This is a genomic window from Vibrio xiamenensis, assembly GCF_900100015.1.
GTDB lineage: Bacteria > Pseudomonadota > Gammaproteobacteria > Enterobacterales > Vibrionaceae > Vibrio > Vibrio xiamenensis.
The window spans coordinates 1-115,343 of sequence record NZ_FNDD01000006.1 but is presented as its reverse complement, the minus strand read 5'-3'; the positions used below and the strand labels follow the sequence as shown (position 1 = coordinate 115,343).

The following is a 115,343-nucleotide window of genomic DNA, read 5'->3' as shown; positions in this document are numbered from 1 at the left end:
ATCACTTACGAAACGTTTCGCGATATGGGCATTGCGTATGCCGTGGGTATGGTGCTGATTTACTTGCTGGTGGTGGCACAATTTAAATCTTATTTAGTGCCGCTTATCATCATGGCGCCGATTCCTTTAACCATTATTGGCGTGATGCCGGGGCATGCTTTGCTTGGCGCCCAGTTTACCGCAACGTCGATGATTGGCATGATCGCGCTGGCGGGGATCATAGTGCGTAACTCGATTTTACTGGTCGATTTTATCAATCAACAAGTACAGGCGGGAGTGGATTTTTCGCAAGCGGTGATCCAGTCGGCCGCGGTGCGCGCCAAACCGATTATGCTGACCGCGCTTGCGGCGATGATTGGCGCTATGTTTATTCTTGATGACCCGATTTTCAACGGTCTGGCGATAAGCTTAATCTTTGGTATTTTCGTTTCGACGATTCTGACTTTGCTGGTTATCCCAATATTGTATTACGTGGTAATGCGAAAGCGTTTTGTCAGCCTTTAATTGGGCTGTGAGCAGTTTATCACCCTGAGATGTAACGATAAAAAAGCCCCACTAAATTTCTGATTACTAATGGAAACTGGTGGGGCTTTTTACGTTTAGTTCAACTGGCTGTAAACCGGGCAATGATCGCTTAATTGATATTTGAGCACATCTTGGCTTTGATAGGTCAACTGCGTCGCCTGAGTTTGGCTGGCTAATTCACCGCTTATAATAATATGGTCAATCAGCGAGCGGAACTGATGCAGTTTGGCCGGGTTATTGTTTGAGCGTACCTTACATTTGGCTTGAGTCTGCTGGGTGAGCAGTTTTGCGTTACTGCCAGAGGTGATGATGTTCCATAGCCAATCGCCGCGGTAGGCGAGGTTGTGGTTAAAATCACCCATGATGAGATATTGATGATGAGCACTTTGCTGGTCTTGAATCCAGCTTTGGAGGTGCTTGCCTTGTTCAGACAATTTCGCGCATTCGCGGCTGTCTTTATAAGCGCCGCTGCATCCGGCTTTTAAATGCACCGCTAGCGCGTGAATCGGCGTATCGCTTTGCGGCGCAATCACTAAGTAACTGGCAAAGCGTAAATGACTGCTGTGACTCGACTCTAAACGAATATCTCCCAAGTCTTTGACTTCAATACCACGTTTTACCGCAAAACCCGTGTATTGATTACCACTGTCAAATTGGTTTTGGCGAAACTGATTTTGCGCTCGATCCGAGAGATAAATCTGGTATTGAGAGCCAAACACTTTCTCAGCCAAAGCCACCGATTCAACTTCTTGAAAGGCAATGATGTCGGCATCAAGCTGCTGCGCGTAGTCTGATAGCTTGGCGATATCTTGATTGGTGCGTTTGGACGCGTCGATGCGCTCGACGGGTTGTTCGGTTAGCCACTCTAAATTCCACGTCGCGATACGATAGTCGAGTTTGGCTGCCTGCAAGTGAAGAGGGGCAAGTAAACAAATTGCAGTGATTAATAACCTAGGTTTAACAAACGTCATTCTCTAAACTTTCCTATTTAAGTGCCAGCCTTTACCGGACAAGACTCGCAAAAAATGCAAGCTCATAAAGTCGTTTTTTCAACTATTTCACCTTTTCTTTTCTATCTGAGATCAATGCCGCTAAGTTCGATTTCTTATTCGCCCATAGCCCATTTTTGTTGATCCAAATCAATACTCTGGTTTGGGGGTTTTCGTTAAATACGCCACAATATGTAGTGTCAGCAGAACAAAAAACAACCCTATATAGTGTATTTGTGGATAACTCTGTGGGTATCGCTAGGGTAAGGAGAAACCGTGAAAACTCGAGTAATAAAACGTGATGGCTCTAAAGCCCCTTTCAGTCGTGACCGTATTCAAGCTGCCGTTGAAGCCGCAGCGGATCACGTCGATAAGGAGACGGCCATCTATGCCTTAAATGTCGCGTTAGCTGTCGAGTTAAAACTAGCAGAACAATCGGAAGTTCACATTAACGAAATTCAGACCTTGGTCGAAAATGAATTAATGCAAGGGCCATACAAATCTTTGGCACGTTCGTACATCGAATATCGCCATGACCGCGATATTGCCCGCGAAAAACAGAGCGCATTGACTCGTGAGATCGAAGGCTTGATTGAAGAGAGCAATGTTGAACTGATCAATGAAAACGCCAATAAAGATGGCAAAGTGATTCCTACCCAACGTGACTTACTTGCCGGTATCGTTGCTAAGCACTATGCAAAAACGCACATTTTGCCACGTGATATTGTTCATGCCCATGAACAAGGTGATATTCACTATCACGATCTCGATTATGCGCCGTTTTTCCCAATGTTTAACTGTATGCTTATCGATCTTAAAGGCATGTTAACGCATGGCTTTAAAATGGGTAATGCAGAAATTGACACGCCCAAGTCAATTTCAACTGCAACGGCAGTGACAGCGCAAATTATTGCTCAGGTGGCAAGCCACATTTATGGAGGTACCACCATCAACCGCATTGATGAAGTGCTTGAGCCTTATGTGATGGCAAGTTACAACAAACACCTTGAAATCGCTAAAGAGTGGGATATTCACAGCCCAGAAGAATTTGCCAAAGCACGTACCGAGAAAGAGTGTTATGACGCGTTCCAATCATTGGAATATGAAGTTAACACGCTGCACACTGCGAATGGCCAAACGCCATTTGTCACGTTTGGTTTTGGCCTTGGTACTTCTTGGTCATCGCGCTTAATTCAACAATCGATTTTGAAAAACCGCATCGCGGGTCTTGGCAAAAATCACAAGACCGCCGTGTTTCCTAAATTGGTGTTTGCCATCAAAGATGGTCTTAATCATCATCAAGGCGATCCAAATTACGATATTAAGCAACTGGCGTTGGAATGTGCGTCAAAACGCATGTATCCAGACATTCTTAACTACGACAAAGTGGTTGAGATCACTGGTTCATTCAAAACGCCAATGGGCTGTCGCAGCTTCTTGGGAACATATGAAGAGAACGGTGAACTGGTTCATGAAGGTCGTAATAACTTAGGGGTTGTTAGCCTGAATTTGCCGCGAATTGCAATTCAAGCCAAAGGTGATGAAGCGCGTTTTTATCAGCTATTGGATGACAAACTGGCGCTCGCTTATCGTGCCCTTGGCACTCGTATCAGCCGGTTGGAAAACGTTAAAGCTCGCGTTGCGCCTATTTTGTATATGGAAGGTGCGTGCGGCGTTCGTCTAAAAGCCGATGACTCAATTGCCGATATCTTTAAGAATGGCCGTGCGTCGATTTCTCTGGGTTACATCGGTATTCATGAGACCATCAATGCGCTGTTTGGCACTCAAACCCACGTTTATGACGACAGCGAATTGCGTCAAAAAGCGGTAGCGATTGTTGAGCATCTGAAAAAAGCGGTTAACCGCTGGACCGAAGAATCAGGTTATGGCTTTAGCCTTTACGCGACGCCAAGCGAAAACTTATGTAACCGCTTCTGTCGTATAGATGCGACAGAGTTTGGTGTGATTGATGGCGTGACGGACAAAGGTTACTACACCAATAGCTTCCACTTGGATGTGGAGAAAAAGGTTAACCCTTACGACAAGATCGATTTTGAAATGCCATACCCAGAAGTATCATCCGGCGGTTTTATCTGCTACGGCGAGTTTCCAAATATGCAGCGCAATATTGAAGCACTGGAAAACGTTTGGGATTACAGCTATAGCCGCGTGCCATATTACGGCACCAACACGCCAATCGATGAGTGTTATGAGTGTGGCTACACTGGCGAATTTGACTGTACCAGCAAAGGTTTTACCTGCCCAAGCTGTGGCAATCACGACTCGACCAAAGTGTCCGTGACACGCCGTGTATGTGGTTACCTAGGCAGCCCAGATGCAAGGCCATTCAACTTTGGTAAGCAAGAAGAAGTCAAACGCCGAGTGAAACACCTTTAAATTTGGCCTTGGTTTGATTTGAAAATAGGGCAAGCTTGGCTTGCCCTTGTTGATGACGATTATGAACTATCACCAATATTATCCAATCGATGTGGTTAATGGCCCGGGTACGCGCTGCACGCTGTTTGTCTCAGGGTGCGTACATCAATGCCGAGGTTGTTATAACCAAGCGACGTGGCGCACCGATTCAGGCACACCGTTTACCCAGCAAGCCGAAGATACGATTATCGCAGACCTTAACGATACGCGTATTAAGCGTCGCGGTTTGTCCTTGTCGGGTGGCGACCCACTGCATCCTGCAAATTTAAGCGCCGTTTTACAATTGGTGAAGCGGGTACGCAGCGAATGTGTAGGCAAAGATATTTGGCTATGGAGCGGTTATACCCTTGGTGAGCTTAATTCGCAGCAGCGCGAAATACTGCAATATGTTGATACCTTTATTGATGGCAAGTTTATTAAAGAGCAAGCTGACCCACGGTTAGAGTGGCGCGGAAGTGCTAATCAAATCATTCATCATTTAAAATGAAACCTTAACGACTCAATCTCATCAAAGCCGATTTTCTGTCAGCCTTTAGTTTGGTTGAATATCAATTTGCTGGTTTTATCAACACTATGGCGCGTGAATCGCGCCATTTTTGTGAGATGGATAAAAAGTCATTTCAATCCTGTGAACTATAGTGTTTACTAAAAATTCCTCATTAGAATTTCAAAGGGTTGTGACTTTCATGTTCTCTCATTTACCGGCTCCCACTTCAGATCCCATTCTTTCTCTTTCTACTGCTTATCGTGCAGATCAACGTGCGAATAAAGTTGACCTTGGTATTGGTGTGTATAAAAACAGCCAAGGTGAAACGCCGGTCATGAAGGCGGTGCAAAAAGCGCAAGACATCGTTGTTGCGACACAAACAACCAAAGCGTATGTCGGCCTTGCTGGGTGCGAAGAGTTTAATCAGTCGATGGTCGATTTATTACTGGCGGGTACATCGGCAACCGAACGCGTAACGGCGATTCAAACACCTGGTGCCAGCGGTGCGCTGCGCATGCTGGCTGATTTGATGCGTTTTGCTCAGCCTGATACCACAGTGTGGATTTCAAACCCAAGCTATGTAAACCACAAGCCGATCATGGAAGCGGCGGGGCTTAAAGTACGTTACTACAGTTATTTCAGCCCGGTCACCAAGCAAGTTGATGTTGAGTTGATGCTAAGTGATTTGGCGGGTGCAGGCCGAAATGATGTCGTGTTGCTACACGGCTGCTGCCACAACCCAACTGGCGCGGATATCGATTTCGCCGCTTGGCAGGCGATCACCGCGTTGGCACAGAAAAATGGCTTTACGCCGTTTGTTGACATTGCTTACCAAGGTTTTGGTGACGGTCTAGAGCAAGATGCGCAAGGGCTGCGCTTTATGGCGGATAACCTTGAAGAGATGCTTATTACCACCTCATGTTCGAAGAACTTTGCCCTTTATCGCGAGCGCACTGGTGCGGCAATGGTTGTAGCAAATAACATCACGGATGCGAATAATGCCAAAGGCAAGTTGCTGACGCTCGCGCGCGCGACTTACACCATGCCACCAGATCATGGTGCGACGCTAGTCAAAACCATTTTACAAAATCAAGAGCTAACTCAACTTTGGAAGCAAGAATTGAGTGAAATGCAGCAACGTTTGTTAAACCTTCGCAAAACTCTCTGTAACGAATTGAGAAATAAACACAATACTTCACAATTCGATTTTATCGCGAATCACAAAGGCATGTTTACTGTGTTAGGCTTTAGCCCAGAACAGATGAGTGCACTTCGCGAGCAATACGGTATTTACGGCGTCGCTGACGGACGGATCAATATTGCAGGGTTGACCGAGAAAGACATTCCTTATGTTGCCCAAGCGATTATGAACGTCAGTTAAGGCGCGAAATTTGAAAAGTGAGTAATGCATGAACCAGAACTGGAAAGTATTGATACCTTTGATTCTCACAAGTGGTTTGGCTGCTTGTTCGACGACGTCGGAATCAACACAAACGCCTCAAACCAGCCAAGTCACTGCACAGTCAAACTCGGCGGCAAAAGCGGAAGAAGTCAAAGTGGCTAAGACACCAGCAAGCGAGAAAACTGCCAGCTCACAAACTACCGCCTCTCAAAGCAAAAGCGCTCAAAGCGATGCCTCGCAGGTGAGTAAACAGACTCAACCAGTGAAGAAAGTCGCGCCAGTTGTCGATCCCAAGGCGAAAAAAACCGCTGATGGTCGTTTGATTTTGGGCGCTCAGGAGTGGGTATATGTTCCGGGCCTTGAGCAAAATTTTGATGCGCGAGTCGATACTGGAGCGACAACGTCATCAATCAGCGCTACCGATATCGTACCGTTTGAACGCGATGGTAATGATTGGGTTAAGTTCAAAGTCGAACACGAAGGTGTTAAGAGCCGCGAAATTGCGTTGCCAGTTTCGCGCTGGGTGAAGATTCGTCAATCGACGTCTAACGGAGGCGACCGCCGTCCTGTGGTTATGGCGTGGATCCAAATCGGTGACTTAAAAGAGAAAACCGAGTTTACTTTAACCGATCGCACCCATTTGACCTTTCCGCTGCTGCTTGGACGTAGCTTCTTTAAAGATGTAGCGCTGGTGGATGTCAGCCAGAAATACATTCAAGATAAACATCAATAAAACAAAAACCGCCAATAGGCGGTTTTTTTGAATCGGTGTTGGCGTTAAACACGCATTGCCGCAATTAACGGTCCCAATACGCTTCTTCTAAGCTATCTTCACGTTCGGGCAGAGAGCGCGACAGGCGAGGTGAGTGCTGGGTTAATACTTCGTAACTCACCCGGTTGGCGTATTTACACACTTGCGCCAATGAAGAGTAAGTCAAAAATGGCATGTTGTGCTTGGCCGAGTTCGGTACATTGACAGCGTGATAAGCATTGGCGGCCATATCGTGCAATAAAGCGGATAATGCACCATCGCCCGCACCGTTGGTGTTTTTAATTTCTAGCGGGCCGCCCAGATATGGGCCAATGTGCGAATACACTTTCACTGGCGTATTGCAATCTTGCTTACGCATCGCGCGGCTAAACTCAAATTTGTTGAATTCGGCAATGTTGCCTGGTAAAAGCGGTAATTCGGTTTCGCGCTTGACAGCATCATCGGTATAACCGGCCATATAAAGACCAACTGGACCTGCTGTACAAAGTACTAAGTCAACCCATTCAAGGGCTTGATCGGCTGCAAGCAGTGGATCGCTCTCACCGGTTAACGATTCGCCTTCCTCTTCGTTCATCGCGACCACAGTGACGTTTTCTTTTAAATAATCCTGCCACCATTTTTGATTGCCTTCGATAACCCATTTCGTGCCGAGAGTCAGTACCACAGGCACGTTTTTGGCTTTGGCGATTTCAATCGCTCTCGCCACGGCTTTTGGCATCGGATCTTCTGGTTTACCACGCATTAAATACGAAGACACGACAAGAGCAGAAGCTTTGTCAAACACTTCCTCGGGAACACTTTCCGGCTGAAGTTGGTTCATATGACCTTCGTTGATGGCAAACGTTCGTTCACCATCGTTTGAGATCAGGGTGTAACAACGACCAATGGAGCCTTCGACCATCTGCAGATGGTTAAGGTTCATCCGTGAAGAGGTACGGCACAAGTAACGATAGGCAAAAGAGCCGACTTCGATATTCTTCGACATCACGCCAAGCAGTACCGATTTGCTGTCGGCTAACACCGAATAGTTGTGAAGGGTATTGCCAATCGTATCACCAGGGTGTTGGTGAGTAATGAGTTGGCGGTCAACAAGCTCTTGGTACAAAGCATCGGCTTTGCTCTCTTCAAGGACTAAAGAGTGGCCTTTACTGAGTTCGTAACGGGCGAGAAAATCATCATCCACTCGCGCTTCAATATCGACGATGGTTTGACCGATGCCCACAATAATAGGACGGTGCAGTTTAGGAGTCTGCTGAATCTGATTGACGAGCGGATCGCGAGCGTGAGTAGGGAAATAATGCTTAGATTTACGTTGACCTGGAAACTTCATTTTCGTTAAGCAGTGAGAAATTTTTCAGGATAGTATCACAATTTTAATTTGTGGTTTGCAGTTTTATTACACGCCACTGCACGATTTAGAGCATGTGCAGTGGCGGCTGCGATTATTTCTTCGGTTGGTAAGAACCGTAGGCCTTTGTTCCCCATAGAGGAACGGTTGATAGGCTGTGCTTGAAGCTACCGGATGTCTCTTTGGTTGAGTACGAGAGGTACATCAAGGTTTGGTTCTCCGCATCATAGATGCGACGAATTTTCATGGTTTTAAAGAAGATACTTTTAGACTTCTTAAATACTACTTCGCCATTTGAAGATTTGTCGATCGCTGCGATCATTTCAGGGGTGATATCACCGGTTTGACGACACGCGATTGAACTGTCACTTGGGTCGGCCAATGAAAAGTCTGCTTCGATTGAAGCAACATGACAGGTTACGCCAGTCACAATGGGATCTTGCAGATGGTTAAGCTTAATGTCTTTTAGCGTAAACATACCTAAACTTACATCACCCACTTCATTGTTATCACAAGCGGTTAAACCCAAAGCCAGCATAGCGGCGAGCGCCATTTTTTTATACATAGTGAAATCCTCAAATAATTCAGCCGGAATCATAGCAGTTTTGGTGTCGCAAAACATTGACCCTAAGGCTAGCCATTCTAAGCGGCGGTTTTATAAAGAATAATTTAAAATAAATGTTGTGGGTACCAAGGGCTATGGTTATGCTACCGCCACTGATTTGCTAAGGAAACCCTCATGTCTGATTCGCAAAACTCCCTTTTGTCGAGCAAAAACCAATGGTTATATCAACAAATCGAGGTCGAGTTTCCGACCAAAGAGAGTATCGAAGGCAGAGCCTTATACCTTAGCCAAGCGCAACAAACGTCGCTTCAGCCGTGGCAGCCTCAATCTGATCAAGCCATGCTGCCTGATTCGATCTTCCTCGTGGATTTTCATCGTTTAACTATCATGTTTGCGCAGCTACAAGCCAAGCGCTGGGAAGGCGCTGAGCAGCAGTCGCTGATCGTTGAATTTCTCACCCAAATTATCTATTCCGAGCCCTGTGAATTGTATTTGGCGTTTGACTCTGGTGAGCCAATTGCCGCCGCGATCGTCACTCGCGATGATACCGCTACACTAATTTCGGATCTCGCACTGAACGATCCCGCTTTGGCTGATAGTTTTGTCGCGGGTCTGATTGAAAAACTGCAACTTTTAGACTGTGATGGTGATATTTTTGTCGAGCAAATGGCAAGTTAACCTTTAATCTAAAAGTTAACATGAAATTGTCTGTAAAGTATTAATTTATATAAGTTAATTTGTTTGGTGTCATTTGTTCGCAAATGAGACTCGTCATTAAATGACAGTGACTTAGTCGATATTTTTGCACTTTGATCTGGCTGTAGTGCACGCTTTCCGCATTTCATCCTAAATAGCTTCAAAATAGACGTATAGTATTTCTAGCAAGCCCACTAAGGACCCTAGAATAACCATGAGTCAGATTCGATGTGTGATTTTTGATTGTGACGGAACTCTGATAGACAGCGAACGGCTCTGTTGCGAAGCTTTGGCGAAAGTATTCAACCGTCATGGCGCTAATATGTCTACCCAAGATGCTTTGCGCCATTTTGAAGGTGGTAAGCTGGCGGATATATTGATGAGCACGTGCGAGCGCTTGGGCTTGAGTGTCTCCCTTGACACGCTGGAACCTGAGTATCGGCAAGAGGTTGATAGGTTGTTTCGCCGCCACCTCAAACCAATGGAAGGTGCGACCGAAATCATTGCGCGTTTAAAAGCTGCAGGAATTGAGTATTGCGTCGCATCAAATGGACCACGTGAGAAAATCGAACGCTCACTGTTTTTAGCCGGGCTACTACCAGATTTTCATGGGCGCATCTTTTCTGCCTTCGATGCCAATAGTTGGAAACCAGACCCAGACCTTATTCAATACTCAGCCATGAACATGGGCTTTTCGCTCGATGAGTGCTTGTACATTGATGACACGGCAAAGGGGCTCGAAGCAGGGCTTCGCGCCGGTGTTAAAACCGTGCAATTACTAAGTCGTAACGCGCAATCTTACTCTCAGCAGGTGAAAACCATCGAGAATTTAAAAGAGCTGCGCGGTTTAATCTAAGCGTCAATGACAAAGCGTTGCATTTGGCGTAGTTGGTAACAGGGTTAGCGGGGCTGTAAACCTGATAGATTGGGTAACTTGGGTGATGTCCTCGAAATAGGCGCCACATTTCGCGCACAGGAATTGGTTGTTGTCAGAAAGTAAGTATTCGTCGTGGCCACACAAAGGGCAACACAGCGGTATTGGTGTGTCTGTCATCAAGTTCTCCGGCTACAGCAAAGTCTAAAAGATTATATTGTTATTGGTATTTCGAACATTCGCCTAGATTTGAAGGCTTAACCCGATAGTAGTTTAATTTTGTTTGGCGTTGGCGGTTAACTGCTGTCTATCCAGTAAAAATTCGAGTTAACTATCACTTTTCAAGCTTTGATGATGCTGACTAAGGAGCCACGATGAACGCCCCTTTTTGTATGGTGTTGACCACCACCAATAATCCACAAACGACCAAACGGTTGATCGATGCCATCTTGATCCAAAAACTCGCCGCTTGTGTGCAATGTTCAAGCATCGACAGCCACTATCTTTGGCAGGGCAAAGTTTGCAACGATAAAGAGACGCTCCTAGTCATCAAAACCACCGATGCCAGTTACGCAGCACTCGAGCGTTTGATCATTGACCTACACGACTATGAAACGCCGCAGGTGATAAAAGTACCGTTTAGCGAAGGCGCTTTCGCGTATCTGCAATGGATAAATCAAACGACCCAAACGGATAGTGAATCTTAGCCAATTGCGTTATATCGCGAACTGTTGAAAATAAAACCGTCACCACGTTTATCGTGGATGTTAGATTGGATGTTACATAAATGTTTGCTTTGCGTGAACGCGATGATTAAAATCGCCCGCCTAATATCGATAACTGAAGTGAAGTCATGAAACTTAACACCGTTGATTATCTTGCCGAAGATGCTGCCCAGCAGTTTGTGCAATCGTTGCACAAAACAGGTTTTGGCGTATTAAAGAATCATCCAATTCCACAATCTTTGGTTGAGTCGATTTACCAAAATTGGCAAGCATTTTTCCTCTCTGAGCGCAAACATGAGTTTCGATTCAACGTGGATACTCAAGACGGTTATTTTCCTCCAAGCGTCTCTGAAACGGCCAAAGGACACAGTGTTAAAGACATCAAAGAGTATTTTCACGTATACCCTTGGGGGCAAATTCCCAGCGAATTGTCTGAGCAGATTTTGGATTACTATCAACGTGCTAATGCCTTTGCACAAACGCTGCTTGGTTGGGTTGAAGCCTATTCACCCGCTGAAGTTCAAGCTAGGTACTCCATCGCACTTTCAGAGATGGTGAATAACAGCCAGAAAACCTTATTGCGTATTTTGCATTATCCACCAATGACGGGCCGCGAAGAGCTTGGTGCGATTCGCGCTGCCGCTCATGAAGATATTAACCTGCTCACGGTTTTACCCGCGGCAAATGAACCGGGTTTGCAAGTGCAGACTAAAGAAGGGGATTGGCTCGACGTGCCGTGTGACTTTGGCAATTTGATCATCAATATCGGTGATATGTTGCAAGAGGCATCCGGCGGCTACTTTCCCTCAACCACCCACCGCGTGATCAATCCAACCGGTGCTCGTCAAACCCATTCGCGAATTTCACTACCGCTGTTTTTGCATCCCAAACCTGAGGTTGTGCTGTCTGAGCGCTACACTGCGCACCAATATTTGATGGAAAGACTGCGTGAGCTTGGTGTGATTTAATCGCGCGATATATGGCCTAATAACCGTGATAAAGAGTGGTGATGTCATCGCTCTTTTGTCGCAGAGATCAATTCCTCCGTTGATTTATTCATCCGTTTCTCGACAAAACCCAATCAATGGATTTGAATTATATTCATGTGTCGTCACGTTAGTATGAATAATGGAAGATCAACAAGCCGTCAGCGCACAATTTCAATCTTACATGGAAAATCCACTTCTTTGGCCAACTTTGGAAGTGCTTCGTAAACAGCCCCGCGGCTGGAAAGTTCACACTCTGGCAGCGCACCTGGGCGAGTTGGGCTTGATTCCCATCCTTGACGCCGCGGCAGATAAAGACTTGTTCAAGCGTAATTTTTTAATCATGAACGCGCTTTATCAACTGCAAGAAACCCTTTATCCCGATAACTGGCTGCAAGTCGAAGCGATGGATATCGTTTTGATGCCAGTCCATCAAGTCCCAGGTCATGCAATCGACGAAAATGATCCACTGCGCGATTACTATACTCATTGGGAAAACTATGAAGCCGATGAAGGGGAAGTGAAGCGTTTGCTCAACGAGTTTTGGACGCGTTACCATGAGTTTGTCGGCGGCGGCAGCAGTAATGTGGTCAGTATCGATCGCCATCGCGCCCTGCGCTTGTTTAATCTACCTCAAGATGCGAGCAAGACCGAAATTCGCAAAACTTGGCGTAAACTCGCGCTTAAATGGCACCCAGATAGAGACAGCGGCGACAGTGACCGTTTTCGCGTGCTGTGTGAGGCTTGGCACGTGCTAAGGCAGCAATATTAGTTTGCCACACCATAAAAAAGCGCCAGTCATGGCGCTTTTTTATTAGCGAGAAGATGTAAATAATTGAAGCTTATTAGCTCATTATTTAGCGGCGCTAAATTGCGCTTTGCGCATGCGGTTAAGTGCTGCCATCACATCAAGTGTACGTGGTTTGGCTAAATCACCTTGTTCTGGCATTTTGGTGTGCCAATCCTCATTCAATTGCGCAGTGATGACATCGACCGGGTTATTGACCCACTGACCAGTTTGCGCCAGCGCAAAGCAAATCCAACCAATCGCATTCACTTCATTGGACGATTCCAATTGCTCAAGCGCGCTTAAATCGGTGAACTCTTTGCCAAGTCTTAAACTCTGTTTGCCTTTGGCGGTAACACGGTATTTACCGTCGACAAGAATTTTTTGTAGTGCATGACCGTTCAAGGCGCGCTGGGTCAGTTCAAGCAGAGGCTTTTCACTTTCGTTGTCACGTTGGGTTGGGTGCTTTGCAATCACTTGCTGAGCTTTTTCGGTCACATCGATGGCTTGGTAGTCATGCATCTGGATAACATGATCGGCGACATCCAAATAGTCGCCCGAGCCACCCATAACGATGATTGATGAAATGCCCATTTGATCGCGAAGTTGACCTATGCGATCCACCAGCGGTGTGATGGGTTCATCGGATTTTGCCACCAGTGCCTGCATACGTTCGTCGCGAATCATAAAGTTGGTGGCCGAGGTATCTTCATCAATCAACAGCGCTTTGGTGCCTGCTTCAATCGATTCTTGCAGCCATGCCGCTTGCGATGTTGAACCCGATGCATCTTGAGTCGAGAAGTCTTCGGTGTCTTTATTGTAAGGCAGGTGATTGATGTAGTTAGACAGATTCAAGTGATGAACGCAGCGACCATCTTCAGCGCGAATCTTCATCGCCAGTGGATTAGTCACAATGCGTTCGCGGCCATCACCAGGAATGTGGTTGTAGATAGAGCGCTCAATCGCGCTTAACAGGGTCGATTTACCGTGAAAACCGCCGCCCACAATCAGGGTAATACCTTTGCCAATACCTAGGCCTTGAATCTCGCCTTGGTTTGGCGTGTTCAGAGTCACGGTCATTGATTCAGGCGCTTTAAAAGTGACGGCATCTTTCATTGGAAAATCGCAATCACCGGCAAGGCGTGGCAGTACTGAACCGTTGGCCACGAACGCCGCAAGCCCTTTTGCTTCTAATTGGCTGCGCATCGCTTCTTGGTCTTCAACGATTTCACAGTGGTGTTTCAGCGCATCTAAATCTAACTCGCGCGCGATCGTGCAGCGGCGTACGTATTTTGGTAGATGGAAAGTCAAAAGGTTGTTGGTCTTTTTACCCAATACGCTGCGACCTTCTGCCGGCAGATTAATGCGAAAACGCAACTCAATACCTTGTTCGCTGAATACCACTGCGGTGTTATCGAGTACGGTCTGCCCGGTAGTAGCGATACTGATGTGATTCTCTTGTTTGGCGAACTCGGCGAATTGACGAGCGATAAAATCGCGCGCGGCAACTTGATAAGACGCTGAGGTCTCTTTAAGCCACGCCAGGTCGGTTAACGGCCAAGGACGAAACGCGCGAAAACGGGAAGAAGAAGCATATGGATCGCTTTGGACATGATCGACAAAAAGAGTGAAATCTTTGAAGTCGTATTGTCCTTTGATCTGTTGATAGGCGCGATAATTTTGTTTTTCGATTTTCTTTAAAATCGCAGTAAGTTGATCCATAAAAAAGTTTCCGCTTTAAACAAGAGGCGTGGATTATAAGAAGCACGTTGTGCTGAGTAAAGCATACATCAAGATTCTGATGCCATTGGAGAACAATCAAAGCGGGTTTGAGTCATCAGCGAGCGTTCAAACGATTCACCCGTCATCGGTTTACCATAGTAGAAACCTTGTCCGTATTCACAGCCTTCTTGAATGATAAAGTCTTCGTGGAATTGGTTTTCGATACCTTCAACCGTCACAAACAGCTTTAATTTTTTGGCGACATAAACAATCGAATGGACGATCTCACGGTCGTTATCGCTTTTATCAAGATGTTGAATAAAGCTTTTATCGATTTTTATCGCGTCAAAAGGAAATTTCTTCAGATAGTTAAAGGTGGCATAACCGGTACCGAAGTCGTCCAGTGACAGTGTCACTCCTAGTGCGTGTAACGAGGTTAAGGTGTTAAGCGCCGCGTCTTCATCGGCAATCAAGCTACTTTCGGTTATCTCGAGTTCTAAGTTTTTAGCAGGGAATCGATGCTCGAGCAAAATCGATTCGACTTGCTGGGCAAACTGAGGATTGCGCAGTTGCACTGCAGACACGTTGACGGAAATTTTAAAATCTGCGACGTAGTTTATCCAAGCCGAGCTTTTTTTGATCGCCGACCTCAATACAAAACTGCCGACCTCAAAAATCAATCCATTGCGCTCAGCGATATGGATTAAGGATTCATTGGAAATATCGCCCAATACAGGGTGGCGCCAACGCAGCAGGGCTTCTGCACCGGTCCAACGTTTGGTTATTGGCGACACTTTGGGCTGGAAGTAGAGCAAAATGTCGTCGTCACGAATAGCTTTAAGTAAATAGTTTTCTAACTGATTAAGCTCTTGGTGAAAATCCGCCACTGCTTGCGAATGATAATTGAATTTATGGCCGAGATCTTTGCACGAACGCATCGCTTCTTGCGCTTGTTTAAGCAGTGTTTGAGCCACGTGGCTCACTGGTGTGGTACTGATGCCGATATACGCGTGTAGATGAATGCGTGCGCCATCGAGTTCAAACTCTGAGTGGCTGACTTTAACCAGTTGGCGGCAGATTTCCTCGCTCACTTCATCAAGATGCTGTTGTTCTACATTAAAGGCGAATACGAGATCGTTACTTGATGGTCGCGCGGTAATAAATTCGAAATGAGAAAGATGGTTAAGCCGCTGACGAAAGTGAATCAGAATTTGTTCCCAAGCGTGATAACCATGCTTTGACTGTACACTACTGCCGTTGGCAAACCCAACATGAAATATGGCAATTTCACTTGATTTAGAGCGATTGTCGACAAGGCTTTGCAGCGTCTGCTCAAGGCCAAGGCGGTTTAGAAAACCGGTACCGGAATCATGGTGGTTTTGGTAGCGCACTTTTTCTTCGGCGGCTTTGCGTTTGCCAATCTCTTTGTTAAGCGAGTAGTTGAGTTCGACAAGGTCTTTGGTGCGGGTTTCAACTCGATTGCAAAGATCTTGGTTAATCAGTGAAAGCTGTTCTTTTTGATACAAAATCGTCATCTGCGATTCGATGGATTCGCGAAAACTTTCCAGCAAATTTGTAAACGTATCATCAAACTGATTTGGCGCGGTGTCGAGCAGACACAGAGTGCCAAATACTTCACCGCTTGGCCAACGTAGAGGTACGCCGAGATAAGCAACTAAACCGTATTCTAAATCAGGGTTTTGATGCCAAACTAAGTCTTGTTCTGCGTTGATAACTTTAAGGCCAGTTTGATAATTAATCACATATTCGCAATAAAAGCCGCGTCCCAACTCTTGAGTATCACCAATATGAAAAGGATGGGGGTGATTGTCGTTACAGCAGAATACTTCAAGGCGGTCGCTGTGCACGCGCATGACCAGTGCCACAGGCACGGTGACTATTTCAGATAGCAAATTGGCGATCGTCTGCCAACCACAGACAATCTCGATGGGAATTTCTATCTGATCTACATTTACTTTCGGCGTCATGAGTCAGTGACTTCTTTATCGATGAGTGATAATCCCTTACGGGTGCGAAGATTTGTGAACTCAATGTACCAAAGAACCGCAACTGATTAAGCTCAGTGCGGTTCTTACTATTAAGACGTCTCAGGGTTGAGAGTGTTATTTGCGAAAATTGTCAATATCGACTGATTGACTGTAGTCAATTTGCTCAAAACCGAAGCCGTTGAGGTTGAGAAACGCTTGTTTGACACCTTGATAGTCACCCAATTGCTTAAAGTTGTCTTTGCCCAATTTGGCCATCAAGGCTTGAACACGCTCTTGAGTATCGATATTTAATTCCCAGTCGTCCATGCGCAGTAATCGTTCGGCATCGACAGGCACGGGAGTCTGTCCGTAAAGCTTATCGCTAAACAAACGCTGCATTTGTTCTATACACGACTCATGCGTGCCTTTCTCTTTCATCACTTTATACAATGAAATCAAGTAGGGCATTAGGCCTGGAATAAACACGCTGGCTTTGGTGACCAGTGCTTTACACACAGTGGCATAAGCGCCACCATCGAAATTGGCGAGTTTTAAATTCAGCGAGTGACTGGTTTGGTGCAAGTCGATTTTTGCGCGTCCCAACGTTCCATCGAGATAAATCGGATGGGTCACTTCTGAGCCCATATAGGAAAAAGCGATGGTTTGGCAACCGGGTGCGATGGATTCAGAGTTAATCAAGGTATCAACCCAGCTTTCCCAATCTTCGCCGCCCATAACTTTAAGTGTGGCTTCGATTTCTTCATCGCTTGCTGCGCTCAGAGTTTGTTGATGCCAGCTATCATCTTCGAGCTGAATCATCGCACCAGAGTAGGATTGACCAATGGGTTTGATGGCTGAGCGCCACATATCGCCGGTTTGTGGATTCGGACGCACCCCGGCGGCGACACTGTAGATAATTAGGTCTACTTCGCCTTCAAAGTAGGTTTCTATGGCTTCAACCACTTCTTCTTTGATTTCGGCGCTAAAAGCATCACCTTGAATATTGGCTGCAACGCGACCTTCACGCTCCGCGTATTTTTGAAAGTAATGGTTATTGTACCAGCCTGCGCTACCAGTGCCTTTTTCGCTTGGACCGCGTTCAAATGAGACTCCGATCGTGTCGGCTTCAGCGCCGCCAAAAGTGAGCGCAATACGTGCGGCTAAACCAAAACCTGAGGAAGCACCAATGATCAAAACCCGTTTCGGTCCTGCTTTGATCGATTTTGCGGACTTCACGTACTCTATTTGTTGAAGGATAGATTGTTCACATCCATAAGGATGAGCGGCGCGAGCTACCACGCCCTGTATCACTGGCTCGATAATCATGTTTTTTTCCTAGTTTCGCCAAACTAAGAAAATCATAACTAAAAATGAGATTGCATTTATTGAGCTACGGCAATTCGAGGTGATTTATTAGCTGATTTGCAACAAAATTGGCAATCCAAGGTTGCGCTTCAGCTTTGGGATGCAAGCCGTCGTCTTTCATCCAACCCGGATGGGTAATGACTTGGTCGAGAAAAAACGGGATCAGGGCGATGCCTTGCTGATCCGCAACTTTTGGATAAACCGCGGCAAAGGCTTCGGTGTATCGTTTGCCGTAATTTGGCAAAATGTGAATCTGCATCAGAATTGGTGTTGCACCGCTCTTTTTGGCTAACTCAATCATTTGATTTAGGTTATTTTCGATAAGGTTGGGTGGAAAGCCACGTAGGCCGTCGTTGGCGCCCAACTCAAATAACACATAGTCGGGGCTGTGCTGGCTTAAAAGTCCAGGTAAACGCTCTAAGCCGTTCCCGCTGGTATCGCCAGAAATACTGGCATTAACTACATCAAGTGGTTGATTTTTATCAGCTAACACATCGGGCAACAAACTCGGCCATGCTTTTTCTATCGCCATTTGATAGCCTGCACTTAAGCTATCTCCAACAATCATCAAGGTTGCTGCCTTTACTGGCGCGGTGATCAGTAGAATAAGAATCAGGGAAAAGAGTCTCAACATGCAAACATCCGTTATTAAAGCCATTTCTGTATTCAAAACAGTCTCTACTAAACAAGAACAATTAACAATCCTCGACGATATTTCTTTTGACGTGGCGGCAGGTGAGAGTGTTGCAATCGTTGGCTCTTCGGGTGCCGGTAAATCCACGCTGATGACGATCTTGGCCGGATTAGACACACCAAGCCAAGGCAGTATCGAACTGCTAGGCCAAGACTTAGCGCAAATGGATGATGAAGCCCGCGCCGCGATCCGCGCTCAATCGGTTGGGTTTGTGTTTCAAAGCTTTTTACTGATCCCAAGTCTTAGTGCGCTGGATAACGTCACTTTGCCATGTCTACTTAAAGGTGAGCCTGAAGATAAAGCACGCGCGATAGAGTTGTTAAAAGCGGTTGGACTTGAGCATCGAATTCATCATTCTCCAGCCCAGCTTTCCGGTGGCGAACAACAACGCGTCGCGATCGCACGTGCGTTTATGATCCAACCTAAGGTGTTATTTGCAGACGAACCGACCGGCAATCTCGACCAGCACACGGCGGAAAAAATCATTGAATTGTTGTTTGAGCTCAATCGACAACATGGTACGACACTCGTGCTTGTCACCCATGATATGGCGCTGGCGAATCGCTGCGCAAGGCGGTTACATATTAATGCTGGGCAGTTGGAGGAAGCGTAATGGCGGTTGATTCAAACGCATCGCTGGATGCGCCCACTCAAACAGCGAGCGGCGTGACAGGTAAACTGTGGCGCTGGAGCTGGAATGAAATTCGTCATGGGCAGTTGTGGCCCGTTTCGATCGCATTAACGTTGATCATTGCCTGTATTTTCGCCTTGACTGCGCTTACTGAGCGAATGGAGCAGGTGGTAGTTAAGCAGGGCAAAACCGCGCTTACCGCAGACTCGGTATTTACCTCCAATAACCCGCTGCCCGGCGCGCTGCTCGCCAGTGTCGAAACTCACAAGCTGACTAATGCTCAGCGCGTCCAATTCCAGACCATGGCGTTTAGCGATAACGGTATGAAACTGATAAGCGTTAAAGCGGTGACAAACAATTACCCGCTGCAAGGTACGCTGCGCTTATCGGATGGAAACAATGATTTTTCCCATGTCGAGCCTGGACAATTGTGGTTGGATGAGCGTTTATTTAGCCAACTTGATGTTAAGATTGGTGACGCTGTCACGGTTGGCGATGCCGATTACACCATTAGCGGAAAAGTGCTTGAAGAGCCAGGGTTGAGTTTCAACCCATTTCGGCAAATGCCCGCGGCGTATATCGATATTAACGATGTCGCTAAAACCGGCGCGGTGCAAACTGGAAGTAGAGTACGTTATGACCTGTTTTTGAACGGTGATGATAACGTGCTTAAGCAAGTGCAAGATGCGGTCGAACTGACGCCAAGCGATCGTTGGCGCAGCGAGAACTCGGCGAGTCGAACTAACGATGTGTTCAGTCGCACTCAGCAGTATCTGTCGTTGACCGTGGCGATTGTGATCATTATGGCGGCCACCACTTTAGTGCTCACGTGCCAACACTACGTTTCAACGCGCGTTCGTACTATCGCGATGCTGAAAAGTCTTGGCGCAAGTCGAGGGTGGTTAACGCGCTGGTTGATGATGCAAATCGCGATTTTGCTGGTTAGTTCCATGGTATTTGGTTTTGGTCTGGGTTGGTTGCTTGAGTATCTGCTGCGCATTCCTTTGGTCGATTTGCTGCCCAATCCACTACCCAGTTTCGGTGTGCGTCCATTCTTGTTTGCACTGGGCACCAGCGTTGTGATTGCGATCCCCGCGCTGGGTATTCCGCTACTTGGCCTTATTAAAGTGAGTGCGGTGAATGTTTTGCAAGCCAGTGACGCTCCGCTAGTCGAGAAACGTTCCCTTTGGTTGTTGCTGTTTCCGCTCGTGCCATTGGTTGCGCTGTATTGGAATAACCATCTAGTGTGGATGGTACTTGGCGGCATGCTGGTGTTGTTTGTGATTCTGGCGCTGGTCAGTCTACTGGTCACAAAAAGCCTTAGCCGTTTACCGTTATCGACTTCGTTTCAACTGGCGCTCAGTCGCATCAATCGCTCAGCATGGAATACCGGTGTACAATTTGGCGCGCTGGCACTATCGCTGATGCTGTTGGCGGTGCTGTGGTTGGTGCGCACCGATTTATTGTCAGATTGGCAACGCACCATACCCAGTGACGCGCCAAATGCGTTTTCACTCAACATCGCCTCTTATGAAAAGGATCAGTACCTTAAAACTCTGGATGATAATCATATCGAGCGCTCAGCCGCGTATCCGATCATTCGTGGCCGGCTCAGTAAAATCAACCATGTTGATGCCAAGCAATACACGGATGGCGCGCAAGGTACCGATGCATTGAGCCGCGAGCTCAATTTCACTTGGGACGACAAAATTCCTGATTATAACCAAGTGGTGTCGGGGAACTGGACACACAGTGGCGGGGTGTCAGTGGAATCTGAAGTGGCTCGTGAGTTAAAGATTAACGTCGGCGACACTCTGGATTTTGTGATTAATAGCCAAACCGTGCAGGCAACCGTGAATACCATTCGCGATGTTGAGTGGCGCGATATGAAGCCCAATTTCTATTTCATCTTTACCCCAGATGTACTCAAACACATTCCCGCCACTTGGTTGGTGAGTTTTCGTTTAGAGAGTAAAGACGACGCTCTGGTGAATCAATTATCACGTCAGCACCCAACCGTAAGCCTGCTTGATATCCGCTCGATGGGGGCGAAGATTCAATCTTTGCTTACGCAAATTGTTTGGTCGATCACTGTGCTTGCGGCGGTTGGGGTGATTGCGGGGCTAATGTTGATTTTCACTCTGCTGCGTTTAAGTTTAAGTCAACGTCAACAAGAGGTGCAGTTGTACCGCACTCTTGGCGCGAGTCGTAAGCGAGTGACGCGAACTATTTGGGCGGAATATGGCTTGATGGCGCTGATTGCCGGGTTGGTAGCCAGTTTGGGAGCAGAATCTGTTGTTGCAGGGATCATGCACTACGGATTTGATCTCACCCCGACGCTGCATTTGGGGCTCTGGGTGTTACTACCTTTGATAACTTTTTGCACACTTTTTGTGGTCGTAAACAGTCTGATCAAAAAGCTGTTAAAGCCTATAAATAAAGCGTTTATATGAATTTATTCAACTTGGCTGGTTCAGTTATCCACAAAATCAGTGGATAAAGTTTGGGATAACTTTGCCTGTAGATAACCTTGATAATCTGCCCAAGCCATACAAGGCTTGGGGTTGGCAAAAATGGTTATTCACAATCGTGCCATCAGGCGTTTTTCACAAGAAATGAGTCAAGCGTTTTTTTTACTTTTTCAGCGAACTTTTTAGTTGCGGTTTTATGCTTTTCTGTCTCTGCGCGCCAACGCAAAATTTGATGTGAATCTAGGTTCGTAATATTGCAAAATGTCGTTTGTGTTGCTAACCAGATACTCAAGAGCAAAATAAACTTTTGATGACGGAATGGATCTTAGGCTCAACGAATAGGGCGTTAAATATCTCGCTTATCACTGATTTTATTGGGTTTGCAATAAATCATTGATCGTGGTGGAGTAGATCTCTAAGTCAATTTTCGGTTAACATTGAACGTAATTACTCAAATATTTGTATAAGTATTTGCTCACTGTTTTAAGCTCATGATCGGCTTAATGCTATCGAGTATGTATTCACACAAAGTCCTGATGAAAAATGTGATTTTTTTAACGCTTTTAAATCGCTACACTGGGATTGGTTTCAATGAGACTTTAAGCGGGTCACGTTAATGCAATTGAAAGAATTCACGCCAAAAACCAAATCCGTCGCCATTATTGGTGGCGGTGTGGCAGGTGCGACCGCCGCTGTGCATCTCGCTGAGCTTGGACTCCAAGTTACCTTATTAGAGCGCGGACAAGGCTTAGTCAATGGACCGCCTATCTGTCATCTCCATGCAGGTGGAAATTTATATCGAGAAATTTCTACCGATCAATGTATCGATTTGCTTAAGCAGTCGATAGAGACGGTGCGCCTGTATCCTCACTCGTTAAATATTCGTCCAACGGTTATCGCGGTTCCCACATCAGACGGTGGTGAACCATCAGAACTGCTGCCACGTCTGGATATCATCAAGCAGTGCTACCAAGAATTTGTTCGTCAAGATGCGCGCAATCAAGTGCTTGGCGACCCTGATGATTACTATCAGCTATTCAGTAAAGAACAGCTACTTGCGTTGGCCAGTCGAGAGCAACCTGCTAAGCCTCAAACGATTGAAGAGTGGCTAATTCCATTTGCGAAACATACCGACCTTGAACAGCTTAAATACCCAGTTGTTGCGGTTCAAGAGTACGGCTGGAGTGTATTTCGCCTAGCGTCGAGCGCGGCGTTAGTCTTGGATAAGCTTCAAAACAGTGTTACTCACACTGGCACCGAAGTGTATGCGGTCGAGCGCGCTGGGCAGCAGTGGGTATTGGGCTGTAGAAATTCGGAGCAAGATTTTGAGCTTCGCTGTGACTATTTGATCAACGCTTGTGGCTATGAAACGGGCATTATTGACGATATGGTCAGTCAGCCGCGTACTCGGTTAGTCGAGTTTAAAGCGGCGTATGTTACGCATTGGGATACGGCGGAGCAGTGGCCTGAAGTGATTTTCCATGGTCCGCGCGGCACCGATAAAGGCATGGCGCAATTAACGCCATATGCAAACGGCGTTTTTCAGTTACACGGCATGACCAAAGACATTACGCTGTTTCAACACGGCTTGGTCGGCTCGAGCCCGCAATCGGCGCAGCCTAAACTGCCGCAACATCTGGAAGATAAGATTAAACATGGTTGGCCTGATGATGAGCGTTTGGATCGTACCAATAAAGCCATCGCGCATATGCAGCAGTTTATACCCAGCTACCAAACCGCGACAGAGCAAGGTAAACCGCTGTTTGGTGCTCAGCAAATTCCGGGCGAAGACGACACACTGCGCGCTGCGGATGTCACTTTTGCCGACCATAACTATGCGCGGATTGAAATTGTCAAAGGTTCTTCAGCGCTTGAAGCGGCACGTAAGATTGTGGAGCAGTGGCAATTGTTTGATTATCAAGAGCGTTCAATTGAAAGTTTGCACCCAAGCAGCATGCAATTGACGCTTGCAGAAGTAGAACAAAAAGCTGAGCAGTTTGCGCTTGAGCGCCAATATCCAATTGAACTGGCGAAAGTCTACGGTCAGTAACACACTTAAATTACAAAGGCCGCATTTCATAACGAGAATGCGGCCTTTTTTAATTCTGTTGTGTTGGCTAATAGCCAGCGGAGTCGGGGAGGTAACGCGCTACACTTCTAATACTCGGCGAATACGGTGAATCATATCTATGGCATGCAAATTATCACCGTGGACACAAATGGTGTCGGCCTCTATCGCCAGTTGAGCGCCATCAAGAGTTTTTACTTTACCAAAATGAACCAATTGATAAACCTGATTGAGGATATCGTCTTCGTCTTTTAAAACCGCACCCGGCATTGAACGTGGCGCAAGTTCGCCATTTTCGAGATACGCTCGATCGGCAAATGCCTCAAACAACAACGGCAGTTCGTAGCGGTCAGCGATATCGAGAAGGGGCTGGTTATCGGGCTGGGCAAGCACCATCAGCGGAATATTAAAACACGATACCGCATCGGTGACCGACTCAAACACTGACATATCGCGCATCATATCGTTGTACAACGCACCGTGAGGTTTGACGTAGCGAAGCTCGGTATTTTGGCTTTCACAAATGGCCTTAAGGGCGCCAACTTGATAGATGATAAGTTGGGTAATTTCTTCGGCGGCGAGGCGCATATGTCGGCGACCAAACCCTTGAAGATCTGGGTAGCTTGGGTGCGCGCCTATCTCTACGTCGTGTTGAAGCGCTAAAGCTACCGTATGACTCATCACCATAGGATCGGAAGCATGAAAGCCGCAAGCGATATTGGCCATGTCAATAACGGGCATGGCTTTACTGTCATTGCCCATTGTCCAAGCGCCAAAGCTTTCACCCATATCGCAATTTAAACTGATTTTTCGCTGCGCCATTGATTAATTCCTTGATGCGGGAAAGTTGGAAGCTAAGTCAAAAAAGTGATCTATTTCATCCTTTACGACCAATAAACTTATCCAACCTTATCATTTATATACATTTATATATTCGAATGGAATAATGATTCATTATATGAATATGGTTCCATTTGATGAAACGACGTCGTTATATTTTAACATCTTTGGTTTTAGTCACTGGCGCAGTGCATGCGACTGATGACCTTCAGCATCTAATGTCGATGACATTAGAAGAATTGTCGATGCTGGAAACTGAGATGAAAACGGCGTCTCGCTTTACGCAAAAACTAACTGATATTCCTTCCTCCGTCTATGTGATTACGCAAGAGCGTATCAAACGCAGTGGCGCCCGCTCAATTTCTGAACTTCTTTCGTTGGTGCCGGGCATCAATGTCAGCAATTTTTCTGATACCGAGCAAACCGTATCCATCCGTGGTTTCCACGATGGACTTTACAACAAAATGTTGGTTCTGCTCGATGGTCGCAGCTTAAATAGCCCAGTCTATGGCGGTGTGTATTGGGCCGATGTCGACTACATTCTTGACGATATTGAGCGAATTGAAGTGCTGCGCGGGCCTGGAGGCACCATGTGGGGGGGCAATGCAGTCAATGGCGTGGTCAATATCATTACCAAATCCGCAGATAAAACACAGTCGAATTTGCTGGCAATGACGGTTGATAAAAATGGCGAAGTGATAGCCAATGTTCGCAGTGGATTAAAGTTGAGTGATGGCGTGTATGGCCGCGCATTTTACAAACAGCGTAATGAAAAAAACACCACCAAAGGTGACTACCAAAATTGGTGGCGCAGAGATGTTGCCGGTATCGTGCTGGAGTCTCAGCAGGAGAGCGATAGTTGGACCCTGCGCTTTGGAGCCAATCAAAGTCATTATCGCTTAGACTTTCCCAAATATAATATTGACCAAACCACTGGGACGATCACCGGCGTTGAGGCCGATTCGGGTATCGTGAATAATCGCAGCGCATACGTGCATTTTACCTATGATCACGCTTTAAGCTTGAATTTAAAAGCCAACTACGGTGTTTGGGTGCAGCATGATCATGACCAACGCTTTGACGCACCTGCCAGTTATACCGATTACAATCTCGAGAGTAATTTTGTATATCGACCCAGTGACGAATTGGTCATCAGTTATGGCGGAGCTTACCGTCTCTATGATATCGACTTCGCGACCTACACCGGCCAATACAGTTTGTATGAATACCCGAGTAACCATCGCATCTATAACTTGTCCCATGCTCAAGATGGAGTGAGTAATGTGTATTTACAAAGTGAGAAATGGCTGACATCGAACTGGAAATTACTGGCAGGTGTCAAGCTTGAGTATTTTGAGCTCGCGAGCGAGCTTGAGTTATCGCCGCAACTTCGCGCCTTATACCGCTTTGATGACAACGTAAACTCACTTTGGGTAGGCATCGCTCGTTCAGTTACCGCCCCTTCTTATCTTGATCGCAACAGCCTATATTTTTTGGCCACCAGAGGCAGTGACACAGAAGATCCTGCTTTGATCGTTGAAATGGGTAATAGCAATATGGACACCGAGCGGGTGATAACCAGTGAAATTGGGCACCGATACGCAAGTGACGCACTTCAGTTTGATAGTACGCTGTTTTTCAGCAGCTATAGCAATGTACGTGGCTCTGCCTATACCGGTGACATCGATGGCTACGCCAATAGCTATCTCTATCAAACCAGCGATCAATATTCGGTGGAATCCTACGGTTTTGAATGGGCGGCGAAATGGCAGTTGACTCAAGATTTAAGTCTTTATACTAATTACAGTTTTTTACACGCTGACGATTATCGACGTCTTGGGGGAATGCAGGCGATCGAGTCTGACCAGACGTATTCTATTGAGAGTCAGCAAAACTTGAGTGTGCAAACGCTTTGGAACATAACGCCACAATGGCAGTTAGATGTGAGTGCCAAAGGCCAGCGCATTCGCTACCCAACCGACTTCAATTACTCGGTACCCGATTACATCAGCTTCAATGCACGTCTTGCTTGGCAGCAGCGTCACGATTGGCCACAAGTCGAACTGATTTTCAAAGATATTGGTCACCATTCAGGTTATTACCAAGATGCTTATCAGCAATTTGCCACTTATCAATCGAGTTATCTGAGGGTTTCTTATGCATTTTAGAGCGTTTGGCCTTGTTTGCTGCCTGACGTTGTCTTCATTTGGAGCTCGTTGTGCGTACACGCCCGACCAAGTGAAAGCCGTATATTTGTTTCGAATTGCCAATTTCATTTATTGGAATAATGAGCAACAAATGCATTCAGTGGATTTTTGTTTGCCTGACAATCCAGAAATTAAACAGATTTTACAATCAATTGTCTCAGGGCAGACGATACGCCATCTTCCTTTACAGATTCGTGAGAATCATTGTGATATCGTGTTTATCTCTCACAAGGAAAATCTTCACTATGTATCGTCTGCGAGTGCGCACACTGTCACCATCGGTGATCTGGAGCGATTTACACGTTATGGCGGAGTGATTGAGCTGTACAAAGAAGGCGGACGTATCAAACCTAGGATCAACATCGATAATATTGGAGATTACACCATTTCATCTAACCTTTTACGCTTAGCGAAAATCGAAGGTGGTCAATGATGAAATCGAGTGGGTCTATCTCTCTTAAAACCAAATTGATGTTACCGATCATCTTTTTTACCACTTTGATTTTTGTGGTGTCACAGCTGTATAGTTTTTTCCTCGCTTACGAAACCCAAAAAGAGAATCTGTTAGGGCGGGTTTCGGTGCTAGCAAACGGCGTGGCATATAACTTACAAGCCGCGATCATTTTTAATGATAGCTTGGCGGCGAACGAAGTGTTGTCGGCATTTTCCGCTGACTCCGAAGTATTGCGCGTCAAGCTCTACACCAAAGAAGGTCAGCTTTTCGCGATGTATGAGCGAGAAGGGGTGAATGCACCGATCCCAACCGTTAGTCAGCAGCAACAAATCGATAGCCAAAGCTATGCGTTTGCCAATAGCCACATTTTTCTCAAGATCCCAGTGAAAGTTGAAAATGATGTGATTGCTCGGTTAAGGGTGACCATCTCGAAATCGTCGCTCAATGAGTTATATGAAAAGGCGCTCAATAACGCCTTGATCTATTTTTCGTTGTTGGTGGTCGCGGCAACCATTTTATATCTGACGATTCAAAAATTCATTATCGTGCCGGTTTTCTCGCTCAATCAAGGGATGCGCGGGTTTATCAGCCGTAATCAACAGTGTCGAATTGCCCCCGCTGCAAATGATGAAATCGGCGACTTGGTCGATGCCTTCAATACCATGATTGAGCGCTTGAAACAGCGCGATAAACAAGTTTCTTACACACTAGATAAACTCGAAGAAGAAAAAGCGTTCGCCAATGAGGTGGTTGAGACGGTTCAGCATGCGCTTATCGTGGTTGATGGTGACGGCAGCGTGGTGCATTTTAATAAAGCGGCATGCGACATTTTCAAGTGCACTCATGCTTACTTAAAAAATGCCAACATTACCGACATCATTCACACCCAAGATGCGCTGTTTAACCAAGCATTTCGCCAAAAGTCGGAGTTTTTTGATCGCAACTTATGGATAAAAGATGCGTTTAATCAGCCGCAATTGCTGCAAATCACGTGCACGGCATTATCAAAGGCTGAGCAGATGCTGTTTGCCATTCAAGATATTACCGAAATGGAAGCTGCGCAGGGACGTCAGCGCTTAGCGGCAGGTGTGTTTGAGAACAGCCACGACGGCTTGATGGTGGTCGACCACCAAGGTTATATCACCATGGTTAACCCTGCCGTGACCAACTTGCTGGGGTATTCTCAAGATTTGCTGATGGACAACAAGCCTGAAGATATTTTGGATTGGCAACAATTCGCGGCGTATATGCCGACTATCAAAGAGACGGTATTTAGCTACGGTCAATGGCAGGGCGAGATTTGGGAAAAACACGTTGACGGCCACATGGTGCCGATGTTTGTCAAAGTCAGTTGTATTCAGAAACTGGATGGTGAACCGGGGTATGACTTGGTGTACATCTTATCGGATCTATCCAACATCAAAGAGATGGAGCGACTTGATTATCTTGCCCACCATGATTCACTGACAGGGCTTGCAAACCGTGCGCATCTCTACCGCGTGCTCGACGACTTACTCGATTCCGACGCTTACCTCAATGGCGCTGCGCTTTTGTATATCGATCTCGACGGATTTAAAGAGGTCAATGATACCTACGGTCATGATGCGGGCGATGAAGTGCTTAAACAGGTGGCGGAGCGGCTCTTGTCGCAAGTGCGCTCGATTGACTTGGTCGCGCGTTTATCGGGTGACGAATTCGTGGTGCTTATTCGCTCCTCAGAACCAGGTGATGCAGAAGCGCTTGGCAACCGTTTGATTGGTCTCATTAATCAAGACGTAGTGTATAAAGGTCAAATTCTTAACGTCGGCGCCAGCGTCGGTGTGCACCCGATCCAAGGTAAAGATGAATCACTTGATAGCATTTTGAAATCCGCCGACACTGCGATGTACAAAGCTAAAAGCTCGGGTAAAGGTCGAGTGGTGATGACCTAAGCACTTGGCTGTTTGTCTCAAAAGTTAGTCTATATTTTTGCATTGTAACTCAGTAGCATAGTTAGAAATTTACAGTAAAGGTTAGGAATCATGAACGTTTTAGTGACTGGCGGAATGGGTTACATCGGTAGCCATACCTGCATCCAAATGATTGAGGCTGGGATGACGCCGGTCATTTTGGACAACTTATATAACAGTAAATCCACGGTGTTAGACCGCATTGAAAAAGTGTCGGGCGTAAGACCTGCGTTCATTGAAGGTGATATTCGTGATAAGTCGCTTCTTGTTGAAGCGATGAAAGCACATAACATCGAAGCGGTAATTCATTTTGCTGGCTTAAAAGCGGTCGGTGAATCGGTCCAAAAGCCGCTTGAATACTATGATAACAATGTCAACGGCACTTTAGTCTTGGTTGACGCGATGCGTGATAGCGGCGTAAAAACGTTAGTTTTTAGCTCGTCGGCGACCGTATATGGCGACCCTGCATCTGTGCCAATCACTGAAGATTTTCCAACCAGTGCGACGAACCCTTACGGTCGCAGTAAATTGATGGTTGAAGAGTGCTTGACCGATTTTCAAAAAGCCAATCCGGATTGGAGCATCACGCTGCTGCGTTACTTTAATCCAGTGGGTTCGCACCCAAGTGGTGAACTGGGCGAAGATCCGCAAGGCATTCCAAATAACCTTATGCCGTTTGTCTCGCAAGTGGCGGTGGGCCGCCGCGAGTTCCTGTCGGTATTTGGTCATGATTATCCAACCAAAGATGGCACCGGGGTGCGTGATTACATTCATGTGATGGACTTATCAGATGGTCATGTCGCAGCGCTTAAGAAAGTTGGAACCAAACAAGGCTTGCACGTTTATAACCTAGGTACAGGTAACGGCTACAGCGTGCTTGAAATGGTCAAAGCGTTTGAAGCCGCTTGTGGTAAAGAAGTGCCATATCAACTGGTTGATCGTCGTCCTGGCGACATTGCGGAATGCTGGGCCGATCCGGCGAAAGCGATGCGTGAGTTGGAATGGCAGGCAACACGTAGCCTTAACGAGATGACAGCGGACACATGGCGCTGGCAATCGAACAACCCACAAGGTTACCCTGAAAGCTAATTTGAAAAATTAAGCTTCATTTATAAAAAGCTGCCAATTTTGGCGGCTTTTTTTAATATTTGGAATATATATTCACGTAACTTGTTATTTTGATGTCTCTTTTGTGAGTAACGACTATATTCATATGTAGACGGAAGCACACCGTACGGTGTTCATATCCTATTCAAAGCCGCTAGAGCTTAGAGATCTATTTGTCAGCTGTACTGAAATTTTCAAGCAACGACTGGAGTGCGGAATTAACGCCAACTGTTTGTAACCCACTGAGCGTTTTTCCGTTGTCAGCAAAGGATAAAATCTATATGAGTATCAATCGGAAGTTTATCGTCGCGTTGTCTACTTTAATCTTTATACTTGCAGTGGTGTTGGCCTCAGCGCAGGTCTATACGCGAATTAGTGAAATCGATAAACAAGTTCAACTGCAAACACAAGATGTCACTAGTGATATCGTCAGGCTGCTAAATGTCACCAACTCCATCATGTTAGAGCGGGTTAAAAGTGGCATGAAATTGCTGCAACAGCGCGGAAATGCGATCGGTGAAGCAAGTCAAGGCGAACGCGTCGACGTTGGTGCATCATCGGCGCCAAACTTGTTGCTCGGGTCAAGTGCGCAGGCCAATAACTACGATTTAGTTGATGGTGTGACGGATCTTGCTGGCGGTACCGCAACCTTATTTAGCCGTGATGGCAGTGATTATGTTCGTGTTTCAACCAACGTGAAACGCGACGGAAAACGGGCAATTGGTACCAAGCTTTCACCGGACGGCAAAGCGATGAAAGCGATTCAACAGGGTAATGCCTATTACGGAGAAGTGGACATTCTCGGCAAGCCTTATCTAGCAGGTTACGCACCTATTCAAGGCAGTAGTGGGACCATAGGCATTTGGTATGTTGGCTATTCTGCCGATTTGGGCGAATTACAGAGTTCGATTGCGACTTCGAAAATTCTAGATTCTGGCTTTGTAGCGCTGTTTGATGGCAAAGGCAATTTGCGTATGCACTCAAACAATGTCAGCCCAGAGCAGGTCGAGAAAGCGATGCAAAGCTCAGATTGGACAATAACCAAAACCAGTTACGATTTATGGGGTTATCAAATCGTTGTCGCTGCGTCGAACGATGAAGTGAATGGCATGATCACAACCTCTGCGGTTGAAAGTGTCTTCACTGTGATTGGCTTTGGACTGTTGGTCATTTTGGTCATTTCACTATTGGTTCAAAGGCTGGTGGGTCGACCTTTGGCCACGTATGTCAAAGCGATCAATGATATCGCAGAAGGTGAAGGTGATTTGACCCAGCGTTTTGAACACAAAAACAATGATGAGCTGGGCATGATGGCACAAGGTTTCAATGCACTGCTTGACAGAATTCATGACACCATCAAACAGGCGAAGCTATCGGCAAGCGATGTGTATAGCGCGGTTGGGGAACTTTCTCAATTGGCGACTAACTCTAGTGAATCAGCGCGGGCACAGAGCCTTAAAACCGAGCAGGTCGCTTCTGCTACCCACGAAATGTCGGTCTCTGCTCACGAAGTGTCACGCAATACCACAGAAGCGGAATCTTTTGGTCATACTGCGAATGAACAAGTGTCTAAGGTCGGCACTACGCTCAAAACCACCATTACCAATATTGAGCAACAAGCCTCGGCCATCGAAACATCAAGTACCGTGGTACAAGAACTTGTCGATGCCAGTACCACCATCAGTAGCGTTCTTAGCGTCATCAGTGATATTGCTGACCAAACTAACTTATTAGCGCTTAACGCGGCAATCGAGGCGGCGCGCGCAGGTGAGCAGGGCCGAGGTTTCGCAGTGGTTGCTGACGAAGTGCGCTCACTTGCGAGTCGAACTCAGGTCTCGACTGAAGAAATTCGCAGTACCGTTGAGCGCTTGCAAAGCAGTGGTAAAGAAGCCAGCAAGCAGATGGAAGAAAACCGCAAAGTGGCACTGAATAATCTCGAGCATGCCAAAGTGGCGGGTGAGGCGTTACAAGAAGTGCTTGCGGCGGTGCGTAATATCACTGATCGCAACACGGATATCGCCAGCGCCGCCACTCAGCAACACCAAGCGTGTGAGGAAGTCAGCGAAAGCATTGAAGGGATCAAAGATGTGGGTTCGCAAAGCGCCAATTACGCAGAGCAAACCTATGAAGCGTGTCGTCGTTTGGCAATCATGGCCGAAGACTTATCCGATAAACTCGCGCATTACAAAGTGTAACCGCACTTTTAAATGGACATACAAAAACGGCTGCCTTGGCAGCCGTTTTTGTATCTGAAAGAAAAATAGGGCTATGAATAGAAATCTGTTGTGCGCGTGATACTCGACATCACTGAGATTTATCTGAGGTCAGTGATAGCAGCCAAACGGATAAAATCGCCACGGCTGTAAAACCACCAAGAATGATGACTGGCATCGCACTGTAACCCAAAATATGCCAGATCACGGATTCTAACGTACTCATTTCGTTAACTCCTTATTGCCAACCTTCGACGCCATGCATGTCCGGTAAGTTGTGCGCAATGCCTTTATGACAATCGACACAGGTTTTTTCGCCAGAGGCCAATGCGGTTGAGTGCTGCTTAGCGCTGCGCTGGCTTTGTTCAGAAAAGTCCATATATTCAAATTGATGGCAGTTACGACACTCGAGAGAGTCGTTTTTCTTAAGCCTTGCCCATTCTCGTTCGGCGAGGTGGGAGCGGCGAGCCTGAAACTTTTCTGGTGTATCAATAGTGCCCATAAAGTGGAACAGCAGCTCTTTCGATGCTTGAACTTTACGCACGATTTTGTCGGTCCACTCATGGGGTACATGACAGTCAGAACAAATCGCGCGAACACCAGAGCGGTTAGAGTAGTGCACCGTTTCTTGAATTTCTGCCACGATCGGGGCATGGCAGCCTGCGCAAAACTCTTCGGTGTTGGTGGCTTCCATCCCTGTATTGAATGCCCCCCAGAACAGTAAACCGCCGGCAAAGCCCATAAACAGCACTATCCCCATTGCCGCTTTACTTGGTTTGGTGAGTCGCGACCAAAACGCTTTGAGTATTTTCATAATTCGTCTCTATGTTACAAGCTAAGCGCGGTTTTAACGCAGTGAGTCGACGCTTTCGAACTCATTTTCCACTAATGGTTTTGCGTTCGCTTGAGGGGCATGGCACTGCAGACAGAAGTAACGACGAGGTGACACATCTGCCAGCACCGCATCTTCGCGGTTCATAAAGTGAGTGACACTGATCTTTGTTGCCCCCATCTGTTTGGCGTTTTTCCAACTATGGCAAGAAAGACACTTGTTGGCATTCAGCGATACTTCATAATTGCGAATGTTGTGTGGAATAAGTGGTGGCTGATACACGTAATTGCTATCAATGACCTGTTCGCGTGGGTATTTTTTCATCGTGTCGCTTGGACGAGTCTCTTCGATAGGCGTATCACCGCGTAGCGATTTTAGACCGCCCACGCCGCCTGGATTATCGAGCTCGGCATTTGCAATCCCGGTGATGACTGCGCCAATCGACAATATTGCAACCAATAACTTCTTCATTTTCATTCTCCGCCTTGCGGCTGGGTTATTTGCCTTGGCAGCACCGAGATAAACGGTGCTGTCAGCGTTGATTAAGCTTCCGTCACCTTAGTGATTTTGACTGGGCACTTTTTAAAATCGGTCTGCTTCGACAACGGATCGGTCGCGTCCAAAATCAACTTGTTGATCAGAATTCGTGCATCGAAAAACGGAACAAACACTAACCCGCGCGGTGGCTTATTACGGCCTCGAGTTTCGACGCGCGCGCGCACTTCGCCGCGTTGATTGGCGATCAACACTTCATCTCCGCGGCGTAAGCCTCGCGCTTTGGCATCTTCGTGATGCATAAAGCACACAGCATCAGAGAAGGCTTTATAAAGCTCTGGTACGCGGCGCGTCATGGTGCCAGTGTGCCAATGCTCAAGTACGCGTCCAGTACACAGCCATAAGTCGTATTCTTCATTAGGTACTTCTGGTGGCGCTTCGTACGGCGCGGAAATGATCCACGCTTTGCCATCGGGTTTGCCGTAAAAATCCCAGCCAGAGCCTTTCTTCGCGTATGGATCGCTGCCTTCTTTGTAGCGCCAAAGTGTCTCTTTGCCATCCACAACAGGCCAGCGCAATCCACGTACTTGGTGGTAAGTGTCGTATGGCGCTAGGTCGTGACCGTGTCCGCGACCAAATTCGGCATACTCTTCAAATAGCCCTTTATGAACGTAAAAGCCAAAGTGGTGGGCGTCGTCATTCAGTTCTCGAGATTGCTCAATTGGGAATTGGTCAACCTGGCCATTTTTGTACAGCACGTCATACACGGTTTTTCCTCGGTACTGAGGCATCTGGGCAATCAGTTCTTCGGGCCATACTTCTTCAACTTTGAAGCGTTTTGAAAACTCCATCAGCTGCCATAAATCAGATTTGGCATCACCAACGGTTTTAACCTGTTGATACCAAGCCTGAGTACGCCTTTCTGCATTGCCGTAAGCGCCTTCTTTTTCAACCCACATTGCGGTTGGCAAAATAAGATCCGCAGCTTGCGCGGTGACGGTCGGGTAAGGGTCAGAGACGGTGATAAAGTTGTCTGGATTACGGTAACCAGGCAAACGTTCATTGTTGATGTTTGGCCCTGCTTGCATGTTGTTATTACATTGCACCCAGTAACAATTGAGCACACCGTCATTTAGCATGCGATCTTGTAATACCGCGTGGAATCCAGGTTTCGGTGGAATCGTGCCTTGTGGCAGTCGCCAAATTTTTTCGGCAATAGCGCGATGTTTCGGATTCGCCACTACCATGTCTGCAGGCAAGCGATGGGCAAAGGTGCCGACTTCACGTGCGGTACCACAGGCAGAAGGTTGGCCCGTCAGTGAAAACGGACTGTTGCCCGGCGTTGAAATTTTGCCGGTCAGCAAGTGCAGGTTATACACCAAGCTTTGCATCCAAACGCCGCGGGTGTGTTGGTTCATACCCATGGTCCAAAGCGACATGACTTTGGTGTTTGGATCCGCGTATTGCTTCGCCAGAGTAATCAGCTTTTCAACCGAAACACCGGACATTTGTGAGGCTTTTTCCGCGGTATAATCGGCAACGGATGCTTTGTACGCCTCAAAGTCGATATCACTCATGTCGCCAGAGTTGGCATTTTTTGCGCTCTGCTGCAGCGGATGTTCATCACGCAAACCGTAACCAATGTCGGTTGCCGCTTGTTTAAAGTGAGTGTGTTTATTAACAAAGTCCCAGTTAACCGCGTCATTTTGAATGATGTAGTTAGCAATAAAGTTGGCGATCGCCAAATCCGATTGCGGATGGAAAATATAGCCGTGGTCTGCGAGCTCAAATGAGCGGTGGTAGTACGTCGAAAGCACATTGACTTTGACATGTTCGTGGCTCAAGCGGCGGTCAGTAATACGCGTCCAGAGCACTGGGTGCATTTCTGCCATGTTTGAGCCCCACAATACGAAGGCATCAGCGTGCTCAAAGTCATCGTAACAGCCCATTGGTTCGTCGACACCAAAGGTGCGCATAAAGCCCACGACGGCAGATGCCATGCAGTGACGTGCATTTGGGTCGATATTATTTGAGCGAAAGCCTGCTTTCATTAATTTCGATGCAGCGTAGCCTTCCATGACGGTCCATTGGCCAGAGCCAAACATACCCACGCTGGTTGGGCCTTTGTTTGCCAGCGATGCTTTCCATTTCTCAGCCATCACATCAAAGGCCGTGTCCCAAGATACTGGGGTAAATTCACCGTCTTTGTGGTATTCGCCATTTTTCATTCTCAATAATGGCTTGGTCAGTCTGTCTTTTCCGTACATGATCTTCGACAGGAAATAACCTTTGATACAGTTTAACCCTTTATTCACTGGCGCTTCAGGATCACCTTGGGTGGCGACAATACGGCCGTTTTGGGTACCGACCAAAACCGAGCAGCCTGTGCCGCAAAAACGGCATGGCGCTTTATCCCAAGTGATGGCGGTTTGATCTGATGTCGTGATCAGGTTAGCTGCGCCAGCGGGAAGGGTAATCCCGGCAACTGCGGCAGCGGATGCGGCTGCGTTTGCTTTCACAAACGCTCGTCTGGTCATTTTCATACGTCACCCTCTACTTGGGAGTTGGTGGTTTTAGGGAGATTTGATTCTTGCAACGATTGCTCAGTTTCGATTTGGTGGTAAACCAACACAGTGCTGAGCACATTTGGCAGTTGGTTAATAGCATCGATAGTGTCGGTGATGAAACCTTGATGTGCGGTTTCCAGTACCACGACAATTTTGCCCTCAGGGCTGTCAGCATAAATTTCCGCGTTGTCGAATTGCTCGATTTGCGCTTTGACCACATTTAAATGCTCGGGCAGTACGTGAACCACTAAGCTGGAAATATGTACTTCGTTTAGCGCCATAAAGGTCTCTCTATCGATGGTGGATGTTTATTGCTTGAACCGGACATACCGATACACAGGCACCGCAGCCAGAGCATGATTGTTCGTCAATGTTAGGCGTCGCAACGTGCCCAATCGCAAGCTTAAAGTGAATCGCCATTTCATCGCAGCTATCGCCGCAGCTGCGACAATCGACATTACGCTGCGCTAAGCAGTTCGACTCGACATTCGCTTTGGCATGCCAAGGCAAATGGTCTTGGTTTAAAAAAAGCGCTTCAGGGCAGGCGGCGGCACAGCGGTAACAGAAGCTGCATTCCGCCTTCGAAAAGTCAAGGCAAGGGAATCCGCCGTCACCTTTGATGATGACTTGGGTTTCGCAAGCGCTCACACAACGCCCACAGCGTGTACATTGCTCAGTAAACTGCTGTGGCTGCTTTAGCCACGGTAATGGGTTATCTGCATGATTTAACGCGTGCTTACCAAACAGGCGTCGTCTTGTGTTATCAACCACATGCCACCTACCGAATCGGTTGTTTTCGTATATATTGATATAGTTGTCGTTATTTCTAATTCGTGCCTGACCGCACTGATGAAATTGTAGTTTTTGCGTAAAGTGGATAAATACCCCCTAAGGGGTAAACAGGGGGGGTCTTGTTTTAGATCAATAAATCGATTCAAGACTTCTCACATATTGTGATATCAATGTGTTAGCGAGATAGTTGGCAACACGTTTTATGTTTTGAGGGATTCAATTTGCAGAGCAAAAAGAAGTCGGTGACCAAAACCATTGCGTCATCCTTACTGCTGATTTTGCTGCTATCTGTCGCAACTACGGGTTTCGCCATTTTTACGTTGTCATCCAGTTTAAGCGATGCAGAGGCGGTCAATGTCGCGGGTTCGATGCGAATGCAAAGTTATCGCTTAGCCTATGATGTCAAAAGCGATTTTCCCGAATTGTCCCATCATATTGAGTTATTTGAATCGTCAATTTTATCGCCCTCAATGCAGTCTTTATCGGCCTGGTATGTGCCAAAAGACATCACCCAAGATTACGATGCCTTAATCAAACGCTGGCAAAGCTTAAAAGGTGTGCTTCAAAGCGAGCAAAAGTCTCAGTATCTAGACCTCGTTGCAGGCTTCGTCCAACAAGTTGATGGCTTTGTTTTTAAGTTGCAGCGATTTTCTGAACAAAAGCTTATCAAGCTCGCTTGGGTCGGAGGCATGGGGCTTGGCGGCATTTTACTGATTAGCGTATTTGTGGTGCGTTTTACGCGTAAAGAAATTGTTCGACCTCTGCACGCGCTGGTGGGCGCCAGTGAACAGATCCAATCACGTTCGTTTGATGTTGAATTGAATGTTGGCAAGCAAAACGAGCTGGGTATTTTGACTCGTACCTTTAATCATATGGCCCATGACTTAGGCAAGCTCTACAAAGGCTTGGAGCAGGCAGTTAATGAGAAAACTCATCGCTTGCAGGTGGCGAATCAGTCGTTGGAAGTCTTGTATCGCTCTTCCCAAGAACTGACTGCATCGGTGATCACCGCTGAAAATTTTCAAGCGATTTTAAAGCAGTTGGTGAGCCTTGAAGGGGTTGAAGCAGCAAGGCTTGAAATTGATAATCCTGGCGAAAAATCACTGCTGTTGTACCAGGGTGACGACGCCGCAAAGGATGATTTTTTGTCACAGTGTCACGTAATTCCATTAACTTTGGATGATCAACCGCTCGGCTCGTTATATTGGCGAGCGGGATTGCCGTGCGCCGATTTAGGCTTAATCGACAACTTTGTCCATATTTTGTCGCGAGCTATCTATTATAATCACGCTCAGCAGCAGGCCAGCCAGCTACTGTTAATGGAAGAGCGCGCCACTATTGCACGTGAGCTACATGACTCGCTTGCACAGTCGTTATCTTATTTAAAAATTCAGATGTCGCTGCTTAAAAGGCAGATTTCAGAGATTGAACCCAGTGTCGGTGTATTAAAAACTCAGCAAGTGATCAGCGAACTCGATACTGGGCTGTCTTCGGCATATACCCAATTACGTGAGCTGTTAACGACGTTTCGATTAACCATAAAAGAAGGCAGTTTTGGCGCAGCACTGAGCGAAATGTTAAAACAGCTCGAAGAGCAATCGGCAGTGGTGATTCGTCTTGAGAATGAACTGTCGTCGATTGAACTTGATGCTCATCAACAAGTGCATTTGTTGCAATTGATTCGTGAGGCAACCATCAACGCAATTAAACACGCTCAAGCGTCAAATATCGATGTGCGTTGTTATGAGCAAGCTGGTGAAGTGACGATTCGAGTGAAAGACGATGGAATTGGTTTTGATGATCCGCAAACCAAACAAGATCATTACGGTATGAGTATTATGCAAGAACGTGCGTCGCGTTTAAACGGGGTTCTCACCGTGCATTCTTCGCCCAATCAAGGGTGTGAAATCGTATTAACTTACCCAAGAGTAAAGGAATAATACAGTGTCAGTGTGTCGAGTTTTATTGGTTGATGACCATCCGCTCATGAGACGGGGTATTCACCAACTGCTCAGCTTTGAGCGCGATTTTGAAGTGATAGCGGATGTCAGTAACGGCAGTGATGCCGTAGCGAAAAACCATGAGTTGGCGCCAGATTTGGTCTTACTGGACTTAAATATGAAAGGCATGTCTGGGCTTGATACATTAAAAGCCCTGCGTACCGACGGTTGTGATGCCAAAGTCGTCATTCTAACCGTATCGGACAGCCCTGCCGATATCGAAGCCATTGTTCAAGCCGGCGCGGATGGCTATTTGCTCAAAGATACCGAGCCAGAAGAGCTGGTGCGTTTGCTACGTGGTTCACTCAATGGTGATAAAGCTTATAGCCGAGAAGTTGCGCGCTATATGTTAACCCGCAGTCATCAGCACGATGTGTTTTCAGACCTCACCGAGCGTGAGTTGCAGATCCTAAAAGAAGTGGCGCGCGGCTATCGTAATAAACAAATCGCCGATCGATTATTTATTTCTGAGTCGACGGTTAAAGTGCATATGAAAAGTCTGCTAAAAAAACTTTGCGTACCATCGCGCACCGCGGCAACGGTGTTGTACCTTGAACGCTACGGTGACAGCAAGTAATAAATACCATGGTTCACCTTGTTCACTTCGTTAGATAATAAAAGGCGCTGAGCGCCTTTTTTCGTATTTAGCGTTTTCATGTTTAGCTTTTTCATATGTATAGGGGCTATCAGCTATCCATCGGTACCAAAATCATGGTGCCAATAATCACCGTCAAAATGCCGCAAATGACCGGGACTGAGGTTCTTTTTACCACTTCAAAAGGTCCGATATTTGCCATGCCGGCGGTGGCGACCACCACGCCGGATACTGGTGAAATGGTGCGCCCTAAATTCGATGCTTGCAGCATCGGGATGATTAAAAATGCCGGGTTAACACCGAGTTTTCCAGCTAATTGCGGTGCCAGTTCAACAAACGCATAAAAGGGCGCGTTGCCAGAACCGGTGGCGATCGCTGCAGCTATTGTGAGCACGGTTAAAATCAGCATCAGTTCAACGCCGCCAGCGCCAGCGCTTTCGGCGAGATGAAGCAAGTTGTCTATCGCGCCAATCGACATCAAGCCTTGCGCAAACACACCGGCGGCAACCAGTAACATCACCACACCTTTAAAGGCATCTGCCATGCCTTCGTAGCAGGACTCCAAATCTTCTAAAGTGCGGCGACCATTGAGTCGCTTACTCAGGTAATCCACCAGCGCACCAACAAAAATCGACAGTACAACGATGGTGTAGATATCGAGCTGCACGGCGGGAATAGTACGGCCGTTAAAAACGAACACGCCGATGATCGGCAAAAATGGCAGAATCACGTAGTAGCTTGGCGCATTTACTTGCATGTGCTCGGCGTCAACCCGTTCCATTGGCGTGTGCTCGCGCTTATCTAAAAATCGGTTCCAGAAAAACGTTGCAATGGCCATCACGATAATGGCGCTTATGGAAACCGGTAGTACGGTTTGCACTGAAAATACATCCAATGCTAGACCAGATTTTTCCGCGGCGATCACCACGTCGCCAGAGGTCGGGGAAAGAATAATCGCCGCAGGTGAAGCGCATACCGCGACGGCGGCGGGCCGCGAAATGCCCATGGCCGTCATCATTGGAAATAAGGTCGCCATTAACAGTACGCCAAGACCTGTCGCTGAACTGACCGCAAGTGACATCAAACACGCGACGATGTAGGCAGCAACGAGCAAAACATAAGGCGATTTAATCACCGAAAGCGGTTTTGAGAACTGTTTAACGACCACATTATTGGCACCGATTTGGGTCATGTAATTGGCAAACCCGCACAGCAGCATAATCTGCATCCCTAGTCCGCCGCCGCGATTTTGCAGCATGTATTTCACAAATTCCAATGCATCAGTAATGATGTTGCCCGTGCTTGTGACTTCCTTGGGGAGTACGCTGCGGCCTATGAGACCGGTGATGATCAGCAGTAAAATACCCGCGCTCAAAAGTACACCGGAGGGGCGATAACCTTTGACAATGAAAACACCGACCGCCAGTGTGACGACAATGCCAATAAGCAGTTCTAACATAGCTACGTCCTCGAAACCGTTGAAATAAATCAGAGTTTGAATAGACAAAGCATGCGCATAAATGCCATCTCTAGAACGAGAATTAACGTAGGGAGTAAGATTTAAGACATGGGATACGTGAATAGGGGGGGAGAATCGCGCTGCGCATTGGTTTAACTCGCCTCAACAAAAATTCTTGATGGTGCCGCTTCGGGCATAGCGAGGTAATAGCCTTGGAACATATCGATATCCAATGCGTGCATTGCAAGATATTGCTGCTCAGTTTCGATGCCTTCAATCACGGTCTGCGCACCCACTCGGCGAGCAAGTCGAATGCCATCCAATAGACGATATTCTCTGCCGTCCATATACTCGAGCATTAAACTGCGGTCGAGCTTCATGATTGCAGGGCGCAACATCTCGACTCGGCGTTGGTTGGAAGCCTGATGACCATAATCGTCGACGGCAATTTTTACGCCGTGATCACTCAAATTGTGCATAGCGATTTGCAGTTGGCGCTCATCATTGGTGTCGCATTCAACCACTTCCATAACCAACTGATCGCTGCGAAGATGCAAACTACGGAGGCCGCGCGCCAAATGCTCACGGCTCATCTGTGTATTTGAGTAGCGGGTATGAATCGAAGGGTTAACGTTGAGAAATAGCTTTAGCTCACGATATTTGGACAGCGAAAAATTACGTAAGTGAATCACTTGGCTCAAACGTTCAACGTTGATTTTGTCTTCTTCGCTGCTGAAGTCTGTATAGAAAAAGGTTTCAGGGCTGATGCGTTGACCGTCGAGATTATCAATACGCACTAATGCTTCAGTGCCAACGACGGTATTGAGCTTGTCAAAAATTGGTTGGAAGACGCTGGTAAGCTCCCAATCTTTGTAGTGGGCGACGAATTGTAAGTTGTTATTTATATCAAGCCACTGTGCAAATTGACCGACATCATAAATCGCCATAGAGACTCCACTGGTTCAAGGTAACCGTTATTACTTTTTTCTGACATTTTATTGACAATGGGGTTTTTATGTCAATTGGATGACACTCAAGCTGTTAACTCAGCAATGTTTATTGTCAATATAGATGCCTGATTTGAATAGAGATCAACAAATAAAGCCTGTTACCCATTAAAGGCGACGGAATAAACTAAAGTATTAACTCAAATATACCGTTATGTATTCCGTATGATTTATGGCACATAAAGTATGTAACAGGTGGAGTGGAAGGCGAGTGAACTATGTTATGGCGCACGTTTTAATAAATAGATCAGCGTTCATCAAAAAAATCTTTATTTCGTATGTATTTACTCATTAAATGATAAGAGAAAGGACGTATTAACCATGAGGTTATAGAGCGGCCAAAACGCACGAGCGTTGACGTGTTTTCATAAATTCTGCCGTTGTACAGCCACAGAATTTTGCCTACGTGCCAGTAGATAAACGGCAGTGGTGGCAAAAAGGTCACAATGTCTAAATCACAGCATATTCGGTAGGTTTTATGCGCAAGTTGATAGCGCCTCATCATTAACCATCCGCCGATTGCAGGTTGACCAAACGTAACGACCCGTTTTATCGATTTTGGGTATTGTTTTTCTACAGCATCAGCAAGCACGCAGGCGACGGCGCCGCCCGAAGAGTGACCAGTGAAGGTAATGCGTTTGTTGCCGTTAATAATCAGTGGCACCAATACATCCATCAACTGCTGGTAGACGCTAGCACCCAGATGATCCTGCTTATGTTTGGGCATGCTTTCCTGATTGATAAGTCGGTAATAGCCGCTGTGAATTGAGTATTCAAGCCCTAATTCGCGGCAGGAGCGAAACCAAATTCTTAAATTAAGTAGCCAGTCCCATAAATTGTGAGACCCTTTGATCACCACAATCACTTCATCGCTCTGATGCCCCCATAGTACTCGCATCATAGGTTGGCCAAAGCGATTGGCAATCACACGTTGGCCATTAGGGGCAAAACCATAGCGAGTTTGCTTTAGCACACGTTTGTAGGCGAGGTTACACAAAACGGCGTAACGTTCATATTGATAACGTTTGAGTTTTTTCACAGACACAGTTGCAAAGAATGGTTGTCTCTAAGACTAAGACACAATAATGAACCATTCATGACAGCTTAATTAGCTCAGTTGAACAACCGAATAGAGCTGAATGTATTTGCGAACCAACTGCTGATTGTTAGAACGTTTTAGCGGATGGGTAAATTTCACGTAGTAAGGACAAAGGCCAAACTGAGCCTCAAGTGTGTTGGACAAGTGTGAGTCACTTTCATACAAACTGATGCCTTGGGCATTGTATTCATCAATTTCGTCTGGTAGTCGGCCAGTCCACCAATGCAGTAGCTCTCGGCTTTGCTTGCTGCGCGTGATCCAATGGTCACTAAGCAATAGCAGTAAATCATTGGGTTGAATTGCAAAGCTATACTCATTCTGCCAAGCCGCAACGGCCTTGAGTAATTTGTTACGATACGTGGCGTTGGCATTTACCAGATGACCAGTCAAAATCCAAACCGTGCCGATATCCGAGCTGACACGAAAATGATGCGGATTGTCAGCGTTTGAAGTGAGGATTTCGATAAATTGATATTCGCATTGGTGGCCGAATTCATTCAGAGTTCGGGATAGGCGACGTGCAAAGGCAATACCTAAATGCTGCTCACTCATTCCTTTGTTGTGAATGGTCGGATAGTGCTTTTCACAAAGTTTCATGCAGTCTGCTTGAAATTCATTCACACTCTGAATTAGCACGTCCAGTAACAATCAGATTCTCCTTATCAAAACGCAATACATCAAAACCGAGTAAGACTACCACAAACCGCAAAAAGCCCTATTGAATATTGGCAAGTTCATGATCTTTACCTCTTTTCAATCTATGGCCGCCAAGCATTTTAGTTTAGCTTGCAAATTTTTGTTACACATTCTCGGTCTGTCTTAGCGGTGATATTACGCTTGAGTTTCTGGCTTAACGAGGAAATGAAGTGGTGATTGATTCGCGCCGTTGGCGAAATTATCCAACTGCAGTTTATGACCCAATATTTTACTTAATAATGTCGTAAAAACATAATGTTACTATGATTTATGATGGGTGAGATGCATAGGATTTAGTGTATGTTACTAAGCCAAAACGGCCTTTAATTCGACCTCGTTTGCAAAGTTTAAATAAGTTCCTTCGAATTTTTCGAACATCTTGAACAACTTCGCTACAGTGTTAGCTGTCACCAAATTGTTAAACAGTAATTATTCGCAGCGTAATCGATATCATCATACGGTAATCTGATTGATGATAGGCGAAACGCCAATTAAGTTTTGAGGGCAAACATGGATCAGCAAGTACAACACTATAACGCCACCGCGCGGTTCATTCATTGGATTTCGGCGGCAGTGATTATCGGTATGTTTGCGGTTGGATTGTGGATGGTGGATTTAAGTTATTACAGCAGTTGGTATCAAACTGCACCGCATTGGCATAAATCAATTGGCATTTTACTGTGTTTAGTGACGGTTTTTCGATTGCTATGGAAGCATGTAACACCGTCACCGGATGTCGAGGGTAGTGCGATAGAAAAACGTCTTGCGCCGTTTGCACATGTGGTTATCTACCTATTGCTTATCACACTGTTTATTTCTGGGTATCTCATTTCAACCGAGGACGGGCGCAGTATTGATGTGTTCAATTGGTTTTCGGTTCCCGGTGCAGGGGCGCTGTTTGAGGGGCAGTCAGACAAAGCGGGCGTAGTGCATACCTATGCGGCGTGGAGTTTGATTGGATTAGCAGCGCTACACGCACTTGCCGCGTTTAAGCACCACTTCATTAATAAAGACAATACGCTACGTAAAATGTTAGGAGCTTCAAAATGAAAAAAACGTTATTGGCACTTGGTTTAACCATGGCATCTGTGATGCCTTTGAGCGTAAACGCCGCCGATTATGTCATCGATACCAAAGGCGCACATGCTTCGGTAAACTTTAAAGTCAGCCATCTGGGCTATGGTTTTATTAAAGGGCGGTTCAATACCTTTGACGGCAAATTTTCGTATGATCCGCAAAACGTCACTGCATCTAAAGTCTCGGTAACCATCGATACCACAAGCCTTGACTCGAATCACGCTGAGCGTGACAAACATATTCGCAGTGGCGATTTCATCAATGCTAGCAAATTTTCCACCGCTACGTTTAACAGCACCAAAGTGACCGAAAAGGGCGACGGCCAGCTCGCGATTGACGGCGACCTTACTTTACACGGTGTGACTAAACCTATCACGATCGACGCGCAGTTTATCGGTGCAGGTAAAGACCCGTGGGGCGGAGAGCGCGCTGGCTTTTCAGGAACCACACGTTTGCAACTGAAAGATTTTGGTATCCAAGTGATGGGGGCAACCACCTACGCTGACATGGAATTGTATGTCGAAGGGGTTAAGCAGTAGTTGAATCCGGTCAAGCCTTCATCGGCAGATGAAGGCTTGATGTTATATGCAATTTGATCTTTATGTGCCTCGCTTATTTTATCAATTGCGTCACGATTTACTGAAAACAAATTTTATTCATACATATATTTCGTGATTTATATCACTAGATTAATTTATCCAGATCGCTAATATCTCGTTTTGATTTTTCAGCGCCAGCTGACAAAACCCAACGAGGCGATATGACAACTCTTACTGCAATAGCAATTACCACAGGTTTACTTTCTGGTCTTTGGGGCTGGATTGCAGTGTCACTTGGGCTACTTTCATGGGCAGGTTTTCTCGGCTGTACCAGCTATTTTGCTTCGCCACGTGATGGTCTGAAAGGATTGCGTGACAGCTTAGTGACGAACCTAACCGGGGTAGGTTGGGCGATGGCTATTCTGTACTGCTCCGAGTTTGCTTCTGTTGAAATTGCCGCTTACGCCATCACCGGAGTGGTGTCATTCTTAATGTGCATTCAAGCTAAAAAAGCTTGGCTCAGCTACATTCCAGGCACATTTGTCGGCTGCTGCGCCACCTTTGCAGCCAATGGTGATTGGCAACTGGTGATACCTTCACTGCTATTTGGTGGCGTGTTTGGGTATTTAATGAAAAGCTCGGGGCTATGGTTGGCAAAACGGCAAAATCGAATCGAGCTTCAAAATTCAGAGCCAGGCGTCGAATCAAGTCGCTCTTAGTCCAAATATTACGTATTCAATATTAGCCAAGCTTGTCGCTTGGCTTTTTATTTTTCGCCTGTTCTGACTCTGCCTGAATGCTAAGTGTTGCCATTTGCCATGGTCACGACCCGTTTGAGCGTCCAGCGTAGCAACAGTGGAATACAATCTTTACCGTGTCGCTCACAATGTTCGACAATCGCTAAAGCTAAATCTGGCTTGGCGAATTTTTTTAGCACTTTGGTGACGATTTTCTTCGCCGGTACAGGATGGTCGTGGGGTACTTTGACCATATCTTTAAAAAACAGCTCAAATCCATTGTTGTATAGGTAGTGTTCAATGTCTCGGTCAGGCAATTCGGTTAAGCGGTGGTTTTCCAGCTCGTTACTCAGTTGGGAGCGTACTGTCGCCGCATACTTTTTCCCCGCAGTATCGCCATCGGTTACTACATGCCAATCAATGCCAAATGCTTTGGCTACTTTTATTAGTGCTTTTAGTCCAGATTGAGCAAATTCGATGATGTGAACCCCTTCAGCCGTTAAGTTATAACCACATTGGTTGGCTAATTCGTTAAACAGCCAAACTTCCGTTTCGCCCTCAACAAACAGCCAGCAGCGAGCAAACAGCGCGCCAGAGCGGTGAAAACGGATATGAAAGCCGATTCGCCTTAACTCATCATGACTAAGTAATTGTTTAGGTAGATAATTGGCGACAGTTTTGTCGGAGTGCCTAACTAGGCGGCGCAAACTGTGGATTGGCACTTGGCCAAGTAAATCGCCGCTGTTAGTGGTTAAGATCTTCTGCATCGGCAGTAATTGCATCAGACTCCACGCTCTTGCTAGATGGGTTGGATGCAATCGACCTTCTGGATCTTCGATGATCAAAAGTGGTCTGGCGCAGCGGCGTAAATCGTTATTGCCTTTGGCTTGTAAGTAGGCATTGAGTAAGCCCATAAACAGCAATTTAGTTTGCCGACTGCGGGTTGCTTCCATGGCCTCAAGCACATTTTTGTCGCCCCCTGAGTTGGTAAAGAAGATACCGTCTCTGGGCTTACGCGGATTTTTCCGTGATTGACCCTTAAACGAAAAATAGTGTTCCATCAAAGTGTGCATGGAGTTAAGACTGCTGCGCATTTCACCTTTGTTGACGTGACCGGGAATCGCCATCAGTCGACGGCACGTGTTATCAATGCGTTTTTCAATGCGTGTATTGACGGTGTTTTCGTTTGACTGTTTTTCAAAGCGACGAGAATCACGCAGACGAATCACAGGATGCAGAGCCATTAGCTCTTGAGCTAACTTCTGCGAATGATGCAGTGGAATGGGCTCGCCGCTGTTATCCAAAAAGGCATAATGGGTAGTCACGTCGTAGCGCTCTCGTGAGGCACTAAGGCGATAGTGAATTTTATGTTGACCTTGTTCGTTTTTGACCCAAATCGGTTTGATTTTACGATAGCGACCACTGCGATGTTCGTTTTTGTCGCTGGCAGCCAGGGTCAAGATGATCTGCAGGTGCTGAGTCTGTGGGTGGGCGATTGCATAATCGACGTGAAAGTCGAGCATTTCAAATTGGTAAGGATTGCCAGTGGATGGCAGTGCGACACTGAGTGCATCAAGCAGTGATGATTTACCCCAAGTATTCTCACCAACTAGGGTGGTGAGTTCATCAAAGGCAAGTGATAAACGTTTGATACCTCTAAAACCGGATATTTCAATGCGTTCTAAATGCATAGACGAACTCCCAATGACTGCGTTGCTTATGAGCTAATCATAAACGAAAATTTGGCCGTCAGCCTCAAGTTAACTCACAGTAATAAAAGACAAAATTATCCATCCATCGGTAAATACGACTCAACAATGGGCACAAACTCACGCTCTAAAGTGAAATCGTTTTTCGCACTTATTTCATAAAAGCAACGAATCTGTCATGATTTCTGCGTTAGAATGAAGTATTGAAAGAGAAGATGATAACGATGACATATACAGACAATAGACCAGTGAAAATGACACTGGCGCACATCAACGATACCCATTCATACTTCGAACCTACGTCTTTACCACTTACCATCCAAGTTGAGAATTCGACTTTGACGCCATATGTAAGTGCTGGCGGCTTTGCGCGTATTGCGACCCGAATTAAACAGCTGCGTAAACAAGCGCAAGATGAGCAGCGCGGCTTTGTGTTTCTTCATGCCGGCGATTGTTTCCAGGGCACCTTGTACTTTTCTTTATTCAAAGGTAAAGCGAATTCAGACATGCTTAACGCCTTAGGCATTGATGCCATGACACTCGGTAATCACGAGCTTGATATGGGCAATCAGCCAGTGGCTCAGTTTGCCAAAAGAATCGAGTTTCCATTATTGGCTGGCAACTGGGATTTGAGCCACGAGCTGAAAAGCAAAAAAGACCGATTATCCGATAATGAAAGTGTATTAAGTTACGATGTCACTAATAATTGCGCAAATTGGATGGTTAAGCAGGTTGAGGGAGAACCGATCGCCATTTTCGGTTTGAGCCTAGATAAGATGGATGAAATATCAAATCCTGACAGTGACACGCCGTTTATTGACGCGCTGCAAACCGCAGAGAATACCATTCGCGAAATTCAAAAAACGGGCATTAATAAGATCATTTTGCTTAGCCATCTTGGCTATGAAGTGGATTTAGAACTCGCCAAACAGGTATCGGGTATTAGTGTTATCGTCGGTGGACACAGCCACCGTCTGCAAGGCGATTTCAGTGATTTGGGCTTAGAAAAAGATGACCCTTATGGTATTCGTATCGGTGATACCTATGTGGTTCAAGCCGGGTATTACGCTCTGAGCCTTGGGCATGCGGAGATTGAGTTTTCAGCCGATGGTGTGGTCACCGCGTTCAGCGGCAAAAACGAACTGCTGCTAGGTAGACGGTTATTTCTTGATGCCAGTATGAGTGAAACCGGCGAAGACCTGCATCATCGTCAAGCTTGCGATTTCATCCATCAACATCCCAATGTTGTGGTGTGTAAAAAAGACCCAGATGTGCATGCGTTGCTGGCTGATAAATACATTCCCAGAGTACGTAAATTGCAGTCAGAGGTCATTGCTGTCTGCGATCAACCTCTGAAACATGTGCGTGTGCCTGACGAAAATGGTGCCAGTCAAGTCGCCCCTTTGGTGGCCGAGGCATTTGTACACGCTTTAAATCAGCGCGGGCACGAGGTGGAGTTTGCCATTCATAACGCTGGTGGTGTGCGAACCTCGATTCGAGAGGGGGAAATGTCGGTTGCCGATGTTGCCGGAAAACTTCTTCCGTTTGCCGTTCCGATTGGGCGTTATGATGTGAAAGGCGAGGTGATTGCCGCGGTATTGGAAGGCGCGATTAATAACGCGACCAATAATGATGTGGTTGGTACAGGGACCGGGTCTTATCCATATACCTACAACCTAAAATTTCGCTATGACGGCAAAGCAAAATTAGGAGAGAGGATCCTAGACTTGCAGATCTTTACCCTCGAACATGGTTGGCAAGCCATTGAAAATAAAAAAGTTTATCGAGGTACGTCTTCAGCTTATACCATGAAAGGCAAAGAGGGCTACGAGGCGATTCTTAACATGGAAGATGAGGGCTGGGTTTCTGGGCTGTCGATGGCAGATTGCTTCATTGAACTTCTGCAGGCACGGCCTGATTTACTCACCAAGCAACACCTCAAACAAAATCAACGCTAATGGCATAAAGGTTGCTAAATCTTCTAAGTAATTGGTCGCATTTATAAAGTGGCACAACAACTTAGGGGACGAATATGTGGAGTAAAGACTGGGCCGACGTCGCGATCGTTCTATGCTGGGTCGCGATTTGGGCCGCACTCGTATACTTTACACCGATCAGCGGTGTATAACGGTAAAGAAGGAGCACTTGAGTTGCTCCTTTTTATCTATCTGACGCATGGTTTGTTTAAACGCATTGCTGACATTTCTGATTCGATTTATAATTTATCTGTTTTGGGGAGTAGTCGCCTTCAGTTTATTTGTCGTCATCTCGTTAGGCATCAACGCCTATCCGGCAAATAAGAGTTAATTATAACTTCGACGAGACCAACGCACGCAACGCCATTTCATTGGTGTGTTTTTGTATGCGAAGGTCCAAGTCTCTATTCTGCCTTCGCTTTGGAGGTTTTGAATGCCACTTATTACCTACGGGTTATTCTTTGTTGTCACCTTAGTTCTTGTCAGTGTTGACGTTTGGCAAACCCGTCGCGGTGTTATCTCGATTAAAACCGCAGCGCTGTCGAGCCTATTTTGGGTCTTTTTGGCGATTATTTTCGCCGCCAGTATCTATTTTTTCTGGGATATCTATTCACCAGGTAGCGCCTATTCCCCTCATCAAGCCGCTATCGCTTTTGCGACGGGCTACTTACTAGAAAAGTCGCTTAGCGTTGATAACCTATTTGTATTCGCAATTATTTTTTCTCAATATTCCGTTCCTGTGTCAGTACGCCCAAGGGCGCTGCTTTACGGTGTGGTCGGTGCGCTGGTATTACGCGCCGTGATGATTATGATTGGCGCCGAATTGCTGGAACAGTACCACTGGGTACTGTATCTGTTCGCCGCTTTTCTAATATGGACGGGTATTTCACTGTTTCGTGATGATGACGCTGAAGAAGAGGAGGTTAGCCCTTTACCTGAAAAATGGTTACGACGCTGGCTACCGATGAGTGATGAGTATCACGGCAATGCGTTGTCAGTCATCACCGCTCAAGGTTTGCGTTTAGCGACGCCGCTGGTGGTTGTGATTGCGGTGATCGCTTTCATGGATGTGCTGTTTGCGCTTGACTCCATTCCGGCTATTTTTGCCGTGACTCAAGAACCTTTCTTGGTGTTATCGGCCAATGTCTTTGCACTGCTTGGGTTAAGATCTCTATATTTTGTATTAGAAGGGCTTATGAGTAAGTTCGTTTATTTGAAACCTGCTCTTGCGGTCATCATGCTTTTTGTTGGCGTTAAGATGTTGCTCAGCGCCACACCTTACGCCATCGAAACACAATGGTCATTAGCGGTTATACTGCTCACAATGTCGGTTGCGGTTGTGGCGTCTATATTTAAACAACGTGCGCATAAAGATAAACAAAATAAACATGATAGCGCCACTAGCGAAATTTGATGTTGGTGGTGTTTTTGATATGTAAACGGCTTGTTATTAATCCAGGCTGTTTTTTGCCTCACGCAAAGTTATGCAATATATTGACGTTAAAATGAGTACAAATTCGGCTGGTTTAAGGTTTTAATCTTATGCTTTGTTAGTAAGTTGTTTGATTAGTAAATCTAATCTGAATATTGAAGAATTGTCATTTCTGAGCCTTACGGTTATCGCCTACACTTGCGGCAACTCAGTAAGTTAACCAATTTTGGAGAGGCTGTTATGGCTCAAGTAATGAATTTTGATTCAATCGCAACAACCGACTCTATGGACAGAAAGACCTATTCGGTTAGCTTCAAAGGATTGATTGCACACCTTTTGGATATTCTTTTTACCGACAATTCAACCCGTTCTTACTACAGCAGTGAATTATCGGGACATATGCAGAAGGACATTGGTATTTATCGCTAATACTCAGGTCAGACGCTTAATGACATTGGCGTTGATAAATAAAAAAGCGCCCAATAAACAGGGCGCTTTTTTTATGCCGATGACACCAGTGATCAATGTCGCTGGTTCAGTGTAATAGGCGATTATTTTTTGCGGCAGTATTCAGCGATAACGTACATCGCTTGGCCGTTAACTTTGCCTTGAATGTGGGTCGGGTCGGTGTCTGATACGTTGATGTTACGTACCACAGTACCCTGCTTGATCACTTGGCTTGAGCCTTTAATTGGCAAGTCTTTAATGATAGTTACATCGTCGCCTTTTTTAAGCTCAACGCCGTTTACATCCAATGGCTTCTCGGCGTTATCGTCCATGCCGATTTCTGCCCATTTGGCGGTTTCTTCTTCCATGTACATCATGTCGAGAAGATCTTGAGCCCAACCTTCAGTGGCAGATAGCTTCTTGAGTTGACGCCATGCCATCACTTGAACCGGCACTTCTTGGCTCCACATGCTGTCGTTTAGACAACGCCAGTGATTGACATCTACTGTTTCTGGATTTTCAATTTGGCCTTTGCAGGTATCACAAATCATCACAGCGTGATCGACCGTGACTTGGGTATGAGGGCTCACCACAAATGGGGCTAGAGACGAATCAGAACCGCAAAGTTCGCATTTTGATTGGCAACGTTCTAACAAAGTCGCTTCAGTAGACATAGTTACTCACCTTAGGAAAAATTGTGAGCGCGTATTATCCACTTTATACGTAGAAAATAAAGGGATACTAAGGAAATACCCAGATAAAGCATAATGAATTGCAGCAAAGCGACATTTTCAACCCGAGATGTCGCTTTGCATAGCTCGAGACATTAGGCGTTCAAGTCCCCAGAAAACCTTATGCGGAGCAGTTTGGCTGTGACGCAGGATAGGTTTTAAGTGTCGAAATTTTTTGATTTAAATCGCTGATTCGAGTTTGATGTGATGGGTGGGTAGAAAGCAGTTCAGGAGGCTCGGCGCCATTGGCTGCAGCAGACATATTCCTCCACAGTTCAATGCTCTGGCGCGGATCAAACCCAGCTTTAGCCATTAACTCTAAACCAAGAACATCGGCCTCAGATTCTTGTGAGCGGCCATAAGGGAGAATAACGCCATATTGGACACCCAGTCCGAGCGCTGCCATGGTGACATCTGAATATTGTGAGTAACTTGAGGCGCCAAGCGCGACATTCGTAATCTGCAAGCCGGTATTGGCGATTTGAGATTGCGATAAACGCTCGTTGCTGTGATCCGCCAACACGTGAGCAACTTCATGGCCTATCACCGTCGCGAGTTGATGTTGGTTTTTCGCCACGTCCAACAACCCGGTGAAGACACCAATTTTTCCGCCAGGCAGGGCAAAAGCGTTGACTTGTTCACTGTCAAATACCACCACTTCCCATCGTGTAAACCCTTTATTAGCGGGCACATTATCAGTGATGCGTTTGGCGACGCACTGAACGTATTGATTGACTTTGGGATCGGTTGCAACCTTTTGCTGGATCTTCATCTGCTCAAATGATTGAGCGCCAAGATTGTTCATGTCAGCATCGGAAAATAAAATCAGTTGATTTCTTCCTGTAGGTGATGAAGTGCACGCTGTTAGGCTAAGTAGCATCATTCCGGCCCAACAGTGGGTTCGCCAAGCTCGCATAGCATTCTCCGATTATTTAAGGTAAAACATCTTGTTAGAAAGTATTTGACTACAAACGGTACGCATTATGTCCATCTGGAAACGTCCAATCAATCTTGACACTTTAAATAAAACCTCTGAAAACACATTGATCTCACATCTTGGGATTATTTATACCGACATTGGTGAAAACAGCGTCACCGCCACTATGCCGGTGTGTCATTTTACCCACCAACCTTTAGGCATGTTGCACGGCGGTGCCTCGGTGGTGCTTGCTGAAACCTTAGGTTCGGTGGCGGCAAACTTCGCGGTGGAGGAAAACAGTTATTGTGTCGGACTCGATATTAATGCCAACCACATACGCTCGATGCGTTCAGGCACAGTAGTTGGTGTCGCCACCCCGATCCATCTTGGGGTGTCAACTCAAGTATGGCAGATCAACATCAGTGATGAACGCGACCGCCTCGTGTGTACCAGCAGATTAACTATCGCTGTGCGCCAAAAACGTAATGAACAGCATAATATCAAGAGCTTACAATCATGATTCTGCCCATCAGTATCGGAAAAATTATCGTGACGCCCTTTGAAATCGTGGTCAAACTCGAAGGGCCTTGTATGGTGACGATGCAAGCCGCATCTGAATCGTTAACCTTGATTGGCAGGGGCGCAAATGTGATTGCCTGTAATAGCGGCGACGCTAAATGGTCAATCAAGTTAGATAACCCGGCGCAACTTGAACAATTGGCAAAAGAACTTGGGCTTGAAATAACTTAAACGCCGTACTTGCTATGGGGCGAAAAAATAAGGAAACTAAGCGATATTCCTTCGTTGCTAAATTTCCCCTTTATGAGTAGCCCACGTTTAAGAACCCAATTTGAAACCTTGTTTGAACACTACAACGGTATGGATTGTGGTGTTCAACTTGATGAAATTACAGAGATTCTCTTTTGTACTCGACGCAATGCTCGTATCGTATTAAACAAGCTCGAAGAAGAGGGCTGGATTGAATGGCATCCAGCGCCGGGGCGAGGAAAATTATCTCAGCTGATATTTAAGCGCAGCCGTACCGATGTCAGCGAAACATTAGCGCGTCGATATCTCGAAGAGGGAAAAATCAGTCAAGCACTGAATGCATTAGATAAAGATACCGCGAAACTCGCCCAAGTGGTCGAAAGCTATCTTGGGGTGCAGCAGCAAGAAGGGCAACATGTCATTCGCTTGCCGTATTATCGCCCGTTGTCGATGCTCAATCCCCTAAAACCGATGCGCCGCTCAGAGCAGCATATTGTGCAGCAAGTGTTCAGCGGCTTAACTAAACTCGATGGCAATGAACAGGTTCAGCCTGATCTTGCCCATAGCTGGGAAATGTTAACGCCGAAGTGCTGGCGATTCTATTTGCGCCCAGGGGTGAGGTTTCATAACGGAGACTTACTGACCACGGAAATGGTTATTGAATCGCTAGGTACGCTTAAAAACAAAAAGTTATTTGAACATGTCTGCGATGTTCGCTCGCCAAGTGATCTGGTGGTGGATGTCTCTTTATCACGCCCAGACTTGCGTCTTGACCTGTTTTTGACCGAATCGTGCGCAAAAATTCTTCTTCCTCAGTCTCATCGCTCCGAGCAATTTGATCGTTTTCCAATTGGTTGCGGGCCTTATAAAGTCACGCGCAACGATGATAAGAGATTGACCCTTCAAGCTTTTGATGGCTACTTCGGCTTTCGCCCATTGATCGACTGTGTCGAGGTGTGGGTAATTGACGATGTTAACGCGACGATGATTTTCCCAAGCTTAACTCGGCCAATCAAACAAACATCGATTGGCGAATTTAACGATGAAGTAGAGCTCGACCCAGGGTGTACTTATTTGTTACTTAACCGCAAAACCGGTTTGGCACAATCGGATCAGTGGGCGAGTTACTTTTCGCAAAAGCTTAATGGATTGGAGTTATATCGTTTATTGCCTCAAGAAAAGATTGTCGAACTTGGCGTACTGCCTGCGCACGGCTTAAAACCGGGTTGGTATCATAAAGCGCCGCTGCCGAATGTCGCACAGCCACCGCAACAGACCAAGGTTAAAGTTGCCTATCACGCGCAACATCCGATGTTTACCGTATTGGTCAAAGTGATTGAAAAAACCTTGAGTCAAGATCAGCTTGAGGTTGAGTTAATTCAATATGATATTGAGCCGCCAGATGTTGATGATATCGATATTTGGGTAAAACCAATGGGTATCAGCGCCAATCGCGACGATGCGCTTGCGGGGTGGCTGCTGAATTACAGTGATATTGAACGCGTCAGTCCTGAAGTGAATTTCCATCAATGGCAAGGATTAGTGCATGCTTGGATGGAAGATAAACACACCGCGTTTCCGGCCAAAGAGTTGGGTCGTTCACTGGTACATAACATGCAAATCATTCCGACATTTCACGTCTGGCTTGGGGTGAGCAAAGACCAGTGCGGTGCACTGCAAAACGCGAAATGTAATGCGCTGGGATGGTTTGATTTTAGCCAAGTTTGGGTTAAACCAGATCTCGGCAGTAATTGATGTGGCAAAGCCAAACAGTAAGTTGCCCTCACGGACCATCGATGTTAGCTGTGCAAAGTGTCATACCGCGTTATTTAAATATGCTAAAGGCGGAAAAGGGGCATTAGTAAAATGCTTTAAACAGCGCATTGTGAGCGATTTCACTCATGACAGTGGAATCTGTCCTAAATGCGCCACACCATTCGCCAGAGAAACGCTGATCCGCGGTGCGCCTGCTTATAAAATTATTGGTGGTAAAGTGGTGAGCAAATGATGATAAACACTCGCATTTCATCAACTTATTTAACAAGTATGAGTATTCTATAAAAGAGTGATTGTGGTATGGCGGCTGGAATTGATCTAAGTCGATAAAACGTACAAAAAACGGTTTAAAAGCTATTACTTAATACAAATACTGATACAATAACCGAGGTCAAAGTTCATTTTTTCCTTAAAGAAGCGTAAACGAGGTACTTCATGGAACTTGCTCTTATCGTTGCTTTCATCGTTGCTGGTGCAGTGATGGTTAAAAAAGAAATGGCAGCGCAATAAGCACCACCTTCATTCAATTCCTTTCTTTAACACTTTACGAATGAAGTAACAGAAAAAGCCAGCTATGCTGGCTTTTGTTCTATTCCGCACACTCATAACCTTCAAACTATTCTTATTGGTTACCACAACTCGTATTTTGGCTCTATTCCGACTTAACTTAAATCATGATTATTATGTTGAGTGTTGGATTATATGCCTGTGTGAGAATAGTCAGTTTGAATTTCTTATTCATATGTTTTTCAATGATATATCATGGATAATGTGGTATTTATATATGGTTTTGTAAATGATTAATTGCGATTACATTTACATTGTTGTGCTAGTCAAAGGAGCTATTCAGTGCAAAGTCCGATTACTTTAGAAGCATTACATATCCTTGATGCCATTGAACGGCGAGGAAGTTTTGCCGCTGCGGCTAACGAGCTGGATAGGGCACCGTCTTCGCTTAGTTATCAGATTCAAAAGCTAGAGCAAGATTTGGATTTGATGATATTTGACCGTTCTGGTCACAAAGCGAATTTTACCGAAGCGGGAAAGCTGATCCTTGAGAGAGGGCGCGCCATTCTCGTGGCCACAGAAAAGTTGGTGAATGATGCCAGTTTGCTCGCTAATGGCTGGGAGTTGGATATTACACTGGCGTTTGACGGCATTATTCCGGTCGAAAACTTTTTCCCTATGGTGGATGCACTGGGCAATGTGAGTTCGACTCGTGTGCGTTTGCAAGAGGAAATCCTGGCAGGATGCTGGGAATCGTTGGCGGAAGGGCGCTCGGATCTTCTGATTTGCCCCAAGCCTGAGAGTTATCCGCATGATGTAAAAGCCGAAACTATCGGCTCGATGGCGATGATCTGGGTCGCTGCCAGCAATCACTATGTGCATAAGCGCAGTGGCGCATTTGATGAAACCGCCCGCGAGAAATATCGCGTGATCGCGATTGCCGATACCGCAAGAGAGCAGCCATCGCTGAGCGTGAATATTTTGCACAAACAGCCAAGACTGACAGTGACTAATTTCAGTGCCAAAGTTGAAGCGTTGAAGAGCGGGCTTGGGATCGGGACCTTGCCAAAGTATGTTGCCGCGCCTTTGATTGACGCTGGTATTCTAAAACCGATTAAAGACACTCAAGAAATCAATATGGAGCTGATTCTGGCTTGGCGCCGTAATCGCCTTGGTGAAGCAAAATCTTGGTGTATTCAATATTTGAAAAAGAACTGGAAACTAAAGTGACCACGTCACTTTAGTTTTGCTCGCTACTCTGTTCTCTAGTTACAGTTATTATGTTCTCTAGTTTTTCAACTCATTACATCAAGGGATGCACATACATCATTGACTATTAAGCGGTAGCACCATATCGGCGATACCGTCTTCAAATTGAATATCGACTTTAAAGCCCATTTTTTTTGCCAGTCCCAACATTCCAGCGTTACTCGGCATGGTCATCCCAGACATTTGCAAGGTGCCTTTTTGCAGGCAATAGTCGATGATTTTTTGCATCAATAGTTTGCCTAGTCCCTTGCCTTTTTGATCGGTGCGAATCAATATCGCGAATTCGGCATCGGTGTTGTCTGGATTGATCAAGGCGCGCGAAACGCCAATGATGGCGCGTTGTCCATCGATGTCTGCAACCGCCACGAAAGCCATCTCTCGGTCGTAATCAATTTGGGTTAAGTTGGCGAGGGCTTCATGATTGAATTCACCTACTTCGGTAAAAAAGCGCCGGTAAAGATCTTCTTTTGAAACGTGATGAATAAAGTCGGCGTGTTTGGGTTCATCCTCCGGCAAAATAGGGCGAAGCAACACTTGCTCACCGCTGGTGGTTGTTACCAACTGCTCGTATTCAACTGGATAAGGGCGTATTGCAAGGCGTTTTTGCGCATCGCCTTGATAATGTTTCAAACGTAAATCGGCATCCAAAATGGTGAATTCACGTCCATTAATTAGAAGTGGATGGATATCCAGTTCGTCAACTTCAGGAATGTCGACCACCATTTGCGAAATACGCACCAAAAATTCGCTTAAGCCATCAATGTCCATCGGGACCGGAAGCTTTTGTGGGCGTATATGGCCATTTTTGATTGCTCGCACAATTAAATAACGTGCCAACGTTGTATTCAGTGGTGGCAGCGCAGAACTGGCGTCTACCGATTCATCCCACTCAGAGCCACCTTGGCCAACCAAAATCACAGGGCCAAATAACGCATCATTTTTAACCTTAACTCGAAGCTCTTCGCCGCCTGCGAGTTTTGCCATACCCTGCACTAACAAGCCGTGAATATTGGCGGCTGGGTAAAACAAATGAGCACGATCTAAAATTGCTTGCGCGGCGCTGGCCACTTCATGGCGGTTACGCAAATTAAGCATCACGCCTTGAATATCCGATTTATGCGCAATATCCGGCGAACGCAGCTTCACAGCTACTGGATAACCAATTTGTTCGGCTATATGCACGGCCTCACTCACTTCTGACGCAATCCAAGTTGGCAAAACAGTAAAGTCGAAGTAGTTAAGAAAATCGCCAAGTTGATGAGTATCTAAATTTACTTCTTGATGGTCACCCAATGCTTGAGTCACCCACAATTTGGCTTCGCTAAGTTGATTTGCGTGCACTGGCTCTGCCGTAGTTGGCGTTTCCATCAGTTGTTTTTGGTTGCGTCTGTATTCCACCAAATGCATGAAAGCGACCACGGAACTTTCGGGGGTTCGATAGGTTGGAATTCCGGCATGAGCGAATATTTGCCGAGCAGGACGCGCCGTTTGTTCACCGGTCCAATTGGTTAATAAATTAAAACGTCGATGACGAGGGTGATTTTTAAACGTATCCACAATCGCGTGGGCGGTTTTTTCTGATTGCGCGACGGCTGATGGGCTGTGCATAACCAAAATCGCGTCGGCGCAATCACTATCCATAATGGCATTTAATGCGTGAACATAGCGGTCATGATTCGCATCACCGACTAAATCAATCGGGTTGCTGCGACTCCAGCTTTTCGGCAAATACTGATCAAGTTTCGCGATCAGTTGATCATCAAGCGTAGCGAGTTTTCCGCCGCGCTCAGATAACGTATCGACGGCCATGATGGCAGGGCCACCGCCATTGGTGATGATGGCTAACCTTTCGCCCCGCAGCGGGACTGCGTGAGTCAAGGTTTCAACTGCGGCAAACAGTTCATGAGTATTGTTAACTCGCAGCATACCGGTGCGTCGAATTGCCGAGTCATAGATGATATCAAGGGTGTTGTCGCCGCCAGTATGGGCATGGGCTGCGATTCGACCTTGCTCGGTTTTACCGCCTTTTAGCACCAAGATTCGCCGATTTCGCGACGCAGCTCGAGCCGCTGACATAAAACGCCGTGCATCTTTAATGGTGTCAACGTAGAGCAGAATGGCGTCGGTATGCGAGTCGGTGCTCAAGCAGTCGAGTAAGTCGGCAAAATCGATATCAACGGCGTTACCCAAAGAAATAAACGCAGAAAAACCGATGTCTTTATCATTGGCCCAATCGAGAATGGTGGTACAGACAGCTGCAGACTGGGAGATAAACGCGATGTTGCCTTTTTGCGCTGGCGATGGTGCAAAGGTGGCATTCAAATTGAGCCAAGGTAGCATCAGCCCAAGGCTATTCGGACCAAAGATGCGCATTCCTGATTCTCTGGCGATATTGGCGCATTGCTGCTGCAAAGAAAGCAAAGACTCATCCTGAATATGCATATCAGACGACAACACAATTGCGGACTTTACGCCTTTTTCCGCAAGTTGGTGAAAAATCTCGACGTTACGCGAGGCGTGGGTGCAAAGCACCACCATGTCGGGAGTTTGCGGTAACGACTCTATCGTAGGGTAGGCAAACACACCGCACACCGAATCATATTTTGGATTCACGGGCATAATCGCCCCTTGGAAGCCACCTTGCAGCAGATTTTTCATCACCACGTTTCCAGCGCGAAGGGGCTTGGTGGATGCGCCAATTACGGCGATGGAACGCGGCTTTAGAATTTGAGTCAGACTGTTCATGCTTAAGCACCATTTGAGACGCAATACCAGTAAGAATATTCAATAAAGTTGTGCTTTACTGTGATAATTCAATCGGGTTTCATTCGATATACAGCTAGAAAAGAGACTTTGTGCCTCAAATCACAATGTGCTGACATATATTTTACCTGTTTGCTTGATTCTAATTGGCTCTAACGGCATGATTTAAAGTAATTTCTACATAAGGCGTGTGATTACCCATGAAAAAAATAGCAATCGTCGGTCTATCGGCTTTACTCTCTGCATGTGTCTCTCCAGATTACACAACAGACGTAACTTCTGAGAGCTACCAAGAAGATTATCAGAGCGCAGACACCAGCATGGTACAGCCAGTTGTTTCTACTACGGCAGGCCCAGCAGACGGTGTTGAAGAACAAAACGTTGAACCGACTGTGGTAGCTATGCCGGAAGAACAAGCTCAACCGACTATTAATGTGCAAAAAGCTGAGCCACAAAGTGAACCAGCAGTGACCACTATTACGGCGCCAACACCTAAGCAAGTGGCAAGTAACCCACGTTTTGGCTACACCATTCAGGTTGTTGCAGTCGGCTCTCAAGCCAAAGTCGATCGTTTCGTACAAAAATTGCCAGCAACGGGTGAGCCTATTTGGGAAAACTACAAAGTGGTGAACGGCACGAAATGGTATACTGTGCTTTACGGTGATTACGCAACTCGCGTTGAAGCTGAACGTGCGATTTCTCAGCTTCCTGCAGATTTTCAAGCTCTAAAGCCATTTGCTAAGAGCATCGATAAGATCAAAAACTCTGAATTTCCAACGCTTAACAAATTGAACTAAGCGAGAATTCGTAAGAGTAGAAAAGGGGCGTTGGCCCCTTTTTTGTTACGTTAACGTTAGTTTTCGAACCAATTCGTTTATTAACCCATCAATTGGTAGCAAGAGCACGCTTTTCCGGGGTGAAAGCCGTGTAAGTTAGCCTCTAATTGATTATGATTGGATTATCGTCCTAATTCCTTAGTCTAATGGAAAGACAATTAATGACTCAAACAACCATTCTATTACTGTGCGGCGGTGGCTCTTCTGAGCACGAAGTTTCACTGGTTTCCGCCAATTTCATTCAACAGCAGTTGGAAAAAACCGCTGATTTCGAAGTCATTCGCGTTGAAATGAAGAAGGATGGCTGGCACACCGAACAAGACGAACTCGCCTATTTAGATACCAATAGTGGCACGCTGAATTATGCAGATAGCACGGTACACATCGATTTTGTTGTCCCTTGCATTCACGGGTTTCCGGGCGAAACTGGCGATATCCAGTCAATGCTTGAACTGGCGGGGATTCCTTATCTTGGTTGCGGTGCTGAAGCGAGCACCAACAGTTTTAACAAAATTACATCAAAACTTTGGTATGACGCGCTTGGTATTGCCAATACGCCTTACCTGTTTTTGACGAGCAATGATGACGCTGCATTTGAACGATGCAAGCAAGCGCTGTCTGATTGGGGCGCAATATTTGTCAAAGCGGCCAGACAAGGCTCATCGGTGGGCTGCTATAAAGTGACTGAGTTGTCACAGCTTGGCGACGCCATCAACAATGCATTTTCTTTTTCTGATCAAGTTCTGGTTGAGAAAGCAATCAAGCCGCGCGAGCTCGAAGTTGCAGCCTATGAAATTGGTGGTGAGTTGTTCATTACTAAACCTGGCGAAGTCAAAGCTCCGGAAGGTGCCTTTTATACTTACGAAGAAAAATACAGCGCGGACAGTCATTCGACCACAGATGTTGAAGCGCAAGGCTTAACCGCTGAGCAAATCGAAACCATTCGTGGCTATAGTGAGACGGTATTTAAGCAAATGAAACTTCGTCATTTGTCTCGTATCGATTTCTTTATGACGCCAGAAGGCGATATTTATCTAAACGAAGTCAATACGTTCCCAGGTATGACTCCGATATCAATGTTCCCTAAAATGCTGGAAAATAATGGCCATCGTTTTCACGAATTTCTCGCAAGTTGCGTGACAACGTCACTTTGATTACCCCGCAACAAAAAGTATTTAATCGATAGGTTTAAAGCGTTTAAATACCACCATTTCAGCTTCTGCATTGCCTTTATCACCCAAATATTGATAGGGCATTGCAGGGCTCAACCACCGACCATAGAACTGGATTTCTTTTAGTTTTAGCCCTTGTTTTGCGAGATCTTTTACTTTGCCAACTCGCGACGATTGGCCTGAAAACCACACTTCCAATCCCAGCATGGTACTTGCTGCCCGTTGTATTCGATAGATGGATGAATCATCTAATGCGGTTGATTTGATATTGCCGTGTCGATCAATGGCTGAAAATAGCGGAGTGTCAGGAGTAAGGCTTGGCAATAACTCACACCAATTTTTTAATGCCGTCACCGCGTCTACAGACAAGGGGTAAGTTTGGCTGCCAATTTGAATTGCAATGGTGTTTTCATCATCGACATGCATATCTGCCAGGGTGAGTTGTTTGAGTTCGGATCGTTTAAGTGCGCATTCAAACATCAAAAAATACACCGCCAAATTTCTTATATCGGAAGCGTGTTGAGAATGACACAACCTGTGATTAAGCTTTTCTAAATGTTTCTTTTCAAACGCCACGGTGTCTTTAGCATCATTTTTCTTCTCAGCGCGATAAAAGTTCATAGTATGAAGCACTTGAGGGTTGGATGTCGGGTCTTTTAACGCTAGAATACGGTGAATTAAACCTATAGTGACAACGTAACGTCTAATTGTTGAGTATTTCCGTCGACTGGCCTCATGTTCAATAAAGAGACGCACGGCTGTGACTGATGCAGGAAGGGCTGTGACTTGCTTAAGGGTGCAAAATTCATGAAACAAGTTCCAGTCTTTTACCATAGCAAGCAATGAATTGTGAGAATATTGATTGGCCGTGAGCTCATCAAGAATCTCTTGCGTCGCTTGCTGGTTGAGCTGCGTGATGAAACGAGCAACCAGATCTTTATCTGTGAGTTCGGGAATGATTTTCCTCATCGCGGTTTTCCTAAGAATCTTCTGATTTCATCCGAGAAACTTGATAACACATGATATCGGATTATCATTAAAATTAACTATTGATTTAGCAGATTATTATTATGCCTGTTGCAACTTATCGCGGTTTTACCTTAGCGACTGTCGGCTCATCAAAGGATGAGTGGCAAGTTAGGATCAAAAAACACACGCTCTCCGGGACGATGCCTGCGGTCAAAAAAAGCATTGATTGGTTTTGTGATACTGCAAGTATCATTGATCCAAAAGAGTTTGGCGCGCTTGCGCCTAAGCGTAAAGAAACGCCACAAGCCGCTCAAGAAGATTTCCATGGCCACGTACTGAAAAACGATACTGGTGATGCAAATGCTTGGTATTGCTTCTTTCAAGGCAAGTTACTCAAAGGGGGAAAACTTGCTATCCAAAAGCATATAGAGGCATACTTAGTGGCTCAGCAACAAGCCGTTAAACAAAGAAAGTAATTTGCATATGACATTAGTATATTCCACCGAAACCGGACGTATTAAGCCACAAGAGCAAAAAGTAGCACGAGAGAAAGGCGACGGCATCGTGCGCATCCAACGTCAAACCAAAGGCCGTAAAGGCAAAGGTGTGTGCATTGTTACTGGGCTAGATCTTGATGACGCGCCATTAAAACTGCTTGCAGCAGAACTGAAAAAAGTCTGTGGTTGTGGTGGTTCCGTCAAAGATGGCACTATAGAAATCCAAGGTGATGCTCGAGATAAAATCAAAGCACATCTCGAGAAAAAAGGTCACACCGTTAAATTGGCCGGCGGCTGATTTAACAGAGTCAAAATGATAAAGCCTCGCAGTTGCGAGGCTTTTTATATGGCAAGAACCGCGGAAATGTTTGGGTGATGTTGCCATATTTTGTTCAACCATCTCTTGGACATATTGCTTTGCGAATAGTGTTACGGTGTCACCATTGCTACCAAAGGTCCTTACATTTGTGATTGGATTGTGGGGATTAATATCGATATCAACAACTGGCGCAAACGTCCAGTTAACACCAAGTGCTTTGCCTTCTTGTGCACTGATCATCGCTAGGTGTTTTGCGTATTGAGAATCGCCAGTCGCAGCGACTTGCATCTGGCAAGCGAATTCAGTTCCGTCTATCGCTGAGCCATTACCGCCATAGCGCTTTAACTGTATATGGGAGGGTTTGATACAAAGTATCGTCATTTGAATGATGTGAAAAGCAAAATTTAAAATACGCTAATGGATATTTATAAGCCTTATTAAAGGCTAATAAGCTAGGTTGTGATTCGCAGATTAACAACTGATTATTAGCTATTTTATGGTAAATAACGGTTATGTTTAATTGATATCTGCGGTGGCAAGTAGGGAGTAAATGCTTGTTAGACCAAGTGATGCGTTGGCTAAACATGGATTGGCTTGCACATATAACATTTAACATAAGATAGATAATACGCACTAATGTAATTTATGTTACATGGGCTTGCGCCGGGCTTATCTAGGCAGAATCTGAGTAACTTTCTGATTCTGAGTGACTGAAGCTTCAAAAATCTAAGACATTTTAAGCTAATGCATCGCTAAATCGGAATCTTACTATTATCCCGTTGTTTTATCCAAAGTCTCTAAGCAGAAGCTCTGAATAAATGGCGGCCTTGTAGATTTAGTGATTAAACATTGATGTAGGGTTTATGATGCCCGCGAGTTTTAAGGAAGATGATAAATGTTGAAGATTGGCTAAATGGCTCGGGATTCAATCAAGTTTTGTGTTCAACGCATGACAAAAATTTTTGGATTCTGTGTTACTCAAGTGATGTTCGTCTGCCGCTATTTCGTGCACATATGCCATGTGTTAATTGTCCATTTTACTTAACCACATAGGCACGTCCAACTGGTTAAAATTAGAGTGACATTGTCACAAATCTCTCCAGCGCCTTTGGTAAGCTAGAGGTCTAAATTTCTACATGGTTACTCAGTTATCCTGTAATAAAATTACATACAGACGAGGTCCTATAGCGGAATTAGAATTATATATCGTATTAACCTATTGAAAAATATAACCTTAAACCATTCTAGCTCAAGAATCTTTTTGATGTTTTCTACGGTGTTCTCGGTTTTGTAGTGCAGAATAATATAATGATTTTAAATTAAGTTAGTTATAGTGCGTTTAAGGAGATAAAAAATGAAGCAGCTCCCTACTCCATTCTCTACTACTGTTGTTTGTTTTCTGCCTGAGCATTCAAGCGGATTTGCTCTGCAACAACTTTTATCGCTTGTGCGGTACTCATACCTTCAGCCATCAGTTTTTGAATTTCTTCTACGGCTTTTTGCTGCTCTTCGTGAGTTAATGATAGATCATCAAACATAAAACACCCCTCAAAAATTGAGGGGTGAATGTATTATAAATGACAGCTAATTACTAGTAGCTCGCGAGGAAGTTTACGTATGCGCCCATTGCATCGGCGTTGGTATAGCTCGCACCAACATCCAGTTGCACCAAGCCAAGCAAGTTGATACCAAGACCAGCAGTTAATGTGTCTTCACTGTCAGTGTATGCTAAGTTACGGTTCCAACCTGCGCGGAATTTTAATTGACGTAATAAATCCACTTCGCCGCCAACTCGTAACATTTGCTTATTGTCATCAAAGCTCGTGAAGCGGTCCTCTTCACGTAAATCATAATCCACACTTAGCGTAAAGTAGTCAGCAACAATACCGGCGCCAACTGTAAATTGCGGACGCATTTTGTAATAGTATGAAAGATTAATGTCGCGAGATGTTGATGATGGATCACTTGCAGTTAGTGTTTTACTAATCGTTTTAGTTTCGATATCTCGCGAAATCAGATTAGTCCCGGATAGACCGACGCGAAACGGACCATAAAACCATATCATGCCCGCATCCATGTTAAACATGGTTTCACCAGTACGGTTTTCGGCTATGTTATCAATACTGAAATTTGCAAAGTCGGTGTTATACACCAGCGTATAGATACGCTGAATTTTCGGCGAAATACCTAATGCTATATGTTGGCCTAAAAAGTTTTGGTATTTTGCCAGTGAAATACCAGCCTCTGTCACACCGATAGAAACAGCATTAACCGTACTGAGCTCTGCGTTTACCGCAATATCAACGTCACTGTCGCCTGTATTCGCACCATTATACATATCAGGTTGCACGACGGCTTGTAGGTACGCTTTACCAAATACATTCATCGCAATGTACTGATTCGGGATAGCAAAGGAAACCACACCACCTAATTCTAGGTTGACGGTATCACCGTTGATATCATCTAGGCTCTGCTGCAATTCAGTTGCGCCTGCTGTGCTCGGTGAATCGTAGAAAGACGTAATTTGATCCGCGATCGACTCAAAGCTATCGATCACCTGCTCTTCATCGTTATAGCTCACCCCCACACTCGGCAAAATCATACCGACATCGTCATTACGACGATAAATAGCAGTAAGTGCTGGGTTGTAAAAAGGTGCGGTCAAAAAATTTGCGGACACAACCCCAACACCGCCCATCGCATCGCCACGAGCTTCGATTGCATAATTGGCTGCAGTAGCGCTCGAACTCGCAAGGGCCACTGCAAACGGAAGATATTTGAATTTAATTAGTTTCATATCGTTATAGTTTTGTTGATCATCTCTAAATCTATAACGACGGTAATGTCTTTAACTTTAACTATTCGTCTGCAGAAACATCGTAAGTTTTACTGATAATTTGAGATTCCTCTACTATTATCGGTCCTTGCCACCTTTGATGAGTCATTGAAACGGCTAAAACATAGCGTGCAGGAGGAATGGTACTGGTGTCTAATGAAGTCGGATATTCAGACTCGTAATTATGACTCCAAACCTGATTATACTTACCATCAACGTAATCATAGACTGCGACATTCAGTTTCGGTAACGGGCAAGTTGGGTTAAGCAGCGCTTTTTTTTCTACCTGCCATTGGTCTTTCGACGCCCATCTTACCGTTTGCTTCGCTTTTTCATCGCCAATAACAAGCCATGAACTCCAGGAGGTTTGATCAGCTGCGGTGACATCAATGCGATATAATCCCATCGGCATACGGCTGTTCAAATTATAACGCTTGATGTATTTAATTTGGTCGTCGTCGCCGCTAAGTCCCTGAGATATCAAGGAGTCATCACTTGATAGCGACTTAACGATCCAGCGAGTTAAAGAAACATCAACCAACTCTTTGGTCGAATTAACTTCAACTACTGCGCGGTAAGCATCTCGACCTGGACTTTGAATATCTGAGCGACGCACCGTCACTGCCTTCAACCACAACGGAAGCGCTTTGGTGTCGAGCCCTTTACCGCAGTCAGCTTCCAGAGACATTAAGAAAAGATCATTAAGATGTGGAGTGAGATTTTCGTTTTTCTCAAGTTGCCAAACTTCAACCAGCGATGAAAACATCGCTGGTAAGTTGCCGTTAAGCAAGTTTTGGTGTGCTTGGGTTAAAGGCGTATTGCTTTCAAACCAAGGGACATTGGCGGAAAAAGTAGGTGCGCTAAAAATCAGCGCACCTAGAGTACATATTGCTCGTTTCATCACGCCTTCATTTTGTAGCCAACGCCACGTAAGGTTTCTATTTCAAGACCTGGCAATTTTTGACGTAGCTGCAATACGTGAGTATCAACAGTACGCGTAGTTGGGAAATGGTTGTAACCCCAGACATGGTCAAGCAGTTCGTCACGAGTAAACACACGACCTAAATTGCTCGCCAAAAATAGCAGCAGATCGAACTCAGTACGAGTTAGCGTAATGGACTCTTCTTTGTAGAACACTTCACGCGTAGCCTTATCAATCACTAAATGCTCGGTTCTTACTTTTGAATCGTCCTCTGCATCTTGTTCTGGCGCACGTAGCTGCGCACGTACGCGAGCAAATAATTCCGCTTCCGCAAATGGTTTAGTTAAATAATCATTCGCGCCGGCATCAAGGCCCATCACTTTGTCTTTAACGGTTACCAAAGCCGTCAGCAAAATCACTGGCACTTCTTTGATTTGACGCCATTCAGGCAAATGAGTGACAGAATCGCCATCTGGCAACTGGCGGTCTAAGATCACGAGATCCGCTTTGTCCCAATGCTGAGCAACCTCTGCGATCGTCTCAGCGTGAAAACATTCATATCCCGCTTGTTCAAGGCTTACGAGCAAGCCATCCGCCAAGTTTTTATCATCTTCAACGAGAAGCAACGTCTGTTTCACAAGGTATCTCCAATATAAATGTCGTTGGCGGACCAATCAGTGACATTTTGCCACCCATCCGACCAACCATTGATTCAACTATGGTTAAGCCCAAACCAAGGCCGCTTTTACTGACAAAAGGTTTGCGTAAATCTCGCCAATCTCTTTGAGTCAATTCGCCGTGGTCTATCACTTTAACGGTAATATTCGTCTGTGTTGTCGTTACGTCTAAGGTAACAGGGGCAACGCCATATTTCACGGCGTTACGGATTAAATTATCGATACATGTACCAAGCCAATACACGTTCAATTTTGCGGCGATATCTTGGTTAATCTTAAGCTCGATATCGCCAGTAAATTCTTCTTCCACTTTAAACGCAAGCCACTCCTCAACCGAAGGTACCCATTCGGTCGCCAGTGGTTTGTTATCTGACTGCAAATAATCTTTACTTGCTTCTGCAAGTTGTCGAAGTCGCCTAGAATCTTCACATAGACGACGAAATTCGTCGTATACGGTTTCTGGTAAACGCTCGAATTCGCGTCTAAAACCTTCAACAGTCAGCGATAAGCTGGCTATCGGTGTACGCAATTCGTGGGTCAATATCTGTAGAATCAACATACGACTGCGCATTTCTTGGCGCTTGCTATTCCAGCGATAAACTGACCATCCCATCACCAATAAGATATTAGCAATCACCAGCACAACCATACTTATGCGCAGGAAGTCGGAATGGTCTTCAACACTCCAGCACAAATTGCCGCGCTGAATAAAACAGGTGCTGGCATCGCTTTGCAGTTGATAGCTCAAGCCCGCTTCATCAATATTGGCTTGCCACACTTTTTCTGGAAAGACGTAGTAGTCGTCGTTTTTTCTTAACCAGAACTCATCGCCTTCCAAAAACATACTTGAGCCTGCAATAAGCGAATTCATCGAATCTTCGCTCATGCGCTGCAATCGACCTAACAGTGAATCGTCAGAAGCAACTGGCCGTTCTTTGATATGCATATACTGTTGAAGTTCACTGGCCTTATCAGGGTGAACTAAAACGTAACGATGCGCATAAGATCCACCACCTGGGTGAATGAGCGCGCTTCGAGCAAACCAGCGTTTGGTCAGTGTTGTGCCATTACATATGGCTCTCGTAAAGACCAAAGGTTCCGTAACCAAAGGATTTAACGGTAAATTCCCGGTACAATTTTGCGCTAACTGATAGAGCTTTTGAATATCACGCAGCGGATATGATGCCGTTTGCGGCAACATTGAATCTGGCGTAATCAAACGATTGGGGTAATCAGACTGCAAACCTCTAATGTCATACGAAACAATGGCTTTAGATGTATCAAACAAATCGATAAAAATATCAATCCGCTCAGGCAATGAGTCTGCTCTCGTCGCGAAAGACGCCAAGAAACTGCAAATAATAACTACTCTAATTACTTTATCAATCAATGTATTTATTCGTTATATCAGTAATTTATAAAAAACGTAGCGCATTATGACAGAAAGACGTATCTCAATTGTAATATAGATGTCAATAATGCAACTTTAGAAATAGACGAAGCCAGCATGATATCATGCTGGCTTCAATAGTTAACTAGAGAAAAAGTTTACAGTGCTTTTGAAATAGCATCGACGCTTTCTTTTGCGTCGCCAAACAGCATTTGTGTATTCTCTTTAAAGAACAATGGGTTTTGAACACCTGCGTAACCAGTGTTCATTGAGCGTTTAAATACAATGACATTTTGTGCATTCCAAACTTCTAATACTGGCATTCCCGCAATTGGACTGTTGGGATCTTCAAGCGCCGCTGGGTTTACCGTGTCATTAGCACCAATCACCAATACCGTATCAGTTTGAGGGAAATCATCGTTAATCTCATCCATTTCCAACACGATGTCATACGGCACTTTCGCCTCCGCTAGTAACACGTTCATATGGCCAGGTAAACGCCCTGCGACCGGGTGAATGCCAAAGCGAACTTCGATACCCTGAGCACGTAATTTTTCAGTGATTTCATGAACTGGGTATTGCGCCTGCGCAACCGCCATACCGTACCCAGGGGTAATGATCACCGACTTAGAATTACGTAGAAGTTCTGCCACTTCCTCAGCACTTGTCTCACGGTGTTCACCTTGCTCGACATCCGAAGAAATTGATATTTCTTGGCCAAAACCACCGGCAATCACGCTAACAAACGAACGGTTCATCGCTTTACACATAATGTAAGAGAGAATTGCACCTGACGAACCGACCAGTGCCCCCGTTACAATCAACAGATCGTTGGCGAGCATAAAGCCTGCCGCCGCTGCTGCCCATCCCGAATAGGAGTTGAGCATAGAAACGACTACCGGCATGTCAGCACCACCTATTGAAGCAACTAAGTGATAGCCAAATGCAAACGCAATCAAGGTCATGACAATTAGCGCGAAAGTGCTGCCATCATTGCTAACGAACTGATACATAAGCAGCAAAGAGACCACAATCGCAGCGAGATTAAGCTTATGCTTGTGCGGAAGGTTGAGAGGTGATGAAGAGATCACTCCGCGAAGCTTACCAAACGCAACAATTGAACCGGTGAAGGTAACCGCGCCGATAAACACACCGAGGAACACTTCAACTAAGTGAATGACGTGCTCAGCGTGAATGCCTGCTGCGTCAACAGAGACGGGCGCCGGTGGCGCTAAATAACTGTTGTAACCAACCAAAACCGCCGCCATGCCGACAAAGCTGTGCAATATCGCAACCAACTCTGGCATTTCGGTCATCTCAACTTTCTTAGCGTAGTAAACACCGATTGAACCACCGATAACCATGGCTACAATGATCCAAGCAAAACCTTGTGAGTGCGGTGAAAAAATCGTGGCAATCAATGCAATCGCCATCCCAGCAATGCCGTAATAGTTTCCCGACTTTGCCGATTCCTGCTTTGACAACCCTGCCAAGCTAAGAATGAAAAACAGTGCAGCAACAATATATGCCGCTTGTACTAATCCTGCAGACATTTGTTACTCCTATTAATTTTTTCTAAACATTTCAAGCATGCGTTTGGTCACCGTAAAGCCACCAAAAATATTTATGCTCGCAATTAACACCGCAATGAACGACAGCAGTGTGACTAAACCATTGCCTTGCCCGATCTGCAATAAAGCACCGACGACAATAATGCCTGAAATGGCATTGGTCACCGACATCAGCGGCGTGTGCAAAGCATGGGTTACGTTCCATACCACGTAATAACCAACCACGCACGCAAGCACAAAAACCGTAAAGTGCGACAAAAACGCAGCGGGCGCCACAGATGCAATCCAAGCAAACGCCCCAACAGCGACCACCAGACCGGCAAGCTTTTTCACTGGCGAAGTTGGCTCTTGTTCTTTAGGTTCAGGCTTCGTGATTTTCTCAGGTTGCGCTTTTGGCTGAGCTGAAACTTGAATCGGTGGTGCTGGCCAGGTGATTTCACCTTGTTTAACCACCGTCACACCGCGCAAAACTACGTCGTCAAAATCGATATTGATGGTGCCGTCTTTCTCTTTACAAAGCAGTTTAAACAGGTTGACTAAGTTTGTGGCATAAAGCTGCGAAGATTGAGTCGGTAGACGACCGACCATATCGGTATATCCAACGACTTTAACGCCGTTCGTGGTGGTAATGACTTTATCGGCTTGAGTATATTCGCAATTCCCCCCATTGGCCGCTGCTAAGTCGACTATGACGCTGCCCGCTTTCATGCTATCAACCATCTCTTTAGTGATAAGCGTTGGCGCGGGTTTACCAGGAATAAGCGCAGTGGTCACTATGATATCAACATCTTTCGCTTGAGCCGCATAGAGTTCAGCTGCCTTTTTGTTGAATTCGTCAGACATCTCTTTGGCGTAGCCATCACCAGAGCCGCTGGCTTCTTGATATTCCAGAGTTAAAAACTCAGCGCCCATCGATTCAACTTGCTCTTTGACTTCAGGACGAACATCAAACGCACGTACAATCGCACCTAAACTACCAGCTGCACCAATTGCTGCAAGCCCGGCAACCCCGGCGCCAGCGACTAAGACCTTGGCCGGTGGTACTTTACCTGCCGCAGTAATTTGCCCAGTAAAGAAGCGCCCAAATTCATGAGCGGCTTCAACAACCGCGCGATAGCCTGCAATATTGGCCATGGAAGATAACGCATCTAAAGCTTGAGCACGCGAAATCCGAGGCACCGCATCCATTGCCATTACATTGATGTTTTTACTTGAAAGCGCTTCCATTAACTCTGGATTTTGCGCCGGCCAGATAAAGCTCACCAGGGTAGCGCCATCTTTCAACAGAGCAATTTCATCCACTGAAGGTGCATTGACTTTAAAAATTATATCGCTGTTCCAAACACTGTCTTTATCGGAAATTTCAGCTCCCGAAGCTTGAAAAGCGGCGTCATCAAAACTGGCTAGTGCGCCAGCATTGCTCTCAACTGAGACATCAAACCCAAGTTTGATTAATTGCTCCACCGATTTTGGCGAAGCAGCCACCCGCGTCTCTCCTACGAGCGTTTCTTTTGGCACACCAATTTGCATAGCTATTCCTTGACGATTGGCACAATGAATCACTTTTTTAACCAACAGTTAACTCAACCGCAAGCGCTTCACCGCACAAATACAAAATATCATTAGTTATAACTTTCAGTAATGAATAAGCTTCTATTCATTTACGATGTAAAGTTTAGACATTACGCCCATTGAAAGGTCTAACCAGTTTAATAATTTCTCTTTTTAAACAATAAATTAGATAAAAAAAGAGCTATAAGCATAACGACTTATAGCTCTTTAAAATATGATTCGAATCAATTCGCCTCAGGTTGAGGCTAGAAAATTTTTTCACCCATTTGATCGATGAACATCTGAGCTTTTTTTAACATTAACTCGTTAGCATCGCCTTTCGATGGCAACACATCCGAGCGTATAAAATCATGAGTTTTCAGCTCTCCATCCACTTCTTTGGTAATTTTGCCGGCAATGCGATATTGGCCGCCATCAGCAATGGCCGCAGGATAAATATTAAAGCCTTTATATTGTTCCGGCTCTTCAACTTTTTGTTCTTGTTTACTACCAAACAATCGAGAAAATAACCCCACTTCTACTCCTTTTATTTTTTCAATCGAGTCAGAGGTTGTTCGTACCATTCCAACTCAGCGTCTTCATTATGACGCGGATTATTGTATATAACCGTGATGTCGTTATCTTCTCGGTTCTTTCTACGATCGTCAATGATCATCGCCATGGCAGCTTCAACTGCTTTGTCAACGTGTTGCTTAAGTACCACAAGACGCTCTTCGGGCAACGCGGACAGAAAATCGATATCGTAACGAATATAAACCGGTCGGACTCGATTTAAGGCAAGGCATGCGATGTCAGATAATTGCTCGTTAGTAAAACGATCGACAAACTCCTCTGCCGCGAGAACTTGCCCAACTAAAGTTTCCATATAATTGTGGACGTCAGAACCAATTTGCATATCAATTTCCCTATATCTAACAATGGATAAAGATCATTACGTTACCGTCTAGTATAGGATTAAATTACTCATAACCCCTAGCACGGCCTTCGCAATTTTTGCGTCCGCGAGTCCACTTTCCAACCGAAAGATCAATTTTAGTTATCAACTTGAGTAAAAAGCTTGGAATATCATTAAATCGCGTTATTCTTAACACCGTTTATCACCCTTTTTAAGTATAGAGTCAGCAGCGCATCGAATGTCTTATTCCGTCGTTACTTCAAACTGGTTTCGTCTCTCGTTCCCACTTTTCATTCTTGCCACAATTTGGTTAGGAATGAGCAACGTTATCGTTGTGACCGAAGCCAATTTGGGATTCGCTTCGAACTTACCGTTTGTGTTGTTTCTGGCGGTGATTGCACTTAGCCACGCATTTAAGCAAAGCCGTATTGCAATGATCGCAACGGCAATGTTGGTGGCCTATTGGATCATTCAGGCGCGGCTTCAAACTCCGTTATCAACCGGAACCACGCTTTTAGAACTTTGCCTGCTGAGTTTTTTGTCTCCGGTCGCCTGCATGCTTGTCTACCCACTGCGTGATACTGGGCTATTTTCTCGCACTTACCTTATATTCTTGGTGACACTGTCACTATTTGCATTATGGTGTTACATCATCCTTAGCTACTTTTATGCTGGTGGATTTGAACAAGTTAACGAAACCTTTTTATTCGTGGTTCCGCAGATTTCGCGTCTACCTTTGGTATTGGTGCTTTATTTAGCGGCTTTAGTCGGTGTTAGTGCCATTTTGTTATTACGCTATAACCGTATCGTTGACGCAGTGGTTTACAGCGCAATCACGCTCTCAAGTACCACTTACGTATTTTTCCACATCCCTTATATTTCAGTTACGATGTTCAGCATAGTGGCGATTTTACTGCTGATTTATGTATTGTCAGCCAGTTATGAGTTAGCGTTTAACGACCGTTTGACTAATATTCCCGGGCGCTTAGCACTGGATTCTGATCTCAAACACTTGGGTCGTAAGTTTTCAATTGCGATGGTGGACATCGACCATTTTAAGCAATTCAATGATACCTACGGCCATGATACTGGCGACGACGTACTGAAGTTAGTCGCCGCACGATTACAAGAAGTGGGTGGGAAAGCCAAAGTTTATCGATATGGCGGTGAAGAATTCACTGTGGTATTTAAAAATAAAACCGTCAAGGAAGCGGTGCCTCACCTAGAAAGTCTGCGAGAAAACGTCGAAAACTACCAAATGGTACTGCGTGATAACGAGCGCCCTAAAAACGACCGGCAAGGGACGAGACGGCGTGGAAAATCGCAAAAAAATAAAACCGTCAATATTACGATCAGTATCGGTGTGTGTGATAACGCCAAGCAGGCTAAAGTGGAAGATGTGATTAAATCTGCCGACCAAGCGCTATATAAAGCGAAAAAAGCTGGGCGTAATAAAGTCGCCTGCTTCTAGCCTTGATTGAAAAATAGCACCACACTTCCGCCTTTTATCGCACTGCCGTAATTAATGCTGATACCAAGCCCTAAATTCTCAATCCAAGGCAAACTGATCGGCGGTGTTATTAACCAACCAAATGACGTTTCGTAATAGTAATTAGCGCCAATGGGATGACTTGGATCGCCACCAATATCAACTCGCCTAAGCGTTGCGTATAACGACTGAACGCTGTCGCTCCAATTCGACAATGGACGCAATAATTCAATACCATTAGATAGATACCAACCTTCCGGATTTCCCACTTTGCCATCATTGGCAGCGCCGCCGCCAAATCCATAGAAATAATGGGCAGCACTGCTAAAACGCCAAATCCCCCAGGATAATTCTTGCTTATACTTGACGCTAATTGCGGGTTCAAAAGTCACTGCGTAGGCATCGGTATTAAACAGTACACCTTCAAGTTGCGGTTTTATTTGTTGCTGGGAATATTCGCTAAGATACTGATGTTCATTGTGATAATACTGAAAATGGACACCAAGTGTGGGTGTAAACGACCAGTGCGGGTCATACTGGTAGTCCAATCCGTAACCAAGCATGCCTCCCAATATCAACTCTTGTTGGCTATCGCGCCCCGGGTGCTTCTCCACTTTGACAGAGTTATCAGATGAGATAATCGAAAACCGGGTCGTCACGAGTTGCGTTAGCTTAGGATCGAACGTATCAAATCGAAAGGTATAAGGGAGGGAGGTAACCGCCAGCTGTTGCCTTAATTCCAACGCATCTTCTGAACCAATATTATCGTTGTGAAGATTAAACAACTCGTTGGGATCAAAATCGTGCAAGCCAAAGCTAACGACTTCGCTATCTGACAGCACCACACCGACCGAAAAAGCTCTCTCGAGGTATTTTTCAACCGAGTCATAGCTTTGGGCGGCGCAAATAACTGGGCAAAGCAGTAACCAACTGCATTGCATACACAAATAAGTACGCATAAAGCGAAAAACAATCCATCGTTCAACTCAGTTTCGTATTTCATCACTATGAACAACGAAGCAATTTTTCCCAGCTTTTTTTGCTTTATACATCGCTCTGTCAACGTCTTGATACAATTGGTCTACTGTTTCACTCCCTGAGGGAACCAAACTAAGCACACCTTGTGACAATGTCACAGGTGGTAATGTAAAGTTAACGTTTTGAGAATAATCTAGTTCGGCAACCGCCAGTTGGATTCGCCTAGCCTGTTGCTGCGCTTGTTCTAAGTTACTATGGGGAAGCACAATAACAAACTCTTCGCCGCCGTAACGGGCGACAAATTCACCACTACGGACAAAGAGCTTCAATAACAAACCAGACAGAGCAACCAAACATTTGTCACCGGCGATATGGCCATAGGTGTCATTAAACAACTTGAAATTGTCAACATCAATTAGGATTAAACTTAACCAAAACTGATGGCGGCCATGCAAAGCAATCAACTCTTGGAGTTTGTTATCGGTATAGCGGCGATTTTTGAGATTGGTAAGGCTATCTTCAGTGGCCTGCTGCTGAAGGATATTATTGAGTTTTGCAAGCTCGGCGGTTTTGGCTTTGAGTTCACGACGCATTAGCGCAATACGTTGCATGGCAACAAGCTTTGAATTGAGTACGATTTTATCAACCGGCTTAACTAAATAGTCATCCCCACCCGCCTCTATCGCTGAAGCGATCATTTCGGGTTGGTCATGTCCACTTAAAAAGATGATGGGAATCCAGTCTGCAAATTGCTCACGAATTTGGCGACACACTTCAAAACCATCAACACCTGGCATTGATACATCAAGCAACACCAGTTCAGGATCAAAACTGCCGTAAATGTCCATCGCTTGCTGGCCCGAGGATGCCATTTCAACGGTATGCCCCAATTGCTTTAGGCGAATAGCAAGTTGCATGCGCTCCATTTGCACGTCGTCAACCAGCAGAATTCGCATCGCTGAACAACTAATATTCAATCGTTCCCCTTACTATTCGCTCGCATCATCGCCAATTTCGCTTAGAATTATTTGTGCATCAAGGTGATGCCTAAACGGGTCTATGTTATTTAAGCGTAATAGAAAGACAAAAACCTGCCACTAAGGTTGACTTTTAAAGCGTTTTTTTTAGCATAGCGGCTCATTTTACTACGAGAACAATCAGATGTCTGACTCAAACACCCCAGAGCAAGTGGACGTAACCCTTGAACAGCTCTCTCCTGAACTTCGTCAAGTCATTGCTTTTGATGATGTACCGGAAGCAATGTATAACATGGTCGCTTCAATCCACGAGGTTTCTGAAGAGTCTGTACGTGAAGCATGGAACTCACTCCCTGCCAGCGCCCAAAATATTTTGGACAACTTCGAACAGTTTCACGCGCTCATTTCGGTCAGCCAATCTTTCGCGGGAATCAATGTGATGGAAGAGTTTCCAACACTCAATCTTCCCGAAGGAATGAGTGACGATGACAAAGAGCAATACCGTGCTCAATTGCTCGATCAAGTGCTCTTCAACTGCATAAAAGATATGGTCAAGCAGATCAAGAAAGCGCGTCGCGACCCGCTACTGAAAAAAGACTTTAAAGACGTATTTGCTAAATAAGCAAATAGAAAAAATGAAAGCCGCTTTAAGCGGCTTTTTTAATGACTGAGACTGACGTCTTTTTGTGAAATACTCGCGCCTTTAACCTGCACGTATACATCATCGCCCGGTTTCAAGTTCAACTCATCAACCGCCCACGCAGTCAACCTAGCCCACAAAAAGCATTCGCGTGCTAACTCAACTTCAACGGCGACACTTTGTTTGTCGATTGAGTCATGGAGCACTTCGACACTTTTTACCGTTGCTGGCAGTATGTTTCGAATCGACGTGGATTGCGGCTTTACCGTGGTGAGCGAAACATCATTAGCGCGAATTTGCATTCGCACACTTGAGTTGACAGGCATGTCGACCTTTTGAACCCATAAAGCGACATTGGGTGCTATCGACACTTTACTTAACGCGTATTTTTGCCAGTGCTCGCTAATTCGACCTTCAAACAGGCTGCTTTGCTCAGCATACGATTGCCATGGCCGCATTGCAGCGCTTGCCCAAACATTTTCTAAACGGCCGCTGATGGTCACCTGCCCCTTGTCAATCACGACCAAGTGTCTTGCCAGACGCAACACTTCATCTAAACTGTGTGAGACGTAAACGATGGGCAGTTTGACCCGCTCGGTCAACTGTTCAAGAAATGGCAAAACTTCGCGTTTTCGAGGAAGGTCAAGCGACGCTAGTGGTTCATCCATCAGCAAAATATCAGGCTTGCTGAGTAAGGCGCGTCCGATAGCCACTCGTTGCTTCTCGCCACCTGAAAGTTGGTGCGGAAAACGTTTCAGAAGATGCTGGATTGCTAATAACGATGTAATGGTATCGAATTGCGCCGCGTCGATTTCTTTCACACCGTAGAGCAAGTTTCCCTTAACACTGTAATGAGGAAACAGACGCGCCTCTTGAAACACATATCCGATATTACGTCGGTGAATTGGTACATTGATCCCTTGAGCCTTACTAAATAAGGTGCGGCCATTGAAGGTGATCTCACCATCATCAGGACAAATCAATCCAGAAATAACGTTAATAAGCGAGGTTTTTCCTGCACCTGAACGGCCAAAAATCGCCGTCACCCCTGAACTTGGGATCGCCAAATCAACATCAATATGGGTATCGCCTAACTGTTTGCGAAAACGCAGCTGTAAATCGCTCATGATTTCGCTCCTAATCGTTTGGCAACCCGACGAGCAAACCATTCTGAAGCCATCAATGAACCTAAAGCGATGACAATGGAAATGACACAAAGACGCGCCGCTTGAGCTTCAGCGCCTGGGGTCTCAATAAAACTGTACATGGCCAATGGGATGGTCTGTGTTTCGCCCGGGATATTTGAAACGAAGGTGATTGTGGCGCCAAATTCGCCAAGTGAACGCGCAAAGGCCAACATAGACCCCGTAATTAAACCGGGAATGGTTAATGGTAGCGTGATGGTCCAGAATACCCGCCAAGAGGAAGCGCCGAGCGTCGCCGCTGCCTGTTCGAGTTTGTTATCCACACTTTCTAAACTGAGCCGAATGGAGCGCACCATCAGCGGTAAAGACACCACGACACAGGCGATAACCGCGCCTTTCCAAGTGAAACTGAACACCAATCCAAAATGTTCATACAACCACTTGCCAATGATTCCTTGTCTTCCCATGGTGACTAGTAATAAATAACCAATCACCACAGGCGGCATGACCAAAGGTAAATGAATTACGCTATCGAGCAAGCTTTTGCCTATGAACTGTTTGCGCGCCAATACCCAAGCGAGCGACAAGCCAATCGGCAACAGCCAAAGCAGCGCAAACAGCGCTACTTTTAAGCTGATGAGTACAGCTTGATATTCGTAATCGGTAATCACATTCACAATACTACTCAATTAAAACCATATTTCGCCAAGACTTGACGCGCTTGTGCGGTTTTCAAAAACTCGCCAAACGCCTTAGTGGCGTCTTGGTCGTTGAGTGTCGCCATTGGGTAACGAATCGGCGTGTGCAGTTTGTCATCAAACTCGGCGGCAATCGCGACTTTGTCGGATTGTAACGCATCGGTTTTATACACAATACCCAATTTCGACTCACCACGTTCAACTAAAGCCAGCGCGATTCGTACGTTATTAGTTGGCGCGGTATGCTTTTCCACTTCAGGCCAAACTTTTAGCGCTTCTAGCGTTTCTTTGCCGTAGATACCTGCAGGTACCGCTTGAGTATTACCGATGGCAAGACGCGTGCCTTGCAGCGCATCGACCCATGCAGTGGCATCACTTAAGTCAAATTTTGCGTCATCACCTTTTGGTTCAATCAGGACTAATTTGTTGGTTGCCAGAAAATCAACATGATCCGCAGCGATAATTTTTTTGTCTTTAAGGTAACTGACCCATTTTTCATTGGCAGAGATAAAGACATCTGCTGGTGCGCCGTTTTCGATCTGCCTTGCTAATGACGAAGAGCTTGCATAAACCGGAGTCACTTTGACATCTTGATGATTTTTTTCAAACTGAGTGGCGAGATCGCCCACCGCGTTGGTCATTGAAGAGGCGGCATAAACATGCAGTTCTTCCGCCGAGGTTGAAAGCGCGACGGCGAGCAAACATAAAGGAAGAGTCTGTTTTATCATTGGTTTACCACTTAATTAATAGTTAGGCCAAATGAGGCCAAGATTAAGATGCTGCTCAACAGCATCCGCGATTTGGTCGATTGCACGTTCTTGAATAGCGTGGTGAGATGGAACATCAATCGACGTCAGACCAAGCCATTCGCAAATCAACTGAAAGGCTTGAGGGTGATCAAACAACCCATGTAAGTAAGTTGCAAAAATTTGGTTGCATTCGCTAACCACACCGTCAAGGCTGCCTGAATCTAAGCTGATCGGCTGAACCTGCGGTGGATTCACTGTGGTGCGCCCGACATGAATTTCGTATCCGGTGATGTGCGCTGTTTGCTGGTTTAGATTCAGCGTACCTTGTACATTGGTTAACGCTTTGGTTGCGGTTAACACCGTGTGAGTGTCAAGTAGCCCGAGTCCGTTGACACTTCCGGCGCTTCCTTCCACACCATCAGGATCGGAAATAAACCTTCCGAGCATTTGATAACCCCCACAGATACCAATCACTTTTCCGCCAAATCTTAGGTGTCTTAATAAATCCTTTTCCCACCCTTGTTGACGGAAAAACTCAAGATCGGCCATCACCGATTTAGTCCCTGGTAGAATAATCACATCGGCATCAGTGAGCCGCTCCCCTTTACGCACATAGCGAAAATCAATGTCGGGATGATGGCGCAAAGGGTCAAAATCGGTGTGGTTGCTAATACGTGTTAGCACCGGTACCACCACTTTTAACTTAACTTGCTCGCCGAGCGATTGGTCATAAGCTATTGCATCCTCAGCTTCAAGTTGAAAACCGTGCAAATAAGGCAATACGCCGATAACCGGTTTACCGGTTTTTTGCTCTAACCAGTCCAGACCTGGCTGCAAAAGCGTTACATCACCACGAAAACGATTAATAACGAAACCTTTTACGCGCTGTTGCTCAGATTCAGAAAGCAGCGCCAGAGTGCCATACAAGTGGGCGAACACCCCGCCTCTATCAATGTCTGCCACGATGATCACCGGAACATCCGCAGCTTCTGCAAATCCCATATTGGCGATGTCGTTGTCACGCAGGTTGACTTCCGCCGGACTCCCTGCGCCTTCAATCAATACAACCTCGTATTGCTGACACAAAAGCTCAAACGATTCAAGGACTTTAGGCAGCGCCACTTTTTTATAACCGTGATAGCCCCACGCTTCCATATTCTTAATGGCTTTGCCCTGTAAAATCACTTGGGCGCCGGTATCAGAATTGGGCTTGAGTAATACCGGATTCATGTGCACGGTAGGCGAAATTTTACATGCCTGCGCTTGCACCGCTTGCGCTCGACCAATCTCGCCACCGTCTGGGGTAACCGCACTATTGAGCGCCATATTTTGCGGTTTAAAGGGCGCTACTTTTACACCGCGGCGTTGTAACACTCGGCACAGAGCCGCAACCAACGCGCTTTTTCCTGCGTCAGATGTCGTTCCCTGAACCATCAAATGAGAAGATTGAACTGCCATGTCATTCTCTTAATGTAATTTAATCATTCATCATACTCCTTATTGATCCTCATTCTCAATAAAATGAACCGCATATGAATGGCGTAATCAAGTGGGATTCAACAACTTAAGTCGATAATCGCATTTAAGAAACGCAGTCGACCTTAGATTACAAGATGGAGTATTTATCATGAAAAACGTCCCAGGCCATTTGCTTACCTTGGTACTACTTGCCTTGCTCAATCTCAACTTAACACTTAATCCCCTACTGGAATATCGGGTATACGACGTGTTTCGCGATTCAATGGAAAGTCAAACGTTCTACGACGAATCTATGTAAAACAGTCGGTTACTATGATTAAACGACAACTAATGGACAAACTTTCTGCATAAAAAAGCTTGAAGAATAGCAGTCGGATGGGCGAATTTTTATAACTTCAAACCAATAAAATGCTGCAAATTACTGATCACGCAAATGAATCTTGGCAAATTATCACAAATTGGCATCAAATATCGATGAGCTTTATAAACTCTTCGCTAATATCTACAACTAAAGTTAATATATGGCGTATTTATTGCAGACCATTCTATTTAATAACGATATTTGTAGCTGGAGTCGATTTTGAAAACCAAGCTCATCGCGAGTCTCTTCGCGTTCAGTGTGCTACCAAGCGCCTACGCGAACAATTTTAATTATAACTATCTTGAAGTGAGAACAGCGGTCAACCCAGATACGTCAGGCGTTGAATTCAGCACCAATCTTACTGATAATTCGCACGTATTAGCTCGAGTGGACAGTGGCTTTAATGGTTATTATGACTTAGGAGCAGGTATTGGCTTTAACGGACCAGTCACACCTTTCGCGGATGTATTTGGTCAGTTTATTTTTCACGGTATCCGCTATTCAGACTCGAATGGCAATGGCACGGAAACCAAAAAAGAGATGAGTATCGGTGGACGGGTTTGGGTAACCAATCAAATCGAAGCCACTGCGCTTATTGGCACTAACGATGAGAATTCAGTATTTCACGCTGGAGTACGTTTTCATTCAACGGATCAACTGACCATTGCTGCTGAAACTCGCAATGATGGAACATTAGGTCCGCAATTAACAATGTCGGTACGTTTTCAGTTTTAACTGCTTGCTGACGATTGACTCTCCCATGAGCAATGTTGCTTAAGCTCGCAATTCGCTTAAGCAACATTCAACATCGCTCCACTGCAAGCAGACTGTATGTTGCTTATCCTATTTTGCGCTTAGCGCACCACTAATTTCCTTGGCACCAACTCAATCCCTGAGTGATAACGTTTCGCGGCTGCATTTAATGCATGTTCAAGTGCGCTTTCTGCAATCAGCTCAAACTGTTGTGGTAACGAATTAATCTTCATCGGTAGAAAATCAAGTAAGCGGTTATCACCAAAGGTTCCGAGACGAATTTTTCCTGCGAGTTCGGGATATTGAATCAGCACATCCAACACCCCTTCTAATAAAGTATAGGAAGTCGTCACAATCGCTTGCGGTAGCGCTTTTTCTTTAACCCATGAATGAAAAATTCGTCGTCCTTCTTCGCGGTGGAAATGATGACCATAACCTATTTTAATCGATCCATCCGTCTGTTTTACCGCAGATTCAAACCCTAGTTGACGCTCTTTGGAGACATTCAGTTCTGGCAAGGCACCAATCAAACCATAACTGGTGACATTGTCACTTACCAGCGACTGAGTGAGCTCAAACGCACCGCTAAAATCTTCGCTAATAATGCAAGAAAAATGCTCGTCATCAAGTGGACGGTCAAGCGCGATTACCGGCGTTCCTTGTTTTTGCAACGCTTGATAAAAAGCATTGGCGTCAGGCACACAGCTTGCGACAAATAATGCGTCGATACGACGACTGATGAGCGCATCCACGACGCTTTTTTCGGTCTGCGGATCATCGTCAGAACACCCAATGAGAATTTGGTAACCAGCAATTCGAGAATGTTGTTCTAGCAGTTTTGCTAACCGCGCGTAACTGGTGTTTTCGAGATCAGGAATGATCAAGCCAAATGAACGACTGCTCCCTGCGCGTAGCGAACTCGCAGCAAGATCAGGACGATAGTTATGCTCTTCAACAACGGCCATAACTTTTTGTTGAGTCTTTTCACTGATTCGATATTTCTGCGCTTTGCCATTAATCACATAGCTAGCCGTTGTTTTTGATACCCCGGCCAAACGGGCAATTTCATCTAGTGTCATATATCCACCGTCAATATGTGCTGTCGATCAAATATCCCTAATTCTGATCGTAGATTTATTTGCATTATAAGCTGAAACGTTTCAGCATTGAAAGCTGAAAGGATTCAGCAAAATGAGATTTAGGAATCAGATTTAGAAATCTATTCTAAACTTACAGCAATCGGATGAGATATTTCCTTTTGCTGAATTTTTTAAGCTCTAGCTGAAACGATTCAGCTAAACAGAATTATAACGATTATCGATGAACCACATCATTCAAAGATAAAGAGGCACGTATGCTCCAGCTAAATACTCAAGACATCACACTCGGTCAATCGTACCAGTCGAAACAACAAGCAATTCAATCCTTAGCAAACCAACTCGCGGAGCAAGGCTTAGTCAAACCTGCTTACGTTGACGGTATGCTCAATCGCGAACAGCAAAATTCAACTTTTTTAGGTAGCGGTATCGCGATTCCACACGGCACCACCGACACTCGCGATCAAGTCATTAAAACGGGTGTAACGGTACAACACTTCCCAAATGGCGTTGATTGGGGCGACGGCAACGTAGCTTACCTAGCGATTGGTATCGCCGCGAAATCGGATGAGCACTTAGGCATTTTAAAACAGTTGACCAAAGTGCTGTCGGCAGATGGTGTTGAAGCACAACTTAAACAGGCAACCAGCGCCGAACAGATCATTGCCCTACTCAATGGTGATATCCAGTTAGAGTGCGATTTTGATGCATCATTGATTCAACTTGATTTCCCAGCCAGCGACATGGTGCAAATGGCTGCGGTTGCAGGCGGGCTGTTGAAAAATACCGGTAGCTGCGACGCTGAATTTGTTGCAGACCTTGTCACCAAGCAACCCACTCACGTAGGTAACGGGCTTTGGGTTGTAAGCTCAAATCGCGCGGTAAAACGCACCGCTATGTCTCTGGTTACCACTATAAACAGCTGTGAATACGACAATCTACCAGTCAAAGGTTTGATTGCCTTTGCAGCATGTAACAGTGCCCACCAAAAGCCACTGTCTGTGCTAAATCAGCTTATTTTTGATGGCAAGCAAAGCATCGTATTGGAATCGAAAACACCGGCACTGATTAGCCTATTTAACGAAGGTGAAATCAGTTCTTCAACCGAGCCTAGCTCATCCGAAGGCAACACTGCGGTTTTCAAAATTAAAAATGCTCACGGTTTGCATGCTCGTCCAGGCGCAATGTTAGTGGCTGAAGCGAAAAAATTTGACTCAGCAATCAAGGTGACAAACTTGGATGGCGACGGGAAATCTGTTAACGCAAAAAGCTTAATGAAGGTCATTGCACTTGGCGTGAAGCACGGCCATCAGCTGCAATTTACCGCTGAAGGCTCCGATGCAGCGCAAGCCTTGGCGGCGATTGGTAGCGCAATTGAGTCAGGTTTAGGCGAATCTTAAGGAGCACGATATGACTACCCATTGTGTGACGATTACTCTAAACCCTGCTCTCGACTTAACAGGCGATCTCGATACGCTAAACGTCGGCTCGATAAGCCTCGTGAAAAAAAGCTCGCTTCACCCCGCAGGTAAAGGGGTCAATGTCGCTCGCGTGCTTTCTGATCTAAGCGCAAACGTCACGGTAAGCGGTTTCTTAGGTGCTGATAACCAAGAGATGTTTTGCCAACTGTTTGAGGAAATTGGCGCGAACGATCAATTCGTACGAGTGCCGGGCTCTACTCGCATTAACGTTAAATTGGTTGAACGAAACGGCGACGTCAGCGATATCAATTTCCCAGGCATTCAAATTGACCAAGCTGCTATAGCGGCATTCGAAGACAAATTAGAGGCTTTATGCGAAACACATGAGTATTTTGTGTTTGCCGGAAGCCTGCCCCCTGGCGTGTCACCAGAGCTATGTGCCAAATGGCTTGAGATGCTCAATCAGCGCGGTAAAAAAGTGCTTTTTGATAGCAGTCGCCAAGCGCTTGCTGCGGGTATTAGCGCCAAACCATGGCTGATTAAACCCAACGACGAAGAGCTTTCGGAATTTGTTGGTCAGGTACTTTCGACCCCTAAAGAGTGCCAGCAAGCGGCGCAAACACTAGCAAACAAAGGCATCGAAAACATCGTTGTATCGATGGGTGCTGATGGCGTGATGTGGTTAAACCAAGGCCACTGGCTGCAAGCTTCGCCACCAAAAATGAGTGTTGTCAGCACCGTTGGTGCGGGCGATACCCTAGTCGCTGGACTATGTTGGGGGCATATGCAGCAACTCGAAAAAACCGAACTTATTTCTTTTGCGACCGCATTATCTGCTTTAGCAGTGACCCAAGTGGGTGTGGGCGTAAACGATATCAACCAAGTGCGAACCCTACAAAAACAAACCACAGTGAAACCACTTTCTGAACTTGAAAGTGAATAAGACAAAAGGTTAACAATATGAATATTGCAATTATTACAGCTTGTCCAAGCGGTGTTGCAAACAGCATCATCGCTGCTGGCCTACTTGAAAAAGCCGCTGCCGCGCTGAACTGGACTGCCAACATTGAATGTCAATCAAGCGTTCTTGATGGTAGTAAGTTAACAGATGAACAAATTCAGCAAGCGGATGTCGTGATCATCACTGCTAATAGCGACGTTGACGACTCTCGTTTTGTCGGTAAAAAAGTATACCGTTCAGACATTACTGCCTGCACTCAAGATCCTAAAGCGTATCTTGAAAACGCAGTTACAGGTGCCACCGTTCTCGAAACGGCCAGCGCGCCACAAACCGCTACTAGCGATGCTGGCAGCGCGAAGAAAATTGTTGCGATTACCGCATGTCCAACCGGTGTTGCGCACACGTTTATGGCAGCAGAAGCATTGGAAGATGTCGGTGCTCGCCTTGGTCACCAAATCAAAGTCGAAACTCGCGGCTCAGTTGGCGCTAAAAACCAATTAACGGCGCAAGAAATCGCGGATGCCGATCTGGTTATCATCGCCGCAGACATCGAAGTGCCACTTGATCGTTTCGACGGTAAATTGATGTATAAAACCAGCACAGGTTTGGCGCTTAAGAAAACTGAGCAAGAGTTTGCTAAAGCGTTTGATTCAGCCAAACCATACGCGCATAGCGCATCAAGCAATGCAGGCAGCTCGGCAACAGAAGAGAAAAAAGGTGTCTACAAGCACTTAATGACCGGCGTATCCCACATGTTACCCGTTGTGGTTGCTGGTGGCCTTATCATTGCACTCTCATTTGTCTTTGGTATTGAAGCTTTTAAAGAAGAAGGCACACTCGCCGCTGCGCTAATGACCATCGGTGGCGGTTCTGCTTTTGCACTGATGATTCCAGTGCTTGCAGGTTTCATTGCGTTCTCAATTGCTGACCGCCCAGGGCTTGCTCCGGGTTTAATCGGCGGTATGCTCGCAAGTTCAACTGGCGCCGGTTTCCTTGGTGGTATCGTTGCCGGTTTCCTAGCTGGCTATTCAGCGAAGTTTATTTCCGACAAAGTCCAATTGCCGCAGTCAATGGAAGCGCTCAAACCTATTTTGATCATTCCATTTTTGGCAAGTTTGGTCACAGGTCTCATCATGATTTACGTGGTTGGTGGCCCTGTATCAAGCATCATGGGCGGATTAACTTCATTCCTTGAAAACATGGGTTCTGCGAACGCAGTATTACTGGGTATTATTCTTGGCGCTATGATGTGCTTTGACTTGGGCGGGCCGGTAAACAAAGCCGCTTATACCTTTGGTGTTGGTTTGCTTGCCTCACAAACTTACGCGCCGATGGCAGCGATTATGGCCGCAGGTATGGTACCAGCTCTTGGTATGGGCCTTGCGACTTTCGTAGCAAAAAGCAAATTTGAGCCAAGTGAACGTGAAGCAGGCAAAGCCTCTTTTGTTCTCGGTCTGTGCTTTATCTCTGAAGGTGCGATTCCATTCGCAGCAAAAGACCCAGTTCGCGTCATTCCTTCGTGTATGGTCGGCGGCGCATTAACAGGTGCACTGTCTATGCTGTTTGGCGCTAAGCTGATGGCACCACACGGCGGTTTGTTTGTACTCTTAATTCCAAACGCGATCACACCAGTATTTATGTACATTGTCGCGATTGCAGCAGGTACGGCGGTAACAGGCTTCACTTACGCGTTCTTAAAGCAGCGTGCAAATGCTCAAGCTAAGCAAGCGGCTACCGCATAAATTTATGCCTCACCCTCGAATTTGGCATTTTAGCCCTCCTTATGGAGGGCTTTTTTATATTCTTCGTCACAGTTTCATACATTTACATTCAAATATTTGCCGTTAATGTGAATATTTACAGGACGATATATTTAAAACCAAAGATAATGTCTATATACAACTTAAGGCGTATATACACGGAATGTTAAAGACGAGCTATACATCGATTAAAGAATTCTTGCTGGTATTCTTAGTACTGGCGATATTACCTTCGTTGTATTTTTTTAAAACCGAACAAGAAATCAGCCGCCAAGTTCGTCAAACGGTTGAACAGAAAAAGCTTAACCAAATAGAATTCAGTCAACATGCCCTCGATGCGACTTATCGTAAAGTCGCCCACGCTTTTCCCCAGATCGCTCACAATGGCTTCGTACATCGCGCACTCCAACAACAGAATGCAGAAAACATTCAGATGGTTGAAGATTTGTGGTTATTGACCGCACGAGGCCAAGACGTTTACTCCAGCCTTAGGTTAATTGACGCCCAAGGAAATGAGCTAGTTGGTATCAATCATCACAATGGCTACAGCATTGTAGTAGCAAAAACGCGGCTGCAAAACACGCAAAATCTGAGCTATTTTAAGCAAGCTCAGCAGCTAAAAGCCGGTGAAATCAGCACGCAAAACGTCGATTTTGAGTATAACTATCGCGATGAAATCGTGCCTATTGTACGAGTGATAACCCCAATAGACTTTATGAATCAACGTAAAGGCTATGTGATGGTAAATTTGAATTTCAGTGCGATTTTCAAAAACATGATGTTCAGTCACCACAACAAATCTTTCCCAGAAGTGGTGGATGAAAATGGTTATTACGTCATGTCGGACAATAATCAGCAATTGCTCGGCCACCTCATTCCAGAAAATAGTCAATATACCATTGCCAGCACCTTACCCGATTTATGGCGTCAAATGCATCATAAAGTCTCTGGGGTTATTGAAGATAACCAAGCTTGGTATTTGTTTAAACGTGTTGAACTTACCGCATTCAAACCCTATATGACGCTTTATCTGTTCGATAGTGTTGACGCCAAGGAATTAGCGCCGCTGATAGATAAAGAGGTCTCTGAATTACATATACAAATGACGGGGGTTTACACCTTAATCGCGATGATATCGCTTGGGTTTGTCATTTGGCATGCACAGCATGATAAGAACAGCTTAGATAGCCGCATTGCAAGAGCAACCATGAATGGAATTTCGGCGGTTATCATTACCGATCGTGCGAATAGAATTGTATTCGTCAATGATGAATTTACGCGTTTGAGTGGCTATAAACTCAAGGAAGTTAAAGGCAAACGCCCCTATCTATTCTCGGCATCAAAATATCCTCAAGAACTGTATATCAATATCTGGAAGCGGTTAGCTGCGCGTGGACTGTGGCAAGGCGAAGTGGTGAATAAGAAAAAAGATGGCTCATTGTTAACTGAGATCATGCGAATCCAAACGGTCACAGACAGCAACGATGTGGTGCAGTTTTATGTCTCTTCTTTCGTCGATATTTCCGAACGTAAAGCGCTTGAACTGCGCCTGCGTGAACTCAGTGAAAAGGATTCACTGTGTAACTTATGGAATCGACGTAAGTTTGATATTCAGCTCGACGATTATTGCAAGCGAGTGGGTCGCTATGGCGAACAAGAACCGATCTGCTTAGCACTGCTGGATGTTGATAATTTCAAATTGGTTAATGACCAATTTGGTCATGACGAAGGGGACAAAACCCTACTTTATATCGCACAAATGCTGGCAAAACACAGTCGTAAGACGGATTTCGTAGCTAGAATTGGTGGAGAAGAGTTTGCACTTTTAATGCCTCACACTGACATTCAGCAGGCGTTACAAGTTGTTGAGCGTATACGTTGCGTCATTGAAGATAACTATGTGAGAGAAACCACCGTAAGTATTGGTGTTACTCAAGTTTGTCTCTCTTCTGCTCATTCTTATAAACGAGCCGACAAGGCGTTATATCATTCTAAACAGAACGGAAGGAACCAAGTTCACTCAATAGAAAACGGACCGAGTATCACAGTAGAAGGAAATAATGCTCTGAGAGCTTAACGATTTATGTCTGTTCGTTCATTGTGTCCCCCCGGCATCAATGGACTCATTTAGATATAACTCGCTAGAACATCTGTTTTGTATTAGTAAGCCCCCTACACTTTCCTTTCTGTCGGGTAAACCATGCATAGTTTCAGGGAGAACGAAATGCAAGATACATTGACAGTACTACTCGCCGGAGGCGTTGGCTCACGGCTAAGTCCCCTAACAGACGATAGAGCCAAACCTGCGGTGCCTTTTGGCGGCAAATATCGCATCATTGATTTCACACTGACCAACTGCCTTCACTCAGGGTTGAGACAAATACTGGTGTTGACCCAGTATAAATCGCATTCGCTGCAAAAGCATCTGCGCGACGGTTGGTCGATTTTTAACCCCGAACTCGGCGAATACATTACCGTTGTGCCACCGCAGATGCGCAAGGGCGGAAAATGGTATGAAGGCACCGCAGATGCGATTTTCCATAACTTATGGCTCCTTGACCGCAGTGAAGCGAAATACGTTATTGTGCTATCAGGCGACCATGTTTATCGCATGGATTACGCCGCCATGCTCGATGCCCATAAAGAAAACGACGCCGAATTAACCATCGCGTGTATGGATGTCCCCCGTCAGCAAGCCACTGAGTTTGGCGTGATGGCGACCGATGAACTCGGACGTATCGCATCGTTTATCGAAAAGCCCGTCGATCCACCTTCAATGCCAAGTAATCCAGATCGCAGTCTAGTTTCTATGGGGGTGTACATTTTTAATATGGACGTCCTTCGTGATGCGCTGACCAAAGATGCCCAAGTAGAAGGTTCAAAACACGACTTTGGTAAAGATATCATCCCTAAACTGCTACCTAATGGACGCAGTTATGCTTACCAATTTGGTAGCGACCGCGGTCGAGTGGCGAAAGACAGTTACTGGCGTGATGTCGGCACCATAGATTCATTTTATGAAGCCAACATGGATTTGCTAGAACCGGTTCCGCCGATGAATCTTTATCAGGCGGACTGGAAAATTCGTACCTATGCATCGCAAAATCCGCCAGCTCGCACGGTTTCTTCAGCCACGGGGAATGAAGGAATCTTCATTAATTCAATCATCTCTAACGGCGTCGTGAATTCCGGCGGCTCAGTGCAGCACTCGATCATTTCTTCAAATGTGCGCATCAATGACAGCGCCACCATCGTCGATAGCATTTTGTTTGATGATGTCGAGGTCGGTGACGGTTGTCAGTTGGTGAATTGCATCATCGATAAACATGTAAAAATTCCGCCCCATACTCAAATCGGTATTAACCGTGTTGAAGACGCCAAGCGTTTTCATATTTCAGACAAAGGCATCGTCGTCGTCCCTGAAAGTTACAAGTTCTCCTAACACATCCATATACAAAAAAGCCTTAGTGTTATCCACTAAGGCTTTAATTTTATTAGTCATTTAAGGGCAAGTAACTTCAACCCAAAACCAATTCGAAGCGGTTGGCGTATCCCAAACCCCAGGGTTATTTTGTGCCTGATAGCAGCTACCTTGATTTGATACTAGGTCGCCATTTTCAACTTGAGTAACACCAGCTTGCCAAACGATGACCTCACCACCTGTTGTGTCGCCGCTTTGCTCGTCCTCACCAACAGCAGACAAATCCGCCTTGGGTAATTGTGGGTGCTCGAACGACAATCCATATTCAACACCATCAATAATGACTGTGTAGTTCGCAGGTCCCGAGATTGGTAAATAGTAAACCATATCTAACTCATAGCTTTCACCACTGGCTAAGCTTTGCCAAGCTGGTAATGTAAACGACACCCGATGCATCACACCATCCAATCCACCAATATTGTCCGCTCGTGAGTGACCAGATGAAATCACACTCAGATTAGCTCCGTTCTGATCTTTAGCGTTATTTGGCGCAGAAACAGGAATGTCGAACTGAAACTCTGTTCCCCCGGCAATCGTAAAACCGGTCTGGTTGGTAAAAGTGATTTTAGGATTGATCGGATAGTTTTGGTCACCGACTTTGAAACCACCAATGGCGACGCCAATGTCAACGGTTTGAGCAGGCATATCTTGCGTTGCGCGCTGATTACCATAAGGTTTTGCGGCTGAGAATTTATCGTAAATCGCTTTGGTCATGGTATTGCCCATATGGTATTCACCTTGACCGGAGGCGCAAGATTGTTCACTGCTATCGATGTTACTTGTGCGAACGCCGCTTTCATCGACTAGATAGCAATTATAATCTCCGGCAAGCTCCCAGAACATAATCCCGCCAATTTCTTTATCAATTACGTAATCGGCTTTCGCTTCAATAGACGCTTGGTCTTCTATCGACAAAAAGACACGCTTTTGTTCATTCCACAGCCAAGGCGCAACGGAGACTTGATCATAATAACGGGTATATTCACCCACCAGTTGATCACTCACATCGTTATCGGGATCCAGCAAATACGCTTCAGCATAGCTTCCCCAAATTCCTTGTTGTAAGTTTTTTGCATGCCACATTGGATTAGAGCCTGCGCCCATTTCATTACCGCGGGGATCGGTGTCATGCCACATATTGTCGATACCGACCGCACCATAACCACAGTTGTTGCTCTCGCCTACACCCGTCCCTTCGGGGCATTGGGTTTGGTCTGGTAATGCAGCGCGTCCCCAAAGGCCATGTTCGCCACCCGATACGCCCTGCCAACCGCGCGTATAATATGGCACACCAATATTGATTCTTCCCGCAGGCATCGACCCTCTGAAATAGTGATAAGCCCAATCGGTGTTTAGATAGCCAATACCGCCGTATGCTGAGGTATCATAGACATTCCACTGGGCAAGTTCTGAATCCTCGCCGCTATCAAATAGCGCTGCGTTGTGCCCGACATGGTCATTCCACGCACCATGTAGATCGTAAGACATAATATTGACGTAATCCAAATACTGGGTGACATCAAATGTTTCCATTCCTCGCAACAAATATCCTGACGAAGGCGCTGCAATTGTGAGTAAGTAATGCACGCCATCTTGCGCTGAGGCTTGGTCCAATTTATTACGCAAAACCTTCATGAGCTGTTGATAAGATGCCCATAGATATTCGCGTCGCGGTTCCATGATCGCACTGTCAAGCGGATTACCTGCTCCCGCCATTGAAGTTGGGTATTCGTAGTCAATGTCGATACCATCAAATTGATACTGCCGAATCAGTTCGACGGCAGATTCAGCAAATATTTCAATGCCTTGATAATTAATTGAGCCATCATCGTTGGTGGTCATGGTATAGAAACCGCCGTCGTCAATACGAGCGCCCGATGAGTCAAAATGACCGCCAGTTTCAGCCCAGCCACCAATAGAAACCAACGTTTTGACCCCATAGCGCGCTTTGTACGTCGCTAACGCGCCAAAGTGCCCTTTAAAACCAAGGCTTTCATCAATTTCGACGCCTTCCCACTGTTTATTGACCGCGACATTATCTGGGTCTGAGACATCGCCAATATTGACTTTTCCATCACCGCCGATACTCACGAATGCATAATTAATATGGGTCAATTGCTGCCACGGAATGTCTTTGACCAAATAAGCCGATTGCGGATCGTCGCTGCTTCTCCAACTGGTGAAATACCCAATCACGCGGCGAGGATGATCGGCCCCCATCATCTCACGACCATCTTGGTCGTAGACAGTACAATACGGAACAGACACGTCTGGCGTTTGATATAAGCCATCTGGCCGACAATCGCTAGCGATTTGCTCTGATGTAACGGTTAAATTCACCGTTGAGGACATTGAAGTGGCACCAAGGTTATCCTGCACGATGGTGTAAAACGCGACACTTCCAACCTGCTGAGTGGTATATTCGACACTGAAAGGCTCGCTGGATAACGATGCAATAAGCGTATCGTTGGCATAAACATCAACGCTTGCAACTCTGCCATCTGCATCAAGCGCTTCGATAGTCAGTGTCGCCGTTTCACCAACTAGCAATTGGGTGTCAGAGAGTGAGATTGAGGCGCTTGGGGCAACATTGGTTTCATCGCTTGATTCTACAACCAGTGTGAGGTTTGTTTGCTCACTGGCAGCGCCCGCGTCATCGTAGGCTATCGCACTCAAAATATGAGTACCTTCGCTCGCAAGCCAAGTTGCGCTGTAGGGTTCCGCTGAACTTGATGCAATCACATTTGCGTCAATTAGAAAATCAACTCGCTCGATAGTCCCATCTTGATCGCTCGCTTGAGCACTTATGCTCACGGTCGAACCTGCTTGTAGGCCCTCGCTATTAACTGGCGAGGTAATGGTCACTTGCGGGGCTTGATTTTGCGTCTCATCATCGAGCGCGCAACTGTCTAATAAGCTCCATTGCGCCCACTCGCCACTATGGGTTGCTGGCGAATGCCCTTGAGTCCAATAGTTCGCCTGATATGCGCTGTCCTGATATTGGATTTGATCGCCAGTATTGTAGATAGCATCGGTTTGCCACGGCTCAAGCGAAGTGCAATCGACGCTGGCATGGCTATTCCAAGCCAATAAACATGACGCACTCACAATACTGAGTGAAAACGTCTTATTTAACGATTTACTTACGAGTAAATACATAAATGTGCTTCCTTTGAGTTGGTTTTTGATCGGAATGACTTCAAGTCCAACCAATATCAGACTTAAATTCCCAAGCAAAATAACTCTAGATGGAAGCGTGAATAACTCGCTAACTAATTGTAATTTTCTGCTAGTCACTCGCATCAAAATGTCGAAGCGATGAAATATGTAGCGACTTAATTTTACTCAAACACAAAGGTTTAACGCATTACCATTCCCGCTCCTTGTTGCTTAAAATGGCATTCAAATTACTATGCAATAGCCTTAGGGGTTTGATTAAAATGACGTTTGTATTCGCGAGAAAACTGCGAAGTGCTGTTGTATCCCACCTGACGAGCGGCTTCGTTGACGCGCATACCTTGAAATTGAATCAATTCGCGGGCTTTATTCAAACGTACTTTTTTAATGTATTGAATCGGAGTTTCAAGCGTCACGCTACGAAACGCTTGATGGAACGCTGACGGGCTCATGCTTGCTTCTTTGGCTAAGCGTTCGACCGACATGGGAGAACTAAAATCGGCATGCATTTTTTCAAGCGCCTTAGCAATACGGACGTAATGGCCGTCGTACTGAGCTAAGTCAAACAAAATATACCCTTGCTCACTCATCAAAGCCTGAAATACCGCTTCTTCCAATAAAGATTCACCGAGCAGTTCAGCTTGATAAGGATGGGTTAACGCTTGCATAATTCGACGACAAACATCTTGCATGTCAGCACTCATTTTAACCGTTCGGCAGCCAAACACCGTTTTGTTGGCCGCACGTCTTGGCTGATAACCGAGGTCCTGTAATTTTCTGACCTGGCGGTGCAAAATCCCATGATCAATATCTATGGTTAAGCCCATTAACGGTTTGTCGTCATCGGTTTTCGCCTCGCACTGCAGCGGCATCGGAACCCCCATCACCAAATAGTCGTTCGGGCCATACTCAACCGGATTTCCACCAACATGGATCGTCTTATGCCCTTGTGCAAGCGTAATAATGCCTGATTGATAGGTAAAAGGCTGGAGCGGATTACCATGGCGACTATGGTAAAACCACACGCCCTTTATCGCGGTTTGTTTGCCCCCTTCAAGTTTATGTAATTGCTGCTCATCAACATAGCGTGTCATTAATTCAACCAGTGAACCCATTCCACTCAATCCTTATATTTGCAATCAAGTTAGAAGTATTAGGCAATAAAAATCGAGAAATTGGCCTTTAATACTTCAGTATTGAGTACTAATATGCACTTCGTATCCTCAAATCGCAATCACTCGATGAATGCGTTTTCTCCTCATAACGATTAAGGAAGCAACTCGTGACTATGCAATTTAATTACGCGAACCCAACTCGAATCTACTTTGGCCGAGGCCAAATTAGCGCGATCACAGACGCGATTCCAGCAGACCAAAAAGTACTGGTTATCTACGGTGGCGGTTCGATCAAGCGTAACGGTGTTTACGACCAAGTCAGTGAAGCACTTAATAATCATCAATGGGTTGAATTTTCGGGCGTTGAGCCAAACCCAACCAAAGAAACCTTAGACAAAGCGGTCGCTATTGTTAAACAACAAGGTATCGACTTTATTCTTGCTGTCGGAGGCGGCTCTGTGATCGACGGTTCAAAATACGTTGCGGCAGCCTCTAAATACTCGGGCGATGGCTGGGACATTCTAACGCGTCAACACCCGGTAACCTCCGCAACGCCTTTGGCCGCAATTTTGACTCTGCCAGCAACAGGTTCGGAATCGAACAGTGGCGCGGTTATCACTCGTAAAGCCACTCAAGATAAGTTGTCGTTTATGTCGGCGCACGTGCAGCCAAAATTTGCAGTGATGGATCCGGATGTAATGAAAACCCTGCCGGAGCGCCAGCTGGTGAATGGCATCGTGGATGCTTGGGTTCACGTGTGTGAGCAATACATTACAGTTGTGCATAGCGCGATGGTTCAAGACGGCTACGCCGAAACCTTGCTACGCAATTTGAAATGGTTGGGCGAAAACTTTGCCAACCGAGATAACGACGAGTGGCGCGCCAACCTGATGTGGTCAGCTAACCAAGCACTAAATGGTTTGATTGGCCTGGGTGTCTCGCAAGATTGGGCGACCCATATGATTGGCCACGAATTTACCGCGTTATGGGGTGTTGACCATGCTCGCTCACTGGCGATCGTACAACCTTCGCTGCTACGCAACCAAATTGAAGTCAGACGCGGCAAACTTGAGCAAATGGGGCGCAACGTTTTTGGTCTTAGCGACAGCCCTCAACTTGCCGAGCAAACCATCGGTAAAATTGAAGCTTTCTATCATTCACTCAATGTTGATACTCAATTTGCAGAGCATGGCACGACCAAAGAGCAGGCGATTGAGAAAGTGGTGGAACAACTCACCGAACATGGCTTAGTGAAAATTGGTGTCAACCAAGCTATCACGCCAACGGTGGTGAAAGACATCCTAGAAGAAGCCATTGCCTAAGCGGCAAATGTATCCCTACCACATCAAAGGCAGCCAAGGCTGCCTTTTTTGCCCCCCAAAACATGTTATACAATTGCGATTAATGACGACGCTTAACCTGATAACAATAAATGAGGTCATCATACCACTCACCACCAATTTGAAACGCCAAAGGCTCAGTGTTTTCCAGCTTAAAATGGGCCTTTTCAAGAATTCTGCAGTATGCCAAATTGCCCTCTGTGACAATGGCGCGTATCTCCATCACTGGAAAATAGTGTTCAATATGATTAACCAACGCCAAAAGTGATTCGGTGCCAAAACCTTTGCCATGAAATTCTTCTAACAATAAATAGCCGATTTCAACACTGCTACCGTCTTCGCTAATTTGTAACCCGGAGACGCCTAGCCATTGACCGCTGAATTTGTCACTGATCACCAAGCATAGCCAGTGTTCATCGCCCCAATTCCATTCAGGTAAGCGTGCTTCAAAACGCATACGAATCTCTTCAACGTCAGGTCTGTCGAACGCGTAACGAATCACCGCCTTATCTTGATGTAGACGCAGAAATAACGACCAATGGTCAGAGCGAATTTGTGACATTCTCAGTCGTTGTGATTCGATATATATCATCAATAAACGCCCTATTTGCTTTGCGCTCTGATGGTGCCTATTCGGCGAATGTGACGGGTCAAAATCAGAGCAAATACTCAACCTTAAATACGATTAACTCCTTTTGTTTGCACAGTGTCAATGGCATTGAGAATTCGAATCATTACTCAGGTATCAGTCTCATATTTTGTACAGTGTTTTGTTAATAAAACCAATTGATTTAAAATAAGTTTATGATTTCATATTAACGAATGATGAATTGTCTTATTTTTCGTTCGAAGGTTAAATTTATTCTTACTCGAGCATCACAAACTCGCGCTATTTGTTTATGTCTTTAAACACAATTAATGTCACAATAGCGTTATTATCGAAGACTGACTTTTAGGAACAAGAAATGCAGAAAACAACAAGGACAATGCCAGCAAATAAGCACATTGCTCTCGTCGCCCACGATAACTGCAAAAAAGAGTTATTGCGTTGGGTAACCGAAAACTTGGAAAAACTCCAACGTCACTTCCTTTACGCCACTGGCACAACGGGTCACATGCTGAGTAAAGAAACAGGGCTTGCTATCAAGAGTATGATCAGTGGTCCTATGGGAGGCGACCAACAAATCGGTTCACTGATTTCTGAAGGTAAAATTGACGTATTAATCTTCTTCTGGGATCCACTGAATTCTGTGCCTCACGACCCAGATGTCAAAGCGCTGCTGCGTATCGCCAGTGTGTGGAATATTCCCGTCGCCACTAACCGCGCAACCGCAAAATTCCTGTTTGCGTCTGACTTGATTGAGCAACAAGTAGATATCGAAATTCCCGACTATCAAGCTTATTTAGCTGAGCGTATTTAAACAATAGGTACGTGAAAATAGAAAAAGCCTGCAATGATGCAGGCTTTTTTATGGCGTAAATTCGAGTTCTATTTCTGTTTACTGACCGAATATCCCTGTTCGAGTAACTCTTTAACAAACACAGAACCATTTCCGTTGTACGTCACCCACACTTTCTCTTTCGCGCGAGTAAGTGCAACATAGAAGAGTCTTCGCTCCTCAGCAAAATCAAACTCGTCACTGCTTTGGGTAAGCGCACTGTCCAAATGCAGCGTTTTAACTTTGGCTGGAAACTGGCCTTCATCGACGGACAATACAAACACATAATCCGCTTCTTTACCCTTACTGCCATGGCACGTCATAAACTGAATATCCAGCAAAGCAAATTGCTTTTGCCAATCGGAAAATAAGTCTGGCTTATGATAGTGATTACGCCCAAGTAGCAATACGGTTTGCTTGCTTTTCGCCTTACGGTTGAGCTGATCCAACACTTTTTCAATACTGCTGCTTGGCGTCAACATCACCGCTTTTTTCTTCTGTTGCTTAAAGCTGTTGAGTGTTTTTGGTAACTGATTCGGGTTACGCTGGATAAAGCGGTTTGCCACATCACCAATCTGATTATTGAATCGATACGTGGTGTCGAGATAGTGCACCGTCGAGTGCGGAAAACGCTCTGAAAACCCGGTGGTTAAATCAACATCTGAACCAGCAAACTGATAAATGGATTGCCAATCATCGCCGACGGCAAACAGCACGGTTGGCGTTTGTTGCTTTTTGTTGCGCTCACACAAAGCTTCGACCAAAGCCAAACGCTCAGGGGAAATGTCTTGGTATTCATCGATCATGATGAATTTCCACGGTGGAATAAACTTACCGCGTTTAACGTACTGGGTCGCACGCGTCACCATAATATTAAAGTCAATTTGCCCTTGCTCTTTAAGCATCTGTTGCCAAGCTTGATAACACGGCCATACGAGGGCAAGTTCGCTATTCAAACGAGTATAATCCGCGTGTTCAACCAAACGTTGCTGCAAATCTTTTTTCGACATTCCCATCGCAGCCAACTGCATCATCTGGCTGTCGAGCCAAGCTATCAATTTAGGGTTCTCGACATGACTTCCCAGTTCATCGTCGCCCGCTAAGTAGGCAATTGGCCAAGTCGATAAATGCTTTTGCCAACGTTTGAAGTTGGTTGGCGTCATCCAATGTTTTTTCAGCCAATCAATACACCATGCGTGGCGCTGATTATCATCAAGGGCGAGCGGAGAAATGGTGACGTCGCTACCATCAACTTGTTTTAGAATCGACAACCCCAGTTGATGGAAGGTGTTAACGTGAACCCCTTCGGCTGAGAGTCCAATGCGGTTTTGTAGCCGATCACGCATTTCAGACGCCGCTTCACGGCCAAACGCTAACATCAAAATTTCATTCGACTGCGCTAAATGGCTCTGCAGTAAATAAGCAACCCGCGCCATTAATACACTGGTTTTGCCCGAACCGGCACCCGCGAGCACCAAGTTGTTGTCATCATTTAACAGCACAGCTTGCTGCTGAGAAAGATTCAGCGGCGAGGATTCAAGTTGTGAGAACAGCACTTCCCAGTTACCACGCTCACGCTCTATCCACTCTTGGTTGCGTGCGAGCAAAGTGTCGTCAGTTTCACTTATCCAAGGTAACATCGGTGCCATGCGATCAGGAATACGATGACACGCTTCTTCAAGTGACATGTTCATCAAATCAAAATCGCGATACAGCAATTTGAGCCACTTATCCACTTCCGAGTGAGATAGGAAAAACGGCAAACGGCGCAAGCGATACAATTCTTGCTCCCATTCCGGCAAGTACTTATTGAGTTGTTCGCACTGTTTGGTATGCCAAGTTTGGTAGCGATCTACTGCATATTTTGCAAAGCGGCGGCTGTCTTCCCAGCCTAACCCTTGAACCATCCAAGAACGTTGGACACCTTGCTCCTCGTTAGCAAAGAATTGTAATCCGCTCCAGATTAATCCGCGCTTGAGCTCAATACGACCATTCCACACGTTAAAGGGAATGCGTTCTTCATAACGCTCTGAAGATATCACCAACACATCATGATCGAGTGCGACCTGATGATACTCATTTTGGATTAAGAATTTTGCAGTCTTATTGGCACTTAGCTGCATTGTGTCTAGCCTTTCAATTGAATTAGAGCCATCATAGCCCAACAAAAAAATAATATGAAAAATTTGTGTCAATCATTCACTGATTAAAAGCCAACCAAATAGTATGGTTTCTTTATCTGTATCAGAACGTTACTATAGAATCTTGCTAAGATCATCGATTGTCTCTTTCTCATTTTAAGAAGCGAATACTGCGTGCAATTCACAAAGCCGTTACGCCTTTACTGGTCGAACAAATCTCTTAATTACAGCGTATTGATTTTAATTACCTTGGCGGGCATTGCGATACCGGCTTGGTACTTACAGCTGAATTCGCTGATCATTCCGCTTTTGCTTGGCGTCATTGCCGCCGCTCTAGCAGAAAGCGATGACAGTTTCACCGGGCGTTTGAAAAGCATCACTCTCACCTTAGGCTGTTTCGCCATTGCGACCTTTTCTGTTGAGCTTTTATTCAATCACCCGCTGTTGTTTGCGCTCGGATTAGTGACGTCCACTTTTGGCTTTATTATGCTTGGGGCCATTGGGCCTCGTTATGCAAGTATCGCATTCGGGTCTTTGCTTATCGCGGTTTACACTATGCTCGGCGCCAACCAAAGCGTCAATCTTTGGCTACAACCGACAATGCTGCTAATTGGCGCCTTGTGGTACTACGTGGTTTCAATGATTTGGTATCTGATATCACCGCTTCAACCCGTACAACAAAGCTTAGCCAATGTCTTTTTGGCTTTAGCTAATTACCTGGACAGTAAAAGCGAACTGTTCCACCCTGTCAGCGACTTAACGCCGCAGCCGCTGCGCTTAAAAGAAGCTTCTCTGAATGCAGCGACCGTCAGCGCACTCAATTTATGTAAGATGACGTTTTTGACACGTTCCAAACGCGGTTATGTTGATAGCGCCAGTGACCGTTTTCTTGCGATCTATTTCCTAGCCCAAGATATCCATGAACGCGCTAGCTCAACTCATTATCGTTATCAAGAACTTGCCGAGCATTTTCGTCATTCCGACGTACTGTTTCGCTTTAAACATTTAATGACCACTCAAGCCCAAGCATGCCGAGATATCGCAGCTTCAATTCGTCTAGGTAACCCTTATGAACACAGCCAAGCGTCGACACTCGCGCTGGATGAACTGCAAGCTTCGTTAACTCACCTTCAGCAGCAACAAAGGCCGGAGTGGCGAAATTTACTTGCTCAACTGGGTTATCTGTTTAATAACCTAAGCACCGTTGAACGCCAGTTAAGTAACGTCAATAACCCTGATGCCAATCAACTTGATGAAGGTCAACTTGATGACACCGAAGCGCATACCTTACGTACTATGTGGGAACGGATTCGCTCGAATTTAAATAAAGATTCTCGGCTATATCGCCATGCAGTTCGGCTCTCCCTGGCGCTGGTTGCTGGGTATGGCATCATCCAAGGACTTGGTCTTGAACGTGGCTATTGGATACTACTGACCACCTTGTTTGTATGTCAGCCGAACTACAGCGCGACGCGTCAAAAACTGGTGGCGCGCATCATTGGCACCTTAGCTGGCTTGTTAATTGGCGTACCGCTGCTGACGTTCTTTCCTTCTCAGGAAAGCCAACTGGTACTGATTGTGATTTCTGGTGTGCTGTTTTTCGCCTTTAGATTAAATAATTACGGCTACGCGACCGGCTTTATTACCGTCTTCGTGCTGTTTTGCTTTAATCAACTCGGAGAAGGATTCGCGGTCGTCTTACCACGTCTCGCCGATACATTAATGGGTTGTGGTCTCGCGGTTTTCTGTGTGATGTACGTGCTACCCGATTGGCAAGCAAAACGCCTGCATAAGGTCATGGGCGAGTCGATTCTCACCAACAAAGATTATTTGGCACAAATTATTGGCCAATACCGTATTGGTAAGAAAGACAGCTTAAGTTATCGCGTCGCGCGTCGCAAAGCACACGATGCCGATGCCAACCTCACCACTGCCATCAGTAGTATGCTTGCCGAGCCAGGTCGCTATCGCTCAGCCACGGAAGAGAGTTATCGATTTTTGTCGCTCAATCATGCATTGCTCAGTTATATCTCGGCAATAGGCGCCCATCGTACACGAATCGAGGACCAACAGACCCACCAGTTAGTGCTCGACAGTCACCGTGTAATTCATCGCCATCTCGATGTATTAGCCACGCAGCTCAATCAACACCGTCAAGATTGCGATACCAGCGATATTGATGAGCCGTATCTTGAGAAGCGACTTTCAGAATGGCGCGATGAAGATGACAACTCAGCTCGAATGGTGCTACAGCAACTTTATCTGATTTATCGAATGCTGCCAGAGCTTCACTCCCTAGCCTCGAAATTTGCAGTGCGGGTTGAACACGCTCCCATAGAAGATAAAGCCAAGAATTAAGGTGAAGGGGCTCACACCTTCACCTTGGCATAACATCGGCTGACATTATTCGAACATTTTTCACTCTTTGAGGTCTTACAATTAGGTCAGATAAAGACGACAAGACTGAACAAATGGAACTAACCCAATCTCCCAACCTAAAACTGCAAACTGTCGATGGTCACCAAGCCGTACTTGAACAGATCAAATTACAGATAAAACAACTAACGCCTAAGGAACTGCAAAGTCTGCAAGCTGAAATTAATCAAGAATTGCACCCAAGCACTGGCGATCTTCTTGATGGCGATGAACTGGAATTAATTCGTTCACTGTTTTGCTGATCACTCACCCTAACGCTCAATTTATAAAAACATCACTAATTAGTTGCTAGAGTCGCAAACTCAACGTACAATTTTTGTACAGGAGAGCAATTATGACCATTTCATCTATTCCCGCCGGTTATTCAATTATTGAGCAGTCCAGTAAAATGGCCGACTCTGCGGCGCGCGACGTTCAAGATATTGCTCAAACGAATCTCAACAATCGCGACGCTCTTGCGTTTAACAAAGTTGAGTTTGAGGCACCAAAAGACACTACGCCTTCTTCTTTTGTTGAGCCAATGGTTGAGCTCAATCAAGCGACCCAATACAGCCGAGTCGGTACTAATGTTATTCAGCGCGATCAGGATATGCTGGGTTCATTGCTCGATATTCATATCTGAATACGCCATTCTTTTTCCCGATTTAACTTATCTCCACATCAGTTTTTCGTAAAACCTCTCAACCTTAGCGCTAGAATGATTGCCAATTGCTGGTCAATCAGTATCATCCCTCGACCAGAATTTTTTAACGTCACTTATGCCTAAACTCAATTTATCTCAATCCCCGGCCGTACGTGCCAAGTGGGAAGAAAACTTGAAGCTCGACAGCCAAGAAAAAGTGACGTCGTCACAACAACAATTACCCAACAGCGCCGCTTTGACTCCGCAATGTATTGAAAAACGCTGGCAAGTGATCGCCGAACGTACCAACAAAGCCGCGTTACTCGATACTGACAGTGAAAAGCAGCAAAACCTCTACAGCAGTAACATTGAGCACTTTATCGGTACCGTCAAATTACCGGTCGGTTTAGCCGGCCCCCTGCTCGTCAATGGTGCTCATGCAAAAGGCGAATATCTGGTGCCGCTTGCGACCACCGAAGCGGCATTGGTCGCATCCTACTCGCGCGGCGCAAAATTAATTACCGAAGCGGGCGGCGTTACCGCGCTTGTGATTAACGAAGGGGTTACTCGCACTCCAGTCTTTGAATTCGCCAATGTGACAAAAGCCGGTGAGTTTGTCGCGTGGGCAGTGACCGAATATGAACAATTTAAACAATTAGCCCATTCAACCACCCGCTATGGCAAATTAAAAGACATCAACATCAATGTCGAAGGCAATCGAGTTTATCTGGTATTTGAATATTTGACTGGCGATGCGAGCGGTCAAAACATGGTGACGTTCGCCACCAACACTATCTATCAATACATCATCCAATCTTGTCCTGTCGATATTCATTCGTGCTATTTGGATGGCAATTTATCGGGTGACAAAAAACCGAATAGCCACACTATGCGCAGTGTGCGAGGAAAAAAAGTGGTCGCCGACATCACAATCCCCGCCGCTTTAATCGAGAAGCGCCTGCATACCCAAGTGGCTAAAATGGTCGAATTCGGCCAAATGACCACAACCGGTTCATTGCTCAGTGGTGGAATTGGCGTAAACGCGCATTATGCGAATGCGCTAGCGGCGCTTTATATCGCTTGCGGCCAAGACCCTGCATGTGTTGCTGAGTCTTCAATCGGTATCACTCGAATGGAACAAAACGCGCAAGGCGATCTTTACGCGAGCGTCACTTTGCCCAATCTAATGGTTGGCACGGTTGGCGGCGGTACCCATTTACCAAGTCAAAAAGCCTGCTTAGATATTCTTGGCTTATACGGCAGCGGAAACGCACGAGCGCTTGCTGAAGTCACCGCAGGGCTTTGCCTTGCTGGCGAATTATCGATTGTTGGCGCATTTTGTGCTGGGCATTTTTCCCGCGCACATCAACGATTAGCCAGGCGCTAATACATTATTCTCTTGTATCAAAAAGCTCACGTCCCATACGTGAGCTTTTTTGTTTGTCTGCAGTTTTATTTCTGATCAAGCTCAAAAATAACGAACATAAATATAACATTTAGCGCTATATTTTGATTACATATACAACATAAAGCGCGAACGAGCATAAAGGAACAAACATGAACGTCAATTCTAGTAATTATCTGCACCAAGATCAGGATGCACTGTTAGACCTCATCGTTGTAGGTGGTGGCATCAACGGCGCAGGCATCGCTGCTGACGCAGTGGGTCGCGGACTCTCCGTCGGCTTATATGAGGCTCAGGATTTTGCCAGCGCAACCTCCTCTGCCAGTTCAAAATTAATTCACGGTGGACTTCGCTATCTTGAACATTATGAATTCCGTTTAGTGAGCGAAGCGCTTGCAGAGCGTGAAATTCTGCTGGCGAAAGCTCCGCACATCGCGTTTCCTATGCGGTTTCGACTACCACATCAACCCTATTTAAGACCGGCTTGGATGATTCGAATTGGGATGTTTCTGTATGACCATTTAGGTAAACGTACGTCACTCCCTGCCAGTAAAAAAGTCGCGCTTAATGCTGGCGTTGTCACCAAACCGGAACTTAAAATCGGGTTCGAGTATTCTGATTGCTGGGTTGACGATGCTAGATTGGTGATACTCAACATCCTACAAGCGCAAAAACTGGGTGCGGAAGTATCAAATTATTGCGAGGTTGAATCGGCACGTCGCGTCGGCAATCACTGGCAAGTTAACCTGATTGATCATCGCAGTAACACCCGCTTTGAGCGACGTTGTAAAGCGTTAGTCAATGCAACCGGGCCTTGGGTTAAATCCTTTATCAAAGATTCAATTCAGACCAACTCCCCCTATGGTATTCGTCTGATAAAAGGCTCCCATATTATTGTCAATAAACTGCACGACGAGCCTCAAGCGTACATTTTGCAAAACGAAGATAAACGTATTGTGTTCGCGATACCCTATCTCGATAAATTCACCATGATCGGTACCACAGATCTCGAATACCATGGCGATCCGCGACAAGTGGAGATAAATGCCCAAGAGACGCAATATTTGCTGGATGTGATAAACAATCACTTCGTAAAACAGCTTACTCAACAAGATATTATTTCGAGCTTTAGTGGCGTTCGTCCTTTGTGTGACGATGAGTCGGACTCGCCCCAAGCCATTACGAGAGATTACACCTTAGCCTTGCAATCCGAGCTTGACGAAGCGCCTTTACTGTCGGTATTTGGTGGCAAACTCACCACCTATCGCAAGCTTGCTGAAGCGGCGATGGAACACTTAAAACCTTTCTTTCCAGCCATGAAAACGTCATGGACTGATGGTGCTCCGCTGCCCGGTGGAGAAGAATTTGATGCGCGAGCACTTGAGGAAACCTATCGCCATAAAATGCCCGAAGTGGACACCAATACCATTAAGCGTTGGATTCACACCTATGGCACACAGATGACCGCTATGCTTGCCAACGTTGTAACTCACAAGGATTTAGGGCGTGAGTTTGCACCCGGTGTATATCAAGTTGAAGTCGACTTTCTGGCGAAGACGGAATTTGCTCTGACGGCGAGAGACATTCTGTATCGACGAACTAAGCTCAATCTGCTGGTTGACGATGAGCAGCTCGAACACAATATTCAGCGCTACCTAGACGAGCATTATCCACCCACTCAAGATCATCACAATGAGCGAAAATACGCGTAAATTTTGCGCATTATCACACCGTGTAAAGGAGCCAACTGCGCTCCTTTACAATTAAACTAAGCTCAAAATGTGTGTTTTTACATGAGCTAAAGCATGGTCCAATCGGTAAAACTGAGCCTCACTAACGTTTTAAAACCGGGTATGCGATTGTCGGTGAAATTTGAATGGGGTACTGAGGATGACCTCAGTGGTCACGCTATCCTCATTGGTTTAAAAGCCGACAATTATGTCATCGTTGAGCTAAGCGCCCATTTGCAACAGCAACTGACGATGCGCAACATGACTAACGTAACAACTATAATCCACGGGCTTAGTGACCGTAAACTCGGCGACATCGTTGCGTTCAAAACCTCCGTGCTCACCCTTCTTAATCAACCTACCGATTTGCTGTTCCTACGTTATCCAAAACACTATGTTTCTAAGCCGCTTCGCTCCCATGAAAGGATTACCATGTATCTGGATGCGGAAATCAAAGTTGATACGGTGAGCTACGCAGCGACGATGGTGGATTTTTCGGCCAGTGGCTGCGCACTATTCGTTAAAGGAGAGAATCGGCTTAAAAACAACAGCAGGGTCGACGTGAGCTGCGCCCTCTCTACGCTGATACCTGACAATCTTGTCTATCGAATTGTGGCGATCGAGAAACGCCCGACTGGGCACAAAATTGGCGTGAAATTTGACCGAACGCTTGCCATTGAAGGACAACTCAAAGCGCAATTATTGATGCTGCATTTTGTCAGTGACGGACTTTAGACTCTTGCATAAAAGTTTGCTTATAGTGAACAAACGCCTGATTCAACGCTACCTCTTTAATGGGCTTGACCAACACATAATCTGCTCCAACTGCTAAAAACGCGCGTTTGGTATCTTGCATACCATCAGCGGTACACGCATAGATAGGAATCTTTAACCCGAGATCGTCGCGGATAATCTTGGTGGTTTCAATCCCCCCCAATTGCGGTAATTGGTTGTCCATCAAAATCAGGTCAATATTTTCATCGCGTTTTAAATAATCAATGGCATTGTAACCATCTTGCACCCAGTGCACTGTCATTCCATATTTCTCACAAAACGCCTTGGCAATGAAAGCATTGGTGTGGTTATCTTCCACCAGCAGAACTTGTAGAGCTCGGTCAAACAGCAGCGCCGGTTCACTCACCAACTTAAATGAACCGGCGTCTTTTGCACCAGGCTTGAGTTCAATTGGCAACTGAACTTCAAAAGTCGCGCCATGCTTAGGGCGACTGGTTAATGTGATGGTTCCATTAAGCAAATCCACCAAACTTTTTACAATCGCCAGTCCTAATCCACTGCCACCATATTCGCGTGTCGTGGTTGCTTCAGCTTGCACAAAAGGTTCGAAAATGGTTTCTTGGCGCGCATAATCAATACCGATGCCGCTATCCTTAACCAACACCCGCAACATGCCAAAATTTGCTTTTTCCGCGTCTTCTTGGCATTCAATAAACACGCTGACTTTTCCTTGGCTGGTAAATTTGACCGCATTACTGACTAGGTTAAACAAGATTTGGTTAATTCGAACTTGATCGCTAGAGACAATGAACGGTTCGGGCAAACTGCTACGAACGTCCAATTCCACCTGCTTGTCATCGCAAAGCGGACGATAAATTTTATCGACCGTGGTGACCAATTCACTGAGGTTGAAATCGGAACATTGAATTTGAAATTTGCCTTGTTCAATCTTAGAAAAGTCGAGAATATCGTTAAGTACCGCCAGCAAGTGCTCGCCGCTATGGCATAAAATATCCAAATGCTCGAGTTTGGTTTGATCTTCAATTTGATCGCGCAATAATTGCGAGATTCCGAGAATTCCATTTAGCGGCGTGCGCAGCTCATGACTCATTTTGGCCAGGAAGTCAGCCCTAACTCGCGCTGACTCTTCAGCCTCCTCGCGCGCCAACGCACTTTGACGCTGCGCTTCGACAAAGCTCGTCACATCTTGCCCTTGAGCGATGATATTGCGGATCTCGTTATCAATGACAATCGGCGATAGGTTCCAGCGGTAAGTGGTTTCACCAATAGGAATCGTCACCCCTGTAATGGTTGCGCCATGTGCGCACATATGAATCTGCGGTATCAGCTTTTCGACTAACACACTAAAACCGTTATCATCTAGATTGCCGGTTTTGAAACTTCGTTCTGCGGCCGGGTTCATCTCAATCAGCTTGCCTTTATTATCCCAAAGCGTGATCGGTGAAAGTGAATAGTTAAATAAGTCGACGAAGAGTTTTTCCTGCTCCTTCAAACGTTGAAATGCGAGCTGAAATGATTCGCCAATCTGGTGAAACTCTTCAATTGAAGAGCCACAAAATTCACTATTTTTTTGTTTCTGAGCCGCCACCGTGGTGTAATTCGTCAAGCGCAGTAGCTCTTTGGAGACACGCTGACCGAGCCAATGACGGCTAAACAACGCAATGATTAAAATGCATACCAACGCGATGATCACCCACATGTAGTGACTGCGCATCATAGTGACAATATGGGCGTTGTTTTGAATGGTGTAGACCGACAAATATGTCGAGATGCCATTGATGGTCAAATCGGTTTTGGACACCATATATTCGTGGTTTTTTAATACCGATGCGTACTCATCAAGCCACTTAAGATGACGAAAATCATCATTTTTGGTGCTGGCTGCAATGATGTGCGACTTCGCCGCGAGCAAAATATGGTCGACATTACTGCCTTTGAGCAGGGAACTGACCAGCGAAAAGTTACTGTTAAGTACAATACCGATGTGGATATAACCAAGGACTTGGCCACTATCAAGATCAATGATAGGCGTCCGGCGCAACAGTAAATAGCGCCCCCCCATAAGAGACTCGACTTCTTCCAAATGCCAGCTGGTCCCCATCGACATGTGGTGGCTGATTGAGACTAACTCTTGCTTATCAATACCGTAAAATTGTGAATTTGCGTCATCCCAAAGAAGCTTGTCGTTGTCAATAATAAAACGAAAATCCGGAGTGACAGCAGGACTAACCTGGTCGACGCCATTAAAAAAGCCATCAATTTTGTTGTGTTCGGTCGATTTGACCGCACTGGTGAGGGAGTTATTGCGGCTATAGCTGTCTTGCTGAATTTCTAAAGACTGAAGACGATAGTTAAAAATTTGCTGCACTAAGCTTGAAGTTTGCAGTTTAGAGCGCGCCGCTTCTTGAGCGACAACCTGCTGGTTAACTTGATAATTTTGCAACAGCACAATCACCGTCAGAATACTGATGGTGATAAATATAGAACGAGTGATAAGGGACGCGAGACGTCGCCGACTATATTTGCGCTGAGTGGAAGCCATTTTTATTAATTATCTGAGTACCTAAATGCACGTTTTTTAAGTTGTTCGATTTTTTTCGGGTCGTCATTGGCGGTCACCAATTCAAAGTCACCCGAATAAACCGTTGGTACAGGTTTGCCTTCTAAATCCCACTTGATCGCCTCAGCCATGGCGATACCTGTATCATCGTTCATGCGCATCACGGTCACGCCTAAATCTCCGCGCGCTATGGCTTCTAATTCGGCCGTACCACCACCCCATCCGTTAAGTAAGATATCGCCGCGACCTAGCTCTTTTAACGCATCACTGGCACCCAATGCGACATCGGTAGAACAAGCGTAAATAAACGAGATTGTTGGATCATCTTTTACCGCTTTTAGTGCCGTGGAATACCCCGATTCTCTCGTCGCTTTGGTGTAGTATGACGACGACAACGGATAATGATGATTGTGGCTCATCTCTTCGATGAAAGTGTCGCCACGAGCGTCGCTCACATAACCTTCTGAAAAGTATAAGACGGAATAACGACTGGTGTCAGGTTTTACACTTAAGTAATACTTTTCGAGGACTTCGGTTCCTTTTAAATGGTCAAAACCCACATACATAAAGGGTTGATGCCCATCCCAATCTTTCACTGGCGTCGTAATATTTTGCAAAATCAACTTAGTATTGGTCGAACTCAAAACATGTTCAATAAACTTGCGATGTCTCGTGGTGTCTAAAGTAAAGATTAGATAGTCCGCCTTGTTATGGATAGCATCAAGCAGTGACACACTTTGCTGACGAAAATCGATGTTAGGACGAGTAAAGACTTGATTGATTTCGTAGCGAATACCCAGTTTTTCCATACGCATTTCAAACGCTTTGATGTTGCGTATCCAATAGTCTGAAATTTGCTGTCCGGGATAAACTACGGAAATTGAAATCGGTTTCTGTTGTGTAGAGGTCAACGCAATGGGCCTTTGGCGAACGGTATTAGAAAGTTGTTCGGTAAGCGATTGCTGCTTAGGGTGCTGGGCTAAAAATTCGTCATATTGCCAATAACCACTGAGCACTTCGCCAGCATAAGCGGTGAATGAGACAGAGCATAACGCCATGAGACTGAACAAGGTTTTGGTTGCCATGTGGAGTCCTTAAGTTGACCTAATTTATTAAGCGTAGTATGGCTTGGTAGGAAGTACGATAAAAGGAAAATTTCTTTTTATTTAGTAGGTTGAGCATAAATTCATCATCGACCAATCGAAGTGAATGCATTCATGCTCAACCTAAAGCGCGAGATTAGAAAGTAAAGGCTAGGTTCCCAGAAACGCCCAACTCGTTCTCACCAGCATAAGAGCCTGATACGTCAAGGCTTACTACATCGGCTGGGCTGATACCAATACCGGCTGTGATGGTGTTATCTAAGGTATCCTGGGTATCAATTTGGTAGCCAGCGCGAAGTTGAGCCCAGCCCCAAGCGTTGCCCTCGATACCGACGCGGACAAATTGAGTATCGTCGTCAACACCAGAGAAGCGGGTTTGTTTGGTTAGGTCCCAATCAAGCGTCGCGGTGAAGAATTCGGTGACATACGCGCCAGATACGGTCACTTGGGTATCTAGCTTGTATTTATTGCCGCTGTCGATGGTGTCGATAGATTGAGAAAACAGATCTTTTGCCGCTAAACCTACACGGAAATCATCAATCAACCACACCGCGCCCAAATCCATGTTAAATGCAGATTTCGAGGTTTCACTTTGGTCAAAATCCTCGATATCAAAATCTTGAACTGTGATGTCTTGTTTGTAGGTTTTCAATTGTTGGTATTTCGGTGACACACCAAAGGCAAATTGCTGCCCTGCGATAGCAAATTGTTTGGCGAGTGCAACGCCGAATTCACCGTAGCCAAAAGCAATGGTGCGCACTGATGAATTTTCGTAACGGGTTTGAACATCTGACGGGTTCGTTCCTGCATCTGCCGCTATCATTGGGATCGCAATAATTTCAGCATAGCCACGAGCAAACATATTGACCGACACCATACGTGCAGGAATCGCTATCGCGGCACCGACACCCACTGTCGCATTAAGCGCCGCATCATCTTCGAGTTCATTCAAGTAATCGTTAAGATCTTCCGCAGCCGCTGTGGTTGGCGAATCTTCAAACGATTCGATATCACTTTGCAGATCGTCCAATGTGGTTAACGTGTCATCGCTATCACGAACGCTTGCGCCTATTGCGGGAAGCAATAGACCGAAGTCATCATTATCACGAGAAACGGCGGTTAACGCGGGGTTATAAAATGGAGCTAAAAGGTAGTCCGCGGTTGTAACGCCGGTATTCCCCATACCGTTACCACGAGCATCAGCTACGGTTGTTGCCGAAAAGACCGATGCACTAGATAACGACACTGCCACTGCAATAGATATTGTTGTTAGTTTTTTCATATCTGAATAGACCTATGTTGTATTACTCAAAAAAGGTTAATACAGATTTCAATAACTAACACAAAAGAACTAGCCTTCTTTTACACAAATCACATCTTGCCAATCCAGTTGTTCGCTAATCAGTCTTTCTTTGGTTTTTTTTGGCAATTTCTTAAGTTTATGCTCTAACTTTGAAGCAAAACTTCGCCCGCCGACAACGGGTTGTGACCACGCGAGCGTCAGAGGACCTCGCCCTCTTAACGCTTTCGCGCCAGTACCATTTTGATGTTGTTGAAAACGGCGCTCGACATCCGTGGTGATGCCACAATATAAGGCATCGTATTTGGTGCGTACCAAATAAACAAACCACTCAGATTTAGGCGCCGTATCGGTCATGACAGCAGTGATTCCACGCGTTCCGTCAATTGGGCTAACTGCTGTTTTAATTGCGCAACTTCAAGCTCTAGAGCATCGACTCGTTCATCACTCGTCGAACGCTGAGTTGGCATTGCAGCGGCCATCGCTTCAACATCAACCTCACCACTGAATAGATGTTGGTAGCGAGACTCTCGCTTACCTGGCTCTCGAGGTAATTTAACCGTCAATGCGCCGCCTTCTCGACTGGCCAATGCTTCCAAAACCGATTCGACCTGTTTAACGTCGCTAAATTCTGCCAAGCGGTTGGTGCGGGTACGTATTTCTCCTGGCGTTTGGGCTCCGCGCAAAAGCAATACACATACGATGGCCTTCTCCTGGGCACTCAATTTAAGATCGCCAAATTCGGTGTTACAAAAGCGGTGCTGATACTTGCTAGCACGGCTATTAAAACCGCTTTCATCGCTGACCAAATGACGAGAAATCAGTCCATCAATCGCATCTTGAATTTGTCCCTCGGAATAATCAGTGACAGGATCGCGATTACTTTTTTGGTTGCACGCTGAGGTTAAGCTATTGAGTGTTAGTGGATAATAATCAGGCGTGGTGACTTCTTTTTCTAAAAGGCAGCCAATAACGCGTGCCTCAATAGGCGATAATTCAATATTCATAAGTATGTCCTCTTTGGGTCCTGTCTAAGCGTAATACGCGACAAGCCTTACTGCGCCGTAATCATTGCACATTGATTAAAGCGTTAATGCTCTGAGATAAGCGGAACCCGTTTAATGTTGCCATCTATATCTAGCATATAAATTCTTGAGCGATTCAGTTCTACTTCAATAATTTCCAGCATCTTACGTTCAGACTGATACGCCTTACGCAATTTAGCGCTACGTAAGTCACCCGTTTCTTGTTCAGGGGGCGGTAGGATGATGTGGGAATTTTGCATATCAAAATCAATAAACTGGATTGGTATATCGGATATTATCTCCATATTAGTCAAGGACTCAACTTCCCTTTAACTGGGTGGCGATAAAAGCGTCAACAGTTTGTTATGATTGATTTTAAGACTGTAAAGCCGTGGGATGTTGTGTTTTAATCGAGTTAGTCAACGTTATAAAATAGGATAAAAACACTATGAGTGGTGTATTCGAGATTGTGGCAAATGCCCGTCGTAAAAATAAACTAAAACGAGAATTACTTGATAACGAAAAGAAGGTTCGTGATAACCGCAAACGTGTTGACCTTCTAGAAAACCTACTTGATTACATCAAGCCTGAGATGACTCACGACGAGATCGTTGAAATCATCAAAAACATGAAAGCCGACTACGAAGACCGCGTTGATGATCACATCATTAAAAGCGCTGAGATTTCTAAAGAACGCCGTGATATTTCGCGCCGTATTCGTGAGCTAACTGAAGCTGAAAAACAGCACATCCAAAGCAAAAAGAAGTAACCTCACTGCTTGATATATAAGCCCGCTTCATGCGCAATGTAGATCAGATAAGGAGCGGTTGACCGATCTTTCTGATAAGAGACAATCGGAGACCTGTTTATAGGTCTTCGATTTTTTATGTCTATCCAAAATTGTTTTGCCGACTTTCTTGAAGAAAGTCCGATTGATGTCGCTCAGCTAACCACCTTCTCTGAGCATATTCCTGATGAGTGGATTGCTAAAGCGGCAGCACTTTCCGATAAAGCGACTATACGTCGACGTCGCTTGCCTAGTGATATGGTTCTTTG

At 45.6% G+C, this 115,343-nt stretch carries 103 protein-coding genes and 1 pseudogene (1 of these 104 running past the window's edge); 54 read left to right on the top strand and 50 right to left on the bottom strand.

Annotation, left to right across the window (positions count from 1 at the left end):
- A protein-coding gene (locus BLS03_RS07040) for an efflux RND transporter permease subunit (RefSeq protein WP_093271478.1) crosses the window boundary here: on the top strand, nt 1-504 show its end. 2,664 nt of this gene lie to the left of the window's left edge; the window shows 504 of its 3,168 coding nt (coding positions 2,665-3,168); its start codon lies off the left edge, out of view; the stop codon is at nt 502-504.
- Nucleotides 505-599: 95 nt separating this feature from the next.
- Here BLS03_RS07040 and BLS03_RS07035 read toward each other — a convergent pair whose 3' ends face one another.
- Nucleotides 600-1,496, bottom strand: coding sequence for an endonuclease/exonuclease/phosphatase family protein (locus tag BLS03_RS07035; RefSeq protein ID WP_093271475.1), 897 nt, complete (start codon nt 1,494-1,496; stop codon nt 600-602).
- Nucleotides 1,497-1,790: 294 nt separating this feature from the next.
- Between BLS03_RS07035 and nrdD the strand changes: the two genes are divergently transcribed.
- The 4 genes from nrdD (at nt 1,791) to BLS03_RS07015 (ending at nt 6,572) form a co-directional block, all read left to right on the top strand.
- Nucleotides 1,791-3,911, top strand: a complete 2,121-nt coding sequence (gene nrdD, locus BLS03_RS07030) for an anaerobic ribonucleoside-triphosphate reductase (protein WP_093271472.1) — start codon at nt 1,791-1,793, stop codon at nt 3,909-3,911.
- A gap of 61 nt (nt 3,912-3,972) precedes the next feature.
- Nucleotides 3,973-4,437 carry an anaerobic ribonucleoside-triphosphate reductase-activating protein gene (nrdG, locus tag BLS03_RS07025; RefSeq protein WP_093271635.1) on the top strand — a complete coding sequence of 155 codons (465 nt, stop codon included), beginning with the start codon at nt 3,973-3,975 and terminating at the stop codon, nt 4,435-4,437.
- Nucleotides 4,438-4,636: 199 nt separating this feature from the next.
- Nucleotides 4,637-5,818, top strand: coding sequence for an amino acid aminotransferase (locus BLS03_RS07020; RefSeq protein WP_093271469.1), 1,182 nt, complete (start codon nt 4,637-4,639; stop codon nt 5,816-5,818).
- 28 nt (nt 5,819-5,846) lie between these two features.
- On the top strand, nt 5,847-6,572 hold the full coding sequence (locus BLS03_RS07015; RefSeq protein ID WP_093271466.1) for an ATP-dependent zinc protease family protein: 726 nt from the start codon (nt 5,847-5,849) through the stop codon (nt 6,570-6,572).
- Nucleotides 6,573-6,636: 64 nt separating this feature from the next.
- On the opposite strand, the gene BLS03_RS07010 is transcribed toward BLS03_RS07015, so the two are convergent.
- A complete protein-coding gene (locus tag BLS03_RS07010; RefSeq protein ID WP_093271463.1) occupies nt 6,637-7,941 on the bottom strand; it encodes an inosine/guanosine kinase in 1,305 nt (434 codons plus the stop codon).
- Between the two features lie 112 nt (nt 7,942-8,053).
- Entirely contained in the window at nt 8,054-8,524 is a 471-nt protein-coding gene (locus tag BLS03_RS07005; RefSeq protein ID WP_093271631.1) for a CreA family protein, read from the bottom strand.
- 174 nt (nt 8,525-8,698) lie between these two features.
- On the opposite strand from BLS03_RS07005, the gene BLS03_RS07000 reads away from it, so the two are divergent.
- From BLS03_RS07000 to BLS03_RS06975, 5 genes are all read left to right on the top strand, one after another.
- Nucleotides 8,699-9,202 carry a hypothetical protein gene (locus tag BLS03_RS07000; RefSeq protein WP_093271461.1) on the top strand — a complete coding sequence of 168 codons (504 nt, stop codon included), beginning with the start codon at nt 8,699-8,701 and terminating at the stop codon, nt 9,200-9,202.
- Nucleotides 9,203-9,428: 226 nt separating this feature from the next.
- Complete coding sequence (locus BLS03_RS06995; RefSeq protein ID WP_093271458.1) at nt 9,429-10,076, top strand: HAD-IA family hydrolase; 648 nt, start codon at nt 9,429-9,431, stop codon at nt 10,074-10,076.
- Nucleotides 10,077-10,468: 392 nt separating this feature from the next.
- A complete protein-coding gene (gene cutA / locus BLS03_RS06985; protein ID WP_093271454.1) occupies nt 10,469-10,801 on the top strand; it encodes a divalent-cation tolerance protein CutA in 333 nt (110 codons plus the stop codon).
- A gap of 146 nt (nt 10,802-10,947) precedes the next feature.
- Entirely contained in the window at nt 10,948-11,787 is an 840-nt protein-coding gene (locus BLS03_RS06980) for an isopenicillin N synthase family dioxygenase (protein WP_093271451.1), read from the top strand.
- A 160-nt stretch (nt 11,788-11,947) separates the two neighbouring features.
- A complete protein-coding gene (locus tag BLS03_RS06975) occupies nt 11,948-12,577 on the top strand; it encodes a DNA-J related domain-containing protein (RefSeq protein ID WP_093271449.1) in 630 nt (209 codons plus the stop codon).
- 81 nt (nt 12,578-12,658) lie between these two features.
- Here BLS03_RS06975 and BLS03_RS06970 read toward each other — a convergent pair whose 3' ends face one another.
- The 4 genes from BLS03_RS06970 to BLS03_RS06955 all read right to left on the bottom strand — a co-directional run bounded on the left by BLS03_RS06970 (nt 12,659) and on the right by BLS03_RS06955 (nt 18,301).
- Nucleotides 12,659-14,314 carry an ABC-ATPase domain-containing protein gene (locus BLS03_RS06970; protein ID WP_093271446.1) on the bottom strand — a complete coding sequence of 552 codons (1,656 nt, stop codon included), beginning with the start codon at nt 14,312-14,314 and terminating at the stop codon, nt 12,659-12,661.
- Nucleotides 14,315-14,382: 68 nt separating this feature from the next.
- Nucleotides 14,383-16,302 carry a sensor domain-containing phosphodiesterase gene (locus BLS03_RS06965; protein ID WP_093271443.1) on the bottom strand — a complete coding sequence of 640 codons (1,920 nt, stop codon included), beginning with the start codon at nt 16,300-16,302 and terminating at the stop codon, nt 14,383-14,385.
- A 135-nt stretch (nt 16,303-16,437) separates the two neighbouring features.
- On the bottom strand, nt 16,438-17,628 hold the full coding sequence (fabV, locus tag BLS03_RS06960) for an enoyl-ACP reductase FabV (protein WP_093271441.1): 1,191 nt from the start codon (nt 17,626-17,628) through the stop codon (nt 16,438-16,440).
- A gap of 64 nt (nt 17,629-17,692) precedes the next feature.
- Nucleotides 17,693-18,301 carry an arylesterase gene (locus BLS03_RS06955; protein ID WP_093271438.1) on the bottom strand — a complete coding sequence of 203 codons (609 nt, stop codon included), beginning with the start codon at nt 18,299-18,301 and terminating at the stop codon, nt 17,693-17,695.
- On the opposite strand from BLS03_RS06955, the gene BLS03_RS06950 reads away from it, so the two are divergent.
- The 3 genes from BLS03_RS06950 (at nt 18,300) to BLS03_RS06940 (ending at nt 23,513) form a co-directional block, all read left to right on the top strand.
- Complete coding sequence (locus BLS03_RS06950; protein ID WP_093271436.1) at nt 18,300-18,974, top strand: ABC transporter ATP-binding protein; 675 nt, start codon at nt 18,300-18,302, stop codon at nt 18,972-18,974. The genes BLS03_RS06955 and BLS03_RS06950 overlap by 2 nt on opposite strands.
- A complete protein-coding gene (locus BLS03_RS06945; RefSeq protein ID WP_093271433.1) occupies nt 18,974-21,445 on the top strand; it encodes an ABC transporter permease in 2,472 nt (823 codons plus the stop codon). Before BLS03_RS06950 ends, BLS03_RS06945 begins: the two co-directional genes overlap by 1 nt.
- A gap of 634 nt (nt 21,446-22,079) precedes the next feature.
- Entirely contained in the window at nt 22,080-23,513 is a 1,434-nt protein-coding gene (locus BLS03_RS06940; protein WP_093271431.1) for an FAD-dependent oxidoreductase, read from the top strand.
- A 99-nt stretch (nt 23,514-23,612) separates the two neighbouring features.
- Here the strand turns inward: BLS03_RS06940 and BLS03_RS06935 are convergent, their stop codons facing one another.
- Nucleotides 23,613-24,353 carry a 5-oxoprolinase subunit PxpA gene (locus BLS03_RS06935; protein WP_093271428.1) on the bottom strand — a complete coding sequence of 247 codons (741 nt, stop codon included), beginning with the start codon at nt 24,351-24,353 and terminating at the stop codon, nt 23,613-23,615.
- 155 nt (nt 24,354-24,508) lie between these two features.
- On the opposite strand from BLS03_RS06935, the gene BLS03_RS06930 reads away from it, so the two are divergent.
- The 5 genes from BLS03_RS06930 (at nt 24,509) to BLS03_RS06910 (ending at nt 32,283) form a co-directional block, all read left to right on the top strand.
- On the top strand, nt 24,509-26,539 hold the full coding sequence (locus BLS03_RS06930) for a TonB-dependent receptor plug domain-containing protein (protein ID WP_093271425.1): 2,031 nt from the start codon (nt 24,509-24,511) through the stop codon (nt 26,537-26,539).
- Entirely contained in the window at nt 26,529-27,011 is a 483-nt protein-coding gene (locus BLS03_RS06925) for a YfiR family protein (protein ID WP_093271423.1), read from the top strand. The genes BLS03_RS06930 and BLS03_RS06925 overlap by 11 nt, the downstream gene beginning before the upstream one ends.
- A complete protein-coding gene (locus tag BLS03_RS06920) occupies nt 27,011-28,963 on the top strand; it encodes a sensor domain-containing diguanylate cyclase (protein WP_093271420.1) in 1,953 nt (650 codons plus the stop codon). Before BLS03_RS06925 ends, BLS03_RS06920 begins: the two co-directional genes overlap by 1 nt.
- A gap of 90 nt (nt 28,964-29,053) precedes the next feature.
- On the top strand, nt 29,054-30,070 hold the full coding sequence (galE, locus tag BLS03_RS06915) for a UDP-glucose 4-epimerase GalE (protein WP_093271418.1): 1,017 nt from the start codon (nt 29,054-29,056) through the stop codon (nt 30,068-30,070).
- 299 nt (nt 30,071-30,369) lie between these two features.
- Nucleotides 30,370-32,283, top strand: a complete 1,914-nt coding sequence (locus BLS03_RS06910; RefSeq protein ID WP_093271416.1) for a methyl-accepting chemotaxis protein — start codon at nt 30,370-30,372, stop codon at nt 32,281-32,283.
- 109 nt (nt 32,284-32,392) lie between these two features.
- Here the strand turns inward: BLS03_RS06910 and BLS03_RS06905 are convergent, their stop codons facing one another.
- The 6 genes from BLS03_RS06905 to napF form a co-directional block, all read right to left on the bottom strand.
- Complete coding sequence (locus tag BLS03_RS06905; protein WP_093271413.1) at nt 32,393-32,527, bottom strand: TIGR02808 family protein; 135 nt, start codon at nt 32,525-32,527, stop codon at nt 32,393-32,395.
- 12 nt (nt 32,528-32,539) lie between these two features.
- Nucleotides 32,540-33,115 (bottom strand): NapC/NirT family cytochrome c, encoded by a 576-nt coding sequence (locus BLS03_RS06900; RefSeq protein WP_093271410.1) that lies wholly within the window; start codon nt 33,113-33,115, stop codon nt 32,540-32,542.
- A gap of 33 nt (nt 33,116-33,148) precedes the next feature.
- On the bottom strand, nt 33,149-33,604 hold the full coding sequence (locus BLS03_RS06895; RefSeq protein WP_093271629.1) for a nitrate reductase cytochrome c-type subunit: 456 nt from the start codon (nt 33,602-33,604) through the stop codon (nt 33,149-33,151).
- Nucleotides 33,605-33,675: 71 nt separating this feature from the next.
- Nucleotides 33,676-36,171 carry a periplasmic nitrate reductase subunit alpha gene (gene napA, locus BLS03_RS06890; RefSeq protein WP_093271408.1) on the bottom strand — a complete coding sequence of 832 codons (2,496 nt, stop codon included), beginning with the start codon at nt 36,169-36,171 and terminating at the stop codon, nt 33,676-33,678.
- Nucleotides 36,168-36,476: a chaperone NapD gene (locus tag BLS03_RS06885; RefSeq protein ID WP_093271405.1), complete on the bottom strand. Its 309-nt coding sequence runs from the start codon at nt 36,474-36,476 to the stop codon at nt 36,168-36,170. Before BLS03_RS06885 ends, napA begins: the two co-directional genes overlap by 4 nt.
- A gap of 10 nt (nt 36,477-36,486) precedes the next feature.
- Nucleotides 36,487-36,966 (bottom strand): ferredoxin-type protein NapF, encoded by a 480-nt coding sequence (napF, locus tag BLS03_RS06880; RefSeq protein WP_093271403.1) that lies wholly within the window; start codon nt 36,964-36,966, stop codon nt 36,487-36,489.
- Nucleotides 36,967-37,208: 242 nt separating this feature from the next.
- Here napF and narQ point away from each other — a divergent pair, with 242 nt between their 5' ends.
- Nucleotides 37,209-38,927 (top strand): nitrate/nitrite two-component system sensor histidine kinase NarQ, encoded by a 1,719-nt coding sequence (narQ, locus tag BLS03_RS06875; RefSeq protein ID WP_093271400.1) that lies wholly within the window; start codon nt 37,209-37,211, stop codon nt 38,925-38,927.
- 4 nt (nt 38,928-38,931) lie between these two features.
- The gene (locus BLS03_RS06870) at nt 38,932-39,564 is read left to right on the top strand and encodes a response regulator (protein ID WP_176765540.1); all 633 of its coding nucleotides are present in this window, start codon (nt 38,932-38,934) and stop codon (nt 39,562-39,564) included.
- Nucleotides 39,565-39,673: 109 nt separating this feature from the next.
- Here BLS03_RS06870 and dcuC read toward each other — a convergent pair whose 3' ends face one another.
- From dcuC to BLS03_RS06850, 4 genes are all read right to left on the bottom strand, one after another.
- On the bottom strand, nt 39,674-41,041 hold the full coding sequence (gene dcuC / locus BLS03_RS06865) for an anaerobic C4-dicarboxylate transporter DcuC (RefSeq protein WP_093271397.1): 1,368 nt from the start codon (nt 41,039-41,041) through the stop codon (nt 39,674-39,676).
- Nucleotides 41,042-41,193: 152 nt separating this feature from the next.
- Nucleotides 41,194-41,988 (bottom strand): EAL domain-containing protein, encoded by a 795-nt coding sequence (locus tag BLS03_RS06860; RefSeq protein ID WP_093271395.1) that lies wholly within the window; start codon nt 41,986-41,988, stop codon nt 41,194-41,196.
- A 307-nt stretch (nt 41,989-42,295) separates the two neighbouring features.
- A complete protein-coding gene (locus BLS03_RS06855; protein WP_093271392.1) occupies nt 42,296-43,087 on the bottom strand; it encodes a lipase family protein in 792 nt (263 codons plus the stop codon).
- 69 nt (nt 43,088-43,156) lie between these two features.
- Entirely contained in the window at nt 43,157-43,795 is a 639-nt protein-coding gene (locus BLS03_RS06850; RefSeq protein ID WP_093271390.1) for a hypothetical protein, read from the bottom strand.
- Nucleotides 43,796-44,353: 558 nt separating this feature from the next.
- On the opposite strand from BLS03_RS06850, the gene BLS03_RS06845 reads away from it, so the two are divergent.
- The 3 genes from BLS03_RS06845 (at nt 44,354) to BLS03_RS06835 (ending at nt 46,178) form a co-directional block, all read left to right on the top strand.
- Nucleotides 44,354-44,893, top strand: coding sequence for a cytochrome b (locus BLS03_RS06845; RefSeq protein WP_093271387.1), 540 nt, complete (start codon nt 44,354-44,356; stop codon nt 44,891-44,893).
- Nucleotides 44,890-45,459, top strand: a complete 570-nt coding sequence (locus BLS03_RS06840) for a YceI family protein (protein ID WP_093271385.1) — start codon at nt 44,890-44,892, stop codon at nt 45,457-45,459. The genes BLS03_RS06845 and BLS03_RS06840 overlap by 4 nt, the downstream gene beginning before the upstream one ends.
- A gap of 221 nt (nt 45,460-45,680) precedes the next feature.
- Nucleotides 45,681-46,178 (top strand): DUF1097 domain-containing protein, encoded by a 498-nt coding sequence (locus BLS03_RS06835; RefSeq protein ID WP_093271382.1) that lies wholly within the window; start codon nt 45,681-45,683, stop codon nt 46,176-46,178.
- An 80-nt stretch (nt 46,179-46,258) separates the two neighbouring features.
- On the opposite strand, the gene BLS03_RS06830 is transcribed toward BLS03_RS06835, so the two are convergent.
- Nucleotides 46,259-47,887: an ATP-dependent endonuclease gene (locus BLS03_RS06830; RefSeq protein WP_093271380.1), complete on the bottom strand. Its 1,629-nt coding sequence runs from the start codon at nt 47,885-47,887 to the stop codon at nt 46,259-46,261.
- Between the two features lie 242 nt (nt 47,888-48,129).
- On the opposite strand from BLS03_RS06830, the gene BLS03_RS06825 reads away from it, so the two are divergent.
- From BLS03_RS06825 to BLS03_RS06815, 3 genes are all read left to right on the top strand, one after another.
- Nucleotides 48,130-49,863: a bifunctional metallophosphatase/5'-nucleotidase gene (locus tag BLS03_RS06825; RefSeq protein ID WP_093271377.1), complete on the top strand. Its 1,734-nt coding sequence runs from the start codon at nt 48,130-48,132 to the stop codon at nt 49,861-49,863.
- Between the two features lie 451 nt (nt 49,864-50,314).
- The gene (locus BLS03_RS06820; RefSeq protein WP_093271375.1) at nt 50,315-51,295 is read left to right on the top strand and encodes a TerC/Alx family metal homeostasis membrane protein; all 981 of its coding nucleotides are present in this window, start codon (nt 50,315-50,317) and stop codon (nt 51,293-51,295) included.
- A 258-nt stretch (nt 51,296-51,553) separates the two neighbouring features.
- The gene (locus BLS03_RS06815) at nt 51,554-51,742 is read left to right on the top strand and encodes a hypothetical protein (RefSeq protein WP_093271372.1); all 189 of its coding nucleotides are present in this window, start codon (nt 51,554-51,556) and stop codon (nt 51,740-51,742) included.
- A gap of 122 nt (nt 51,743-51,864) precedes the next feature.
- Here the strand turns inward: BLS03_RS06815 and BLS03_RS06810 are convergent, their stop codons facing one another.
- Together BLS03_RS06810 and BLS03_RS06805 are read right to left on the bottom strand one after the other, a co-directional pair.
- Nucleotides 51,865-52,434, bottom strand: a complete 570-nt coding sequence (locus BLS03_RS06810) for a PhnA domain-containing protein (RefSeq protein WP_093271369.1) — start codon at nt 52,432-52,434, stop codon at nt 51,865-51,867.
- A 178-nt stretch (nt 52,435-52,612) separates the two neighbouring features.
- Nucleotides 52,613-53,407: a M48 family metallopeptidase gene (locus BLS03_RS06805; protein ID WP_176765539.1), complete on the bottom strand. Its 795-nt coding sequence runs from the start codon at nt 53,405-53,407 to the stop codon at nt 52,613-52,615.
- A gap of 67 nt (nt 53,408-53,474) precedes the next feature.
- Here BLS03_RS06805 and BLS03_RS06800 point away from each other — a divergent pair, with 67 nt between their 5' ends.
- The 5 genes from BLS03_RS06800 (at nt 53,475) to BLS03_RS06780 (ending at nt 57,691) form a co-directional block, all read left to right on the top strand.
- Complete coding sequence (locus tag BLS03_RS06800; RefSeq protein WP_093271366.1) at nt 53,475-53,930, top strand: hotdog fold thioesterase; 456 nt, start codon at nt 53,475-53,477, stop codon at nt 53,928-53,930.
- Nucleotides 53,927-54,160 carry a DUF3389 family protein gene (locus BLS03_RS06795; protein WP_093271362.1) on the top strand — a complete coding sequence of 78 codons (234 nt, stop codon included), beginning with the start codon at nt 53,927-53,929 and terminating at the stop codon, nt 54,158-54,160. Before BLS03_RS06800 ends, BLS03_RS06795 begins: the two co-directional genes overlap by 4 nt.
- A 72-nt stretch (nt 54,161-54,232) precedes the next feature.
- A complete protein-coding gene (locus BLS03_RS06790) occupies nt 54,233-55,933 on the top strand; it encodes an SgrR family transcriptional regulator (RefSeq protein ID WP_093271359.1) in 1,701 nt (566 codons plus the stop codon).
- A 1-nt stretch (nt 55,934) separates the two neighbouring features.
- Entirely contained in the window at nt 55,935-56,186 is a 252-nt protein-coding gene (locus BLS03_RS06785; protein ID WP_093271621.1) for a hypothetical protein, read from the top strand.
- 617 nt (nt 56,187-56,803) lie between these two features.
- The gene (locus tag BLS03_RS06780) at nt 56,804-57,691 is read left to right on the top strand and encodes a LysR substrate-binding domain-containing protein (RefSeq protein ID WP_093271355.1); all 888 of its coding nucleotides are present in this window, start codon (nt 56,804-56,806) and stop codon (nt 57,689-57,691) included.
- Between the two features lie 96 nt (nt 57,692-57,787).
- On the opposite strand, the gene BLS03_RS06775 is transcribed toward BLS03_RS06780, so the two are convergent.
- Nucleotides 57,788-60,475, bottom strand: coding sequence for a bifunctional acetate--CoA ligase family protein/GNAT family N-acetyltransferase (locus BLS03_RS06775; protein ID WP_093271353.1), 2,688 nt, complete (start codon nt 60,473-60,475; stop codon nt 57,788-57,790).
- Between the two features lie 218 nt (nt 60,476-60,693).
- On the opposite strand from BLS03_RS06775, the gene BLS03_RS06770 reads away from it, so the two are divergent.
- Together BLS03_RS06770 and BLS03_RS06765 are read left to right on the top strand one after the other, a co-directional pair.
- Nucleotides 60,694-61,290 carry an SPOR domain-containing protein gene (locus BLS03_RS06770; RefSeq protein ID WP_093271351.1) on the top strand — a complete coding sequence of 199 codons (597 nt, stop codon included), beginning with the start codon at nt 60,694-60,696 and terminating at the stop codon, nt 61,288-61,290.
- A gap of 200 nt (nt 61,291-61,490) precedes the next feature.
- Nucleotides 61,491-62,483 (top strand): D-alanine--D-alanine ligase, encoded by a 993-nt coding sequence (locus BLS03_RS06765; RefSeq protein ID WP_093271348.1) that lies wholly within the window; start codon nt 61,491-61,493, stop codon nt 62,481-62,483.
- A gap of 21 nt (nt 62,484-62,504) precedes the next feature.
- Here BLS03_RS06765 and BLS03_RS06760 read toward each other — a convergent pair whose 3' ends face one another.
- The gene (locus BLS03_RS06760; protein ID WP_093271344.1) at nt 62,505-63,470 is read right to left on the bottom strand and encodes a tyrosine-type recombinase/integrase; all 966 of its coding nucleotides are present in this window, start codon (nt 63,468-63,470) and stop codon (nt 62,505-62,507) included.
- 101 nt (nt 63,471-63,571) lie between these two features.
- Here BLS03_RS06760 and BLS03_RS06755 point away from each other — a divergent pair, with 101 nt between their 5' ends.
- On the top strand, nt 63,572-63,946 hold the full coding sequence (locus tag BLS03_RS06755; protein ID WP_093271341.1) for a DUF3319 domain-containing protein: 375 nt from the start codon (nt 63,572-63,574) through the stop codon (nt 63,944-63,946).
- 7 nt (nt 63,947-63,953) lie between these two features.
- Nucleotides 63,954-64,265, top strand: coding sequence for a stress response translation initiation inhibitor YciH (yciH, locus tag BLS03_RS06750; protein ID WP_093271338.1), 312 nt, complete (start codon nt 63,954-63,956; stop codon nt 64,263-64,265).
- 51 nt (nt 64,266-64,316) lie between these two features.
- Here yciH and BLS03_RS26170 read toward each other — a convergent pair.
- The 10 genes and pseudogenes from BLS03_RS26170 to BLS03_RS06700 form a co-directional block, all read right to left on the bottom strand.
- Nucleotides 64,317-64,667: pseudogene (locus tag BLS03_RS26170) on the bottom strand (glycoside hydrolase family 3 N-terminal domain-containing protein); the annotation flags it as partial.
- A 1,001-nt stretch (nt 64,668-65,668) separates the two neighbouring features.
- Nucleotides 65,669-65,824 carry a YoaH family protein gene (locus BLS03_RS06740; protein WP_093271333.1) on the bottom strand — a complete coding sequence of 52 codons (156 nt, stop codon included), beginning with the start codon at nt 65,822-65,824 and terminating at the stop codon, nt 65,669-65,671.
- Nucleotides 65,825-65,877: 53 nt separating this feature from the next.
- Nucleotides 65,878-67,083 carry a conjugal transfer protein TraF gene (locus tag BLS03_RS06735; RefSeq protein ID WP_093271330.1) on the bottom strand — a complete coding sequence of 402 codons (1,206 nt, stop codon included), beginning with the start codon at nt 67,081-67,083 and terminating at the stop codon, nt 65,878-65,880.
- A gap of 61 nt (nt 67,084-67,144) precedes the next feature.
- On the bottom strand, nt 67,145-68,023 hold the full coding sequence (locus tag BLS03_RS06730; RefSeq protein WP_093271327.1) for a DUF2861 family protein: 879 nt from the start codon (nt 68,021-68,023) through the stop codon (nt 67,145-67,147).
- Nucleotides 68,023-68,682, bottom strand: a complete 660-nt coding sequence (gene vxrB / locus BLS03_RS06725) for a response regulator transcription factor VxrB (RefSeq protein ID WP_093271325.1) — start codon at nt 68,680-68,682, stop codon at nt 68,023-68,025. The genes BLS03_RS06730 and vxrB overlap by 1 nt, the downstream gene beginning before the upstream one ends.
- Complete coding sequence (gene vxrA, locus BLS03_RS06720) at nt 68,657-70,096, bottom strand: sensor histidine kinase VxrA (RefSeq protein WP_425445102.1); 1,440 nt, start codon at nt 70,094-70,096, stop codon at nt 68,657-68,659. The genes vxrB and vxrA overlap by 26 nt, the downstream gene beginning before the upstream one ends.
- A gap of 173 nt (nt 70,097-70,269) precedes the next feature.
- The gene (pntB, locus tag BLS03_RS06715) at nt 70,270-71,664 is read right to left on the bottom strand and encodes a Re/Si-specific NAD(P)(+) transhydrogenase subunit beta (protein ID WP_093271320.1); all 1,395 of its coding nucleotides are present in this window, start codon (nt 71,662-71,664) and stop codon (nt 70,270-70,272) included.
- A gap of 12 nt (nt 71,665-71,676) precedes the next feature.
- The gene (gene pntA / locus BLS03_RS06710; protein ID WP_093271317.1) at nt 71,677-73,212 is read right to left on the bottom strand and encodes a Re/Si-specific NAD(P)(+) transhydrogenase subunit alpha; all 1,536 of its coding nucleotides are present in this window, start codon (nt 73,210-73,212) and stop codon (nt 71,677-71,679) included.
- 287 nt (nt 73,213-73,499) lie between these two features.
- A complete protein-coding gene (locus BLS03_RS06705; protein WP_093271314.1) occupies nt 73,500-73,769 on the bottom strand; it encodes an HlyU family transcriptional regulator in 270 nt (89 codons plus the stop codon).
- 11 nt (nt 73,770-73,780) lie between these two features.
- The gene (locus BLS03_RS06700; protein ID WP_093271312.1) at nt 73,781-74,149 is read right to left on the bottom strand and encodes a late competence development ComFB family protein; all 369 of its coding nucleotides are present in this window, start codon (nt 74,147-74,149) and stop codon (nt 73,781-73,783) included.
- 238 nt (nt 74,150-74,387) lie between these two features.
- Between BLS03_RS06700 and BLS03_RS06695 the strand changes: the two genes are divergently transcribed.
- A complete protein-coding gene (locus BLS03_RS06695; RefSeq protein WP_093271309.1) occupies nt 74,388-75,620 on the top strand; it encodes a GGDEF domain-containing protein in 1,233 nt (410 codons plus the stop codon).
- Here BLS03_RS06695 and BLS03_RS06690 read toward each other — a convergent pair.
- Both BLS03_RS06690 and BLS03_RS06685 read right to left on the bottom strand, forming a co-directional pair.
- Nucleotides 75,617-76,597 carry a Solitary outer membrane autotransporter beta-barrel domain gene (locus tag BLS03_RS06690; RefSeq protein ID WP_093271307.1) on the bottom strand — a complete coding sequence of 327 codons (981 nt, stop codon included), beginning with the start codon at nt 76,595-76,597 and terminating at the stop codon, nt 75,617-75,619. The genes BLS03_RS06695 and BLS03_RS06690 overlap by 4 nt on opposite strands.
- Before the next feature lie 27 nt (nt 76,598-76,624).
- Nucleotides 76,625-77,572, bottom strand: coding sequence for a GGDEF domain-containing response regulator (locus tag BLS03_RS06685; protein WP_093271304.1), 948 nt, complete (start codon nt 77,570-77,572; stop codon nt 76,625-76,627).
- A gap of 205 nt (nt 77,573-77,777) precedes the next feature.
- Here BLS03_RS06685 and BLS03_RS06680 point away from each other — a divergent pair, with 205 nt between their 5' ends.
- A complete protein-coding gene (locus tag BLS03_RS06680) occupies nt 77,778-78,215 on the top strand; it encodes a DUF3069 domain-containing protein (RefSeq protein ID WP_093271301.1) in 438 nt (145 codons plus the stop codon).
- 38 nt (nt 78,216-78,253) lie between these two features.
- Here the strand turns inward: BLS03_RS06680 and modC are convergent, their stop codons facing one another.
- The 4 genes from modC to BLS03_RS06660 are packed head-to-tail and all read right to left on the bottom strand — an operon-like array spanning nt 78,254 to nt 82,283.
- Nucleotides 78,254-79,360 carry a molybdenum ABC transporter ATP-binding protein ModC gene (modC, locus tag BLS03_RS06675; RefSeq protein ID WP_093271299.1) on the bottom strand — a complete coding sequence of 369 codons (1,107 nt, stop codon included), beginning with the start codon at nt 79,358-79,360 and terminating at the stop codon, nt 78,254-78,256.
- Nucleotides 79,357-80,049 (bottom strand): molybdate ABC transporter permease subunit, encoded by a 693-nt coding sequence (gene modB, locus BLS03_RS06670; RefSeq protein WP_425445101.1) that lies wholly within the window; start codon nt 80,047-80,049, stop codon nt 79,357-79,359. The genes modC and modB overlap by 4 nt, the downstream gene beginning before the upstream one ends.
- Before the next feature lie 14 nt (nt 80,050-80,063).
- Nucleotides 80,064-80,804, bottom strand: coding sequence for a molybdate ABC transporter substrate-binding protein (modA, locus tag BLS03_RS06665; RefSeq protein ID WP_093271294.1), 741 nt, complete (start codon nt 80,802-80,804; stop codon nt 80,064-80,066).
- A 15-nt stretch (nt 80,805-80,819) separates the two neighbouring features.
- Nucleotides 80,820-82,283 (bottom strand): cobyric acid synthase, encoded by a 1,464-nt coding sequence (locus tag BLS03_RS06660; RefSeq protein ID WP_093271291.1) that lies wholly within the window; start codon nt 82,281-82,283, stop codon nt 80,820-80,822.
- A 169-nt stretch (nt 82,284-82,452) separates the two neighbouring features.
- Between BLS03_RS06660 and BLS03_RS25635 the strand changes: the two genes are divergently transcribed.
- Together BLS03_RS25635 and BLS03_RS06655 are read left to right on the top strand one after the other, a co-directional pair.
- Nucleotides 82,453-82,602, top strand: coding sequence for a hypothetical protein (locus BLS03_RS25635; protein ID WP_176765538.1), 150 nt, complete (start codon nt 82,453-82,455; stop codon nt 82,600-82,602).
- A gap of 279 nt (nt 82,603-82,881) precedes the next feature.
- Nucleotides 82,882-83,400, top strand: a complete 519-nt coding sequence (locus BLS03_RS06655) for a hypothetical protein (RefSeq protein WP_425445100.1) — start codon at nt 82,882-82,884, stop codon at nt 83,398-83,400.
- A 119-nt stretch (nt 83,401-83,519) separates the two neighbouring features.
- On the opposite strand, the gene cra is transcribed toward BLS03_RS06655, so the two are convergent.
- Nucleotides 83,520-84,497 (bottom strand): catabolite repressor/activator, encoded by a 978-nt coding sequence (gene cra, locus BLS03_RS06650; RefSeq protein ID WP_093271286.1) that lies wholly within the window; start codon nt 84,495-84,497, stop codon nt 83,520-83,522.
- Between the two features lie 275 nt (nt 84,498-84,772).
- Between cra and fruB the strand changes: the two genes are divergently transcribed.
- The 5 genes from fruB (at nt 84,773) to glgC (ending at nt 92,099) form a co-directional block, all read left to right on the top strand.
- Nucleotides 84,773-85,915, top strand: a complete 1,143-nt coding sequence (fruB, locus tag BLS03_RS06645; RefSeq protein ID WP_093271283.1) for a fused PTS fructose transporter subunit IIA/HPr protein — start codon at nt 84,773-84,775, stop codon at nt 85,913-85,915.
- A gap of 10 nt (nt 85,916-85,925) precedes the next feature.
- Nucleotides 85,926-86,879 carry a 1-phosphofructokinase gene (pfkB, locus tag BLS03_RS06640; RefSeq protein WP_093271281.1) on the top strand — a complete coding sequence of 318 codons (954 nt, stop codon included), beginning with the start codon at nt 85,926-85,928 and terminating at the stop codon, nt 86,877-86,879.
- A gap of 17 nt (nt 86,880-86,896) precedes the next feature.
- Entirely contained in the window at nt 86,897-88,639 is a 1,743-nt protein-coding gene (gene fruA / locus BLS03_RS06635) for a PTS fructose transporter subunit IIBC (protein ID WP_093271278.1), read from the top strand.
- A 181-nt stretch (nt 88,640-88,820) separates the two neighbouring features.
- The gene (locus BLS03_RS06630; RefSeq protein ID WP_093271276.1) at nt 88,821-90,734 is read left to right on the top strand and encodes a sensor domain-containing diguanylate cyclase; all 1,914 of its coding nucleotides are present in this window, start codon (nt 88,821-88,823) and stop codon (nt 90,732-90,734) included.
- Between the two features lie 147 nt (nt 90,735-90,881).
- On the top strand, nt 90,882-92,099 hold the full coding sequence (gene glgC / locus BLS03_RS06625) for a glucose-1-phosphate adenylyltransferase (protein WP_093271169.1): 1,218 nt from the start codon (nt 90,882-90,884) through the stop codon (nt 92,097-92,099).
- 60 nt (nt 92,100-92,159) lie between these two features.
- Here the strand turns inward: glgC and BLS03_RS06620 are convergent, their stop codons facing one another.
- Both BLS03_RS06620 and BLS03_RS06615 read right to left on the bottom strand, forming a co-directional pair.
- Nucleotides 92,160-95,297: a chitinase C-terminal domain-containing protein gene (locus BLS03_RS06620; protein WP_093271167.1), complete on the bottom strand. Its 3,138-nt coding sequence runs from the start codon at nt 95,295-95,297 to the stop codon at nt 92,160-92,162.
- A 251-nt stretch (nt 95,298-95,548) separates the two neighbouring features.
- Nucleotides 95,549-96,430, bottom strand: coding sequence for an AraC family transcriptional regulator (locus BLS03_RS06615; protein WP_093271164.1), 882 nt, complete (start codon nt 96,428-96,430; stop codon nt 95,549-95,551).
- A 173-nt stretch (nt 96,431-96,603) separates the two neighbouring features.
- On the opposite strand from BLS03_RS06615, the gene BLS03_RS06610 reads away from it, so the two are divergent.
- Nucleotides 96,604-97,752: an iron-containing alcohol dehydrogenase gene (locus tag BLS03_RS06610; protein ID WP_093271160.1), complete on the top strand. Its 1,149-nt coding sequence runs from the start codon at nt 96,604-96,606 to the stop codon at nt 97,750-97,752.
- Nucleotides 97,753-97,831: 79 nt separating this feature from the next.
- Here BLS03_RS06610 and BLS03_RS06605 read toward each other — a convergent pair whose 3' ends face one another.
- Nucleotides 97,832-98,332, bottom strand: a complete 501-nt coding sequence (locus tag BLS03_RS06605) for a GNAT family N-acetyltransferase (RefSeq protein WP_342720195.1) — start codon at nt 98,330-98,332, stop codon at nt 97,832-97,834.
- A gap of 403 nt (nt 98,333-98,735) precedes the next feature.
- Here BLS03_RS06605 and BLS03_RS06600 point away from each other — a divergent pair, with 403 nt between their 5' ends.
- Complete coding sequence (locus BLS03_RS06600; protein WP_093271155.1) at nt 98,736-99,191, top strand: methylglyoxal synthase; 456 nt, start codon at nt 98,736-98,738, stop codon at nt 99,189-99,191.
- A gap of 68 nt (nt 99,192-99,259) precedes the next feature.
- On the opposite strand, the gene helD is transcribed toward BLS03_RS06600, so the two are convergent.
- The gene (gene helD, locus BLS03_RS06595) at nt 99,260-101,332 is read right to left on the bottom strand and encodes a DNA helicase IV (protein ID WP_093271153.1); all 2,073 of its coding nucleotides are present in this window, start codon (nt 101,330-101,332) and stop codon (nt 99,260-99,262) included.
- A 192-nt stretch (nt 101,333-101,524) separates the two neighbouring features.
- On the opposite strand from helD, the gene yccS reads away from it, so the two are divergent.
- The 6 genes from yccS (at nt 101,525) to BLS03_RS06565 (ending at nt 108,278) form a co-directional block, all read left to right on the top strand.
- Entirely contained in the window at nt 101,525-103,708 is a 2,184-nt protein-coding gene (yccS, locus tag BLS03_RS06590; protein WP_093271150.1) for a YccS family putative transporter, read from the top strand.
- Between the two features lie 113 nt (nt 103,709-103,821).
- Nucleotides 103,822-104,028, top strand: coding sequence for a hypothetical protein (locus tag BLS03_RS06585; RefSeq protein WP_093271148.1), 207 nt, complete (start codon nt 103,822-103,824; stop codon nt 104,026-104,028).
- Nucleotides 104,029-104,120: 92 nt separating this feature from the next.
- Nucleotides 104,121-104,408: a hypothetical protein gene (locus BLS03_RS06580; RefSeq protein WP_093271145.1), complete on the top strand. Its 288-nt coding sequence runs from the start codon at nt 104,121-104,123 to the stop codon at nt 104,406-104,408.
- 136 nt (nt 104,409-104,544) lie between these two features.
- Nucleotides 104,545-105,795: a hydroxymethylglutaryl-CoA reductase gene (locus BLS03_RS06575; protein WP_093271142.1), complete on the top strand. Its 1,251-nt coding sequence runs from the start codon at nt 104,545-104,547 to the stop codon at nt 105,793-105,795.
- A gap of 170 nt (nt 105,796-105,965) precedes the next feature.
- Complete coding sequence (gene glpD / locus BLS03_RS06570) at nt 105,966-107,525, top strand: glycerol-3-phosphate dehydrogenase (protein ID WP_093271140.1); 1,560 nt, start codon at nt 105,966-105,968, stop codon at nt 107,523-107,525.
- 93 nt (nt 107,526-107,618) lie between these two features.
- Entirely contained in the window at nt 107,619-108,278 is a 660-nt protein-coding gene (locus BLS03_RS06565) for a PilZ domain-containing protein (RefSeq protein WP_093271137.1), read from the top strand.
- Here the strand turns inward: BLS03_RS06565 and luxQ are convergent.
- The 6 genes from luxQ to BLS03_RS06535 form a co-directional block, all read right to left on the bottom strand.
- The gene (luxQ, locus tag BLS03_RS06560) at nt 108,262-110,841 is read right to left on the bottom strand and encodes a quorum-sensing autoinducer 2 sensor kinase/phosphatase LuxQ (RefSeq protein ID WP_093271135.1); all 2,580 of its coding nucleotides are present in this window, start codon (nt 110,839-110,841) and stop codon (nt 108,262-108,264) included. The two genes, BLS03_RS06565 and luxQ, sit on opposite strands and share 17 nt — an antisense overlap.
- A 5-nt stretch (nt 110,842-110,846) precedes the next feature.
- Nucleotides 110,847-111,944, bottom strand: coding sequence for an autoinducer 2-binding periplasmic protein LuxP (locus tag BLS03_RS06555; RefSeq protein WP_093271132.1), 1,098 nt, complete (start codon nt 111,942-111,944; stop codon nt 110,847-110,849).
- A gap of 154 nt (nt 111,945-112,098) precedes the next feature.
- Complete coding sequence (locus tag BLS03_RS06550) at nt 112,099-113,244, bottom strand: conjugal transfer protein TraF (protein ID WP_093271129.1); 1,146 nt, start codon at nt 113,242-113,244, stop codon at nt 112,099-112,101.
- Nucleotides 113,245-113,313: 69 nt separating this feature from the next.
- Entirely contained in the window at nt 113,314-113,619 is a 306-nt protein-coding gene (locus BLS03_RS06545; protein ID WP_093271127.1) for a GIY-YIG nuclease family protein, read from the bottom strand.
- On the bottom strand, nt 113,616-114,269 hold the full coding sequence (locus BLS03_RS06540) for a YceH family protein (protein WP_093271124.1): 654 nt from the start codon (nt 114,267-114,269) through the stop codon (nt 113,616-113,618). The genes BLS03_RS06545 and BLS03_RS06540 overlap by 4 nt, the downstream gene beginning before the upstream one ends.
- A gap of 83 nt (nt 114,270-114,352) precedes the next feature.
- Complete coding sequence (locus BLS03_RS06535; RefSeq protein ID WP_093271618.1) at nt 114,353-114,547, bottom strand: hypothetical protein; 195 nt, start codon at nt 114,545-114,547, stop codon at nt 114,353-114,355.
- Between the two features lie 188 nt (nt 114,548-114,735).
- Here BLS03_RS06535 and BLS03_RS06530 point away from each other — a divergent pair, with 188 nt between their 5' ends.
- Nucleotides 114,736-115,056 (top strand): DUF496 family protein, encoded by a 321-nt coding sequence (locus BLS03_RS06530; protein WP_093271122.1) that lies wholly within the window; start codon nt 114,736-114,738, stop codon nt 115,054-115,056.
- A gap of 117 nt (nt 115,057-115,173) precedes the next feature.
- Nucleotides 115,174-115,343, top strand: a 170-nt coding sequence (locus tag BLS03_RS06525) for a transposase domain-containing protein (RefSeq protein ID WP_176765537.1), incomplete at its 3' end; no start/stop codon positions are given.

Excerpts from the sequence above, each read along its gene's own strand:
- BLS03_RS06735 (WP_093271330.1), bottom strand. The coding sequence starts at position 67,083 with ATGAAACTAATTAAATTCAAATATCTTCCGTTTGCAGTGGCCCTTGCG.
- BLS03_RS06790 (WP_093271359.1), top strand. The coding sequence starts at position 54,233 with ATGAGTAGCCCACGTTTAAGAACCCAATTTGAAACCTTGTTTGAACAC.
- BLS03_RS06805 (WP_176765539.1), bottom strand. The coding sequence starts at position 53,407 with ATGCGAGCTTGGCGAACCCACTGTTGGGCCGGAATGATGCTACTTAGC.
- fruB (WP_093271283.1), top strand. The coding sequence starts at position 84,773 with ATGCTCCAGCTAAATACTCAAGACATCACACTCGGTCAATCGTACCAG.
- BLS03_RS06695 (WP_093271309.1), top strand. The coding sequence starts at position 74,388 with ATGTCTTATTCCGTCGTTACTTCAAACTGGTTTCGTCTCTCGTTCCCA.
- BLS03_RS06545 (WP_093271127.1), bottom strand. The coding sequence starts at position 113,619 with ATGACCGATACGGCGCCTAAATCTGAGTGGTTTGTTTATTTGGTACGC.
- pntA (WP_093271317.1), bottom strand. The coding sequence starts at position 73,212 with ATGCAAATTGGTGTGCCAAAAGAAACGCTCGTAGGAGAGACGCGGGTG.
- glgC (WP_093271169.1), top strand. The coding sequence starts at position 90,882 with ATGCAAGATACATTGACAGTACTACTCGCCGGAGGCGTTGGCTCACGG.
- BLS03_RS06835 (WP_093271382.1), top strand. The coding sequence starts at position 45,681 with ATGACAACTCTTACTGCAATAGCAATTACCACAGGTTTACTTTCTGGT.
- BLS03_RS07015 (WP_093271466.1), top strand. The coding sequence starts at position 5,847 with ATGAACCAGAACTGGAAAGTATTGATACCTTTGATTCTCACAAGTGGT.
- BLS03_RS06550 (WP_093271129.1), bottom strand. The coding sequence starts at position 113,244 with ATGAAAAAACTAACAACAATATCTATTGCAGTGGCAGTGTCGTTATCT.
- BLS03_RS06775 (WP_093271353.1), bottom strand. The coding sequence starts at position 60,475 with ATGAACAGTCTGACTCAAATTCTAAAGCCGCGTTCCATCGCCGTAATT.
- BLS03_RS07020 (WP_093271469.1), top strand. The coding sequence starts at position 4,637 with ATGTTCTCTCATTTACCGGCTCCCACTTCAGATCCCATTCTTTCTCTT.
- helD (WP_093271153.1), bottom strand. The coding sequence starts at position 101,332 with ATGCAGCTAAGTGCCAATAAGACTGCAAAATTCTTAATCCAAAATGAG.
- BLS03_RS06840 (WP_093271385.1), top strand. The coding sequence starts at position 44,890 with ATGAAAAAAACGTTATTGGCACTTGGTTTAACCATGGCATCTGTGATG.
- BLS03_RS06605 (WP_342720195.1), bottom strand. The coding sequence starts at position 98,332 with ATGTCACAAATTCGCTCTGACCATTGGTCGTTATTTCTGCGTCTACAT.
- BLS03_RS06935 (WP_093271428.1), bottom strand. The coding sequence starts at position 24,353 with ATGGCGCAGCGAAAAATCAGTTTAAATTGCGATATGGGTGAAAGCTTT.
- BLS03_RS06895 (WP_093271629.1), bottom strand. The coding sequence starts at position 33,604 with ATGAAGAAGTTATTGGTTGCAATATTGTCGATTGGCGCAGTCATCACC.
- BLS03_RS06765 (WP_093271348.1), top strand. The coding sequence starts at position 61,491 with ATGACTCAAACAACCATTCTATTACTGTGCGGCGGTGGCTCTTCTGAG.
- BLS03_RS06975 (WP_093271449.1), top strand. The coding sequence starts at position 11,948 with ATGGAAGATCAACAAGCCGTCAGCGCACAATTTCAATCTTACATGGAA.
- BLS03_RS06575 (WP_093271142.1), top strand. The coding sequence starts at position 104,545 with ATGCCTAAACTCAATTTATCTCAATCCCCGGCCGTACGTGCCAAGTGG.
- BLS03_RS06540 (WP_093271124.1), bottom strand. The coding sequence starts at position 114,269 with ATGAATATTGAATTATCGCCTATTGAGGCACGCGTTATTGGCTGCCTT.
- nrdG (WP_093271635.1), top strand. The coding sequence starts at position 3,973 with ATGAACTATCACCAATATTATCCAATCGATGTGGTTAATGGCCCGGGT.
- BLS03_RS06580 (WP_093271145.1), top strand. The coding sequence starts at position 104,121 with ATGACCATTTCATCTATTCCCGCCGGTTATTCAATTATTGAGCAGTCC.
- BLS03_RS06660 (WP_093271291.1), bottom strand. The coding sequence starts at position 82,283 with ATGGCAGTTCAATCTTCTCATTTGATGGTTCAGGGAACGACATCTGAC.
- BLS03_RS06680 (WP_093271301.1), top strand. The coding sequence starts at position 77,778 with ATGTCTGACTCAAACACCCCAGAGCAAGTGGACGTAACCCTTGAACAG.
- BLS03_RS06970 (WP_093271446.1), bottom strand. The coding sequence starts at position 14,314 with ATGGATCAACTTACTGCGATTTTAAAGAAAATCGAAAAACAAAATTAT.
- BLS03_RS06760 (WP_093271344.1), bottom strand. The coding sequence starts at position 63,470 with ATGAGGAAAATCATTCCCGAACTCACAGATAAAGATCTGGTTGCTCGT.
- modC (WP_093271299.1), bottom strand. The coding sequence starts at position 79,360 with ATGAGCGATTTACAGCTGCGTTTTCGCAAACAGTTAGGCGATACCCAT.
- BLS03_RS06885 (WP_093271405.1), bottom strand. The coding sequence starts at position 36,476 with ATGGCGCTAAACGAAGTACATATTTCCAGCTTAGTGGTTCACGTACTG.
- BLS03_RS07035 (WP_093271475.1), bottom strand. The coding sequence starts at position 1,496 with ATGACGTTTGTTAAACCTAGGTTATTAATCACTGCAATTTGTTTACTT.
- cra (WP_093271286.1), bottom strand. The coding sequence starts at position 84,497 with ATGACACTAGATGAAATTGCCCGTTTGGCCGGGGTATCAAAAACAACG.
- BLS03_RS06610 (WP_093271160.1), top strand. The coding sequence starts at position 96,604 with ATGCAATTTAATTACGCGAACCCAACTCGAATCTACTTTGGCCGAGGC.
- BLS03_RS06555 (WP_093271132.1), bottom strand. The coding sequence starts at position 111,944 with ATGGCAACCAAAACCTTGTTCAGTCTCATGGCGTTATGCTCTGTCTCA.
- BLS03_RS07010 (WP_093271463.1), bottom strand. The coding sequence starts at position 7,941 with ATGAAGTTTCCAGGTCAACGTAAATCTAAGCATTATTTCCCTACTCAC.
- BLS03_RS07000 (WP_093271461.1), top strand. The coding sequence starts at position 8,699 with ATGTCTGATTCGCAAAACTCCCTTTTGTCGAGCAAAAACCAATGGTTA.
- BLS03_RS06945 (WP_093271433.1), top strand. The coding sequence starts at position 18,974 with ATGGCGGTTGATTCAAACGCATCGCTGGATGCGCCCACTCAAACAGCG.
- BLS03_RS06585 (WP_093271148.1), top strand. The coding sequence starts at position 103,822 with ATGGAACTAACCCAATCTCCCAACCTAAAACTGCAAACTGTCGATGGT.
- BLS03_RS06900 (WP_093271410.1), bottom strand. The coding sequence starts at position 33,115 with ATGAAAATACTCAAAGCGTTTTGGTCGCGACTCACCAAACCAAGTAAA.
- pfkB (WP_093271281.1), top strand. The coding sequence starts at position 85,926 with ATGACTACCCATTGTGTGACGATTACTCTAAACCCTGCTCTCGACTTA.
- BLS03_RS06795 (WP_093271362.1), top strand. The coding sequence starts at position 53,927 with ATGATTCTGCCCATCAGTATCGGAAAAATTATCGTGACGCCCTTTGAA.
- BLS03_RS06685 (WP_093271304.1), bottom strand. The coding sequence starts at position 77,572 with ATGCGAATTCTGCTGGTTGACGACGTGCAAATGGAGCGCATGCAACTT.
- glpD (WP_093271140.1), top strand. The coding sequence starts at position 105,966 with ATGAACGTCAATTCTAGTAATTATCTGCACCAAGATCAGGATGCACTG.
- BLS03_RS06770 (WP_093271351.1), top strand. The coding sequence starts at position 60,694 with ATGAAAAAAATAGCAATCGTCGGTCTATCGGCTTTACTCTCTGCATGT.
- BLS03_RS06920 (WP_093271420.1), top strand. The coding sequence starts at position 27,011 with ATGAAATCGAGTGGGTCTATCTCTCTTAAAACCAAATTGATGTTACCG.
- luxQ (WP_093271135.1), bottom strand. The coding sequence starts at position 110,841 with ATGGCTTCCACTCAGCGCAAATATAGTCGGCGACGTCTCGCGTCCCTT.
- modA (WP_093271294.1), bottom strand. The coding sequence starts at position 80,804 with ATGATAAAACAGACTCTTCCTTTATGTTTGCTCGCCGTCGCGCTTTCA.
- BLS03_RS06530 (WP_093271122.1), top strand. The coding sequence starts at position 114,736 with ATGAGTGGTGTATTCGAGATTGTGGCAAATGCCCGTCGTAAAAATAAA.
- BLS03_RS06535 (WP_093271618.1), bottom strand. The coding sequence starts at position 114,547 with ATGCAAAATTCCCACATCATCCTACCGCCCCCTGAACAAGAAACGGGT.
- galE (WP_093271418.1), top strand. The coding sequence starts at position 29,054 with ATGAACGTTTTAGTGACTGGCGGAATGGGTTACATCGGTAGCCATACC.
- BLS03_RS06965 (WP_093271443.1), bottom strand. The coding sequence starts at position 16,302 with ATGACGCCGAAAGTAAATGTAGATCAGATAGAAATTCCCATCGAGATT.
- BLS03_RS06600 (WP_093271155.1), top strand. The coding sequence starts at position 98,736 with ATGCAGAAAACAACAAGGACAATGCCAGCAAATAAGCACATTGCTCTC.
- BLS03_RS06905 (WP_093271413.1), bottom strand. The coding sequence starts at position 32,527 with ATGAGTACGTTAGAATCCGTGATCTGGCATATTTTGGGTTACAGTGCG.
- BLS03_RS06955 (WP_093271438.1), bottom strand. The coding sequence starts at position 18,301 with ATGTTGAGACTCTTTTCCCTGATTCTTATTCTACTGATCACCGCGCCA.
- BLS03_RS06830 (WP_093271380.1), bottom strand. The coding sequence starts at position 47,887 with ATGCATTTAGAACGCATTGAAATATCCGGTTTTAGAGGTATCAAACGT.
- fabV (WP_093271441.1), bottom strand. The coding sequence starts at position 17,628 with ATGATTATCGAGCCAGTGATACAGGGCGTGGTAGCTCGCGCCGCTCAT.
- BLS03_RS25635 (WP_176765538.1), top strand. The coding sequence starts at position 82,453 with ATGAAAAACGTCCCAGGCCATTTGCTTACCTTGGTACTACTTGCCTTG.
- fruA (WP_093271278.1), top strand. The coding sequence starts at position 86,897 with ATGAATATTGCAATTATTACAGCTTGTCCAAGCGGTGTTGCAAACAGC.
- BLS03_RS06690 (WP_093271307.1), bottom strand. The coding sequence starts at position 76,597 with ATGCGTACTTATTTGTGTATGCAATGCAGTTGGTTACTGCTTTGCCCA.
- BLS03_RS06810 (WP_093271369.1), bottom strand. The coding sequence starts at position 52,434 with ATGTCTACTGAAGCGACTTTGTTAGAACGTTGCCAATCAAAATGCGAA.
- BLS03_RS06700 (WP_093271312.1), bottom strand. The coding sequence starts at position 74,149 with ATGCAAATTGGTTCTGACGTCCACAATTATATGGAAACTTTAGTTGGG.
- BLS03_RS07005 (WP_093271631.1), bottom strand. The coding sequence starts at position 8,524 with ATGTATAAAAAAATGGCGCTCGCCGCTATGCTGGCTTTGGGTTTAACC.
- BLS03_RS06740 (WP_093271333.1), bottom strand. The coding sequence starts at position 65,824 with ATGTTTGATGATCTATCATTAACTCACGAAGAGCAGCAAAAAGCCGTA.
- BLS03_RS06930 (WP_093271425.1), top strand. The coding sequence starts at position 24,509 with ATGAAACGACGTCGTTATATTTTAACATCTTTGGTTTTAGTCACTGGC.
- BLS03_RS06620 (WP_093271167.1), bottom strand. The coding sequence starts at position 95,297 with ATGTATTTACTCGTAAGTAAATCGTTAAATAAGACGTTTTCACTCAGT.
- BLS03_RS06910 (WP_093271416.1), top strand. The coding sequence starts at position 30,370 with ATGAGTATCAATCGGAAGTTTATCGTCGCGTTGTCTACTTTAATCTTT.
- BLS03_RS06730 (WP_093271327.1), bottom strand. The coding sequence starts at position 68,023 with ATGAAACGAGCAATATGTACTCTAGGTGCGCTGATTTTTAGCGCACCT.
- BLS03_RS06940 (WP_093271431.1), top strand. The coding sequence starts at position 22,080 with ATGCAATTGAAAGAATTCACGCCAAAAACCAAATCCGTCGCCATTATT.
- napA (WP_093271408.1), bottom strand. The coding sequence starts at position 36,171 with ATGAAAATGACCAGACGAGCGTTTGTGAAAGCAAACGCAGCCGCATCC.
- pntB (WP_093271320.1), bottom strand. The coding sequence starts at position 71,664 with ATGTCTGCAGGATTAGTACAAGCGGCATATATTGTTGCTGCACTGTTT.
- BLS03_RS06845 (WP_093271387.1), top strand. The coding sequence starts at position 44,354 with ATGGATCAGCAAGTACAACACTATAACGCCACCGCGCGGTTCATTCAT.
- cutA (WP_093271454.1), top strand. The coding sequence starts at position 10,469 with ATGAACGCCCCTTTTTGTATGGTGTTGACCACCACCAATAATCCACAA.
- BLS03_RS06815 (WP_093271372.1), top strand. The coding sequence starts at position 51,554 with ATGGCTCAAGTAATGAATTTTGATTCAATCGCAACAACCGACTCTATG.
- BLS03_RS06820 (WP_093271375.1), top strand. The coding sequence starts at position 50,315 with ATGCCACTTATTACCTACGGGTTATTCTTTGTTGTCACCTTAGTTCTT.
- BLS03_RS06615 (WP_093271164.1), bottom strand. The coding sequence starts at position 96,430 with ATGGGTTCACTGGTTGAATTAATGACACGCTATGTTGATGAGCAGCAA.
- BLS03_RS06950 (WP_093271436.1), top strand. The coding sequence starts at position 18,300 with ATGCAAACATCCGTTATTAAAGCCATTTCTGTATTCAAAACAGTCTCT.
- BLS03_RS06860 (WP_093271395.1), bottom strand. The coding sequence starts at position 41,988 with ATGGCGATTTATGATGTCGGTCAATTTGCACAGTGGCTTGATATAAAT.
- yciH (WP_093271338.1), top strand. The coding sequence starts at position 63,954 with ATGACATTAGTATATTCCACCGAAACCGGACGTATTAAGCCACAAGAG.
- BLS03_RS06980 (WP_093271451.1), top strand. The coding sequence starts at position 10,948 with ATGAAACTTAACACCGTTGATTATCTTGCCGAAGATGCTGCCCAGCAG.
- BLS03_RS06925 (WP_093271423.1), top strand. The coding sequence starts at position 26,529 with ATGCATTTTAGAGCGTTTGGCCTTGTTTGCTGCCTGACGTTGTCTTCA.
- dcuC (WP_093271397.1), bottom strand. The coding sequence starts at position 41,041 with ATGTTAGAACTGCTTATTGGCATTGTCGTCACACTGGCGGTCGGTGTT.
- BLS03_RS06565 (WP_093271137.1), top strand. The coding sequence starts at position 107,619 with ATGGTCCAATCGGTAAAACTGAGCCTCACTAACGTTTTAAAACCGGGT.
- BLS03_RS06800 (WP_093271366.1), top strand. The coding sequence starts at position 53,475 with ATGTCCATCTGGAAACGTCCAATCAATCTTGACACTTTAAATAAAACC.
- BLS03_RS06825 (WP_093271377.1), top strand. The coding sequence starts at position 48,130 with ATGACATATACAGACAATAGACCAGTGAAAATGACACTGGCGCACATC.
- BLS03_RS06630 (WP_093271276.1), top strand. The coding sequence starts at position 88,821 with ATGTTAAAGACGAGCTATACATCGATTAAAGAATTCTTGCTGGTATTC.
- BLS03_RS06755 (WP_093271341.1), top strand. The coding sequence starts at position 63,572 with ATGCCTGTTGCAACTTATCGCGGTTTTACCTTAGCGACTGTCGGCTCA.